At 41.7% G+C, this 115,343-nt stretch carries 86 protein-coding genes, 2 tRNA genes, 1 other RNA gene and 12 pseudogenes (2 of these 101 only partly in view); 49 read left to right on the top strand and 52 right to left on the bottom strand.

Annotated features, from left to right (window positions below):
• Positions 1-182, bottom strand: partial view of a TrkA family potassium uptake protein gene (locus tag IPL35_17240; GenBank protein MBK8445030.1) — the beginning only. It extends 508 nt beyond the left edge of the window; only the first 182 of its 690 coding nucleotides appear in the window; its start codon is at positions 180-182; the stop codon falls past the left edge of the window.
• A gap of 344 nt (positions 183-526) precedes the next feature.
• Here IPL35_17240 and IPL35_17235 point away from each other — a divergent pair, with 344 nt between their 5' ends.
• Both IPL35_17235 and IPL35_17230 read left to right on the top strand, forming a co-directional pair.
• Positions 527-784: a hypothetical protein gene (locus IPL35_17235; protein ID MBK8445029.1), complete on the top strand. Its 258-nt coding sequence runs from the start codon at positions 527-529 to the stop codon at positions 782-784.
• A gap of 14 nt (positions 785-798) precedes the next feature.
• The gene (locus IPL35_17230) at positions 799-2,022 is read left to right on the top strand and encodes a hypothetical protein (GenBank protein MBK8445028.1); all 1,224 of its coding nucleotides are present in this window, start codon (positions 799-801) and stop codon (positions 2,020-2,022) included.
• A 209-nt stretch (positions 2,023-2,231) separates the two neighbouring features.
• On the opposite strand, the gene IPL35_17225 is transcribed toward IPL35_17230, so the two are convergent.
• Positions 2,232-2,480 (bottom strand): hypothetical protein, encoded by a 249-nt coding sequence (locus IPL35_17225; protein ID MBK8445027.1) that lies wholly within the window; start codon positions 2,478-2,480, stop codon positions 2,232-2,234.
• Here IPL35_17225 and IPL35_17220 point away from each other — a divergent pair.
• On the top strand, positions 2,417-3,730 hold the full coding sequence (locus tag IPL35_17220) for a nucleotide sugar dehydrogenase (protein MBK8445026.1): 1,314 nt from the start codon (positions 2,417-2,419) through the stop codon (positions 3,728-3,730). The genes IPL35_17225 and IPL35_17220 overlap by 64 nt on opposite strands.
• Positions 3,731-3,836: 106 nt before the next feature.
• Here the strand turns inward: IPL35_17220 and IPL35_17215 are convergent, their stop codons facing one another.
• From IPL35_17215 to IPL35_17195, 5 genes are all read right to left on the bottom strand, one after another.
• Positions 3,837-4,328: an SUKH-3 domain-containing protein gene (locus tag IPL35_17215; GenBank protein MBK8445025.1), complete on the bottom strand. Its 492-nt coding sequence runs from the start codon at positions 4,326-4,328 to the stop codon at positions 3,837-3,839.
• A gap of 134 nt (positions 4,329-4,462) precedes the next feature.
• Entirely contained in the window at positions 4,463-5,722 is a 1,260-nt protein-coding gene (locus tag IPL35_17210) for a urate hydroxylase PuuD (GenBank protein ID MBK8445024.1), read from the bottom strand.
• Between the two features lie 154 nt (positions 5,723-5,876).
• Positions 5,877-6,905 carry an allantoicase gene (alc, locus tag IPL35_17205; GenBank protein MBK8445023.1) on the bottom strand — a complete coding sequence of 343 codons (1,029 nt, stop codon included), beginning with the start codon at positions 6,903-6,905 and terminating at the stop codon, positions 5,877-5,879.
• Entirely contained in the window at positions 6,887-8,230 is a 1,344-nt protein-coding gene (gene allB, locus IPL35_17200; GenBank protein ID MBK8445022.1) for an allantoinase AllB, read from the bottom strand. The genes alc and allB overlap by 19 nt, the downstream gene beginning before the upstream one ends.
• Before the next feature lie 157 nt (positions 8,231-8,387).
• Positions 8,388-8,460 (bottom strand) — tRNA-Lys (locus IPL35_17195).
• 198 nt (positions 8,461-8,658) lie between these two features.
• On the opposite strand from IPL35_17195, the gene kdsA reads away from it, so the two are divergent.
• Both kdsA and IPL35_17185 read left to right on the top strand, forming a co-directional pair.
• Positions 8,659-9,462 (top strand): 3-deoxy-8-phosphooctulonate synthase, encoded by an 804-nt coding sequence (kdsA, locus tag IPL35_17190; GenBank protein MBK8445021.1) that lies wholly within the window; start codon positions 8,659-8,661, stop codon positions 9,460-9,462.
• Positions 9,463-9,612: 150 nt separating this feature from the next.
• Positions 9,613-11,235: pseudogene (locus IPL35_17185) on the top strand (ATP-binding cassette domain-containing protein).
• Between the two features lie 96 nt (positions 11,236-11,331).
• Here the strand turns inward: IPL35_17185 and IPL35_17180 are convergent.
• Both IPL35_17180 and IPL35_17175 read right to left on the bottom strand, forming a co-directional pair.
• A complete protein-coding gene (locus IPL35_17180; GenBank protein MBK8445020.1) occupies positions 11,332-12,027 on the bottom strand; it encodes a hypothetical protein in 696 nt (231 codons plus the stop codon).
• 221 nt (positions 12,028-12,248) lie between these two features.
• On the bottom strand, positions 12,249-12,398 hold the full coding sequence (locus tag IPL35_17175; GenBank protein ID MBK8445019.1) for a hypothetical protein: 150 nt from the start codon (positions 12,396-12,398) through the stop codon (positions 12,249-12,251).
• A 435-nt stretch (positions 12,399-12,833) separates the two neighbouring features.
• On the opposite strand from IPL35_17175, the gene IPL35_17170 reads away from it, so the two are divergent.
• The 7 genes from IPL35_17170 to IPL35_17140 all read left to right on the top strand — a co-directional run bounded on the left by IPL35_17170 (position 12,834) and on the right by IPL35_17140 (position 19,949).
• The gene (locus tag IPL35_17170; protein ID MBK8445018.1) at positions 12,834-14,192 is read left to right on the top strand and encodes an AAA family ATPase; all 1,359 of its coding nucleotides are present in this window, start codon (positions 12,834-12,836) and stop codon (positions 14,190-14,192) included.
• A gap of 8 nt (positions 14,193-14,200) precedes the next feature.
• Complete coding sequence (locus IPL35_17165) at positions 14,201-15,070, top strand: DUF4435 domain-containing protein (protein ID MBK8445017.1); 870 nt, start codon at positions 14,201-14,203, stop codon at positions 15,068-15,070.
• 178 nt (positions 15,071-15,248) lie between these two features.
• Positions 15,249-15,695, top strand: a complete 447-nt coding sequence (locus IPL35_17160) for an AAA family ATPase (protein MBK8445016.1) — start codon at positions 15,249-15,251, stop codon at positions 15,693-15,695.
• Positions 15,685-16,461 (top strand): guanylyltransferase, encoded by a 777-nt coding sequence (locus tag IPL35_17155; GenBank protein MBK8445015.1) that lies wholly within the window; start codon positions 15,685-15,687, stop codon positions 16,459-16,461. The genes IPL35_17160 and IPL35_17155 overlap by 11 nt, the downstream gene beginning before the upstream one ends.
• Positions 16,462-16,857: 396 nt before the next feature.
• Positions 16,858-17,541 carry a restriction endonuclease gene (locus IPL35_17150; GenBank protein MBK8445014.1) on the top strand — a complete coding sequence of 228 codons (684 nt, stop codon included), beginning with the start codon at positions 16,858-16,860 and terminating at the stop codon, positions 17,539-17,541.
• Positions 17,538-19,310: a hypothetical protein gene (locus tag IPL35_17145; protein MBK8445013.1), complete on the top strand. Its 1,773-nt coding sequence runs from the start codon at positions 17,538-17,540 to the stop codon at positions 19,308-19,310. Before IPL35_17150 ends, IPL35_17145 begins: the two co-directional genes overlap by 4 nt.
• Before the next feature lie 171 nt (positions 19,311-19,481).
• Entirely contained in the window at positions 19,482-19,949 is a 468-nt protein-coding gene (locus IPL35_17140) for a hypothetical protein (protein MBK8445012.1), read from the top strand.
• A gap of 623 nt (positions 19,950-20,572) precedes the next feature.
• Here the strand turns inward: IPL35_17140 and IPL35_17135 are convergent.
• The 3 genes from IPL35_17135 to IPL35_17125 all read right to left on the bottom strand — a co-directional run bounded on the left by IPL35_17135 (position 20,573) and on the right by IPL35_17125 (position 29,246).
• A complete protein-coding gene (locus IPL35_17135; GenBank protein MBK8445011.1) occupies positions 20,573-22,939 on the bottom strand; it encodes a CotH kinase family protein in 2,367 nt (788 codons plus the stop codon).
• Positions 22,940-23,434: 495 nt separating this feature from the next.
• Complete coding sequence (locus IPL35_17130; GenBank protein MBK8445010.1) at positions 23,435-28,243, bottom strand: DUF11 domain-containing protein; 4,809 nt, start codon at positions 28,241-28,243, stop codon at positions 23,435-23,437.
• Between the two features lie 382 nt (positions 28,244-28,625).
• A complete protein-coding gene (locus tag IPL35_17125) occupies positions 28,626-29,246 on the bottom strand; it encodes an IS1 family transposase (protein ID MBK8445009.1) in 621 nt (206 codons plus the stop codon).
• Positions 29,247-29,470: 224 nt separating this feature from the next.
• Here IPL35_17125 and IPL35_17120 point away from each other — a divergent pair, with 224 nt between their 5' ends.
• The 3 genes from IPL35_17120 (at position 29,471) to IPL35_17110 (ending at position 30,869) form a co-directional block, all read left to right on the top strand.
• Positions 29,471-29,689, top strand: coding sequence for a hypothetical protein (locus tag IPL35_17120; protein MBK8445008.1), 219 nt, complete (start codon positions 29,471-29,473; stop codon positions 29,687-29,689).
• Entirely contained in the window at positions 29,638-30,039 is a 402-nt protein-coding gene (locus IPL35_17115) for an IS1 family transposase (GenBank protein MBK8445007.1), read from the top strand. Before IPL35_17120 ends, IPL35_17115 begins: the two co-directional genes overlap by 52 nt.
• Before the next feature lie 554 nt (positions 30,040-30,593).
• Positions 30,594-30,869 (top strand): T9SS type A sorting domain-containing protein, encoded by a 276-nt coding sequence (locus IPL35_17110; GenBank protein ID MBK8445006.1) that lies wholly within the window; start codon positions 30,594-30,596, stop codon positions 30,867-30,869.
• A 10-nt stretch (positions 30,870-30,879) separates the two neighbouring features.
• Here IPL35_17110 and era read toward each other — a convergent pair whose 3' ends face one another.
• From era to IPL35_17095, 3 genes are all read right to left on the bottom strand, one after another.
• Complete coding sequence (gene era, locus IPL35_17105) at positions 30,880-31,761, bottom strand: GTPase Era (GenBank protein ID MBK8445005.1); 882 nt, start codon at positions 31,759-31,761, stop codon at positions 30,880-30,882.
• A gap of 49 nt (positions 31,762-31,810) precedes the next feature.
• Positions 31,811-32,746: a TIGR01777 family protein gene (locus tag IPL35_17100; protein MBK8445004.1), complete on the bottom strand. Its 936-nt coding sequence runs from the start codon at positions 32,744-32,746 to the stop codon at positions 31,811-31,813.
• A 68-nt stretch (positions 32,747-32,814) separates the two neighbouring features.
• A complete protein-coding gene (locus tag IPL35_17095; GenBank protein MBK8445003.1) occupies positions 32,815-33,768 on the bottom strand; it encodes a bifunctional methionine sulfoxide reductase B/A protein in 954 nt (317 codons plus the stop codon).
• A 162-nt stretch (positions 33,769-33,930) separates the two neighbouring features.
• On the opposite strand from IPL35_17095, the gene IPL35_17090 reads away from it, so the two are divergent.
• The 3 genes from IPL35_17090 to IPL35_17080 all read left to right on the top strand — a co-directional run bounded on the left by IPL35_17090 (position 33,931) and on the right by IPL35_17080 (position 37,177).
• Entirely contained in the window at positions 33,931-34,239 is a 309-nt protein-coding gene (locus IPL35_17090) for a hypothetical protein (protein ID MBK8445002.1), read from the top strand.
• A 76-nt stretch (positions 34,240-34,315) separates the two neighbouring features.
• On the top strand, positions 34,316-35,833 hold the full coding sequence (locus IPL35_17085) for a TonB-dependent receptor (GenBank protein ID MBK8445001.1): 1,518 nt from the start codon (positions 34,316-34,318) through the stop codon (positions 35,831-35,833).
• 150 nt (positions 35,834-35,983) lie between these two features.
• The gene (locus tag IPL35_17080) at positions 35,984-37,177 is read left to right on the top strand and encodes a pyridoxal phosphate-dependent aminotransferase (GenBank protein MBK8445000.1); all 1,194 of its coding nucleotides are present in this window, start codon (positions 35,984-35,986) and stop codon (positions 37,175-37,177) included.
• Between the two features lie 133 nt (positions 37,178-37,310).
• On the opposite strand, the gene IPL35_17075 is transcribed toward IPL35_17080, so the two are convergent.
• The 5 genes and pseudogenes from IPL35_17075 to IPL35_17055 form a co-directional block, all read right to left on the bottom strand.
• The gene (locus IPL35_17075; protein ID MBK8444999.1) at positions 37,311-38,246 is read right to left on the bottom strand and encodes an SDR family oxidoreductase; all 936 of its coding nucleotides are present in this window, start codon (positions 38,244-38,246) and stop codon (positions 37,311-37,313) included.
• 71 nt (positions 38,247-38,317) lie between these two features.
• Positions 38,318-39,422: pseudogene (locus IPL35_17070) on the bottom strand (UDP-glucose/GDP-mannose dehydrogenase family protein).
• Positions 39,423-39,614: 192 nt separating this feature from the next.
• Positions 39,615-40,758 (bottom strand): annotated as a pseudogene (locus IPL35_17065) (DegT/DnrJ/EryC1/StrS family aminotransferase).
• Positions 40,759-40,916: 158 nt separating this feature from the next.
• Complete coding sequence (locus IPL35_17060; GenBank protein MBK8444998.1) at positions 40,917-41,723, bottom strand: leucine-rich repeat domain-containing protein; 807 nt, start codon at positions 41,721-41,723, stop codon at positions 40,917-40,919.
• Positions 41,674-42,327, bottom strand: coding sequence for a leucine-rich repeat domain-containing protein (locus IPL35_17055; protein MBK8444997.1), 654 nt, complete (start codon positions 42,325-42,327; stop codon positions 41,674-41,676). Before IPL35_17055 ends, IPL35_17060 begins: the two co-directional genes overlap by 50 nt.
• Before the next feature lie 513 nt (positions 42,328-42,840).
• On the opposite strand from IPL35_17055, the pseudogene IPL35_17050 reads away from it, so the two are divergent.
• Positions 42,841-43,353, top strand: a pseudogene (locus IPL35_17050) (RNA polymerase sigma factor).
• A 51-nt stretch (positions 43,354-43,404) separates the two neighbouring features.
• Here IPL35_17050 and IPL35_17045 read toward each other — a convergent pair.
• The 5 genes and pseudogenes from IPL35_17045 to IPL35_17025 all read right to left on the bottom strand — a co-directional run bounded on the left by IPL35_17045 (position 43,405) and on the right by IPL35_17025 (position 47,381).
• Positions 43,405-43,905 (bottom strand): cytochrome c, encoded by a 501-nt coding sequence (locus tag IPL35_17045; protein ID MBK8444996.1) that lies wholly within the window; start codon positions 43,903-43,905, stop codon positions 43,405-43,407.
• Between the two features lie 39 nt (positions 43,906-43,944).
• Complete coding sequence (locus IPL35_17040; GenBank protein ID MBK8444995.1) at positions 43,945-45,123, bottom strand: apolipoprotein N-acyltransferase; 1,179 nt, start codon at positions 45,121-45,123, stop codon at positions 43,945-43,947.
• Positions 45,051-45,563, bottom strand: a complete 513-nt coding sequence (locus IPL35_17035) for a hypothetical protein (protein ID MBK8444994.1) — start codon at positions 45,561-45,563, stop codon at positions 45,051-45,053. The genes IPL35_17040 and IPL35_17035 overlap by 73 nt, the downstream gene beginning before the upstream one ends.
• Positions 45,564-45,678: 115 nt before the next feature.
• On the bottom strand, positions 45,679-46,320 hold the full coding sequence (locus IPL35_17030) for an RloB domain-containing protein (protein ID MBK8444993.1): 642 nt from the start codon (positions 46,318-46,320) through the stop codon (positions 45,679-45,681).
• Positions 46,317-47,381 (bottom strand): annotated as a pseudogene (locus tag IPL35_17025) (ATP-binding protein). Before IPL35_17025 ends, IPL35_17030 begins: the two are co-directional and overlap by 4 nt.
• 311 nt (positions 47,382-47,692) lie before the next feature.
• Between IPL35_17025 and IPL35_17020 the strand changes: the two are divergent.
• Together IPL35_17020 and IPL35_17015 are read left to right on the top strand one after the other, a co-directional pair.
• Entirely contained in the window at positions 47,693-48,967 is a 1,275-nt protein-coding gene (locus tag IPL35_17020) for a serine hydroxymethyltransferase (GenBank protein MBK8444992.1), read from the top strand.
• Between the two features lie 166 nt (positions 48,968-49,133).
• Positions 49,134-49,445 (top strand): hypothetical protein, encoded by a 312-nt coding sequence (locus tag IPL35_17015; GenBank protein ID MBK8444991.1) that lies wholly within the window; start codon positions 49,134-49,136, stop codon positions 49,443-49,445.
• A 136-nt stretch (positions 49,446-49,581) separates the two neighbouring features.
• Here IPL35_17015 and IPL35_17010 read toward each other — a convergent pair whose 3' ends face one another.
• The 3 genes from IPL35_17010 to IPL35_17000 form a co-directional block, all read right to left on the bottom strand.
• Positions 49,582-50,400 (bottom strand): anthranilate synthase component I family protein, encoded by an 819-nt coding sequence (locus IPL35_17010; protein ID MBK8444990.1) that lies wholly within the window; start codon positions 50,398-50,400, stop codon positions 49,582-49,584.
• Positions 50,330-50,971, bottom strand: coding sequence for a hypothetical protein (locus tag IPL35_17005; GenBank protein MBK8444989.1), 642 nt, complete (start codon positions 50,969-50,971; stop codon positions 50,330-50,332). Before IPL35_17005 ends, IPL35_17010 begins: the two co-directional genes overlap by 71 nt.
• A gap of 132 nt (positions 50,972-51,103) precedes the next feature.
• On the bottom strand, positions 51,104-53,866 hold the full coding sequence (locus IPL35_17000) for a TonB-dependent receptor (GenBank protein MBK8444988.1): 2,763 nt from the start codon (positions 53,864-53,866) through the stop codon (positions 51,104-51,106).
• Positions 53,867-54,063: 197 nt separating this feature from the next.
• On the opposite strand from IPL35_17000, the gene IPL35_16995 reads away from it, so the two are divergent.
• Entirely contained in the window at positions 54,064-55,503 is a 1,440-nt protein-coding gene (locus tag IPL35_16995) for an aldehyde dehydrogenase (GenBank protein ID MBK8444987.1), read from the top strand.
• A gap of 5 nt (positions 55,504-55,508) precedes the next feature.
• Here IPL35_16995 and IPL35_16990 read toward each other — a convergent pair whose 3' ends face one another.
• Positions 55,509-56,105, bottom strand: a complete 597-nt coding sequence (locus IPL35_16990) for a riboflavin synthase (GenBank protein ID MBK8444986.1) — start codon at positions 56,103-56,105, stop codon at positions 55,509-55,511.
• Positions 56,106-56,268: 163 nt separating this feature from the next.
• Positions 56,269-57,420, bottom strand: a complete 1,152-nt coding sequence (locus IPL35_16985; GenBank protein MBK8444985.1) for a cystathionine gamma-synthase — start codon at positions 57,418-57,420, stop codon at positions 56,269-56,271.
• 407 nt (positions 57,421-57,827) lie between these two features.
• Between IPL35_16985 and IPL35_16980 the strand changes: the two genes are divergently transcribed.
• The 8 genes and pseudogenes from IPL35_16980 (at position 57,828) to IPL35_16945 (ending at position 80,890) form a co-directional block, all read left to right on the top strand.
• Positions 57,828-58,553: an SOS response-associated peptidase family protein gene (locus IPL35_16980; GenBank protein ID MBK8444984.1), complete on the top strand. Its 726-nt coding sequence runs from the start codon at positions 57,828-57,830 to the stop codon at positions 58,551-58,553.
• Between the two features lie 205 nt (positions 58,554-58,758).
• Positions 58,759-60,261 (top strand): annotated as a pseudogene (accC, locus tag IPL35_16975) (acetyl-CoA carboxylase biotin carboxylase subunit).
• 325 nt (positions 60,262-60,586) lie between these two features.
• The gene (locus IPL35_16970; GenBank protein MBK8444983.1) at positions 60,587-61,039 is read left to right on the top strand and encodes a hypothetical protein; all 453 of its coding nucleotides are present in this window, start codon (positions 60,587-60,589) and stop codon (positions 61,037-61,039) included.
• Between the two features lie 25 nt (positions 61,040-61,064).
• Positions 61,065-65,006 carry a hypothetical protein gene (locus IPL35_16965; protein ID MBK8444982.1) on the top strand — a complete coding sequence of 1,314 codons (3,942 nt, stop codon included), beginning with the start codon at positions 61,065-61,067 and terminating at the stop codon, positions 65,004-65,006.
• 193 nt (positions 65,007-65,199) lie between these two features.
• The gene (locus tag IPL35_16960) at positions 65,200-68,955 is read left to right on the top strand and encodes a hypothetical protein (protein MBK8444981.1); all 3,756 of its coding nucleotides are present in this window, start codon (positions 65,200-65,202) and stop codon (positions 68,953-68,955) included.
• Entirely contained in the window at positions 68,921-69,736 is an 816-nt protein-coding gene (locus tag IPL35_16955; GenBank protein MBK8444980.1) for a hypothetical protein, read from the top strand. Before IPL35_16960 ends, IPL35_16955 begins: the two co-directional genes overlap by 35 nt.
• 35 nt (positions 69,737-69,771) lie before the next feature.
• Entirely contained in the window at positions 69,772-75,087 is a 5,316-nt protein-coding gene (locus tag IPL35_16950) for a hypothetical protein (GenBank protein MBK8444979.1), read from the top strand.
• Positions 75,059-80,890: a T9SS type A sorting domain-containing protein gene (locus tag IPL35_16945; GenBank protein MBK8444978.1), complete on the top strand. Its 5,832-nt coding sequence runs from the start codon at positions 75,059-75,061 to the stop codon at positions 80,888-80,890. Before IPL35_16950 ends, IPL35_16945 begins: the two co-directional genes overlap by 29 nt.
• A gap of 141 nt (positions 80,891-81,031) precedes the next feature.
• Here IPL35_16945 and IPL35_16940 read toward each other — a convergent pair whose 3' ends face one another.
• Both IPL35_16940 and IPL35_16935 read right to left on the bottom strand, forming a co-directional pair.
• Positions 81,032-81,502 carry an IS630 family transposase gene (locus IPL35_16940; protein MBK8444977.1) on the bottom strand — a complete coding sequence of 157 codons (471 nt, stop codon included), beginning with the start codon at positions 81,500-81,502 and terminating at the stop codon, positions 81,032-81,034.
• 73 nt (positions 81,503-81,575) lie between these two features.
• Entirely contained in the window at positions 81,576-81,986 is a 411-nt protein-coding gene (locus tag IPL35_16935; GenBank protein MBK8444976.1) for a hypothetical protein, read from the bottom strand.
• Between the two features lie 576 nt (positions 81,987-82,562).
• Here IPL35_16935 and IPL35_16930 point away from each other — a divergent pair.
• From IPL35_16930 to IPL35_16920, 3 genes are all read left to right on the top strand, one after another.
• On the top strand, positions 82,563-83,024 hold the full coding sequence (locus tag IPL35_16930; GenBank protein MBK8444975.1) for a hypothetical protein: 462 nt from the start codon (positions 82,563-82,565) through the stop codon (positions 83,022-83,024).
• 8 nt (positions 83,025-83,032) lie between these two features.
• Entirely contained in the window at positions 83,033-85,111 is a 2,079-nt protein-coding gene (locus IPL35_16925) for a hypothetical protein (GenBank protein MBK8444974.1), read from the top strand.
• 170 nt (positions 85,112-85,281) lie between these two features.
• Positions 85,282-85,614 carry a hypothetical protein gene (locus IPL35_16920; protein ID MBK8444973.1) on the top strand — a complete coding sequence of 111 codons (333 nt, stop codon included), beginning with the start codon at positions 85,282-85,284 and terminating at the stop codon, positions 85,612-85,614.
• 166 nt (positions 85,615-85,780) lie between these two features.
• Here IPL35_16920 and IPL35_16915 read toward each other — a convergent pair whose 3' ends face one another.
• Complete coding sequence (locus IPL35_16915; protein ID MBK8444972.1) at positions 85,781-86,236, bottom strand: transposase; 456 nt, start codon at positions 86,234-86,236, stop codon at positions 85,781-85,783.
• Between the two features lie 477 nt (positions 86,237-86,713).
• Here IPL35_16915 and IPL35_16910 point away from each other — a divergent pair, with 477 nt between their 5' ends.
• The 8 genes from IPL35_16910 to IPL35_16875 all read left to right on the top strand — a co-directional run bounded on the left by IPL35_16910 (position 86,714) and on the right by IPL35_16875 (position 93,982).
• On the top strand, positions 86,714-87,778 hold the full coding sequence (locus IPL35_16910) for a hypothetical protein (protein ID MBK8444971.1): 1,065 nt from the start codon (positions 86,714-86,716) through the stop codon (positions 87,776-87,778).
• Positions 87,697-88,413, top strand: coding sequence for a hypothetical protein (locus tag IPL35_16905; protein ID MBK8444970.1), 717 nt, complete (start codon positions 87,697-87,699; stop codon positions 88,411-88,413). Before IPL35_16910 ends, IPL35_16905 begins: the two co-directional genes overlap by 82 nt.
• Positions 88,414-88,539: 126 nt before the next feature.
• Positions 88,540-88,986 carry a hypothetical protein gene (locus IPL35_16900; GenBank protein MBK8444969.1) on the top strand — a complete coding sequence of 149 codons (447 nt, stop codon included), beginning with the start codon at positions 88,540-88,542 and terminating at the stop codon, positions 88,984-88,986.
• Positions 88,970-91,642 (top strand): hypothetical protein, encoded by a 2,673-nt coding sequence (locus tag IPL35_16895; GenBank protein MBK8444968.1) that lies wholly within the window; start codon positions 88,970-88,972, stop codon positions 91,640-91,642. Before IPL35_16900 ends, IPL35_16895 begins: the two co-directional genes overlap by 17 nt.
• A 100-nt stretch (positions 91,643-91,742) precedes the next feature.
• Positions 91,743-92,123, top strand: coding sequence for a Crp/Fnr family transcriptional regulator (locus IPL35_16890; GenBank protein ID MBK8444967.1), 381 nt, complete (start codon positions 91,743-91,745; stop codon positions 92,121-92,123).
• On the top strand, positions 92,102-92,353 hold the full coding sequence (locus IPL35_16885) for a Crp/Fnr family transcriptional regulator (GenBank protein ID MBK8444966.1): 252 nt from the start codon (positions 92,102-92,104) through the stop codon (positions 92,351-92,353). Before IPL35_16890 ends, IPL35_16885 begins: the two co-directional genes overlap by 22 nt.
• A gap of 240 nt (positions 92,354-92,593) precedes the next feature.
• Positions 92,594-93,316, top strand: a complete 723-nt coding sequence (locus IPL35_16880) for a pirin family protein (protein ID MBK8444965.1) — start codon at positions 92,594-92,596, stop codon at positions 93,314-93,316.
• Positions 93,317-93,436: 120 nt separating this feature from the next.
• Positions 93,437-93,982, top strand: coding sequence for an NAD(P)H-dependent oxidoreductase (locus IPL35_16875; protein ID MBK8444964.1), 546 nt, complete (start codon positions 93,437-93,439; stop codon positions 93,980-93,982).
• Here IPL35_16875 and IPL35_16870 read toward each other — a convergent pair.
• From IPL35_16870 to ssrA, 6 genes are all read right to left on the bottom strand, one after another.
• Complete coding sequence (locus IPL35_16870) at positions 93,864-94,535, bottom strand: hypothetical protein (GenBank protein ID MBK8444963.1); 672 nt, start codon at positions 94,533-94,535, stop codon at positions 93,864-93,866. The two genes, IPL35_16875 and IPL35_16870, sit on opposite strands and share 119 nt — an antisense overlap.
• A complete protein-coding gene (locus IPL35_16865; GenBank protein ID MBK8444962.1) occupies positions 94,523-94,888 on the bottom strand; it encodes a hypothetical protein in 366 nt (121 codons plus the stop codon). The genes IPL35_16870 and IPL35_16865 overlap by 13 nt, the downstream gene beginning before the upstream one ends.
• Before the next feature lie 374 nt (positions 94,889-95,262).
• Positions 95,263-95,532 carry a type II toxin-antitoxin system RelE/ParE family toxin gene (locus tag IPL35_16860; protein ID MBK8444961.1) on the bottom strand — a complete coding sequence of 90 codons (270 nt, stop codon included), beginning with the start codon at positions 95,530-95,532 and terminating at the stop codon, positions 95,263-95,265.
• A complete protein-coding gene (locus tag IPL35_16855; protein ID MBK8444960.1) occupies positions 95,513-95,728 on the bottom strand; it encodes a hypothetical protein in 216 nt (71 codons plus the stop codon). Before IPL35_16855 ends, IPL35_16860 begins: the two co-directional genes overlap by 20 nt.
• A gap of 149 nt (positions 95,729-95,877) precedes the next feature.
• A tRNA-Ser gene (locus tag IPL35_16850) sits at positions 95,878-95,960 on the bottom strand.
• 135 nt (positions 95,961-96,095) lie between these two features.
• Positions 96,096-96,466: a transfer-messenger RNA gene (gene ssrA, locus IPL35_16845) on the bottom strand.
• Between the two features lie 149 nt (positions 96,467-96,615).
• Here ssrA and IPL35_16840 point away from each other — a divergent pair.
• Positions 96,616-97,433 (top strand): annotated as a pseudogene (locus IPL35_16840) (sterol desaturase family protein).
• A 59-nt stretch (positions 97,434-97,492) separates the two neighbouring features.
• On the opposite strand, the pseudogene ftsY reads toward IPL35_16840, so the two are convergent.
• The 5 genes and pseudogenes from ftsY to IPL35_16815 form a co-directional block, all read right to left on the bottom strand.
• A pseudogene (gene ftsY / locus IPL35_16835) lies at positions 97,493-98,451 on the bottom strand (signal recognition particle-docking protein FtsY).
• 172 nt (positions 98,452-98,623) lie between these two features.
• Positions 98,624-98,791: a DUF4295 family protein gene (locus IPL35_16830; GenBank protein ID MBK8444959.1), complete on the bottom strand. Its 168-nt coding sequence runs from the start codon at positions 98,789-98,791 to the stop codon at positions 98,624-98,626.
• Positions 98,792-98,880: 89 nt separating this feature from the next.
• Positions 98,881-99,068: pseudogene (gene rpmG, locus IPL35_16825) on the bottom strand (50S ribosomal protein L33).
• Between the two features lie 25 nt (positions 99,069-99,093).
• Positions 99,094-99,341, bottom strand: a pseudogene (gene rpmB / locus IPL35_16820) (50S ribosomal protein L28).
• A gap of 148 nt (positions 99,342-99,489) precedes the next feature.
• Complete coding sequence (locus IPL35_16815; GenBank protein ID MBK8444958.1) at positions 99,490-99,906, bottom strand: hypothetical protein; 417 nt, start codon at positions 99,904-99,906, stop codon at positions 99,490-99,492.
• 172 nt (positions 99,907-100,078) lie between these two features.
• On the opposite strand from IPL35_16815, the gene IPL35_16810 reads away from it, so the two are divergent.
• From IPL35_16810 to IPL35_16790, 5 genes are all read left to right on the top strand, one after another.
• Complete coding sequence (locus IPL35_16810; GenBank protein ID MBK8444957.1) at positions 100,079-100,438, top strand: hypothetical protein; 360 nt, start codon at positions 100,079-100,081, stop codon at positions 100,436-100,438.
• Between the two features lie 238 nt (positions 100,439-100,676).
• A complete protein-coding gene (locus IPL35_16805; protein ID MBK8444956.1) occupies positions 100,677-100,877 on the top strand; it encodes a hypothetical protein in 201 nt (66 codons plus the stop codon).
• An 18-nt stretch (positions 100,878-100,895) separates the two neighbouring features.
• The gene (locus IPL35_16800) at positions 100,896-101,552 is read left to right on the top strand and encodes a TlpA family protein disulfide reductase (protein ID MBK8444955.1); all 657 of its coding nucleotides are present in this window, start codon (positions 100,896-100,898) and stop codon (positions 101,550-101,552) included.
• A 353-nt stretch (positions 101,553-101,905) separates the two neighbouring features.
• Positions 101,906-102,136, top strand: coding sequence for an EamA family transporter (locus tag IPL35_16795; GenBank protein ID MBK8444954.1), 231 nt, complete (start codon positions 101,906-101,908; stop codon positions 102,134-102,136).
• A complete protein-coding gene (locus IPL35_16790) occupies positions 102,137-102,622 on the top strand; it encodes a DMT family transporter (protein ID MBK8444953.1) in 486 nt (161 codons plus the stop codon).
• Between the two features lie 235 nt (positions 102,623-102,857).
• On the opposite strand, the gene IPL35_16785 is transcribed toward IPL35_16790, so the two are convergent.
• The 3 genes and pseudogenes from IPL35_16785 to IPL35_16775 all read right to left on the bottom strand — a co-directional run bounded on the left by IPL35_16785 (position 102,858) and on the right by IPL35_16775 (position 106,248).
• Positions 102,858-103,805, bottom strand: a complete 948-nt coding sequence (locus tag IPL35_16785) for a M48 family metallopeptidase (protein ID MBK8444952.1) — start codon at positions 103,803-103,805, stop codon at positions 102,858-102,860.
• Positions 103,806-103,823: 18 nt separating this feature from the next.
• Positions 103,824-104,800 (bottom strand): annotated as a pseudogene (locus tag IPL35_16780) (DUF898 domain-containing protein).
• 455 nt (positions 104,801-105,255) lie between these two features.
• Complete coding sequence (locus IPL35_16775) at positions 105,256-106,248, bottom strand: NAD-dependent epimerase/dehydratase family protein (GenBank protein MBK8444951.1); 993 nt, start codon at positions 106,246-106,248, stop codon at positions 105,256-105,258.
• Positions 106,249-106,470: 222 nt separating this feature from the next.
• On the opposite strand from IPL35_16775, the gene IPL35_16770 reads away from it, so the two are divergent.
• Complete coding sequence (locus IPL35_16770) at positions 106,471-107,181, top strand: PorT family protein (GenBank protein MBK8444950.1); 711 nt, start codon at positions 106,471-106,473, stop codon at positions 107,179-107,181.
• Between the two features lie 162 nt (positions 107,182-107,343).
• Here the strand turns inward: IPL35_16770 and IPL35_16765 are convergent, their stop codons facing one another.
• The 4 genes and pseudogenes from IPL35_16765 to IPL35_16750 form a co-directional block, all read right to left on the bottom strand.
• Positions 107,344-108,738 (bottom strand): hypothetical protein, encoded by a 1,395-nt coding sequence (locus IPL35_16765; protein MBK8444949.1) that lies wholly within the window; start codon positions 108,736-108,738, stop codon positions 107,344-107,346.
• A gap of 431 nt (positions 108,739-109,169) precedes the next feature.
• On the bottom strand, positions 109,170-110,087 hold the full coding sequence (locus tag IPL35_16760; GenBank protein ID MBK8444948.1) for a hypothetical protein: 918 nt from the start codon (positions 110,085-110,087) through the stop codon (positions 109,170-109,172).
• A 17-nt stretch (positions 110,088-110,104) separates the two neighbouring features.
• Positions 110,105-110,512, bottom strand: coding sequence for a GxxExxY protein (locus IPL35_16755; protein ID MBK8444947.1), 408 nt, complete (start codon positions 110,510-110,512; stop codon positions 110,105-110,107).
• Positions 110,513-110,570: 58 nt separating this feature from the next.
• A pseudogene (locus IPL35_16750) lies at positions 110,571-113,668 on the bottom strand (DEAD/DEAH box helicase family protein).
• 592 nt (positions 113,669-114,260) lie between these two features.
• Here IPL35_16750 and IPL35_16745 point away from each other — a divergent pair.
• On the top strand, positions 114,261-114,773 hold the full coding sequence (locus IPL35_16745) for a hypothetical protein (GenBank protein MBK8444946.1): 513 nt from the start codon (positions 114,261-114,263) through the stop codon (positions 114,771-114,773).
• A gap of 118 nt (positions 114,774-114,891) precedes the next feature.
• Here the strand turns inward: IPL35_16745 and IPL35_16740 are convergent, their stop codons facing one another.
• On the bottom strand, positions 114,892-115,343 hold the end of the coding sequence (locus IPL35_16740; protein ID MBK8444945.1) for a hypothetical protein. 556 nt of this gene lie beyond the right edge of the window; 452 of the gene's 1,008 nt are visible here — the last part of the coding sequence; the start codon falls outside the window, past its right edge; the stop codon is at positions 114,892-114,894.

Raw genomic sequence — 115,343 nt, 5'->3', positions numbered from 1 at the left:
GGCAGCATTGTTACGGCATTGGCATCGGTAGAGTTGAGGCATACTGTTTGTGTAACCACCTCTTTCATTGCTTCTACTTTTTCTACCCGCAAATCTACTCCTATCACTTCGTGCCCCAACTCTGTAAGTTTTACAGCCAAAGAGCCGCCAAAGCTGCCCAAGCCGAATATCACATATTTCATATTAAGTAATGCTGAATTGTTAATTGTAAAATTAAAATAATTGTGTTTTTATAGCCTCTTAATAGGTATAATAAACTTGTTGTTTTCTTTTTTTTGAACTTGATAGCCTTCCATTGTTTTTTAAAATGTTGATAAAATATTTGTAATCAATATTTTATATTATAAAAACGGCTGATTTAATACAAACATTCATTTGAAGAACAATGGAATTAAATTTTATGATAACGTAAAAAAGTACACTTCAATAGCTGCTGCAAAGTAAAGGTGATTTTTGATAAGAAACGTTAAAATTCAATATTAAAACGGAAAATTTGTAATTTTGCAACAGAATTTTTTTTAAAAATATGAAGCGTTTATTAATTCGTTGGATAATGCTCGTTGTTGTAGTATTTTGGCATACTGCATCATTATTGGCACAATGCCCAATGTGCAAAGCTGCTGCCGAGAGCAATCTCAAAGAAGGCGGCAAACATGCGCTGGGCTTGAATGCCGGCATATTGTATTTGGCAGCAGCTCCTTATTTGCTCATAGGCTTATTGGGCTGGTGGTGGTGGCGCAAAAACCGCCATACCGACAAAGACGAGGTGGTGCGCGAATCCTGATTGACACTCGTCTTATGATGATGATGTCGCCGCCGCTAGATGCTGCCGAACACAACACCGCCGAACAACTATACCGCGAAGCTCTTTTTGCTTTGTTGCGGCACGAACCTTTTTTTGGAGAATGGCTCATTGGAATTCGGCACGAATTTACGGCTGTGGCGGCGGCTGAACTCCATTTCTACGAACAACAACAGGCGGCGTTTCTTTTGCGGTTGCACCTCCCTACTTGGCTCCACATTACTCCCGAACAGCGTAGTGGATTATTAAAACACCAATTAGTACACATCGCTTTACAGCACCCTTTTCGTGCGGTGCATTTTGCCGATACTTTCATTTTTAATCTTGCTGCCGATTTGGTCGCTAATCAATATCTTAATTCCTCTCAATTGTTGCCTTCTGCTTTTACGCTGGCTTCTGTGACACAAATAGGATTGCCGCCTTTCCAAAGCATTGACTTTTATTACAACGAACTACAAAAATACCGCCATTTGTTGCCGCCCGCCGCACTGTATGTACAAGCCGCCGCACAGCATACCGATTGGCAGCTTCAGCAAACGACACTTGCGGCAGCAACACAATGGCAGACGCAGCAATATCTTCAACGACATATTACGGTATATCAAAAAAATTACGGAAAATTGCCGGCGGGCGTGGAGCGTTGGCAAAGCGAATTGCAACAAATGGCTCTGGTAACTCCTGTTACTGCACCTGTGAACTGGAAAAAAATGCTGCAACATTTTGTGTGGCAGAGTGGCTTGCACAGTACTTTACATACCAACAACCAACGCCTGTCAAAACGCTACGGCACTGCTCCGGCATTGCAAGTGCGCTCACAACAAAAATTGGCAGTAGCCATAGATACCTCAGCAAGTATCGGCAGCGAAGAATTTAATGTTTTTTGGGGAGCTTTGCAGCAATTGTGGCGGCAATACGGCGATTTTTATTTATTGGAATTTGATGCCATAGTACAACGCTGTTCTTTGTATAAAGGAAAAAAGCCGCTTTCGCTCAAAGGTGGCGGCGGCACATCTTTTGACCCTTTGCTTCAATATGCCAATGAGCATTTGCATACAAGAGCATTACTCATTTTTACAGATGGTATAGCTCCGCCCCCTCAATGGCATAGCAGAGCAGCACTCTATTGGCTCATTTCGGCGCAGGGTATTCAGCCTCACAGCGAAGCGTGGCACTATTTAAAAGGCAGAAAAGCATCGTTAAATGATAACAGCGAAAAATAAGTACTCATAATTGCTTAACATAGAGGCTTATTCAAACTTTTGGTACAAAAAAAATAACAACTTTATTCACTTGTTTGGCTCAGTTTTTTCTATTATCCTTATTAAAAATTTGGAATGATAAGATGTTGTTGAAATGATGAAAAAAAAACGGATTTTAACCTACGCCTTCTATCGGCTAAAAAAAACTCACTGAATTTTGAGCAGAGAAACTACTGTCTGCCTGCTTCAAATGCTTGCTTTATGCAACATTTGTTTTGTATCGCAGCATATACTTTTGGGTATATTTCTAATAAGTTTAAATCACTTTTCAAAAACTTGTAATTAATCGCTATCTTCGCAACTCTAAAAAAAATTGCTGCGGATAGTGCCGCTTCTTTGATTTCTTTTCTTTTGCATGCAAACAACAGCCACTCTTTCTCTTCATCAGCGTCTTTTACAGCAACAAAGCACTGTGGCACTTATCGGATTAGGTTATGTAGGATTGCCTTTGGCATTGGCTTTTGCCAAAAAAATGAAAGTAATAGGCTTCGATATCAACGAGCAGCGCATTGCTTTGCTCAAACAACACATTGACCCCAGCAAAGAATTAGAAAAAGAGGAGTTTGAAGGCTGCGATATTGTATTTACGGCAAATACTGATGAGTTGCGTGCGGCATCGCTGTATGTGGTGGCAGTGCCTACTCCGGTGGACAGCCACAAAACCCCCGATTTGCGCCCCCTCAAAAGTGCCAGTAAAACAGTGGGAAAGGTACTCAAAAAAGGCGATTATGTAGTATTTGAATCAACGGTATATCCGGGCTGCACCGAAGAAGATTGTGTGCCTTTGCTGGAGCAATATTCGGGGTTGCAGGCGGGCAGAGATTTTAAATATGGCTATTCGCCGGAGCGCATCAACCCGGGCGATAAAGAGCATACCCTCAGTACCATTACCAAAGTGGTGTCGGGCTGTGATGCCGAAGCCTTGGAACAAATCGCACTGATATACGAAGAAATTATCACGGCGGGGGTGCATCGCGCTTCTTCGGTGAAGGTAGCCGAAGCCAGCAAAATTATAGAAAATACCCAACGCGACCTCAATATTGCTCTGATGAACGAATTGGCGTTGATTTTTGACCGTATGCACATTGATACGCAGGAGGTGATAGCCGCAGCAGCTACCAAGTGGAACTTCGCCCGTTTTTCGCCCGGCTTGGTCGGTGGGCATTGCATTGGTGTAGATCCTTATTATCTCACCTACAAAGCCATTGAATTGGGCTACGAGCCGGAAGTGATTTTAAGCGGCAGGCGCATCAATGACGAAATGAGTTCCTACATTACCAAAAAATCCATACAACTCATCATCAGGGCGGGAAAATATGTGAGCCACGCCAAAGTATTGATAATGGGAGCTACTTTTAAAGAAAATGTAAGCGATATACGCAACTCAAAAGTGGCGGATTTGGTAAAAGAACTGGAAAGTTTTTCGTTGCAGGTAGATGTCACCGATCCTTTTGCTTCTTCGGAAGAGTTGCAGCACGAGTATGGTTTCAGCCTTGCAGAGCAAATTGCCGACAACTACGATTGTGTCATTGTTGCCGTTAATCACCGCCCTTATTTGTCGCTGAACGAAGCTTATTTTGAAAATATCCTTTCCAAAGACGGCGTATTGATAGATGTGAAAGGTATTTACAAAGGCAATATCCACAGGCTCACTTATTGGAGTTTGTGATGATGAAATGAAAAACGCCGTGCTATTGGCAATAAATCATTGAAAATAAAAAATATTGGAGTATTCTGCTCTAACTAAAAATAATACTTTCAGAAATACCGACGGCTTAGGGTAACTCTACATATTGAGCGTCCATATTCCACCATTTTCCTGTATCTTCATCAAGTTGAAGGGACAGCAATGTATTCATGAAAAGTATATTTTCTATACCTTCGTATAAATTTTTTCCTACATAAAAACAATACTCTCCTATCTTATACACTCTACCTTCAGCATCACAACAAACATAATAACCATCGGGTAAATAAAGACCCAAAGGATATAATTTCCTACCTATAATAGATTGATAATATGGGTAGGTATTGTCGCCTGTTAATTCACTTTCACCCAACTCAGGGTATAGTATCAGTTCGTTAACGACTTCTGTATAATCCTGTTTTTCGCAATACCCTTCAATATCGCCATATTCCTGTAGGAAATCTATAATAGTTGAAGGATAATCGCTATAGGGGAGTTTTAAATCAGCAATAGGGATTTTTCTACTAGCTTGCCAGCCCATTTGTATGAGTAATGATTTTGCTTCATTTGAAAATTCCATAATATTTATTGTATGTACTTGACAGGCGTAAAATAGAGTGTTTTGAAACAACTATAAAACCTATCAGATTTAAAACCAACTTATTTGCTGCATATTCATTATATATGTACCGCGCCCTTCAGTCGGTGGTGTTTTTACTGCAATTTTGCGCCCTGCTCTATCCAGCAGCGCAGTTGTTTGCGCTCGCCTTCGGTGATATTGGTTTTGTTGTTGGGCGGCATTGTTTTGGTCAGTACCACGCGCTGCAAAATCAAATCTTTCTTTTTCATGATGTCTTCGGGTGTATCATATACTACGCCGTTGGGCGGACTTTTGTAAATATCATCGGTGGGCTGAGAGGAGTGGCACGATATACAGCGTTGTTGTACAATTTCGTTTACTTGCGCAAAAGCCACCTCCTCATCGCAGGCTTCGGGATTCAGAGGAGGGGCAGTTACCAAAGCGGCACCCAAAAGCACCAACACCGACAGTGGCAATACCCAAGTGGAACTTTGTTTTTTTTCTTTTAGGTTGAGATAATGTTTTACGCCCGCCGTACCCACTGTTATCAGCAGCAGCGACAGCCAGGGATACTCATAACCGAAAGTGCTGGGAAAATGGTTGCTAATCATCACAAACAGCACAGGCAGTGTGAAATAATTGTTGTGCAAAGAGCGCAAACCGGCGTGCTTGCCCAAAGCGGGGTTTAGCGGAACATCGGCTTTGGCGGCGCGTACCATTTCTTTTTGAGAGGGTATGATGACAAAAAATACATTTGCCGCCATAATAGTACCCAGCAAAGCCCCAAAATGAATAAAAGCCGCCCGTGCACTGAATATTTGTGTGTAGAAATAAGCAAAACCGCAAATAATAAGAAAACCTGCCGCTATAAAAAGATAGGTCTGCTTCAACAAAGCCGACTTACATAAAGAATCATACAGCAGCCAGCCGATTATAAAAGAGATAATGCCTGCGCCGATACCACGCCACGCCGCTATATCCAATACATTTTTATCTAAAAGCAGCGCATCGGCATTGAAATAATAAACCACTATCAGCAAACTGAATCCGGTGAGCCAAGTAAAATAGGCTTCGTACTTGAACCAATGCAGATGTTTGGGCAATACTTTGGGCGCAGTTTTGTATTTTTCTAAATAATAAAAGCCGCCGCCGTGTACTGCCCACAAATCGCCTGCCAGCTCATCGCGGATATTTTCGGTGCGGTTGAGGGCATTTTCCAAAAACACAAAATAAAAAGAAGCACCTATCCACGCAATACCAAAAGTAATGTGCATCAGCCGAATGACGATATTGAGCCACTCGCGCAGATGGCTCTCCCATGCTGTGCCTGCCACCACAAGATAAATGCCGAGCGTGAGCACCAAACACACCGCCACAATAGCAGCGTAAAGCATATTCAGGGCGGTATGCACCGGCTCCAAATCTTCTTCGCTGCTTCCTTTTTTGGTTTCTTCGCCGATAAAAGCCGCCAAACGGTGGGTTTTCATTACCAACAACAGTAATATCAGCAATACCAAAAGCAGCACTGCAGCAATAAAGTAATTCATGTTAAGATTTTTTTTCAAAAATGCGCAAACGGCTTACGCCGCCATCGGGATAAATATTGAGGCGCACATGGCTGAATATTTTGTTGGTATCGGAAAGTTGTGTACTTTGAAAGGTATGAACGGCATCGGCACTTAATTTCTGACGCTCTAATAATACCTGCCACACACAATTATCGTTCAGTACGGCGGCATCATCGCTTGCAAAGGTTGCTTCTATCATACAGGAATCGGGATAATTTCCTTTAAAATGCGCTGTATCTACCACAATTTCTCCTATTTTTCCGGCTTTTGCTAATTTTATCACCACCCAGTCGCGGTTGTTGGGCGTGCGATTGCGCTTGGTTTCCCAACCATCGCCCATATTAGCACCGCGATTCGGCATCAATAAATTGCCCATTGCACTGAAAAACATATCGTTGCAGGCGAGGGCTTGTGCGCCGTTGATGGCGGCAGCCAAATCTGTTTTTTCATCGCTGCGCACCGCGTTCCAGTTTTTGTGTACCGTTCCATACACGCGCAAACGCGCCACGCCGCCATCGGGGTAAATGTGGAGGCGGATATGTGTGAAAATATCTTTGTTGTTACATTCGTAGAAATTTTGAGAACCTGCATCTAAGTGCGATTTGGGTAAAATTTCAGTCCATTGCACTTGTTCCCAGTCTTCGGTAGTGAAGTCGGCGGGTAAGTTGGCGGCTTCTATGGAAGCGTGCGGCGGGTGGTTGCCTAAAAAGAAATTGGTATCTATGTCAAAACCGGCGATGCTCCCCGAAGTAGCTAATTGCAGCACGCACCAGTCGTGTCCGGGGGTGCGTTTGCGGCGGCTTTCCCAACCGTCCATCCATTTGCCGCGGTCGGTGTATTTGTCGGTAATAAAAATACCTCTGCCACTTCGGATAAGATTTTCTTTTTCGGCAAAAAAATCATCGGTGGCATACAATACTTTTCCGCCTAATTTTTCTGCTGCCAAATCGCTGAGTTGGGCAAAGGGCGGTGCTGTTTTTATCGTTTCTTTTACGTTGTGATGAGCCATTTTCCGGCAGTGTTTTTATCTGAATAAAAATTGTTGTGTTGAGCAGAATTATGATCAATCCATTTTCCGTTTATACAGCATTTTTGAACTTTTCCGTATAAATGTTTGCCAAGATAAGGACTTATTTTGTGTTTGAAAAAGATGTGTTCGCTTTGTACTTCAAAATCTGCTTCGGGCTGCCATACCACTAAGTCGGCATCGCTGCCTACGGCGATATGCCCTTTTTGCGGAGCTATTCCTAAAAACCGAGCCGGCTGCGTGGTGAGTAGCGGAATAAACGCTTCTAATGTGAGCGTATTTCTGAGTGCTGTCCAGGCGGCGGGCAACAAAAATTGTACGCTGGCAATACCTCCCCAAGCGGCTTGCAGGTCGCCGTCGTCAATGTGTTTGATGGCGGGCGGGGCGGGGGAGTGGTCGCTGGCGACAAAATCAAGGCCACCGCTTTTGAGAGCCGCTTTGAGGAGTTCGTTATTGGCTTGCTCGCGGATAGGTGGCGCACATTTATAGCGCGTGTCGTGGTCGGGAATGGTTTCGGCGTTGAAAAAAATATAATGCGGGCAGGTTTCGGCGGTCAGCGGCAAGCCTTCTTGTTTGGCGGCGGCGATGAGGGGCAGTGCTTCGGCAGAAGCTACATGCACAATGTGGGTGCGGCAGCGGTAAGTGCGGCACAGGTCAATCATCAGGGCGATGGCTTTGTTTTCCCACGATTTGGGGCGGCTCGCCAAATAGCGGGCGTAGCTGTCGGGGGGCGCATCGGTGTAGGCGAGGGGGCTGTTGTCGGGAATTTCGCAATGGGCGAGCAGTGGTTTTTGATAACGTGCCAAAACAGGGGCAGCGCGGTGCAGGTCGGCGGCAGAAACATTTTCAAACTCATCAATGCCGGAATGTACCAAAAAACATTTGATGCCGAGAATATGGGGGTCTTGCAATAAATTTTCTATATCGGAAACGTTTTGCGGCACTAAGCCGCCGTAGAACCCGCAGTTTACATACATTTTTCCGAGCGATGCCTGTTTTTTGGCTTCCAAAGCTGCCACCGTAGTAGTAACGGGGCTGGAATTGAGCGGCATATCAATAAGTGTGGTGACACCGCCTGCCGCCGCCGCTTGTGTGGCAGTTACAAAACCTTCCCAGTCGCTTCTGCCCGGCTCATTGATGTGAACGTGGGCATCAATGCAGCCCGACATTATTACGGCATCGCCGCAGTCGGTGGCGTGGGGGAGTTTTTCGGAAGCAATGGCGACAATTTTACCTTCGCTGAGGGTGAGCGTGGCGGCTTGCAGTGTGCCGTTGATAAAACAACGGCGAGAGAAGAGGCTTTGCATGTTTTTGTTTTGGTACAAATATAAATTGCTATCCTTGCACATAAGGGCTTTTCTGAAAATATAAATTTTTATAATTGCAGCAAACGCTTTTTATGCAACTAAAATAAATAAAAAAACAAAAAAGCGAGTATCAACAGATGTTGATACCCGCTTGAGGTGATCCCGCTGGGATTCGAACCCAGGACCACTACATTAAAAGTGTAATGCTCTACCAGCTGAGCTACGGAATCTCCGTGAATTGCGGTGCAAAGTTACTGCTCTTTTACAAACATACAAGATTTTAAAAAATTTTTTTTGATTTTTTTTCATCATTATTATTCCAAAGTACCTTTGAAGGCTTGTTTTAACGCTGCTGTTGTTAAGTTTTTATCTACCTTTGCTACTCAAAAAAAATATTATTCGGTATGAACTTATTGCCTCTTCATGCACTGTCGCATCTTCGCAGCTACCCTGCTTCTGATGCTTTTTTTCTGATTGCCGGTCCTTGTGTGGTGGAAAGCAAAGATTTGATAATGGAAGTAGCCGAAAGGGTGCAAGCCATTACGCAGCGTCTTCAAATTCCTTATATTTTTAAAGCATCTTTCAAAAAAGCGAATCGCTCGCGTTTGGATTCTTTTACGGGCATCGGCGATGAAGAAGCCTTGAGTATGTTGCAAATGTTGCGCCGCCAACTGCAAGTGCCTGTGCTCACCGATATTCATACGGAGGGCGATGCCCTGCTCGCCAGTGCCTACGAAATAGATGTGTTGCAAATTCCGGCGTTTTTATGCCGCCAAACCGATTTGCTGTCGGCAGCGGCGCGCACCGGAAAAGTCGTTAATATCAAAAAAGGACAGTTTTTGTCGCCCGAAGCGATGCAGTTTGCCGTGCAAAAGGTGAAAGACGGCGGCAACGACAAGGTGTTGATTACCGAGCGCGGCACTACTTTCGGGTATCAGGATTTGGTGGTGGATTTTCGGGGAATTCCGACCATGCAGGCTTTTGCGCCGGTGGTGCTGGACTGTACCCACTCCCTCCAACAACCCAACCAAGTAAGCGGTGTGACGGGCGGTTTGCCGCGCCTCATCGAAACCATCGCCAAGGCGGGCATTGCCACCGGAGCCGACGGCTTATTTATTGAAACACACCCTAATCCCAAAGTTGCCAAATCAGATGGTGCCAATATGCTCCCTTTGGAGGCATTGGAGCCTTTGCTGGAAAAATTGCTCAAAGTGCGGGCGGCGGTGATGTAATTTGCGTATCATATTGTTTTTGTTATTTTTAACGAATAAGTCTGTTTCTATTTTAAATAAGCAGTCTATTCTTTTTTTATAAAAAATATTTTTCAATAGATAATTCCTACCTTTGCACCTTCAAAAATACATCTGTTATCTTTATACAATATGATCAGCACCACCAATATTACATTAGCCTACGGCAAAAGAGTTTTGTTTGATGAAGTCAATATCAATTTTACGCGCGGCAACTGCTACGGCGTTATCGGGGCGAATGGCGCGGGCAAAAGTACTTTCCTTAAAATTCTCAGTGGCGAAATAGAAGCCAATAAGGGTACGGTGAATATACAGCCCGGTGCGCGTATGAGTATTTTGAAACAAAACCAAAATGCCTTCGACAACCACAGCGTAATGGATACGGTGCTGATGGGCAATAAGGCTTTGTGGGACGTGCATAAGGAAAAAAACGACATTTACCTCAAACCCGACTTCGACGAAGCCGATGGCTTGCGTGCTGCCGAATTGGAGGGCGAATATGCCGAACTCGGCGGCTACACTGCCGAAAATGATGCGGCGCAACTGCTCAGTAATCTCCATATTCCCGAAAGCATGCACTACCAAAGTATGGCAGACCTCAACGGAAGCGACAAAGTGAAGGTTTTGCTGGCGCAGGCTCTTTTCGGTAATCCCGACATTTTGCTCCTCGATGAGCCTACCAACAACTTAGATGTGGATACCATACGCTGGCTCGAAGATTTTTTGGCGAGCTACGAAAATGTGGTGATAGTGGTGAGCCACGACCGGCACTTCCTCGATTCCGTTTGTACGCACATGGCTGATGTGGACAAAGGAAAAATTACCGTTTATACCTGGAAATTATACGTTTTGGTACGAGAGCAGCCAATTAGCGGCGCGGCAGGTGAGCGATAAAAACAAAAAAACCGAAGACAAACGCAAGGATTTGTTGGAGTTTATTGCGCGGTTTAGTGCCAACGCCTCCAAAAGCCGACAAGCTACTGCCCGCAAAAAAGCTTTGGAAAAATTGGTTATCGAAGATATTAAGCCCAGCAACCGCCGTTATCCGGGTATTATTTTTCGTCCGGAGCGTTCGGTGGGCAACCAGATTCTGAAAGTGAGCAGCCTGAGCAAAAAATTAGATGAAAAGGTATTGTTTTCTAATGTGGATTTTGATGTACACAGTGGCGACAAAATACTCTTTGTGAGCCAAGACCAATTGGCGTTGAGTGCTTTTTTGACATCATCAACGGCGAAGCCACCGCCGACACCGGCACTTACGAGTGGGGCACTACCATCACCAAAGCTTATTTGCCCAACGACAACCAAAAGTATTTCCAAACCGACCTCGATATTATGGATTGGCTGCGTCAGTTTGTGCCGCCTACCGTAAAAGATGCCGACGAAGATTTTATTCGCGGGTTTTTGGGTAAAATGTTGTTCAGTGGCGATGAATTGGCAAAAAAATCATCGGTATTGAGCGGGGGCGAAAAAGTGCGCTGTATGATTAGCCGTATGATGCTCCAGAACCCGAATGTGATTGTTTTGGACGAACCCACCAACCACTTGGATTTGGAAAGTATTGTGGCGTTCAATAATGGTGTTGTTGATTTTCCGGGTATTGTATTGATTGCCACGCACGATATTCAATTTGCCGACAGCACCGCTACCCGTATTATTGAGCTGTGCCCGAAAGGTATCATTGACCGTCTTTCTTCGTACAGAGATTATTTGGAAGATGAGCGTGTAGCAGCGGCGCGTGCGGCTTTGCAGTAAAAGAAAGATGAGGGAAAAAGAGAGCAATTAAAGTTATATTTAAACAAAAAAATGCCGACACCCTCGCAGGTGTCGGCATTTTTATATAAAAAAAACCTAAGCGTGTACGCTGATGCTCACTTCATCGCTCCACTGCCCTACGGGGTGGTCGTTTTGTACATAAATGGCTTTGTATTTCCACACACCGCCTTTGAGCGGCAGGGGGTGCGTATCTAAAAAATCGGGGCTGAGGTCGGTAGCTACATATTCGTAGCCTTTGCCTTCGCCGCGGTCGGCGTGTATTTGTATGCCCTGATGCCCCCCTTTTTTCCATTGCACCTCCGGCTGCCCGCCTGCGCCCAAGCGCAATTTGAGCAGAGGACGAAAATCGCTGCCGCCGCCGTCGCTGATTTGTGTGCCTTCCAAACCCAAATCGTTGCCATCGGCGATGGTATAGGCGATGTGGTTTTTGATGCGGCGACCAATGCTGGCGGCTCGCTTAAATACCCCCGGCACCACCACCGGCGGCGCACCCGAAGTAAGCGGCGGGGTGGGGGCAGGCGAAGCCGTAGCTCCCGATTCTATGCCATTGCGCAATTCATTTTTATACTCCACCACCTTGCGCACATACTCCTCTGCTTTGTTGCGGTAATCGAGCCAATAGGCAAACTGCAAAGAAGAGGCTTGCATGTCGCTCACTTCGGCAGCCGTAACACCATATTTGGCGGTGTAGCCATTGAGTTTTTGGGCGAAGTTTTTCAGCCACAAATCTTTTTCCGAATCGCTTTTCGGAATAAATGAGATTTTGCTCATGATCTTTGAAAAAATTTTTAAAAAAATGAAAAAATAAGGTTAATCAGGTGTAGGGTTAGTGGAAAATAACTCAACACTTCGCAAATAAACGCCATAAAATTAATTATATTGTGTTATAACGGTTACTTTTTATGTTTCAGATACTTTGCTTTCATTTATTTTTAGTTATCCGCACCCGCGAGGCATCGGCAAGCGAAAACTTATACCTGAAATCATAAAATTCAATCACAAGGAATGCCGCTCAAGCTCTGAGGAATGCCGCTCAAGCTCTGAGGAGCGCCGCTCAAGCTCTGAGGAGTGCTGCTCAAGCTCTGAGGAGCGCCGCTCAAGCTCTGAGGAGTGCTGCTCAAGCTCTGAGGAGCGCCGCTCAAGCTCTGAGGAGCGCCGCTCAAGCTCTGAGGAGCGCCGCTCAAGCTCTGAGGAATGCCGCTCAAGCTCTGAGGAGCGCCGCTCAAGCTCTGAGGAGCGCCGCTCAAGCTCTGAGGAGTGCCGCTCAAGCTCTGAGGAGCGCCGCTCAAGCTCTGAGGAGCGCTGCATTCTCCTTTTTGAGGCGGTAAGGGGGTGTAAAGAGCAGTTTTTAACTTTGACAAAGTTTCAAACTTTGTCAAAGTTGGAATGCTCAAGCTTTGAGGAGCGGCACTTAGCTATTAGTAAGAGAACAAATTTGAGAAAAAACCAACATCAGAGATATAAATATACTTATGAGTTGCGTATATTTGCCTATATTATATTGATATACGCAACTTTGTGCGTATATCTGAATGTTATGCACAATTATAAAAACGACACGACAAAAACTAAAATAAATGAAACTCTTAAAATTTAGAGCAACCAACGTACACGGCTATTTAAACTACAAAATAGACTTTCACGAACGATTGACTTTTTTAATTGGTATAAATGGTACGGGAAAAACTTCAGTACTGAAACTTATACTTGGACTAATTTCACCTTCTTTCAACTACATTAATAGCATTGACTTTGACGAAGTAGAGTTAATTTGCAATGAACCAAGTAAAGGACAAATTGTAATTACTGCGATTAAAAACAGTGAAAACAATGAAGTAAAGTTGATTCTAAAAATTAATGATGATGACCCATTAGAAGGAGTATTCAATCGAATAAGTCAAGTGCAATTAAATGAACTTGACAATGACGATTCTAACGAAAAAATGCGATTCATAATTGAAGCTTTTGACCGACACGAAGTTGTACAGGCAATTAAGAGTTTGACTACTCCATTATTTTTAGGACTTGACCGAAGAGTTTATGAAGGACAACAAATTGACAAAATGCGCCAATCCTTTTTATTTAGAAGAAGGTATAGGCATTATCCTCAAAACGACCCTCTCAACATAAGTTTAATGGAAATTCAAGAAGTTATTTATGACTATGTAAGAATTATTGCTTCTGAACAACCTAAAATAAACCAAGATTTTAAAAACAAAATTTTATTGCAATCCTTCCAATTCCTTGAAAGCCAAGAATTAAATATTGTTAAGGATTCTCGTGAATTAAAAGGAAAAAGAAAGGAAGCTATAGATGCTTTTGAGAATTTAAGAATTACAGGATTTACAGAACATATAAACAACTTTTTTGACCAATTAGAATCTACACTTAGAAATTTAACTGAAATTAAAGGAAAGAAAAAAGGAGATGAAATTGATATAGATAACATTCATATATTTCAAAAATGGTTTAATAATCAACCTCAATTAAAGAGAATCAACGAATTAATAACCTATAATCTTGCTTATCAAAAAGAATTAGACAAACTGTATGAACCTATTGAAAAAACAAAGCACATAATAAACAGCTTTTTTAGTGAAAGCAAGAAAGAACTTTTAATTGAACCACAAGGCGAATTAAAAGTAAAATTTAAAAATGATAAGATTGCCAATATTTACGAATTATCTTCAGGTGAAAAACAAATTGTAACAATGTTAGGACACTTGATTTATTTTGAAGAAAAATACAAAAACGAATCAGGTATTTTCATTATCGATGAACCAGAAGTTTCTCTTCATTTAGCTTGGCAAGAAATCTTCGTAGACTCAATATTAACTGCTAGTCCAAGAACTCAATTTATTCTAGCTACACATTCCCCTGCAATAATTGGAGACAATTCAGATTCATTATTCCAGGATTTAGCTGACTTAAATTAATACAGGTTATGTTAGAGTTTGGATATAAAGCGTTGAAGGCTTTGCCTAAGTTCTTTTCGTATAGAAACGATATCGACATATATACAGAAGACAAAGTTGCAGACAAAGAATTTTACAGAACTCTTTTCAAGAGAGTACTAGGTAATGATATAAAGATTAATGACGTAACACCTTTAGGGTGTAAAACTAATGTGTTAAACGCCTTTGATAGTCAAGATAAAACTGACCGAAGGAGAAAACTATATATTGTTGATGGCGATTTAGAGTTGATACTTGACACAAATAGAAAGTCTGCGGAAAATTTAATTGTATTAGATTCTTACTGCATAGAGAATTATCTAATAGATGAAATGGGCGGAATTGAGTTGATTTATTTTTCAAATGGAAGCGAGTCAAGGGATAATCTTAAAAACAAACTTAATTTCAGTAAATGGTTAGAATATAACGCCCCTTGTTTAATTGAGCTGTTTTTAAATTTTGCCATTTTAAGGAAATATGGCGGTGGTCCAATAATCAAAACTGCACACGATTTCTTAACTCAAAATGGTAAACAAACAATATTAGATAAAGACTCTGTAAGCCGATACTCACAAGACATAAAGTCTCAAATTATACAAAGACTTACTATTAATGGTATTGAAAACCCTGATGAAACATATTCCAATGACTACTCTCACCTATCAAATAAATGGAAAACGAATAATATGACATTATTAAGGATGGTTTCAGCAAAGAACTACTTATTACCCTTAATGCAATTTAGAATAAACTTCTGTATTGATAAAGGAAAAAGTTTAGTACCAAAGAATTTATTTAAACTATTTTTAGCTGACAAATGCGACACTCAAAGACTAAGTTTTATAAGAGAAAAAATATAATAACTGTGCCTAACAGCACCTACCCAAAAGTGGCGGTTCAGTGGTTAAATCAAGCTTTGTGCTTCTATCAAAGTTTGTGCTTGGCTGACAGTGAAGTGCTCCGAAATCCGCCACTTCGCCAAGCCCCAAAACGTTAGTGGTCAGCTTAAAAACGACCACGCAAAGACAGACAACAAAAATGGAAACAGTGATATTTTGTGGAATACAGGCAACAGGTAAAACAACTTTTTTTAAAGAGAAATTCTTTAAAACTCATATTCGTATTTCGCTTGACCAACTTAACACTCGAAACAAAGAACAGAAATTTATTGACACTTGTATAGCAACTCAACAGCGTTACGTTGTGGACAACACAAATCCGACAAAAGAAGAACGAGCAAAATACATTTCAGTTGCAAAGGAAAATAAGTTTAAAATTATCGGTTACTATTTTCAATCCAAAATAAGTGACGCATTAAACAGAAACAGTCAGCGTTCAGGAAAAGAAAACATACCTGATGTTGGAATAAAAGGAACTTTCAACAAGTTGGAAATTCCATCTTTTGACGAAGGTTTTGACGAGTTGTATTTTGTTGAAATTGAAAATAATGAATTTAAAATAACAGAATGGACAAATGAAATTTGATGACTTAGACGATAAAATGCGTGTATATGAAACTTCGCAAGACCGATGTGTTTTACCGAATATGTATATTGTTGCAAGAATTGACGGCAGAAGTTTTACAAGACTGACAAAAGACATTCATAAATTCAAAGCACCATTTGACGAAAAATTTCGTGACCTTATGGTTGAAACGGTAAAACACCTTATGAATTGTGGTTTTAACGTTATCTATGGATTTACAGAAAGTGATGAAATTTCACTGTTGTTTCATTATAACGAAACCGCATTTTCACGCAAGACAAGAAAATACATATCAATCTTAGCAGGAGAAGCAAGTGCAAAATTTTCTTTTCTACTTGGTGACATTGGTGCTTTTGATTGCAGACTTTCCGAACTTCCAAACAGACAACTTGTAGAAGATTATTTTAGGTGGAGAAATGAAGATGCTCATAGAAACGCTTTAAATGCTCATTGCTATTGGCGTCTAAGACAGGACAATTTTACTCAAAGTGAAGCAACTTCAAAAATTGAAGGAATGAGTATCGCAGACAAAAACGAACTTCTATTCCAGTATGGTATAAACTTTAACGAATTACCTAATTGGCAAAAACGCGGAATTGGTGTTTATTGGAAAGACACAAAAAAAGAAGGTTTTAATCCAAAGACCAACGAAAAGGTTTTAGTGGACAGACGAGAATTATTTACAGACTTTGAAATTCCAATGCGTGACGACTACAACCAATTTATAACAGAAATAATAGAAAGAAGTGAAAAGCCGAACCGCTAACAGCCGTTTTGCAAAAGCGGGGGGTCGTGCTTCTATGCCAGTGAAGTACTAAATTCAAGCTTTGTGCATCAAATGAACTTTTGTGCTAAAAAACCCCCACCTTCGCCAAGCCCCAAACCGTGAGCCGCCCCCTTAAAACAACACCGCAACAGACGAATACAGACGATAAATGAAATATCAAAACATTAGAGAAGAAGAACTAAAAAACAAAGTCGGTGTTTTGCCACCGGCGTTTTTAGCAGTACTTCTATTGAACTTTTGTGCTAAAAACCCGCCACATCGCAAAGCGGCAAACCGTTATGCACAATGCAACCAGCGACCGTGCTAACATCAGCGAACCGACAAAAAACGACAGCAAACAATCTCACTCAAGAATAAAAATTGTAACTTTACCGAATGGGACAAAAGGAAACATTAACGATAGCGAAACTGATAGAAGAAGCTCAAATTTTCTGTGTTGAACAATCCAAAATTCAACACAGCGAACTTTATGGAGTAACAGATGGAAAAGCGGTAGGAACACTTATTGAATATAAATTTCAAAAACACCTAAACGAAAAATATAAAGTTTTGGTAGGTTCTTCTGCCAAAGGAATAGATTTACCTTCTGACGACATACAAACGGACATTAAAGTAACTTCCATAAAACAACCGCAATCATCTTGTCCTTTCAAAGACGCTAAACAAAAGATATTCGGACTCGGCTATAATCTTCTTGTTTTTGTTTACGACAAAACAGATGACCCAACAACACAGACAGCAATCCTAAACTTTGTAAGTTGCTCATTCGTTCATAAAGAGCGAACAGCGGATTACACAACAACTTACCGTTTGCGTGAAATGGTGAAAGACGGAGCAAATGAAGCCGACATCATTGCTTATTTGCAAGATAAAAATATTCCTGCGGACGAAATCACATTGGCAAAAGTTGCTGAACAGATTTTACAAACACCACCCGAACAAGGTTACTTGACAATTTCTAACGCTTTGCAATGGCGACTACAATACCAAAGAATTGTTGCCTTGACAGACGATATTCAAGGCATTGAAAAAATTGTAAGCTACAACAAACCGCAATGATGAGAGTATTTGAAGCAAATATCACTCATCAGGTTTCGGATTATTTGAACGATAATCTGAAAAACGTTGTGTCTGTTGAAAAGGCTAATCAAAAAATGCATGAAGCCTTCGGCTTTATACATTTTTTTGATAATGCAGAAGATTTGCAAATACTCAAAGAAACTGTTTCTATTTATCAAAATATTGTTTCAGAACCCGACAGAGCCGAATATGGCGACTTTCAAACTAATTCAGAATTAGCAAACAAAGTTGCTTTTCATCTGACAACAAAAAATATTTCGCCTGAAATTATTATAGAACCAACTTGCGGAAAGGGTAATTTTATTGTTGCTTCTTTGGAATATTTCGGTAACATCAAAAAGGTTTACGGAATTGAAATTTACAAACCATACATTTGGGAAAGTAAATTCAGTATTATTGATTTTTACCTAAACAACCCAACCGAAAACAAACCCGAAATTTTAATCATTCATAGTAGTGTTTTTGACTTCGATTTTAAAACTATTTCCAAAGAAAATCACACAAAAGAAATTTTAATTATAGGCAATCCACCTTGGGTTACAAATTCAAAATTAGGTAGTTTAAATTCATCTAATCTTCCGAAGAAAACAAACTTCAAAAACCACAACGGATTAGATGCAATGACAGGAAAAGGTAATTTTGATATTGCCGAATACATTACTTTGATGATGATTGAAACCTTTCAACATCAAAAAGGTAATATTGCTTTATTGGTCAAAAATTCAGTAATTAAAAACATTGTCTTTGACCAATTCACAAAAAAGTATTCCATTTCTGAAATAGAAAAACATTGCATTGACAGCAAAAAAGAGTTTAATGTTTCGGTAGAAGCCTCTTTATTTTATTGCAAATTAAATTCCAATCCGACATTCGATTGTGCAGAGTTTGATTTTTACAATAATTCAAACACAAAACTGAATTTTGGTTGGCTAGCTGACAAATTTGTTTCAAACATTGACACCTATTCTAATGCAGAACAAATTGACGGAAAATGTCCGTTTGAGTGGCGACAAGGCATTAAACACGATTGTTCGTCCATTATGGAATTGGACAAAGTGAATGGGCATTTTGTAAACGGACTGAAAGAAGAAATCAAATTGGAAAGCGATTTGGTTTATGGTATTTTAAAAAGTTCTGACTTGAAAAATACAGTCATAAAAGAAACGAGAAAACATACGATTGTTACGCAAAAAAAAGTCGGACAGGAAACCAATTATATCAAATATGACTTCCCGAAAACCTATCAATATTTAAGCGAACATCAAGACGTTTTTAATGCAAGAAAATCGAGCATTTACAACAACAAACCGCCATTTTCGATTTTTGGCGTAGGCGATTATTCATTTAAGCCATACAAAGTTGCTATTTCAGGACTTTACAAAACATTTCATTTTACACTTGTTTTACCACAAAACGAAAAACCCGTAATGCTAGATGACACTTGTTATATGCTAGGTTTTGACAAATTAGAATTTGCAGTTTACTCGTTGGTACTTTTAAACTCTGAAACAACTGTCCAATTGTTGCAATCTATAACTTTTGCAGACGCAAAACGAACTTTTACAAAGGACGTTCTAATGCGTATTGACCTTTTAGAGTTATCTCAAATAATTGACAAATCAGAATTACAAAAAGAACTAAATTATATAAATGAAATATACAATTTCAATTTGACTTTGGATTTGTGGTGTGACTTTATTAACGAAATGAAACCAATTGAAAATGGACAAATGGAATTATTTGCATAGAACAAAAAAAGCACTGTGCATAACAAGGTATTTGCCAAAAGCGGGGTTTCACGGCTTCGATTGGGCATTTATGCAAAATTCAAAAATCGTTTTTCGATTGAACTTTTGTGCTAAAAATCCGCCACTACACCAAGCCGCAAACCGTTCTCTGCAAGCATAATACAAAAAAATATGAAAAAAATATTATTCTTATTACTTTTTGTCATCTTACAAGTGGGTTTAAAAGCCCAAATAATCAACAAAATTTCAGTTGAATTAAATATTGGGCGGTATTCAAAAGAAACAGGAGTGTTTAATTCAGAATACTATTCAAATGATTTTAGCTTGATTAATGGCTTTAACATAGGTTTTAATCCAACAGAAAAATGGCAATATTATCTTGGTGTTAGAAAACTAAACTCAACTATTGAGTCAGGAGGTGGATTTTCTTTTGAATCGTCACAAATAAACGGATTGGAATTTAAGATAGGAGCAAAGATTTCACCAAGAACTGACAAAAAAGTGTTTTTGAGTTATGGAATGGAGTTCTTTGAGGAGATATCCAATCAAAAAGGAATATATTGGGTTGATTATCCTCCAACTTATGAAATAAATCATAAAAAAGAATTACTTGGGAATAGCTCCAAATTTGACAATTAATGTAGAATTAGGTAGTAGGATATTAATTTTCGCAGATGCCAGATATAGATTTGGAAGGGTGAATTTATCTCAAAAAGAAAATACTCAAATAGATAAAGAGTTGTATCCATCAAGAAATTATTGGTTAGCTATTTTTGAACCGCTAAATTCGCTTGGAATAAGGTTCAACTTTAAATAAAAAAGCCAGCGAAGAACAATTTATACCCAATGGAAGCTTCATTAGAAGCAATACATCTTAAAGACCGTGATAAGGCACTATATTATTCAGAGGAATCTCTAAAAAGAAAGCTTCGCATTAACGGGTAATCACACAATGTGGATTTACTTGTTGCACAGAGAGACACGCTGAAGCTAAAGAGATGATAGAAAAAGCGATTAAATTGATGCCAAATAATTCAGTGAATAAAATATTGAATCAATGGTTAATGGTGTAGTGTCGGGTAAAAGAAAAAGACCAACTTTTGAAGATGCCATAAAATAATAACTGCCTATAACACGGGGGAGTGCGTCAGGCAGGGAGAAGTGTAAGCCGAAAGTTTATCGCTTTTTATTTACATTTGTGTTGGTGTAAAGTGTAGTTACCATACCGACACTTCAAAAGTATCGGTATGGTAAACGTAAAATCAACGCAACACCGCTTTCTGCACCTGTGCGCCGCATTGTACATAATACACGCCAGCCGGCAAAGCGGCGATGTCCACCGCCGTATAAGGCATTTGTGTAGTGCCGCTCCATACGGTTTTGCCCAAAGCATTCAGCAATACCAAAGGCTGCTGCGCTGTGGGTGTTTTTACATACAGCACCTGCCGCGCCGGATTCGGAAATACGAGCATCGCCGCCTCATCAGCAGGGGCAAGCACCAAAGCCGATACTTCGCCGCCCTCCTCATTGTTGGCGTTGAAAGTAGGGCTTTTTATTACAAAGTCGCCGCTACCATTGGGAATACGCGCAAAACCTTTGTCGTCTTCTTGTGCGCCAAAGTCCACCGCATCTACACGGTTGCCCTCAATATTATAAAAAGCAAGCTGCTCGCCACTCGCCGACAACTTAAAGGAAGCGTGTTGTGCCCCCTGCGATTTATCTTCATCTGCCCATATTATCAAATATCCCTTTGCCGGAATTATCGTGTTTTCGGGCAAATACCATTTGTACGGATTAGCGGCATTATCGCTCAAGGTATAGCCGCCGAGGTTCATTTCGGTGTCGTTGTTGTTGTATAGCTCTATCCAGTCGTCATATTCGCCCGCTTCGTCGCTTGCGGTGTTGCTGTTGCTTGCCATCACTTCATTGATAACCACGCCGTTGGCGGCATCTTGCATCGCCACCTGATACACAAATACATCGTGTTCGGCACCTGTGGGCAAATAGGTGGCAGAATGTTGCGCATTGTCGGAGAGGGCTTCAATGTAGTAGCGCACCCAAGTAGCAGCGTTAAAAGGCGGAATGGCGGCGGCAAAAATGCCATCGTTGGCGGCTTCGTCATTGTGCAAGCCGTCATCAAACATTTCTGTTTTAGAAAAACTGCCGTTTAAGTCAGCCGCATAATACAACCACACTTTATACAGCACAGTACCGCCTGCTTCGGCACGCACCGTTACACTTTCGGCGGCGGTGGGCGGGGTGTGTGGTTGTCCGGCACTGTTGTAGTATTCGGCAAAGGTGATAGTAGGCGACAACTGCGCCACTTCACTATTGGAGAGTAAAAAGTTGCGGCGGTTGGTCACAAAATTAATCAACTGCGGCACATTGGCGGTGTATTGTGTGGTGGTGGTTGCTTTTTTGGGGTCGGCAGCTACCAAATCTTTTATTTGGGTATCCAATCCGTTGATGAGGGCGGTGGCGTTATCGGTGGTAAAGGTTTCGTTTAAAATGGTGCGATAATGCGCCAGATAGCGTTGCCGCCACTCCTGAATATTGAGCAATTTGTTGAGCAAAGGATAATTGACGTTGTTGGCGTTTTTAAAAGGTCCCCAATTGCTGCTCGTGGCTGCATTGCTCTCAAAAGTAGAGTTGCCGTCATATTCTATGGGAGCTGTTTTGCCGGTTTCGGGTTCGTAATAAACTACATAGTCCATTTTTCCCTTCATCACATAGCTGTCGTCATCGGTAAAAATATTTTCACAAGCCAGCATCCACAAAGTTTTATCAATATCTATCAAAGCAGCTACGCTATCTTTATTATCCTCTGTAGCGGTGCTCAAAATATAGCAGGCATCGACCAAATACTGCCAAGGGTTGTCAATATCGCTGGATTTGAGGGAATAATATTGCTGATAAGCCGTAGTATCGGCACCTAAATAATTCATACCTGCCGTGCCATCGCCCCAACCGCCGCCACCGCCGCCGGGACCCGGTCCGCCGCCATCAACAGTAGCACGAAAACGCGCGCCATCATTGCTCCAGTACCATTCTTTCAAAAAAGTTTTATCCACCGCCTGCACATTCGGATACAGCCCCCAATCCTGACCATTCAAATACAAATGAATAAAATTTGCTTTGGCGATAGGCATATAGCGGCGCGCCATACGGGCATAAAGCGCCTCGCGCATAAAACTGGGGTCTTGGTGCGCATTGTTGAATTTAAGATTTTTGTAGCCCAAGAGTGTTTGGTCGGGAAACACAAAATCGGTGGCAACGGCAAAAGATTTTTTTTGTGAAGTACCGCCACCGCCGGGTCCCCCCATATAAGAGGTGTTGCCTCTGAAACGCACCCCTACGCTGTCCAATACCACCGTGCCGTTGTAGGTGAGGGTGGCGGGCAATAAAGTTTCCGAACTGTAATTAGCGGTGAGCAAACTCCAGTAATTCGACTGCGCAAAATCGAGATATACATCTTGAATAAGAGCTTCCTCATACAAGCCGCTGATGCTTTGCACGCCTTTTTGCAATCGGTAACCATCGGCAGAAAAAGAATACTCGGCGGGGAGGTCTTGCGCCTGTAGATGGGCAGCCCACAACAAGCCGTACAAGGCTACAATATATTTCTTCATTAAAATAAGAATTTAAAAAAAATTACACAATAACCCACAAAGGTAACATAACTTTATAAGCACATTGGCAAAATCGGTGAAAAGCCCGAATGTGTCGCCATATACAAAAAACTTACTGAGACGCTATCAATGTATCAGTAAGTTTATGGTATCTATGGCTAAAAAACGATTTTCGGGAGATGAAATAGTAACTATTCAAATCATATTCATTAGCATTATGTTGTAACTTGAAATTAAAACCTGATTTTTTAACTGATATTCTGACAATCAATCGGTCGTATTTGGTAGGGTAGTAGTCAAATGTTTTTTTATCAGCTTTATTATTTGTTTTTTTTGTTTTGCGATAAAACGAAACGGTAGTGCTTAGTTTTGAATGATTAGTTATCGTGCTTCCTATTTATATTAATCATAGTCATTCACTACCCATAAAAAAAGAGGCTAACCTATTTAGGTTAGCCTCTTATGAAGTCAGTAAATTACATTAAGTTAATAAAATTATCTTCGCAATATGCCCACAGAGGGACATACATTGGCAGGACAGCAAGGAATAGCTTCTAAAATCATGGCACAACAAGTGCCTGTTGTACAGCCTCCGTTATCAGCCGTGTAGGTATAGCTTCCTGCCTGATTAGCAATATAAGAACTGCCCGTTCCTACTTGTACTCCGTCTTTGTACCATACTACATTCACTAAACCTGCTTCTGCAAATAAGGTGATACTCTGACTGCCGTTATCACAGATTTGTATAGGTACACTCACGCATACTTTATCTATATCATCTTCACCGGCTACACCATTATTCGGAGTGCTGTCTGTATCTGTTTCATTCATCGCACTGATCTCTGCCGTATTGTAGTGTACACCTTCGCTTAATATCGTTCCTACTATCGTCAGTGTTTTCGGTGCATCATTCGCCAAGAAATCACCCACTGTCCATACGCCTGTGCCTCCATCATAACTGCCCTGACTGGCTGAACTGCTCACATACGATATGCCTGCGGGCAATACATCGCTCACTGCTACTCCACTCGCATCTGTGCCGCCTTCATTCGTTATCGTTATTGTAAATGTTACTTGCTCGCCTATCTGGGCTATCGTTTTGTCTATCGATTTATCTAATGCCAAATCTACAGAATCCGCAGTACCCGGTGTAATCTCAAAAACATAATCTGATATTTCGCACACATTACAAGTACTTGTATTCGTGATACTCAACGTCACAAAACTGTTGCTCGCAGGTACTGTACCCACTAATTGAGCACTGCCATAAGGCAAATCATTGGCTGTCAAATCGCCGCTCACATCGTAGGTAGAAGACAAGTTTGTTCCTGTAGGATTTGCATATATTTGCCATTGGTCATCTGCTGTATCGGCAGTACCTTGGTCATCTTTTATCGCTGATAATCCGAAATTGGTCAATGTACAAGGCAAACAGTAAAATCCGAAATCAACTGTCAAGTTTTCATTGGTATCTGTTGTGGCAGGGTCATTATCAGGATTTTCTCCTGTAGGCTCACCACCACCCAAAGAGATTACACCGCTTTGAATGGTAGTTCCTACTACTGCGATGCCGTTGTCGTTGCTGTCCACATTACTGTTCGGGTCACTTTCGTTTACTCCACTGCTCTCTGTCCCTGAAGGTATTACTACCGATACAATATAGTCACCTGCAGCTAAACCATCAAACAAATACAGCCCGCCGCCGGAGGTTACAGTGGTATCTATCGGATTACCTGTTGCATCCAACAAGTAAACGCTTACACCGTCTATACCCGCTTCGCCGGAGTCTATCAAACCGTTGTTGTTGGTATCGCTCCATACTTGGTTACCTACTGAATAAATACAAATAGGGGTGTGCACACATTGACAAGCGGCTGCGTCATAACTATCAGCCGTACAAGCGTCCATATCATCGCAAGCTCCGGGAGTTATTGCATTGTTTTCGCATTGGCAAGTAGCTGTGTTATAAACATCTGCTGTATTACAGTCGTTATCATCGCAACTTGGTGGGGTGATAGGTGTATGCACACAAGCACAAGTAGCTGTATCATAGCTGTCGTCTGTGGTGCAGTCCATATCGTCGCAAGCTCCGGGAGTTATTGCATTGTTTTCGCATTGGCAAGTAGCTGTATTATAAACATCTGCTGTATTACAGTCGTTATCATCGCAACTTGGTGGGGTGATAGGTGTATGCACACAAGCACAAGTAGCTGTATCGTAGCTGTCTGTTGTTGTACAGTCGTTATCATCGCAACTTGGTGGGGTGATAGGTGTATGCACACAAGCACAAGTAGCTGTATCGTAGCTGTCGTCTGTGGTGCAGTCCATATCATCGCAAGCTCCGGGAGTTATTGCATTGTTTTCGCATTGGCAAGTAGCTGTATTATAAACATCTGCTGTATTACAGTCGTTATCATCGCAACTTGGTGGGGTGATAGGTGTATGTACACAAGCACAAGTAGCTGTATCGTAGCTGTCTGTTGTTGTACAGTCGTTATCATCGCAACTTGGTGGGGTGATAGGTGTGTGCACACAATCACAAGCAGCTGTATCATAGCTGTCGTCTGTGGTGCAGTCCATATCGTCGCAAGCTCCGGGAGTTATTGCATTGTTTTCGCATTGGCAAGTAGCTGTATTATAAACATCTGCTGTATTACAGTCGTTATCATCGCAACTTGGAGGTGGTATTGGTGTGTTCACGCAAGTACAAGTAGCTGTATCGTAGCTGTCTGTTGTCGTACAGTTGCTATCATCGCAACTTGGTGGTGGTATCGGTGTGTTCACGCAAGTACAAGTAGCTGTATCGTAGCTGTCTGTTGTCGTACAGGTGCTATCATCGCAACTTGGAGGTGGTATTGGTGTGTTCACGCAAGTACAAGTAGCTGTATCGTAGCTGTCTGTTGTCATACAGTTGCTATCATCGCAACTTGGTGGTGGTATTGGTGTGTTCACGCAAGTACAAGTAGCTGTATCGTAGCTGTCTGTTGTCGTACAGTTGCTATCATCGCAACTTGGTGGTGGTATCGGTGTGTTCACGCAAGTACAAGTAGCTGTATCGTAGCTGTCTGTTGTCGTACAGTTGCTATCATCGCAACTTGGTGGTGGTATCGGTGTGTTCACGCAAGTACAAGTAGCTGTATCGTAGCTGTCTGTTGTCGTACAGTTGCTATCATCGCAACTTGGTGGTGGTATTGGTGTGTTCACGCAAGTACAAGTAGCTGTATCGTAGCTGTCTGTTGTCGTACAGTTGCTATCATCGCAACTTGGTGGTGGTATTGGTGTGTTCACGCAAGTACAAGTAGCTGTATCGTAGCTGTCTGTTGTCGTACAGTTGCTATCATCGCAATTTACATTACAAGCACAAGGTGCATCGTAAGCATCTACCAAAGCATCGGTACAAGCGGCATCGCCTACAAACGTAGCTGATACATCTATATCTTGTGTGCCGTCGCTGGTCAAACCGGTTACGGTGTAAGTGTCGGGGCTGGTGCCGTCGGGTGTGAAGGTGTAATCGGTGCCACCGACGTTGATGGTAATGTTGCCTGTGGGTGGGTTGCTGTAAGTAACCGTTACGGCGAGGTTGTAGGTATTGGTGGCGGGGTTGCAAGTGGTGGGGATGGCACTATCTACGGTGATATCGCATCCAATCGCCACAGGGCACATCAATTCTAGTCCTTCAATATCTACTAATCCGGCGTCATAAGTATCTGAAAGCACGATATTGCTGCCATTCCCACTTGTAATTTCATAAATCAAGGACTCATTAGTAGATAAACTTTTATCCTCAAATCCAATCAGGCGATTATTTACGAAGTCCCAAGTAATGCCATCAAGTCCCAAACCTGCTGTATTACCATCAAATACGCTTATACCCGCTCCTGTTGTTTTGTTGATGATATAAACATCTTCATCGTCAGTCTCTGACACATAAAGATTACCACTATTGTCAAATGTCATAGATTCAGAGTCATTTAGATTACCACTTAACGGAGACGGTTTGGTCATCTGCATAGGATAACCTGAAATGATGGCGGCATTGGTTTTATCGATTTTATAAAGTCGTCCATTATCTTTACTACCCCCATATAACTCGTTCGTAATTGGGTCCATGGCAAGGCTTTCGATATCTTCCTGTCCACTAGAAGATATACTACCTACAACTAATGCACAAGGCTGCTGTCCAGCCACCAAATCATCAACGTCAATTTTAAGTAAAACTGGCGCATTATAACTTCCAAGGTCTTTATTAGAAGTAAAATAATATTCATTGGTTATCCTATCCCACGCTGCTGACTCTAACTCAGACCCACCTGATATATTGATGTTCGTTTTTGTGACACAATTATCATCTGACCATTGGATTAAACCCCAATCATACGCGGTACTGTTTACCCCTGCTGTACTTGTCCAATCCGATACGATAAACAAATGTCCGTCATCTTCGTTTATAGCCCATAGTGCCGGAATTGGACACAGACTCTGTGAGCAACTCGCTGGTGCGTCATAAGCATCTACCAAAGCATCGGTACAAGTGGCATCGCCTACAAACGTAGCTGATACATCTATATCTTGTGTGCCGTCGCTGGTCAAACCGGTTACGGTGTAAGTGTCGGGGCTGGTGCCGTCGGGTGTGAAGGTGTAATCGGTGCCGCCGACATTGATGGTAATGTCGCCGCTTGGTGGGTTGGTATATGATACAGTAACATCTACATTATACAAATTATTGCTGCAAGCAGTCGGTAGAGCACTGTCTACTGTGAGGGTGCAAGGCTGAGTTCCACAAGATAAATCAGGGCTTCCACAGCAGCCTGTCAGGGTAAATTCATCTAATTCCACAACAGAAACACTTGCTCCATTTTCTACTAAATCTGTAAAACTCAACCTAATTTGGTAAGTATGAGGAGAGGATCCGTCTGTAATGATACTAGAAAAATTTGCTGTCTCTGTACTCCAAGATAATGAAGGTATATCAGTTTCGTTCCAAACAGGGTTATGGGCTGAACCTGTCACCGAAGCTATCATTGTCCCACTTTCCCATACTGAGGCCTGCCACTGAGTTGGATAATTATTATCTACAAAATTGCTGCTACCTGCCGCCATTGTTCGGGTAGGTGCAGAATGACAAAAGCTAAAAGAACCCAAACTACCACAAGTGTTTGCCGAAAATGTCACATCAAAATATACATAATTATCCATTGTGCCATCCCATTTACCCACACAAATAGATCCGTCTCCACTGCAAACTGCCTCATCTGGTGCGTAAGCATTAGATGCACTACCCGTATTTTCATATATTGATGTCACAGATACACAAGATGCTGTTGTTTCTGGATCAACTCCACCTTCGTCTATTGCTTGTCCATTATTGAAACCATAATAAACTAAGGTTCCTGTTGATGAACCTATACAACATTGAGGACAAGACTGCGCATTTGAGTTCCTTACGAAACCGAACATACATAAAAATACAAAAAATAAAAGTACCCTACTATGAAAAGCGCAAGATACACTACGTTTTTGTTTAAATTGTTTCATACGTTTAATTATATTATTATAGAAATTAGATGAATATTTTTAGGAATAATGGTTTTAATACGACTGTTTTAAACCAAGTTTATTATAAATAACCGATAAAGTATCGACTATTAACTATCAAATTATATGCCATAAGCATTTCTGGGTAGTCCTAAATTTGTAATGTTAAATTATAGCAAGCGATAAAATATCTAATAGCCCCCAGAAGTCTTTCTCTTTTTTTGGAAAAAGAGAGCGTTTTTCTGACTAATCTCGCAACTCGTTGTCGAATTGTGCAAAAGAATCTTTCTATATGGTTCGTTGCTTTTTTTTGCTTCGATGAACGATGCTGATGGGTAGGGATTATTTTCTTATAGGCTTCCCAATGGTCGGTGTAAACGATGGCTTTGGTTCTAAATTTTTCGGGGATACTTTCCCAAAGTTTTAGAGCAGAATCAGCACTTCGGTCTCCAATATGAAGCCCTATAATTTGTCTGCTTTCTCTGTGCATAGCGACCCAAATCCATACTTTATTTGCTTTTTGAACCACAAAACTCCAAGCCTCATCTGCCTCTACCTCAAGGCATTTTAGGCTAATTTCAGAGGAATTTATAGGTATTGCAGCGTATAAATCATTCGGAACAGCTGCATATACTTCATCTAAATAAGTATAAAGTTGATGTTCTTCAATATCCAAAACTCGGCAAATACCCAATAAAGAAATACGTTCTAAAAAAAGTTTTTCAATGAGAGACTTTTGCTCTTTGTTTAGACCCCAATAAGTCCGATTCAAAACAAAGGTAATGGTTTTATAACAACTGATTAATTATCTTAGCGCAATAAAAACAGTATATGATAATAGAGATAAAAACTTGCCGTGATTGCGGCAGCCCAAATATAAGAAAAAACGGACACTGCAAAACAACAAAAAAGCAGAAATTTCATTGCAAAGCTTGTAATAAATACGGTACGTTAGAATTAGAGGAAAAATGTAGCGAATGGCGAAAACAAGAGATTATGTCAGCCTATTTAGAGCGTCCGAGTATGCGAGGCATTGCTCGTGTTTTTCATATATCTCGTAATACGCTGAGAGCTTGGCTGATGGCAGCGGGACAGGAGCAGCGTACCATAGAGGAAACGCTGCACGATGTACCCACCACAGGAGATATTTTGGAGTACGATGAATTACAACATTTTGTAAAAAAAAAACACAAAAAAGGTGGTTATGGACAGTAATTAGCCGTAAAACTCGCAAAATCATTGCATACTTCATTGGAGACCATAGTTTAGAAAGTTGTAAAAAACTTTGGGAAAACATACCTGAGCGTTTTCGTTTCCAGCAAAGTTTTAGTGATTTTTGGGCTGCTTACAACTTTATTTTTGAACAAACAGGACAACATCAACTCGTAGGTAAAGATACTGGACAAACCAATCATATGGAGCGTTGGAACAACACCATTCGGCAGACTTTGGGTAGGCTCACGCGAAAAACATTGTCTTTTTCTAAAAGCGATTTTTTCAATGACATTGTTATCAGGCTTTTTATCATCAGATACAATATTGCCAAATCACCAACAGTTAATTAAAAACCATTACCAAAACAAATTGACGCGCACATTTTTTACACTTACAGCGGCTTTTCTTGTAGTAAGTTTTACCAAATTTGATTACCTTTGACGAGCCACAATAGAAACAGAGAATGGTCTTTTCCATTTGAGTAATTTTAGAGTTTGTGAATCTAAAATTACAACTATTGTGGCTTTTTACTTTACACCATTACTTTTTTAGGACTACCATTTTTTTTAAATGTGTATTATTTTTTCACCCTGCAATTCAATAAAAAAATAGACATTAGTGTCTAAAAAATATGATTAAATTATAGTCATTCACTACCCATAAAAAAAGAGGCTAACCTAAAAAGGTTAGCCTCCTACTATAACAAATAAATAACCCCAATGGTAACCTGCTTAAATAAGGCATATAGACGACACAGATTAGGTTGATTATAGCAGATGAAAACACCAAAAGACCTGAAAAATATGTGTTAATCTATCTAAATCTGTGTCCCCCGTGTTCTAATATCTATCAAATTTGGTAGATTACCACTTACGTTAATACTATTTTTGTAGATAATATTAATTTGAATGCATCTGTTCCTACAACCGTTAATATTACTAATATAGAAAACGTATTGGGTGTCTTTCCAAATTACATTACAGAAAATAATGACATTCAAATTTATGACCCTAATAAAATTGCCAACTATATAACGGTGTATAATATGGAAGGAAAAATAGTGTTACGTCAGGATGTGAAAAATAATATAAATGTAAAAAATAATTTAGCCAAAGGAAATTATATAGTGCAAATTGTAAGCGATACTTATATTAAAAATTGTAGATTGATAGTGAAATAAAATGGGTAGATCAACCCTTATAACCCAAATTGCGCAGCCACCGCTCGCTGTCGCGCCATTTTTCTTCCACCTTTACAAACAACTCCAAAAACACTTTTTGCTCCAAAAAAGTCTCGATATCGGCGCGTGCTTCGCTGCCCACCTTTTTGAGCATCGCTCCGCCTTTGCCAATCAAAATAGATTTTTGTGTGTTGCGCTCCACGAGCAGCAGTGCCTTGATGCGCACAATGTCGGGGCTTTCTTTAAAACTTTCTATGACTACTTCGGTGGCGTAGGGAATTTCCTGCTGGTAGTTCAAAAATATTTTTTCGCGGACAATTTCCGCCACAAAAAACCGCTCGGGGCGGTCGGTGAGGGCATCTTTCGGAAAATAAGGCGGGTGCGGCGGCAAATGTTGCAATATAGCGGCAAAGGCTGGCTCTAAATTGATGCGTTTCAATGCCGAAATCGGCAGACATACGGTGGGTTTGTATTTTTCGTTCCACTCCGCAACCACGTTGGCAATATTCGCCGGAGGCAATAAATCTATTTTATTAATGAGCAAAATTTTAGGTACAGACAAATGCTGCACTTTTTCCCACACCGGCGCAAAATCTTTGTCGTTGGCTTCGGTAAGCACCAAAAACACATCAGCATCTTGCAAACTCGTATGCACAAAGGTCATCATCGCTTCCTGCAATTTATATTTCGGCAACAAAATACCCGGCGTATCTGAATATACAATCTGAAAATCGTCACCATTCACAATGCCCATAATGCGGTGGCGTGTGGTTTGTGCTTTGGAAGTAATGATAGAGAGCCGCTCACCCACTAAGGCGTTCATCAGCGTAGATTTGCCCACGTTGGGCTTACCCAAAATATTCACAAAACCGGCTTTGTGTGGTGTATCCATAAATTTTATTTAAAAAAAATCAATCGATGTATTGGAATGATATAATTTTTTATGAAAAAATTGCTTTTAATGCGGTGGCTAAGGTAGGGTATTTAAACGAAAAACCCAACTCTTGCAGGCGGTGCGGCACTGCGCGGCAGCCTTCCAAAATCACCGAAGGCTCGGCGTTCATCAGCAGGGGGGCGGCGAGGCGCAAAATGACGGTAGGCACCGCCGGCGACCAGGGGCGATGCAACTGTTGGCGTAGGGTTTTCATAAATTCGGCATTAGTGGGCACTTCAGGAGCACATATATTATAAGCCCCCTTGATGGCAGCATTTTGCAGGGCAATTTCTATAAAGCGGCACAAATCTTCGGCATGAAACCAAGGCATATATTGCTCGCCACTGCCCGCCGCACCGCCCGCAAATAGGCGTGTCGCTTTGATAAGCGGCTGCAAAGCACCGCCGCCGCGCTCCAAAGCAATGCCCAAGCGCAGCAACACAGGACGCACAGTGGGGAGGGTTTGTGCTGCAAAGGCGGTTTCCCACTGTTGGCATACCTGCGCCAAAAAAGTACTTCCGGCGGGACTGTCTTCGGTGCAGGTGGCGGCGGTGTTGCCGTAGTAGCCCACCGCCGAAGCCTGTACCCACAGGGGCGGCGGCTGTTGGCAACGGGCAATCGCTTCGCCCACTGCCCGCACCGACCGCACGCGGCTGCTGACGATTTCTTTTCGTACCGAAGGCGTGTGCAAGGCAGCTACACTTTTTCCGCTTAAATTGATGATAGCGGCGGCATTTTCTATATATCGCTGCCAATCTCCCACATTTTCGCCGTCCCAATGCACATATTCAACAGCAGCTTGGGGCGAGGCATATACTGCCTGCCGCGTCAAAACCACAATTTTATAATTTCTTTCCGTAAAATATTGAGTAATGTAGCTGCCGATAAAGCCGGAGCCGCCCGCCAATACCAAAGTTGAAGAAAAAGAAGGATTTGTATTCATTGTGCTGCCGCTTTTATAAAAAAATACTTTTTTAAAAAGAAAAAGAAATACCTTTTTTTAAAATCAAACTACAACAGCTTTTCTTTGAATACCTTTTGAAACTTCTCTACTTTGGGGCGCACCACTGCCTGACAATAAGGCTGTGTGCCGTTGTCGTTGAAATAATTTTGATGATAATCTTCTGCTTTATAAAATACCTCAAAGGCTTGTACTTGTGTAACGATAGGTTGGTCAAAAACCTTTTCGGCTTCTAATTCCTGCAACACTTTCCGAACCACTTGGTGTTGGGCTTCGTTGTGATAAAAAATAACGGAGCGATACTGTGTACCCACATCGCCGCCCTGACGGTTGAGGGTGGTGGGGTCATGTACGCTGAAAAACACCTGCAAAATTTCTTCCAATGAAATTTTTGAAGTATCAAAAGTAATTTGAACCACTTCGGCGTGTCCGGTATTGCCGTTGCACACTTCGCGGTAAGCGGGGTTTTTTATAAAGCCACCCGAAAATCCCGACTCCACTTTTTCCACTCCCCGCAAACGTTGAAAAACCGCCTCTATGCACCAGTAGCAGCCGCCGCCGAGCGTAATTTGTTCTTTGTCGGCGGGGGCTTCGGTTGTGGGCGAAAATTCCAACGACAAAGAATTGACACAATATCGCATACCGGTGTCGGTGATGCCATCATTAAAAATATGCCCCAGATGCCCACCGCATTGCGCGCACACAATTTCGGTGCGCAGCATGCCATGCGATTTATCCAAGCGTTGCAGAATTTTTCCGCCTTTGATTTCGCGGTCGAAACTCGGCCAGCCACAATGCGACTCAAATTTCATTTCGTCCGAAAATAAAGCATTGCCGCAAGCGGCACAATGATAAGTGCCTTTTTCGTGGTGCAAATTAAACTTACCACTAAACGGACGCTCTGTTCCCTGCTCGCGCAACACATCATATTGTTCGGGCGAAAGCTGCGCCCGCCATTCGGCTTCTATTTTTTCTACGGGAAAAACGGGAGGATTTTTGCTCATATTATTGATAGATGAATAAGGAATTAAAAACAATGAAGATAGATAAAAAGTTATATTTGCGCTTATAAAAAATACGCACTGTTTAGCATGTATCTGTTGTGGAGTTTATTTAAGAAGAATGATAAATTATTGGGCATCAATTTTATATATTTTTTTTCAAAGTTGATATTTTTATTCGGAATACAGCCCAGTATCTTTGCTCAAGCCGCTATTCCCGACAGCATCTCTGTTCATTCATTGCCCGAAGTTGCCATTTACAGCCCGCGTGCTACCTTCACCGCCACCTCATTTGCCCATATTTTTCACCCCGATTCGCTGCCGCCTCAGTCGCTACCGCAGTTGTTGAGCGAAAATACCCCGTTTTTATCCGCCACTATGGAGCAGGAACGCTTGCCACCCCTTCTTTTCGGGGAACGGCGGCGCAGCATACCGCCCTCTTGCTCAATGGCTTCAATCTGCAAAGCTCTATGAATGGTGTAAGTGACCTTGCTTTGTTGCCGGCGGTTTTTTTGAGCAAATAGCAGTAGAATACGGCGGCAACGGCGCAGTGTGGGGCAGTGGGGCAGTGGGCGCGAGTGTGCATTTTAGTACGTTTCCGGCGTTGAACGATGCACACCAAGCTACGCTGTATCTGCAAAGCGGCAGTTTTAATACACAACAGGCGGCGGCAGCTTATGCCACAGGTGATGCAAAACGCTTTGCCCTTCGTTTAAAAATCTTTGCCCGCAGCACCGACAACGATTTTACCTACGACAATCCTTTTTTACCCAATCAGCCGCGTGTTCGGCTACAAAATGCGCAGCAAACACAATTCGCCGCTTTGGGCAGTGCTACTTTTGCCGTAAATAATGCCGATATTTTGCAAATGTATGTATTGCGTCAGTTATATAGCCGCCATATTCCGCCTACTTTGGCACAAACACTTTCGCAGGCGGTGCAGCACGACCGCAACTGGCACGGCGGTATCCGCTGGCAGCATCGTAATTTATATGGCTACCGCAATACCGCTTTTAATTATTTTTACGAAAATATTGATTATCAGGATAATATAAATGGTATTGATGCCACCAACCGCGCCCCTTCCTTTTCTTTTGAAAATGAATGGAACTATCATCAGCGGCAACATAAAATAGCGTTGAGTTTGCAAATGCAACATCAAAAGGCACATACTTCGGTTTATACAGCACAACGCAATACGGTGAGTGCCTTAGTCGCTTATTCCTTGACTTTTGCCCAACAAAAAGCCTTGCTCAATGTTTCAATGCGGCAAGCACACAGCACCCGTTTTTTGCCTCCCATGCCCGCAATAGGTCTATCGTGGCAGTTGAAAAAAGACTTGTTGCGTATCTATGCCAATGCAGAACGTCATTATCGCCAGCCCACACTCAACGATTTATTTTGGCAGCCGGGGGGTAATCCTGATTTGAAGCCGGAAAGCGGTTATGCGCAAGAAATAGGAATAAGCGGAAAAAAAAACGGAAAAATAGAGTGGACTTATCAGTGTAGTGTGTATAGCAGTCGCGTGAAAGATTGGATAGTATGGCTGCCCTTGAACGGAGCTTTATTTTCGCCGCAAAATTTGCAGCGGGTGTGGAGTAGGGGAGCAGAAGCAGAAATAACGCTGGCACGCCCTCAGCCCCGTTGGAGCTGGCAATGGAAAATAGCGGCAGATGGCGGTAAAAGCACACAATTACATCATACTTCGGCAAATGTTGCTGAGTGGGGAAAACAACTTCCCTATACACCGCAGTGGAAACTAAGGCAACATTTTACCTTGATATTTAAAAAGCGTTTGTCGCTCACTTATACGCTACAGCGCGTGAGCAAAAGCTATACCGATACCCGCAATACAACTTGGTTACAGCCTTATCTTTTACAACATATTGCTTTGTATTATCCTTGGGTGTTTCCTTCCAAAGAATTGCATATAGGTTTGAAAATCAACAATATAACCAATGAAAATTATCAGACTATTGCACAACGCCCCTTGCCCGGACGCTCCATAGAAATAGATGTGAAACTGCAATACAATATGAAAGCCATACGACACAGCAAAAAGAATTAATCCCTTACTGCAACTTGCGAAAGCAGGAAAATTTACTACCTTTGCCTTGTTGCGAAATAAAAATAGCTCTTATCTCTTTTAGAGTACTCTTATTGGTAGCAGCATTTTTTTTGTATTGATTTTTTTAAAATATCCTTGTATTTAAAATATATGCCCAAAGTTTCTCAAAAAGGCAGCACCATGCCGCCTTCGCCCATTCGCAAATTAGTGCCTTATGCTGATGCAGCCAAGCAACGCGGGGTACAAATTTATCACTTGAACATCGGACAGCCCGACATCAAAACGCCGCAGGTGGTGATGGACGCTGTGCATGATTTCAATGCCGAAGTGCTGGAATATTTGCCTTCGCAAGGTAGTTTGTCGTATCGTCAAAAGCTGTGCGGCTACTACGAAAGTGTGGGCGTGAAGGTGCGTGCGCAGGATATTATGGTGACAACGGGCGGTTCGGAGGCTTTGTATTTCGGTTTGTTTTCGTGCTTAGATGAAGGCGATGAAATTATTATTCCTGAGCCTTTTTATGCCAATTACAATGGTTTTTCTACGGCGGGCGGTATTCATATCAAGGCTATCAGGGCAAAAATTGACGATGGTTTTGCCCTGCCGCCCATTGATGAATTTGAACGCCTCATCACTCCCCGCACCAAAGCTATTTTAATTTGCAATCCCAACAACCCGACGGGTTATTTATACTCAAAAGCGGAGTTGGAGCGTTTGCGCGATATTGCTTTGCGCCACGATTTATTTTTGTTTTGCGATGAGGTATATCGTGAATTTTGCTACGACGGCACACACCACACTTCCATTTTATCGCTCGATGGTTTAGACCAACACGCCATTGTTATCGATTCTATTTCTAAAAGATACAGTGCCTGCGGTGCGCGTTTGGGGGCTTTGGTGAGCCGTAATGAAGCGGTTATTGCCACAGCACTCAAATTTGCACAGGCACGCCTGAGTCCTCCTACTTTTAGCGAAGTGGCAGCCGAAGCCGCTTTGCGTACACCGTCTTCTTATTTTGAAGAGGTAAAAAAAGAATACACCCAACGCCGCGATACTTTGGTGGAGGGGTTGCGCAGCATAGAAGGGGTGGTGTGTCCTAATCCGGGTGGGGCTTTTTATATTATGGCGCGCTTGCCGATTGATGATTGTGACCATTTTTGCCAATGGATGCTGGAATCTTTCAGCTATCAGGGAGCAACGGTGATGATGGCTCCGGGTAGTGGTTTTTATTCGCAGCCTGAGTTTGGAAAAAAAGAAGTGCGTATTGCTTATGTACTCAACGAAACCGATTTGAAGGCGGCAGTGGCTTGCTTGCGCGAGGGGTTGAAGGCGTATCAGAATCGCTAAAATATGGTGTCAGGATATTTTTTTTAAAAGAAAGATATTGAAAACCTTTAAAAATGAAAAACCGCTTACTTTTTTTAAAGTAAGCGGTCTTTTTATAAAAATAATGAATGAATAAACTTGTTTGTTCTACCAATTACAACACCTTTTTAAAATAATCGTAAGTAATTTTCATACCTTCCAAACGGCTGTATTTCGGCTCCCAGCCCAAAATGGTTTTGGCACGGGTGATGTCGGGTTGGCGCACTTTCGGGTCGTCAACGGGCAGCGCGCGATACTCTATTTTGGAGGGCGAGCCTGTGAGCGACAATACCTCTTCGGCGAGTTGCTGCAGCGGAATTTCGTCGGGATTGCCGATATTTACAGGCAAGTGGTAGTTGCTGAACAACAAACGATAAATGCCTTCAACCAAATCATCTACATAGCAAAAAGAGCGTGTTTGTGAGCCATCGCCGAATACGGTGAGGGGTTTGTTTTCCATTGCCTGACTGAAAAATGCAGGCAGTGCGCGTCCATCATCTAAGCGCATACGCGGTCCATAAGTGTTGAAAATGCGCACAATGCGTGTTTCCAAACCGTGATAGGTATGATACGCCATCGTCATTGCCTCCTGAAATCGCTTGGCTTCGTCATATACGCCGCGCGGACCTACCGGATTTACATTGCCCCAGTATTCCTCGTGCTGCGGATGAATGAGGGGGTCGCCATATACTTCGGAGGTGCTGGCAACTAAGATGCGTGCATTTTTCGCTTTTGCCAAACCCAATAAATTGTGTGTGCCCAAAGAGCCTACTTTCAGCGTTTGAATGGGCATTTTGAGATAATCAATGGGGCTGGCGGGCGAAGCAAAATGTAAAATATAATGCAAATCACCCGGCACATGCACGAATTTGGAAACATCGTGGTGATAAAATTCAAAATCTTTTCGTGGGAAAAGATGCTCTATATTGCGCAAATTACCGGTGAGCAAATTGTCCATACCAATTACTTGGTATCCTTCTTTCAGAAAGCGGTCGCACAGGTGTGAGCCTAAAAATCCTGCTGCGCCGGTAATCAAAACCCTTTTTTGCATGGGTGAAAAAATTATTTACTTGGTATAAAAGATGTTATATTTTTTATGTAAAAATTGCCGTAAACCGGAATTTAGCCGTTTACATGATTTCTGCCAATACTCGTGTAAGCAAAGCCCAAACCTTCCATATCATTGACGGCGTATAAATTACGACCGTCAAAAATAATCTTTCTTTTCATTTTTTGCGCCATCCGCTCAAAATTTGGTGAGCGGAATACGTTCCATTCTGTCATAATGACGAGTGCATCGGCATTTTCGGTGGCATCGTATTGGTTGGCGGCATATTTAATTTTATTACCAAAAATCGCTTCTACGTTTTTCATAGACTCGGGGTCAAAAACGGTAATATCTGCGCCATCTTGCAGGAGTTGTTCGATAATATACAAAGCGGGGGCTTCGCGAAGATCATCGGTGTTGGGTTTAAAACTCAAGCCCCATACGGCTATTTTTAAATCTTTCAGGTTGCCGCCAAAATACTGCCGGATTTTAGCCACCATACGCTCACGCTGTTTTTGATTGACATCAATAACAGAATTGAGAATTTTGAAATCGTACTCGTATTCTTTGGAGGTTTTTAAGAGCGTTCGTCCATAAAATAAATGGGGTTGCCCTGACGGATATAGGGTTCGTAGAGGCGTTGCATGATTTTGCGGGCGCGTTCGCTGCTGGTTCCCACCACTACGCGGTCGGGTTTCATAAAATCTTCTACGGCAGCACCTTCGCGCAAAAATTCGGGGTTGGAAACCACATCTACATCATCTGTATAATACTGGCTGATAACGGCTTTCACTTTTTCTGCCGTACCCACCGGCACAGTGCTTTTATTGACGATAACTTTGTAATCTTTGAGCAGGCGGGCAATATCGGCTGCCGCGCGCAGGATATACGACAAATCAGCCGAGCCATCTTCGCCTGGGAGGCGTAGGCAAAGCCAAAATACCACTTCTGTTGTTCAATACCTTCTTCCAAAGAAGTGGTAAAATGAATACGACCTTGTCGGATATTGCGCTCAAAATAATATCTAAACCCCGGTTCATAAATAGGAATGCCGCCCGAACGGAGCAATTCTACTTTTTTCTCGTCTATATCTACGCAAGTCACATTATTGCCGGTTTCTGCAAAACAAGTTCCCGTCACCAAACCTACATAGCCTGTACCAATTACTGCGATTTTCATCTAATGTATAAAAATATGTATTAAAAAAATATGAATAATAAAACCAATATTGTCCCTTTTTATCTTGATGTTTGAAAGTATATAAAGTCACAAATCGGCTCAATAAATTTTAAAAATTGTTGATGTATTAGTGATTTTTTAGTTTTAAATATCTGAAAACTAATATTTTGTATTGATTGAATTTGTTTGTTTTTATAAGGTAGGGGTATGATGCAGGCAATGCAATAATGTTTCGCCGATAAATTTGATTTGTGCTTCGTTCATTTCGCTGTGCATAGGTAGCGAGATAGTATGTGCCGCCGCCGCTTCTGCCACCGGAAAATCACCTTTTTTGTACCCCAAATAAGCAAAAGCACGGTTGAGGTGCATCGGATATGGGTAGTAAATCATAGTAGGCACACCTGCTTGTTCTAATTGTTGTTTTAAAATATCGCGGTTTTTGTTTCGGATAATGAGGGTATATTGATGAAAAACGTGTGTGCTGTAAGGAGCGCGATAAGGTATCGTAATGTTGTCCTCCGCTTGTCGGAAATATTGGTCGTATTGGTCGGCAGCCGCTTGGCGTGCAGCGATATAGGTATCTAATTTCTTGAGTTTTGCGTTCAGTACTACGCCCTGAAAACTATCCAAACGCGAGTTGATTCCTATAATATCCGAATGATATTTTTGCAACTGACCGTGATTGCAGACCATTTTGAGTTGTTGGGCGAGTGCATCATCATTACAAAATATAGCTCCTGCATCGCCGTAAGCTCCCAAATTTTTGGAAGGATAAAAAGAAGTGCAGCCGATATGCCCCATGGTGCCGCTTTTGGCGCGTTTGCCATCGCTGAAGGTATAATCTGCGCCGATGGATTGGGCGTTGTCTTCAATCACAAATAATCGGTGGCGAGTGGCAATATCTAAAATTTGCTCCATAGCGGCGCACTGACCGTACAAATGCACGGCATAATGCAGCGGGTGCGCGGTGTGATGGCGGCTTCTATCAAATCGGGGTTGATATTGAAGGTTTGCGGGTCAATATCTACAAAAACGGGTTTGAGGTGCAGTAATGCAATGACTTCGGCAGTGGCTACAAACGTAAAAGGCGTGGTAATGATTTCGTCGCTGGCTTGTAGCGGCAGTGCCATCAGTGCGGCTTGAGGGCATCAGTGCCGTTGGCGCAAGGAATAACATGTTTGGAGCCGAGATAATCCGCCAAACGTGCGGTAAATTCTCCTACAACGGGACCATTGATAAAAGCACCGCTTTCTAAAATTTGTTCAAAACCTGCTGCTACTTCCGCTCTGATTCCTTCATATTGGCGGCGCAAATCCACCATTTGTATTTTTTCCATATCTGTATTTACCTTCTTATATTGCTGCTTTAAAATTAGGCGTGCAAATATAGGGGTTTTTCAGGCTTTTATTGAAAAAACGGTAAATTTTTGCTTTTTAAAAAAGTTTTTATACAAGTGGTGGTTCTTTTAAAGGGCTTTTTTTAGAGGGGTGGTTATTATGAATGATTGTGAAGCATAGCTGCTACTACGCGGCGGCTCGCTGTGGTCGGAGGGCGCATCAGGCGTTCGTTGTTGCGCTGATGTATTTCACTTTTTGCCATAAATTGTTCAAATTGCTCTTTTTCAGTACCAAATAATAACATCATAGCCTCTAAATGCAACAACATATTGTGTACTACTAACCAATGTTTGCGGCTTTCATAAGTGTTATTATAGGACTGAATATTATGCGAGTAGGTCGGTTTTTCCCAATACATCAGATTTAAAAATTCTGACAAATATTGCTGGTACAATGCCAAGTCCATAGAGTCGCACAATTCGGCTTCAATAATAATTCCTTTTTCGGAGGCGGTGGTAGTAATTACGGCATCTACTTTTTTTACTTCCTTCAAAAACCAAGGCAAATAACTGAAATAAAACATCAATGCCGAAGTCCAAAAAGTGGCAGGAGCTTCTATTTTTCTGATGTTGATTTTTTTGCCTTCTATCAATTTGGCTTCACAGCGCAGGTAGTGTTTTAATGCAAAAATACCCTGTTGAGCTACTTCTAAGGGAGGAAATATGAGGGGGTTTTGCTCTACTTCAATATTTTTTAGTTTGAATAAATTGACTAAATGCCGTGGCAGTTTTTGGATTTTGTTGTTATTGAGCAATAATTCCTGTAAGGCAGATAATTCACAAATGGCTTCGGGCAAATTGTCGAGGCTGTTGTCTTTTAAAGAAAGGCTTTGTAATTGTGTCAGGTTTTCAATGCTAGAAGGGAGCACATCTATTTGGTTGTGGTTGAGGTGGAGGTGGCGCAAGTTTTTTAAGTGGCTGATGCTCTCGGGAAAAACCCACAACCGGATTGTAGCTCAAATTGAGGGATATTAACTGTTGTAATTGTGCAAAACCCGAAGGCAGTTGTACTAAGCGGTTTTGAGAGACATCTAAATGTTTCAATGCCCTCAAGCCGCCGATAGAAGCGGGTAATTGTGTAAGCGCATTGTTGTTTATCTCTACATATTCTAATTTTTTGAGTTGTCCGAAAATGTCGGGTAATTTTTTCAGTTGGTTGCCGTTGGCGATAAAATGCCGTAATTGTTGGGCTTTGCTCAAAGTAGCAGGCAAGGAACTGAGTTCATTGTTTTCGAGGTCAATGATTTCTAAATGAGGCAGTAAAAAAAGGTCGTCGGGCAGTTGGCGGATTTGGTTATATTCCAATCGCAAAACTTTGAGGTTGGGTAATTGTGAAATTTGGCGCGGCAATTCGGGAAGTTCATTATCGCGCAAATCTAACTCCTCCAAATGTACTAAATCCTCAATTTCAGGCGGCAAATGCCGAATACCCTTATTATCAAACGATAAACAGCGTGCGCCACTATCACAGGCTTGGCGGATGGCAACCAGTAGCTCGTATTGGTTCATAGCAATGTTTTGTAATAAAGTTTACTTCTCTTTATAGTTCAGGCGGTAAAATTAATTGTAATATTAGGATGCTATAAGGCTCTTATTGTCTAAATCGTTTATATATATTACAATTATTCATGTTGTGAACTGCGCAACACTGTCTTTGATAGCAGTAGGCTGTCATTTTAAGAAAAAAAACTGCCATTTTGTCGTTTCTTTTACTGTGGTTAGATTTTTGATAGTAATAAGAATATTAGAGACAGATATTCAACAGGGGCAATATATTTTTTTGTTGTAAAATAACAATAATCGCAGTTTTTTTAAAAGTGTTAATTTATTTTAAATAAATCATTATAATTAGAGAATGTATCATTTTATCCTCGATTAGTCGTTATATTTGTGCAATAAAATAATACAATATTACGGCTGTTTGATAAAGAATAACTGCAATATTTGTATCTCTATTGTTTCTTGTTTATTTTATTTATAAGTGTAATTAGGTTTGTTCATTGAATTAAAATTTAGAAAATTATGACAGCAGTAGATTTTAAAACCTCGGTAGTAAATAGTTGTAATAAATTGCGTCCGTTTGCCATCAGTTTGACTAAAAATTCGGAAGATGCGCAGGATTTATTGCAAGAAACAGCATACAGAGCCTTAGTGAATGAAAATTTATTCAAAGAAAATACAAATTTGAAAGCGTGGTTATTTACCATCATGCGCAATATTTTCATCAATAACTATCGCCGCAAAGTAAAACACAACACCATCATTGATACTTCTGATAATACTTTTTGTTGGATTCAAGGCTGATGCCCCCGTTTTGGGCAATACCGCCGAAGTAAACTTTATGATGGAGGATATTCACAGTAATTAATCAACTTTCGAGGAGTATCGTTTGCCATTTATGATGCACTACGAAGGTTTTAAGTATCAAGAGATTGCGGACAAACTCCAAGTGCCGCTCGGCACGGTGAAAAGTCGTATCTTTTTGCGAGAAAAGAATTAAAAGAAAGACTGAAAATTTACCACAAAGCGGTATAAAGCAACAAAAGCCTCTGCTCACCACACGGAAGCAGAGGCTTTTGCTTTTTTTTAGTTTGCGGGGTTCTGTCGGGCGCGGGCGGCTTGCTCCACGCTCACTGTGCCGCCGCCATTGTCAAATTCGTTCAAAATATAGGTAAATACCGCCGACAACTCCTCGTTGCTTAGGTCGGGTACGGGCGGCGGCATTGCCTGTTGGTAGCTTACACCATTTACTACGATGGTTTCGTGCATACCGTTGGCAGTGCCGTGTATCGCTTTTTCTAAGTTTTTTGCCAAAAAGTCAGATTGCACCAAAGGCGGAAAAGTACCTTCAATGCCGTTGCCGTTTTCTAAATGGCAAATCGCACAGCGTTTATTGTATATTTTTTTGCCCTGCGCCAATACTTGCTGCAAGTCGGTGGTGGCGGTGCTGCTGTTGCTGTCGGTAGCGGCGGGCGTGCTTGGGTGCTTGTCGGAAGTGTGCGGCGGAGTTTCGGAGCAACTTGTCCATAAAAAACTCCAGCAAAAAATCATTGCACTCTCTTTCAAAATAGACGAAAATTTTATCATATATCAATAGATATTGTTTTTTTTAATCCGATAAAAAAATCAGACGGTGCGCGACAGATTCCGGCGATTTGATTTTTTTATAATTATCAGCAGCAAAATTAATACCACGCCTGCACCGCAAGCTATTTTGTAAATATAATCTCCAAAACGCACATAAAAAGTAAGAGCTTCGTTGGCATAGAGCGTGTCTTTGATTACTTTTTCTTCATCGTAGTTGGTGGCTTGGCGTATGATGCCGCGCTGGTCAATAAAACACGAAATACCCGTGTTGGCAGAGCGGGCAATGTCGCGGCGTGTTTCAATGGCACGCAGCGAAGCATAATGCAAATGCTGTCGGTGCCCGGGCGTGTTGCCCCACCAGCCATCGTTGGTGATAATAAAGATAGCATTTGCGCCTTTTTTGATATATTCGGTGCAATACTCCCCATAAATGGATTCGTAGCAAATAACGGGAGCTACGCCGATACCGTCTTTTCCGATAAAAGCAGTTCGCTCGGTTTGTGTACCCAAACTACCCGCTATGCCGCCTAAGTCAATGGCGAAATTATCCAAAATTTGAACAAAAACGGATAAGGCATACGCTCCACACCGCACTAATTTGGATTTGTAATAAAATTGCGGCTGCTGTGTGCCTTGCATCTGCACCCGCCGCATTGAAGGCATCGTAGAAATGATTGCTGCCGCGCAAAGGTCGGGCGGTGGCAGTTTTCCTTGCCCTCCGTATAATATTCCAAAAGCGTAAGTCCTGCCACTAATTGCAGTTGTGGGCGTTGTTGCAGCCATTGAGCAATGCGCGCGATTGCAACTCCTGAAAAAGTCGCGCCGCCAAACGGAGTTCGGGATAGAGGTTTCAGGCCATACCATATAAGTGGTGTGTTCGGTGCAGATGCTGTCGGAAAGCTGAATAAAACGCTCCAATTGCTGTTGTGCGAGTTGCGGCTCAAATTTTTCGTTATAAGGGTCAATATTGGGCTGCAAAACGGCTACCTCTATGGCTTTTCCTTGCTCGCTATAACTATAATATATCGCCAAAGATACCAACACAGGCAGCAAAAACAACAAAGCGGGCTTCCATACCAACTGAATATATGCTTTTATGGCATCGGGAAAATTGCGGATAAGCGGTTTTTGGGTAAATGAAGGGCTTATTCGCAGATGAGCATATTGAGCAGCAATACCCACAGCGTACCGCCCGCCACGCCGGTATATTCGTACCACTGCACCAATGCCGGATAATAGGCAAATACATTGCCGAGCGTGAGCCAAGGCCAGCTGAGTTCCCAGTTCAGGTGCAGGTATTCAAAAGCAAGCCACGCCGCAATGAAGGCAACGTAGGCAAAAGTTTTGTTCCAAGCCAGCCGCGCCCGATGCAACACATACAAGGGCACACACATAAAAAGCGAGTTGAGCGTAAAAGCGAGAACAGAACCCGCAAAAGAAGCATTTTTTACCCACCACGTTACCGCTATATTCCATATCAAAAAAAATACATAGCAATATCCGAAATAAGCACGACCCGAAAGGCGGCGGCGAAAAGCGGCTTCTTCGAGCAAAAACAGCGGAATCCACGCCGTAAATATCAAAGGAAATAAAGGTAATTCGCTCCACGCCAAAGTAGCCGATACCGCCCCTGCCAATGCCAACAGTAAATAACGCATAGAAGATAACTAAAATAATAATAAATTACAACCTGACAAAAATAGCTTGAAACATTTGCTTTTATGTCATTGTCGCTTGTTTTTATCTTTATTCTCTATGATAAACAAGTGAGTTTTACTTAAAATACTTTTTCAGTTCGCCTGAACAGAAAAACAATTCCATCTCACACATTGCTTTTGTTGGATTTTGATTGTCAAAATTTCCGAGTGCGAACGCGTTTTGTATGGCAGTATTTAAGTGTGGTTTTAATTTTAAATAAATATCGTCATTTTCTTTGGTGAAAAAATTTTTTGTTTTTTCATAATTTCTCAGATGTTGCTTTAACTGCTTTTCCGCTTCCGAACAATTATGATACAATTTATTTTTTCCTTCAAAATGAAGTAAAAACCAAAATTCAAGACAAGGATTATTTACAATAACTACAACGTTTTTATATTTCTTTGCAAGTTTTGCTCTGTATTCTTCAAAAGATTTCAACGGTGATTTTTTTCCTTTAAATGTTTCCTTGGTTTCTTTAATAACCGTATCAAGATCAATAATCCAAAAAACTTTTGTAAACTCCTTGCCTGATAAATCATAAACTAATTCGTATTGTTCTGCTATACTTTTTTTGTGAGGAATCTCAGGTTTTATAGTGACACGAATATCTTTTTCGTTTCGTTTTAGCATATTCAGATACCAAACTTCCGTTTCTCCGTCCACTACAACAGCAAAAGAAATACCCGTTTTTGGAGGGTTTGTTTTATGCTTCCTCATACGCCCAAATCAATAAAAGTATCGCCCAAATGAGGTGTTCCGCTTAATTTGCCACTTTTATAGGCATTTAAAATATTGGTACCTTTGCGAACAACAGAGCTGTCAAAATCCGCCAATGAATACAATTCGGTAGCACAGCTTTCATTTTTATCCGTGAACCATATTGCATCATTTCTGAAAATATCATCGTTGTCTAAAATTTCGCGGTTGTGTGTAGTGGCAATGATTTGAGAATTGTTGGCATTTAAAAGAAAGGAAAGCAGAAAATGTAAATACAAATCAGGGTGCAAAGAACTTTCTAATTCGTCAATCGGAAATACTATTGGATTTTTTGATTAATAATGCTAATAAGCCCGCAAATCCGTAGTAACGTTGTGTTCCTTGCGATTCCTGTTCCAAAGGCAAAGTATATTTGATATTATTTACGGTATGTTCAAATTCAATGTTTAAAATTGTCAATTTCCCTTTTACTTCTATTTGCTTAATTTGGTCATTAGGTTCTTCAAATTGCTTTTTCAAAAACTCAATTAAACCATCAGGTATTTTCTCTTTTTTCTCTTCAATAATAATATCAGAGATATTGAAATCTGCTTTTTTAAAATAGCTACAATGTCTGATTTGTCAATAATATTTTCATTGATTCCGAATGTTATTAACTCATCTAATTGTGTTTTTGTAAAAATTAAACGTTTAAAATAGTTTGTAAACCAATCCATTACTTCTTGTAGTTCTTTAAAGTCAATATTGGTTTTCAGAAAGCCCCCAAGAACAGTGTTATTCCACAAAGTATTTGCTTCAAGATAAAAAGGGTTAAAATGTAATTCGTTTGTTTTTTTGCTTTCCGGCTCAAGCACAATATTTCTTAAAAAATCAAGGGCTTTCAATACGGTTGTTTTACCAGAAGCATTTGCACCGTAGATTAAGGCAAGTTTTAAAATTCTATACTTGCCTGAATGTATGATATAAGTATCTTCGAGATGTGTTGATTTTTTTGCCTCAAAGGAAAGTGTTTGCTTTTCTTTTATAGAGCCAAAATTTTGTACGCTAAAATTGAGTATCATTTTTTTATTTTTTACAGAAGGTAGAATCGTTTTACAAAAATATTAAATAAAGTATAAAAAAATACAAAAAAAACAATTTCTTGTTCATATTTTGTAAATAATTTGCATTTTTTAATACAAAATACTTTGTTTTAAGTATTTTTAATGTGGTCATAATATTGTGAGAAAGTAAAATTTCATAGTGTTTTTTTATAAATTCTTCCCTATAACTACAATTTCAAATTGTTGTTGTTTTGCCATAATCTATCCCTAAAAAAAACACTATCTTTGCGCTCATTATTTCAAAAAGTGTTTTATTATTTTTTTTATCCATGCAAATAGATTCTTTAGTTTTTTCTATCATAGAAAAAGAGCATCTGCGCCAGCGTCATGGTGTGGAGCTTATTGCCTCCGAAAATTTCGTAAGCGAACAAGTGATGCAGGCAATGGGCAGTGTGCTTACCAACAAATACGCCGAGGGCTTGCCCAATAAACGCTACTACGGCGGCTGTGTGCATGTGGACGAGGTGGAGCTTTTGGCGATTGAAAGACTGAAAGAATTATTTGGTGCAGCGTGGGCAAATGTGCAGCCGCATAGCGGAGCGCAAGCCAATGCTTCGGTGATGTTGGCGGTGCTCCAAGCCGGCGACCCTATTTTGGGCTTTGACCTTGCTCACGGCGGTCATCTCACACACGGTTCTGCGGTCAATTTTTCGGGAAAACTCTATCGCCCGCATTTCTATGGCGTGGAGCCGGATACCGGACTGATTGATATGGATAAAGTAGCTGCCAAAGCGCGGGAGGTGTGCCCCAAGCTCATTATTTGCGGTGCTTCGGCGTATTCCCGCGATTGGGATTATGCCCGTTTTCGCGCCATTGCCGACGAAGTAGGGGCTTTGTTGCTCGCCGATATTGCCCACCCTGCGGGGCTTATCGCTACCAAAATGCTCAACAACCCCTTGCCGCATTGCCATATTGTGAGCAGCACTACCCACAAAACGTTGCGCGGTCCGAGAGGCGGAATTATTATGATGGGTAAAGATTTTGACAATCCTTTCGGCATCACCACGCCCAAAGGCGAAATTCGCTCTATGAGCAGCTTGTTGGACAGTGCCGTTTTTCCGGGTACGCAGGGAGGTCCTTTGGAGCATGTAATTGCCGCCAAAGCGGTTGCCTTCCACGAGGCGTTGAGCGAAGATTATATCACCTATTGCCGTCAGATTATCGCCAACGCACAAGCCTTAGCCACCGAATTGTTGCGCCGCGATTATCGCATTATTTCGGGCGGCACTTCTAATCATTTGCTCCTGATAGATGTATCTAATAAAGAGATTTCGGGTAAAAAAGCTGAAATTGCTTTGGGCGAAGCCGAAATTACGGTAAATAAAAATATGATACCTTTTGATACGCGCTCGCCGATGATTACTTCCGGTATTCGCATTGGCACATCTGCCGTCACCACGCGCGGTATGAAAGAAGCCGACATGCCTTTAATCGTTGATTGGATAGACCGCATCATCAGCAACCCCGATAACGAAGCTGTAAAAAAAGCCGTAAAAAAAGAGGTTCACGATAAAATGAATACGCTGCCTTTGTTCGCTTGGTAGGCAGTGATGAATTGATAAATAAATTTTTATTTTATCCGTAACGCACAGTATGAAAAACTGTGCATTACGGATTTTTTATGTTCAAAGCATTTTGTGTGGGCATACCCCAACTTTGACAAAGTTCCAACTTTGTCAAAGTTAAACACTGCTGCATTTATCGTGGGCATTGGTGCATTTGTCGTGGGTATTGGTGCATTTGTCGTGGGCATTGGTGCATTTGTCGTGGGCACTGTTGCATTTATCGTGGGCATTGGTGCATTTGTCGTTGGCATTGGTGCATTTGTCGTGGGCACTGTTGCATTTGTCGTGGGCATTGGTGCATTTGTCGTGGGCATTGGTGCATTTGTCGTGGGCACTGTTGCATTTATCGTGGGCATTGGTGCATTTATCATTTGCAGTGCCGCATTTATCATTTGCGGCATTGTATTTGGCGTGGGCAACTCCAACTTTGACAAAGTTCCAACTTTGTCAAAGTTAAATACTGCTGCTTGTGTTGTGCGCACTCCAACTTTGTCAAAGTTAAATACTGCTGCTTGTGTTGTGCGCACTCCAACTTTGTCAAAGTTAAATACTGCTGCTTATGTTGTGGCAACTTGGGCTAAATATAAAAAATTCTAATCCCCACGATTCACTGCCCCTTGCAGGGCTTCGGCTTTGAGGAGGCATTCCTGATATTCGGCGAGTGGCTGGCTTTCAATGGTCAGCGCACTGCCCGCCTGCACCGACACCTTCGCCCCCTGCCCGCGATACAAAATGCTGCGTATCACCACATTAAAATCAAAATCGCCGTTGGGTGCAAAGTAACCCACCGCCCCCGAAAACAAGCCGCGCCGCCGTGTTTCGTATTGCTCTATTTGCTCCATCGCTTTTATTTTGGGGCAGCCCGTCATCGAACCCATCGGAAATGCCACCTTCAAGGCGGCTACTGCATCGCGTTGTGGCTCTTTCAATACTGCCTTTACGGTAGAAATCAACTGATGCACCGTAGCAAAACTATACACTTCGCACAATTCTTCTACCGCAATGCTGCCGATTTTGGCAAAAGGGGTTAAATCATTGCGTACCAAATCTACAATCATTATATTTTCGCTGCGCTCTTTGGGATTATTTTGCAATGCCTGTTTCAGTTGCTCGTCCTCTTGGGGAGTGCTGCCGCGCCGTATAGTGCCTTTAATGGGTTGCGAAATCAATACATCGTCCGCTTTTTTTAAAAAACGCTCCGGACTGGCGCACAACAAATACATATCGCCGAGGTGCATATATGCCGAAAAAGGAGCTTGCGCCCGCCGGTTGAGGTTTTGAAACACCTCCAAAGCGTTGATAGCTGTTCCTTCACTTTCAAAAGCCTGACACAAATTGAGTTCATAGACCAATCCCGCGCGAATATCGTCTAATACCTGCTCGGCGCGTTTCAGATAAACGGTCTGGCTCATCGCTGCTTTCAGAGGGGTGCTTCGGGCAGGCAGTATGCTCCTCCTCCTCAGACAAACTGCTGGTATGCGATACTACATCAAAATCAGAGGCAGTAACATTGATTTTTTGCCGCAGAATTTGCTCTAATACCGCTTCGGGAGCGTGGCGCAAACAGGCGATATGCAGCTCACAACTTTCGCGCGGGATAAAGATGACGGTTTCGGGGCGGCAAAAATAGAGTGGGGGAGCAGCGATAAGGTCTTTGTTGTGCGAATAAAGGCTCGGTTCTATTTCGTTTTTTAAATCGTAAGAAAGATAACCAAACAACCAGTCGTTGGCATAGCTGCGGCGAAATTCATCTAAATGCCTGAAAGCGTAGCCCATAGCGGGCTGAATAAAAGCTGCTGCACCGGCTGCCGCCAAACACTCATAAGTTCCGTAGCGGTCGTGTTGTTGCCGATTACTGTCCAAATAAAAGCAACAGGGCTGCTGAGGATGTAGCCAATGCAATATTTTTTGTTTGATGGTAGCGAGGTCGGCGGCGGCAAAAGAATGAACAAGCGTGTGGCGCATAAAAACAGAAAAAAACAAACTTTTTACGAAAAATCGTGCGCTGCAAAGGTAGTATTTTGAGCGTATTCAAAAATAAAAAACGCTTTCAACTCCATACGAAAGCTGAAAGCGTTTTTTATTGTATAAAAGAAAAAGCAGGATTAGCTTTTTTTATAGAGAAATCTTAAAAGAAAGGTTATAGCGGCGACCCATACCAAAGAAAACTGTTGCTGATTCGGCACTATTCAATACCTGATAGGTGTTAGTGCCGTCAAATCCTGAACTAGTGCCATTATTGACAGCATCACTCAAATAATAAGCATCTAAAGCATTTAAAATGTTAAACTGTAATCCACAGCGTATTTGCTTGATTTTAAAATTATATCCGCTATAAAAGTCCAGCAACGTATAAGCAGGCATTTCCCACGATTGGGCTTTGGTTGCGGAGTCTCTCATATTATCGGGGTTGAAGTTGGCATATTGATTGGCAAAATAAGTGCCGCGTATTTTAAAATAAATATCTTTCACAGGCTCTACACGTGCCATCAAACCAAATTGTGTTTGTGCGGCATCGCCTACTTTAATACCGGTAGGGTCAATATAAACCGTTTTTTGTTCAAAAGGGTCAAAGAAGGAGGTAGAAGAATTCCATTGCCAATCGCCCAACGACATCAGACCTTCTATGTCTAACCAGCGAGTTGTTTTCCAGACAAAATCCATTTCTATCCCTTTGTGCAAAGCACCTACTCCGTTTACATTTACTTGTTCGCGGTCGGAGTTGAGGTCGGTGGGGTCGGTAAGCACATATACGGGAGAGTCTAAAGGTTTATTTTCCCACTGTGTATAATAAGTATTGACATTTGCAGAAAATAATACAGTGTTAAAACTATATCCTGCTTCTATGGCATTTACTACTTCATTTTTTGCATCTTCTACTATGTTCATTTTTACAACAGAAGTATTTACATCTTCTTTTAAAGAACCGTTAGTGTTGGCATTGCGATTGGAATTGAATACATTGTCAAAACGCGGTGCTTTGGATAAATGACCTCCATTGACAAAAACTGAGTGTTTATCATTGATTTTATAAGAAAATCCGGTTTTAAAGGTAAATCCTGTAAAATTCTGCCAATCAAATTGTTGAAAATCGGCTTGTGGAGAATCAATGGTATAAGTAGTGCCGTTATAATCTACGGGATTGTAGTAAGATACATAAAAAGAAGTATCTGCCAATGCTACTACTTTGGGTTTCATGTAGTCTTCGATGCGGTAGCCCGTAGTAGCAGCAGAAACATTAACAAAAGCCGACCAACGGCGATAGTCATATTCTAACATACCAAATACACCACCCCAGCGCACAAATCCCGAATAATCGTAGCCGAAGCGGTCGCCTACACCCAAGCGTGAGCTGTCGGCATCTATCATAAAATTGCCAATACTGCGGTAATAATCGCCACCGAGTAAATCATATACTTCACGGTAGTGGTCGCCGCGATAATAGCGCATATCCAAACCGCCCGAAAGTGTAAATTTATCGTTGATGATGTATTCGGCAGTAGAGAGCAAGCCATACCAAAAGTGATTGTTTTTACTGGAACGGATAATGCTTTCACTGCGTTTGTCGGGTTTAAATAAACTTGTACTTTGATTGTCATCGTATAACTTTTGTAAATTCAACAAACCATTGGTGGTGTCTATGCTTGCTGATGTTCCCATCAGTGCCGTTCCGCCGCCGTCACCTAATGACAGGTAAGCTACATTTGACCAAAAAACGCGCTCGTTGGCTTGCCATGAGTGCCGCAAACTGATTTGGGGTTTGTGGTAATAATTACGAGCTGTATTATATTCTTCGCCGTTAAGCAAGCCGACGTGTTGGTTATATTTTAACCCATAAGAATAGGGGAACTTACTATAAAAAGAAGTGTCGGCAATACCCTGATCCAAAGCGTACTGGCGGTCAATGATTTCAATAGGTGTACTAAAAGCCCGTTGTCCGTGCCGTTGCGGTGCACCAAATCCTGACAAAACAATCAGGTGTTTGCCAAATTCTTTATCCAAACGCAGATAATAAAAGAAACCCTCCGTAAAATTGCCGGTTACCCAGCCGTCTCCTTTTTTATACGAAAAAGCCGTGGAAATACCCCAGTCGCCTTTCAAGCGTCCCGAAGTAATGCCGAGTGTGGTACGCGCCATACCTGCCCCTATCTCCTGCGAAGCACTGATGCTGCGTTTTGACTCCATACCGCGCGTAAGAATATTGATAGTGCCGCCTACGGAAGGTGTCGCCAATTTAGAAGCCCCCAAACCGCGCTGCACTTGCATGGTTTTTGTCACCAAATCCAAACCAAACCAGTTGCTCCAATACACCCAGCCGTTTTCCATATCGTTCACCGGCACACCATCTAACATCACCGCCACATTGCGCTGATTAAATCCCCTGATGGTAACACGCGCATCGCCGTCACCGCCGCCCTGTTGTGTGGCATAAGTACCCGGTGTGCTGTTGAGTACCATCGGCAAATCCTGCAAAGCCAGCTCTTCCTGTAATTTGATGTTGGAAATGTTGGAAAAAGCCACAGGCGTTTTGCGGGTTTGTGCAATATCCGCCACCACCATTACCTCTTTGAGTTGCTGGCTGCTGTTCATTTGTATATCTAATGGATAGGTTCCGCCGGTGAGCGTTACACTTTGCACCACATTATCATAACCCACAAATGAAAAAGTTAATTCATACGTGCCGTTTTTGAGTTCTAAGCTATAAGCACCGTCCATGTTGGCTACTGCACCTGTACTACCGGAGCGCACATAAGCACCCAAAAGAGCTTCGCCGGTGGCAGCATCGCTGATAATACCCTGTATGCGTGTAGTTTGCGCAATGGCAGGTACACAAAGCATCAGCAAAAGAAAAAAGAAGAAGTAAAAGCTACGTTTCATAATAAATGAAAATTTTGAGTGTAAAAGTACAAAATACTTATAAATGACGAATATGAAAAATAATGCTTTTGCAGAATGTTAATAAAAAATACATAATTAAATAATAGCCAGTATAATATACTTTGTTAATAGTATTTAATTTATTTGGTGTATAAAAAACATAAAAACCGTATTTTTGCATACTATTTTTTTTTATTATGCTCACACTTCACAATTATATCAATGGCGCGTGGCTACCACCTCAACAGCAACAATATTTTGATAATATCAATCCGGCTACAGGGGAGGTGAGTGGCAATATCCCCGATTCTGATGCTGCCGACATAGAGCAGGCAGTGGCAGCAGCGCAGGCGGCTTTTCCGCAGTGGAGTGCGATGCCCCCCGATATGAGAGCCAAACACCTGCTCCAACTCGCCGCCGCCATCGAACATCATTTGGAGCATTTAGCCGCCGCCGAAAGTGCCGACAATGGCAAACCCATTTCGGTGGCACGCAGCGTAGATATTCCGCGTGCTGCCGCCAATTTTCGTTTTTTTGCGCAAGCCGTCACTCAGTTTTCCACCGAAACGCACCACCAACCGCATTTCCTCAACTACACATTGCGCCAGCCTATTGGTGTAGTCGGCTGTATTTCGCCCTGGAATTTGCCTTTGTATTTGTTTACATGGAAAATTGCCCCTGCTTTGGCAGCCGGTAATTGTGTAGTTGCCAAACCTTCCGAAATTACGCCCGTTACCGCCTATTTGCTTTCCAAATTGTGCGAAGAAGTGGCTTTTCCGAAGGGCGTGTTGAATATTGTGCATGGCAGTGGTGCGCGGGCGGGGCAGGCAATTGTGGAGCATCGCGGTATCAAAGCTATTTCATTTACGGGCGGCACTGCCACCGGTCGCAAAATAGCCCAAACTGCCGCACCTTTATTTAAGAAAATCTCTTTGGAATTAGGAGGCAAAAATCCGGCTTTGGTATTTGCTGATTGCGATTTTGACGCTACTGTTTCCGAAATCACGCGCTCTGCTTTCTCCAATCAGGGGCAGATTTGTCTGTGCAATTCGCGTATATATGTAGAGCGAAGCATTTACGAGCCTTTTAAAACGGCTTTTATAGAAAAAGTAAAAAAATTGCGCACAGGTAATCCTGCTTTGCCCGATACTCAGATAGGAGCAGTGGTAAGCGAAGCCCATCGCGATAAAATTTTATCGTATATCGCTTTGGCGCAGCAAGAGGGTGGGCAAGTGCTGTGTGGGGGCACAACAGCAACAGTGGAAGCACCTTGTCAGAATGGATTTTTTATACAACCCACCGTTATAGAAGGTCTTACTACGCAATGTCGTGTAAATCAGGAAGAAATTTTCGGTCCGGTGGTCACTTTGCAGCCTTTTGATACCGAGTCCGAAGCCCTGATGTGGGCAAACAGCAGCGACTACGGGTTGGCAGCTACCGTATGGACTCAAAATTTGGAGCGGGCGCATCGCTTGGCAGAAACCCTGCAAAGTGGTATCGTGTGGGTAAATTGCTGGATGCACCGCGACTTACGCACACCTTTTGGCGGTGTAAAACATTCAGGTGTAGGGCGCGAGGGCGGTTTTGAAGCACTTCGCTTTTTTACCGAAGCCAAAAATATTACTATTCGCTACTAAAATATTTAAGTGTGTCGTTGCCTTTGGTGCAGTGCCGCAATATACTTGCCGATGATGTCAAATTCTATATTGACGCTATTTCCTGTTTGAATGTTTTTGAAGTTGGTGTGTTCGTAAGTGTAGGGAATAATTGCCACCGAAAAACCGGATTCCGAAGCATCTACCACCGTTAGACTTACTCCATTGACGCAAATAGAGCCTTTTTGTACCACCAAAGCCTGTGGAGAAGGCGTAAAGGAAAAGCGATAATACCAACTGCCATTTTGCGGCTCTACCGCTTCGCAACGCCCCACACCATCTACATGCCCTTGCACAAAATGACCATCTAAGCGGGCATCGGTGCGGAGGGCACGCTCCAAATTAACTTTTTTACCTATATGCCACGAGCCTAAATTTGTTTTTTGCAGCGTTTCATACACGGCGGTTACGGTATGGCTTTGCTCACCGAGTGCCACCACCGTCAAACATACCCCATCGTGTGCAAGGCTCTGGTCTATTTTTAAACCCGCCGAAAGCGGCGAAGTCAGGGTGAAATGCACATTGCTGCCCTCGTGCCGAATTTGTACGACTTCTGCTAAACTTTCAATAATTCCGGTAAACATGCGCTGCATTTAATCATTAAAAAAAGCAAAAATATTGCCGCCTTATTTTTTATAAAAAAAACAACAAACAATAAAATATTTAATTGATAAGTATGTGATTATCAATTAAAAAATAATAATATTTTATATTTTAAACATTGATTGCGGCAATATTAAAAAAATGTTAAACTTTATCCAATGCTTGTTGTAAATCTTCTATTAAATCATCAATATCTTCAATGCCCACACTTAGGCGGATAAGCGAGTCACTTACACCGGTTTTGAGCCTTTCTTCCAAAGGAATGGAGGCGTGTGTCATGGTGGCAGGATGCCCAATTAAAGATTCTACGCCGCCGAGCGACTCCGCCAAAGAAAACAGGTGTGTGCCGCTCAATACGGCGGTAGCACTTTCCATGGTATCTTTTTTTAGTGCAAACGATACCATACCTCCGAAATCGCGCATTTGTTTGGCGGCAATATGGTGGTTGGGGTGCTGTTCAAAACCCGGATAATTCACGCTTGCCACTTTGGAATGTTGAGCGAGAAAAGCGGCTACTTTTTTAGCATTGGCGCAGTGGGCGTTCATACGCAAATGAAGGGTTTTGATGCCGCGCAAAATCAAAAAGGAATCAAAAGGACCCGGTGTAGCACCACAGGCATTCTGGATAAATTTCAGGTCATTGTGTATTGTATCGTCATTGCACACAATCGCACCCAATACCGAATCGCTGTGCCCGCCCAAATATTTGGTGGCGGAGTGCGTAACGATGTCCGCACCGAGCAACATCGGACTTTGCAAATAAGGCGTGGCAAAGGTATTGTCCACTACTACTTTTATTGCGGGAGAAAAATGATGAGCTAATGTTGCAATTGCTTCAATATCAACGATATTAAGCATTGGATTGGTAGGTGTTTCTATCCAGATGAGGCGTGTTTGCGGGCTTAAAAATTTCGCTACATTATCGCTGTCGCGCATATCTACAAAACGAAATTTGATGCCGTATTTTTGGAATACTTTTGTAAAAATCCTGTAAGTGCCGCCGTAAAGGTCGTTGGTAGAAATTACCTCATCGCCGGGTTGCAGGAGTTTGGCAATAGCATCAATAGCTCCCATTCCGGTGCTGAAACACAAACCGAAGCGGGCGTGTTCGAGTGCGGCGAGATTTTCTTGCAATACGTTGCGGGTGGGATTTTGAGTACGCCCGTATTCGTAGCCCTGATGCACGCCGGGGCTTTCCTGCACATAGGTGGAGGTTTGAAAAATGGGAGTCATGATAGCTCCGGTGGAAGGGTCGGGTGCAATGCCCGCATGAATGGCTTTGGTGGCAAATTTCATATTTTTTTATTCAGAAAAAACTTAAACATTCACAAATGCTGAATGTAATTATCAATAGAAATGGTTACGCGATTAATTTATTTTCTGTAAAGAAATGAAGCGACAAAGGTAGTAATTATTGTGCTAAACACTGATAAAACTGTTTTTTTAAGATTTTAAAACAAAATAATGCCAAAAAATCAACATCAATTTTAATACTGAAATGTTGCCACAAATAAATCGGTTTGCCATTTTATTTCTTTTATGGCGATACTTTTGTGTTGTTTTTTATTACAAACAATTAAAAATCAATATTTTATAGCTAATAAATTGTACAATTTTGTTAATCAAAAGGGAATAATATTTGGCGCAATAATAAAAAGCTATTTTTACACACAAAATTACCGAAAACCAACTACTGTAAAATTATGTGTGGAGTATTCGGACAAACACGCCTTGATTTTTCGGCAACCGATTATGTGCATCATTTGCCTATATTATTGGATTCGCCCATTATTGCCGGAAAAGTGCCGCCGGCGCACAACATTTGGACGGGGATGTATGCTCTAGTAATAACCGCCGATACGCCGACACAATACGAGGCGCAACTTTTTGGATTAACACCTTCGTGGGCGAAGAAGAAGATGTATTTGTTCAATGCCCGCAGCGAAGGCAAACTCAACGAAACCAACGATACTCATTATAGGCATGCTGCCAAAGCCGGTATCTACGAAATGCCTTCTTTTCGTGGAGCGGTGCAATATCGCCGCGCTGTGTTGCCCGTTGATTATTTTGTGGAAGGAACTGTAAAAGAGCGACTCAATGAACCTTTTGTTGTGCGCCGACAGGATAAGAACCCTCTTTTGCTGGGCATTATTTGGGAGGAGTGGGCAGATGCCACTACGGGCGAACTGCTACGGGCTTTTTCTATCATTACCACGCCCGCCACCGCTTTATTGCAAAGTCTGCCGCATCATCGTTCTCCGCTTGTTATTGAGCCCAAAATGTTGCCTCTGTGGTTGGATAAAAAAGCAAGTCCGGCACAAATTACGGCGTTGCTCTATGCCGCCGACAGCAATGAATGGGAGGCAAAAAGAGTAGCATCTACATTAAAAGACCGCAGCAACCGCCCCCTTATTGAAATGCTGCACTGACTTGTTTTAGGGCAGGTGCACATCTAAAATAAAAAAAAGAGGTGAAATTTAAAAATCAAAACATCAATAAGGAATTTATAAAAAATTGATAATCAATAACTTTTTATGCTGTATTTTTTTTAAAAAAATATTTTTATGCCCTAGTATTCTTTTATTAAGAATAAGCAATTATATTTGACAAAATATAGTAGGTATTTGTTTTTTTATGAAAAAGATATTGGTAGCCAATCGGGGCGAAATTGCTTTGCGGATTATGCGTTCTTTGCGTGAAATGAACATCACGACAGTGGCGGTATATTCCGAAGCCGACCGTACTTCGCCCCATGTATTATATGCCGATGAAGCCTATTGTATCGGTGCGCCGCCTTCGTGTCAATCCTATTGAAGAGGTGAGCGTATTATTGAAGTTGCACTGAAAAGCGGAGCCGAAGGCATACATCCGGGGTTTGGTTTTTTGAGCGAAAATGCCCAGTTCGCCCGCGATGTTCAAGCCGCCGGACTTATATTTATAGGTCCTTCGCCCGAAGCCATAGATATGATGGGTAATAAACTCACTGCAAAGGCGGCGGCGGCACAATACCAAGTGCCCTTGGTACCCGGCACTGAAGGTGCTGTCAGCGATGTTGCCGAAGCCTTGCGCTTGGCACAGCAAATCGGTTTTCCCTTGTTGATAAAAGCAGCAGCCGGCGGCGGCGGCAAAGGTATGCGCATTGTGCGGCAAGGCAGCGAATTGGAGGAGCAAATGAAACTTGCCATCAACGAGGCACAATCCGCTTTTGGCGATGGCGCAGTTTTTATAGAAAAATATGTCACCGCCCCCCGTCATATAGAAATACAAATTCTCGCCGACCAACACGGTAATACGCTTTATTTGTTTGAGCGCGAATGTTCCATACAACGTCGTCACCAAAAAGTATTGGAAGAAGCACCTTCGGCGGTGGTGTCGCCGCAAATGCGCCAAGCAATGGGCGAGTGTGCGGTGCGTATTGCTCAAGCTTGTAATTACGCAGGAGCCGGTACAGTGGAGTTTATTGTAGATGAAGACTTGAATTTCTATTTTTTGGAAATGAATACACGTCTGCAAGTAGAGCACCCCGTTACCGAGATGATTACAGGTATTGATTTGGTAAAAGAGCAGGTACGGGTAGCACGCGGCGAAAAATTGCGTTTCCGACAGGAGGATTTACAAATGCGCGGACACGCTTTGGAGCTTCGTGTATATGCCGAAGACCCCGCCAACAACTTTTTGCCCGATATCGGCACTTTGCAAACTTATATAAAGCCCGAAGGCGCGGGCGTGCGTGTTGATGATGGCTTTGTACAAGGTATGGATATCCCTATTTATTACGACCCGATGATAGCCAAACTCATCGTGCATGCCGAAGACCGTACCGCCGCCATTGCCAAAATGAAACGAGCCATTGACGAATACCAGATTACAGGCATCACTACTACTTTATCCTTTGGAAAATGGCTCTTGGAGCAGCCCGAATTTATAAGTGCCGATATAGATACACATTTTATACAAAAACATTTTACTGCCGAAAAATTACAAAATTCTGAAAACGACACAACAGCCCTGCAAATAGCAGCACAAATAGCAATATATGCTTGGGAAAAACAGCAAATCAATAACCAACAAAAAACAACATCTTTTGTACAAGAAAAACAAGGAAGCTGGAAACGAAAACGCTCTTTTCTTCGCTAATTTTATAAATAATCCCTGATTGCTATTTTTTGACAATACTTTTAAAATTGATAATAATATAAAATACTGCCAACAACTATATACCCGATTTTTTCAAGGCTATGCACTGATAGAGTATTGGGTAATTAAAAAAACAAATAAACATAATATATTGATAATGAACGTAATAAGGTTTTTTATTAAAAAAAAAATCTTACTACGTTATTAATCTTACAAAAGAATATACTATATTTGTCTGAAAAGTAAAAATATTATATATTTTAATTTAAATAACCAAATTTTTGACCAAATCCTATTTTTTAACCAATTAAATTTTTCAAAACAAATGAAAAAATTAATGCTATCTCTTATGCTCGGCGGCCTAGTGCTTGCCTTGAGCAGTAATGATGTGAGTGCGCAGGCACAGAGAGTATCTCCTGCAAAAGATGTACTTGTGAAAAAAAGAGTTGCAAGTAGCTCATCTGATAATGTTAGTCAGAATAATAATTCAGTTGTAGCAGTGTCGAAGATTAAAGAGAATACGACCGATACACCTAAAGGAACCAAAGTAGGGGCGTTAAGAGCAACAACTCCTTCTGCCAAAGCAGTTGCTCAAAACAAGCCTTTTGAAGAATTGTATGCCGGGGAAAAAGTTTTTATGGAAGATTTGAAGCAAAAAAATCCAGATGTGTACAGAGAGTATCTGAGCTATCGCGAAACAACCAAACTTGCTCAATTAAGCAACGAAGAAAAACAAAAAGCAATTACATCTTTTAAAACTATACGCGGATTAAAATAATTATCTACCCAAAAAATAAAAAACAATGAAAAATATACTTTATACAATATTTTTAATACTAATAGCTTCAAATGTCGCTTACAGTCAATCAGATGTTTGTTCCGTCATAGCAAGTCTTCCAGAGTTAATCCAGAGTACTTCCTGTGTAACTACAAGCGGAAGCACCAGTACTGGCTTTACGGATAGCGGAACAACCACTTGTGTGAATGGAACCGAAGATGATGATGGTTGGTATCGTTTTGTAGCTACAGCAACTTCCGCCACAATTACTGTTGATGGGGCAAGTAACTTTGATGGTGTCGTGGGGCTGTTCACGGGTTGCGGTACGGGGCAGATAGGCTCATGCATAGACAATACAGTAAGTGATGGTATTGAAACTTTATCTGCAACAGGTTTAACTGTGGGCAACACCTATGTAATTCAGGTATATGATTATTCTACAGGCGGCGGCGAATTTACCATTTGCGTAACAAGTCCTCCCCCTCCACCCGCTAATGACAATTGTAGCGGAGCTATATCGGCTACTGTAAATACAGATGATTCTTGTACATCAACGGTAACAGCGAATACCGCAGGAGCCACAAATTCCGGCGTAACTCCATCAGGGGCTTGTACTTCCAATTCAGGAACCCCTGACGACGATATTTGGTTTTCGTTTGTAGCCCCCAGTACTTCTGTTCAAATAATAGGAACAAATGTTTCTGGTAGCACAGATGTTTACTATCAAGTATTTAGCGCAGCTTGTGGCGGTACAACTACTGTTATTTGTAGCGATACTAATTCCGGAGTAACTGCCACTGGTTTGACAGTAGGAGCTACCTACTATCTTCGTTTTTATACTTGGGGTAGTGGTGTAACTACTAATTATACGCTTTGTTTTAAAGTTCCCCCTCCCCCCGCCGATTGTACTGATGTAGATTCAGTAACTCCGGTATGTACCGATACCCCCCTTACCTTTCCGGCAGGTGTAAATCAAGTTGCTGCCCAAACCACCAACCCTAGTATAGGATACGATTGTCTTTTATCCACTCCCAATCCAGCTTGGTATTACTTAGAAATAGGCACCAGTGGTACGCTTTCCTTTGATATTTCTAACTCCGCCAGTTTGGACGTGGATTGGGCTGCTTGGGGTCCTTTCTCAGATGTTAGTGATTTAACAACTAACTGCGGTACAGGCGGCACTCCTTTTGATGCCCCCATTGACTGCAATTTTTTAACAGCGAGTAGTGGTGTCATTGATTTGGGTACTGTAATTGCAGGAGAGGTATATGCAATTTTAGTGACCAATTTTAGCAATAGTCCCACGAACATCACTATGGCAACCACAGCAGGAAGCACAGGTTCTACAGATTGCTCCATTCTTCTGCCATGTGATATAGGCGCAGATACCGGAAATGATGTAGCTTATTGCTATGGAGAAACCCCCGGACCCATTGGAACAGATTTGAATTATGATGATACTGGTTTTGATGCCGGACCAAATGCAACGGCAAATGCAGCAGTAATGTTTGCTGAAATTTGTGGAGTTTATAATCCGGCAGATGACACTACGCCCGGAGACCCTACTTCAAATATTAATTATACCGGATTTTTGGTAGGTCAAAGTTATCCATATAATCCGGGTTTAGCCACTGGAGTTGATGGGGAAGGTACAGGATGCGAGTTTATAACCTTAGTGCCTATGACAGTTATAGATGCTAGTGTAAGCCCTGTTTTGGTAGATGGAGATCCTGCTAATATCTGTACAGGCACACCATTACGAATAGATTTTCGCCCCGAAATCACGGCAAGTGGTTCTTATGACTGTGGGGCAGACGAGATTGTATTTACACCAGACGGTGGATCTCAAGATGATGGAACACCAGTAGCTGGAAATTATACTGTTGATATTTTGCCTGATCCTAATACCGAGAGTGGGCAAAGTGTTGCAAGTGGCGCAAGTGCTACATTTACTAATTTAGCAAATGGAAGTTACACTATTACAGTTACGGATAGTGATGGTTGTACGCAAGATTTTGCTTTAAATGTAGCTTGTGCAGGTTGTCCTGTTATAGACTACTCAACTCCTATGGCAGTATGCAGTGGTGAGGCTATTGACTTTACGGTAGGTGCTGGTTGTACCGGATTTACAGGTTCGGGCAACACTGGTACATTTATTGATATTTATTATTATTATGATGGTACTACAACCCAAGCACCGGCAGGCTATGAAAGCACACCTTTGCCGTTCGGTGCTACCTACCCTGATCCGTTTAATGACGGAGATTTAACTCCTATTGTTAGTGACGGCTTGTGTGTTAATCAACAAGATTTGGGCTGGACTAACAATACTTGCGCACCTTTTATAGCATCTTATTTTGCTTTTGTTTTTGATTATGATACGGATGCTAACGGAGATACCTTTGGAGACTATACTTGTAGTGTATATCGTTATGATGTAACCATCTATCCTGCCCAACCTACCGCTTCCGTAACCAATAATACAGCTTGCGGACAACCAACCGTGAAACTTTTGGCAGCAGATGGAACAACCGAATGTATAGCAGATGCTCCTTTTGGTACAGCAGCTACAGCAGTTTGTGCTACAGGAAATACAACTGAAAACTCAAGTGGAACATTTACGGCAGCACAAATTGCTACTGCCTTAGGTGGTGTTGCCACTTGTTATGTAGATGAGCCTTATAGTGGTTCTTCATCTTGCCCGAATGTAGCCCCTGCAACAGCTGATGCGGGAACAAATGTAAGTACAACTTGTACAGACCCTATTGCTTTGGCAGCTATGGGTACAGGTACTTGGAGCGGTGGAGCCGGAGCCTTTAGCAGCACCACAGACCCTAATGCAACATATACGCCAACTACCGGCGAAGCCGGAAGTACCGTTACACTGACTTGGACGGTAGCAGGTACGGCTCCTTGCCCCGATGCAACGGATATGGTGGACGTAACAGTAGCAGCTTGTCCGGCTTGTCCTGATTTGTCTATGGCAGCACCGATGGTGCAAATTACGAATAGCAGCTGCTCTACCGTAGGAGGTACTCCTTCCGGTGGCTCTATCAATGCACCTGCCGCTGCTTGTCCAAGTGGTTCTTCCATTCAATACTCTTTGACCAACAATGGAACTGATTGGTCTGCGGTTTTGCCTACTTACGATCAAGACGGTCCTGCTCAGACGGTTTACACACGTTGTTTGTGCGGATTAGACGGTTCTACGGCAAGTCCGGCTTCTAGCTTAGCTACTGTTCCGGGTACTTGCCCTGCGCCTAGCTTTACATTTACTATTACCGACCCTTGCTCTTGCAATAATGACCAACCTGCCGATAATGCGGCTTTGAATGGTGTAGGTTCATTTGCAGAAACAGTAACTGTGAACACCGGTGCAGGCGCAGCAGGTGCTGGTTTGAGTCTTTATGTAAGTGCTATCAGTGCACATACAGGAGCTACAGCACCAACAGGTATTGCAGTTAATGATTTATTAACAGATAATGGCGATGGCACATACTCTATTACATTTACGCATTATGATGGTACAGGATACACAATAGAAGTATCTTGGGATCAGGATAATGATGATAATCCGGCTACAGGTACTCAACAAGCAGTAGGAACAGAGGGCAACCGTTGCGGTTATCCATCTGCCAATATAGCTGCTTTGGGTCCTTTTGATAATTGTGCCGCACAAGCTGATGTGGCATTGTCTGCAGTTATTGTTGATGGTGGCGGAATCGGTGCTTCTGTTTGGGGCGGAACCGGCGTAAGCGGTACTAATTTCAATCCTTCCGGCTTGGCAGTAGGTACAGCAACCATTAATCTTACTTATACAGGAGCCGATAATGGAAATGTTTCTCCTGATAATGGAACTACAGTAGTATATCCCGGTTGCGAAGCAACTTCTACCGAGAATGTTACTATTACAGCTTGTCCTCCGCCTGCTTGCAACGCGGACAACGGAGACTGGACTACCCCTTAATAGCTTTACGACAAAGTCCTTTATTTTGTTTTCACAAATAAAGGACTTTGTTATGGTTTCATAAAGGTATTTTTATAATTTTCGGCGTATTTACTTTCATATAAAAAGTAAATATCTTGTGTTTTTTTATCATCAATGATGAATCTTGATTGCCGAATTTTATATATTATTAACATAATAATTTTAAAACCGAATGAATTATATTTTTTATAATAAAACCAAAAAAGCAAGGGGATTTCCTATTCCGTCTATATCGCCGAGGCAAATATTCTATTTGTTGATGTTGCTGATATGTATGGTGGGGAATAACAGCCGTATTTGGGCGCAGTGTACTGATGTATATTTAGATAGGGACTATATTAGGGTACAAACTGTCAATTATACCAATACGTCTGGGTATGCCTTGTATTTTTATTTAACTTTGACAGATGGTACAGTAGTGCAGGTATCCGATGATCAAGTTAGCGATGGAATTTATTATTTTTCATCAGCTGGTCTTAGTGTCGGTGCAGAATACAGAGTACATGCTTTAAGTTATGACACTGCTCTTGAACCGACATTTGTGCCATCTTCTTTAATGAATATTAATGATATTGCTGCACAGATGCCTTCGGGTTGTTTTAATACAGACTTTCAGACAGATTATCTCTGTTATAATATTTTGCAAAGCATAGCTTGTGTTCCTGTTGAAGTTTGTATAGGAGATGCGGTAGTTCATACTGTAAGTGACCCCGATGGACCGGATAATGATAAAACAACCATGTATGTGTTGGTTTCAGCAGGGGCGGTTGTAGCAACGAATACTACGGGAGATTTTACGGCTGATATTACTACCAATGGAGCAGGGGATTATGAGTTTTATGCTATTACTTATGACCCTGCGAATCCTCCTTCATTTTTACCCGGAGCAACAATGCCTACGGTGGATATGATGACTGCTGAGGCAAATGCAGGTGTTTGTTTTAATGCTGATATGCTCTCCAGCTATCGTTGCGTTACAGTAAATGCCTTACCAATGGTAACGATAGCGGACCAGACAATATGTGCAGATGTTACGACAGTAGATTTGAGTGCATTGGAGCCTGCGGCTTATGTAGGAGGAGTATGGACAGATGGCAGTGCGGCGTTGGTAGCAGATGCTACTGCGGCAGATCCTTCCACAGGTCCGTTCACCTATACCTACACCGATGCAACAACGACTTGTTCTGATACGGCAGTAGTAGCATATACGATTACTCCGTTGCCGGATGCAAGTTTCACAATGATGAGTTTTTGCGAAGGTGCGGCGAGTTTGGCAGCAACAATTACCGGAGATGCAGGTGGGATATTTTCCTTTGATCCTGCCCCTGCGGACGGAGCAACTATTGATGGCATTACGGGTGTTATCAGTGGTGGCACGGCAGGGACAAGCTATTCTGTGAAATATGCAGTAACAGTGAATGGTTGTTCGGACAGTACCATCGTATCAGTATCAGCGACAGCTTGTGCTTGTACACCGGTAGTCATCTGCGATGGCGATGATTTGATAAGAACCGTTAGTGACCCGAATGGTCCGGACGATGATAAAGTAACGACTTATATATTGACAGATGGTTCAAATGTGGTGGTTACGACGAGTGCGAGTGGCGATTTCACGAGTTCAGTAGTCGGCGGGAATACCTACAATATATACGCATTGACGTATGATGCTGCGGCTCCACCGAGTTTTATGCCTTTGTTGGCAGGAGCTACAATGCCCACATCGGCGGAGTTAGCAACAGAGACAGTATGTTACAATACAGATTTTCTGACGGATTATTTGTGTGTAACGGTGAATATGTTACCAATGGTAACGATAGCGGACCAGACAATATGTGCAGATGTTACGACAGTGGATTTGAGTGCATTGGAGCCTGCGGCTTATGTAGGAGGAGTATGGACAGATGGTAGTGCGGCGGTGGTAGCAGATGCTACTGCGGCAGATCCTTCCACAGGTCCGTTCACCTATACCTACACCGATGTAACAACGACTTGTTCTGATACAGCAGTAGTGTCATATACGATTACTCCGTTGCCGGATGCGAGTTTCACGATGATGAGTTTTTGTGAAGGTGCGGCGAGTTTGGCAGCAACAATTACCGGAGATGCAGGTGGGATATTTTCCTTTGATCCTGCCCCTGCGGACGGAGCAACTATTGATGGCATTACGGGTGTTATCAGTGGTGGCACGGCAGGGACAAGCTATTCTGTGAAATATGCAGTAACAGTGAATGGTTGTTCGGACAGTACCATCGTATCAGTATCAGCGACAGCTTGTGCTTGTACACCGGTAGTCATCTGCGATGGCGATGATTTGATAAGAACCGTTAGTGACCCGAATGGTCCGGACGATGATAAAGTAACGACTTATATATTGACAGATGGTTCAAATGTGGTGGTTACGACGAGTGCGAGTGGCGATTTCACGAGTTCAGTAGTCGGCGGGAATACCTACAATATATACGCATTGACGTATGATGCTGCGGCTCCACCGAGTTTTATGCCTTTGTTGGCAGGAGCTACAATGCCCACATCGGCGGAGTTAGCAACAGAGACAGTATGTTACAATACAGATTTTCTGACGGATTATTTGTGTGTAACGGTGAATATGTTACCAATGGTAACGATAGCGGACCAGACAATATGTGCAGATGTTACGACAGTGGATTTGAGTGCATTGGAGCCTGCGGCTTATGTAGGAGGAGTATGGACAGATGGTAGTGCGGCGTTGGTAGCAGATGCTACTGCGGCAGATCCTTCCACAGGTCCGTTCACCTATACTTACACCGATGCAACAACGACTTGTTCTGATACGGCAGTAGTGGCATATACGATTACTCCGTTGCCGGATGCAAGTTTCACAATGATGAGTTTTTGCGAAGGTGCGGCGAGTTTGGCAGCAACAGTTACCGGAGATGCAGGTGGGTTATTTTCCTTTGATCTTGCCCCTGCGGACGGAGCAACTATTGATGGCACTACCGGTATTATCAGTGGTGGCACGGCAGGGACAAGCTATTCTGTGAAATATGCAGTAACAATGAATGGTTGTTCGGACAGTACCATCGTATCAGTATCAGCGACAGCTTGTGCTTGTACACCGGTAGTCATCTGCGATGGCGATGATTTGATAAGAACCGTTAGTGACCCGAATGGTCCGGACGATGATAAAGTAACGACTTATATATTGACAGATGGTTCAAATGTGGTGGTTACGACGAATGCGAGTGGCGATTTCACGGGTTCAGTAGTCGGCGGGAATACCTACAATATATACGCATTGACGTATGATGCTGCGGCTCCACCGAGTTTTATGCCTTTGTTGGCAGGAGCTACGATGCCCACATCGGCGGAGTTAGCAACAGAGACAGTATGTTACAATACAGATTTTCTGACGGATTATTTGTGTGTAACGGTGAATATGTTACCAATGGTAACGATAGCGGACCAGACAATATGTGCAGATGTTACGGCAGTAGATTTGAGTGCATTGGAGCCTGCGGCTTATGTAGGAGGAGTATGGACAGATGGTAGTGCGGCGTTGGTAGCAGATGCTACTGCGGCAGATCCTTCCACAGGTCCGTTCACCTATACTTACACCGATGCAACAACGACTTGTTCTGATACGGCAGTAGTGGCATATACGATTACTCCGTTGCCGGATGCAAGTTTCACAATGATGAGTTTTTGCGAAGGTGCGGCGAGTTTGGCAGCAACAGTTACCGGAGATGCAGGTGGGTTATTTTCCTTTGATCCTGCCCCTGCGGACGGAGCAACTATTGATGGCATTACGGGTGTTATCAGTGGTGGCACGGCAGGAACAAGCTATTCTGTGAAATATGCAGTAACAATGAATGGTTGTTCGGACAGTACCATCGTATCAGTATCCGCGACAGCTTGTGCTGTACACGGTAGTCATCTGCGATGGCGATGATTTGATAAGAACCGTTAGTGACCCGAATGGTCCGGACGATGATAAAGTAACGACTTATATATTGACAGATGGTTCAAATGTGGTGGTTACGACGAATGCAAGTGGCGATTTCACGAGTTCAGTAGTCGGCGGGAATACCTACAATATATACGCATTGACGTATGATGCTGCAACTCCCCCGAGTTTTATGCCTTTGTTGGCAGGAGCTACGATGCCCACATCGGCGGAGTTAGCAACAGAGACAGTATGTTACAATACAGATTTTCTGACGGATTATTTGTGTGTAACGGTGAATATGTTACCAATGGTAACGATAGCGGACCAGACAATATGTGCAGATGTTACGGCAGTGGATTTGAGTGCATTGGAGCCTGCGGCTTATGTAGGAGGAGTATGGACAGATGGTAGCGCGGCGTTGGTAGCAGATGCTACTGCGGCAGATCCTTCCACAGGTCCGTTCACCTATACCTACACCGATGCAACAACGACTTGTTCTGATACGGCAGTAGTAGCATATACGATAAATCCATTGCCGGTAGTTCACGATGATGACTTTACGATATGTGCAGATTTTACGACAGTAGATTTGACGGCATTTGGCCGTAGGTTATGTAGGTGGGGATGGACAGATGGTAGTTCGTTGTTGTTAGCAGATGCTACGGCAGGCGGATCCTACGATAGAACAATATTGTTACGTACACCGATGCGACTACCAGTGGTGGATACAGCAGTAGTCTGCGGCTTATATGATAAATGCGTTACCCGTGGTAACAATAGATAGTACAGACGATATGTGCAGATGTTACGACAGTAGATTTGACGGCATTGGAGCCGGTAGGTTATGTAGGTGGGGTATGGACAGACGGTAGTTCGTTGTTGTTAGCAGATGCTACGGCAGCGGATCCTACGATAGGACCATTTACTTATACGTACACCGATGCGACTACCAGTTGTGTGGATACAGCAGTAGTTGCCTATACGATAAATGCGTTACCTGTGGTAACGATAGCCGACCAGACGATATGTGCAGATGTTACGACAGTAGATTTGACTGTATTGGAGCCGGTAGGTTATGTAGGTGGGGTATGGACAGACGGTAGTTTGCCTGCAATTGCTGCTGTGGGTACAAGCCCAACGGTTTGTTCAGGAAATGATGGTTACATCACTATTTCTGGTTTAACGGCGGGCGATTCATATACTGTTAGTTATACAGGCAGTGTAGGAACACCTGCTTCTGGAATATCCGCTAACGCAGATGCTTCAGGAGAAATAGTAATTACGGGCTTGGTATCGGGTACATACACAAATATTTCTGTAATAGACGATGCAACTACTTGTTTATCAAATGTGGTGGCAAGTATAAGTTTAATAGATCCGAATGCACCGGCAGCACCGATAGCTTCAGGAGCTACCTATTGTTCAGGTGATGTGATCGCTGATGTTACAGCTACAGGTGCGGTGGGAGCTACATTCACTTGGTATAGCGATGCAGCACTGATGACAGTAGTAGATAGTGATGCAGCGTGGACACCATCAGGTACAGTGGGTACAGAAACAGTATATGTTACACAAACAGTTGCGGGTTGCGAAAGCGCAGCCACACAAGTGGATATTGTAGTGAATGTTTGTGATTGTACACCTACAGATATTTGTTCAGGAACGGATTTGGTGATTACTAAAACGGGATATTCTACAGATCCGGGCTTTGCATTGGTATTGTTATTAACTGATGCGAATGGTATCGTTCAACAAACTTCGGGTGATGTAGTTGCAACCGGAACTTATACTTTCAGTACAACGAGTTTATTAACGGGTTCTACCTATAATATATATGCGTTGAGCTATGATACAACGAATCCTCCATCACCGCTTACTATTAATGTTGGTGATGATGTTGATAACATAGGTACAACAATGGTGGGCTGCTATAACAGTAATTTCTTATCAGATAGAATTTGTTATACTGTTATATCCTGCTGTGAGGCTAATGTAACAGATATTCCTGATCAAGCAATTTGTGAAGGAAATGACCCTGCTTTGGCATATATCATTTCACCATTTGGCGGAATTTTTGGACCTGCTCCTACACCTGAGTCAGATTACAGCTATATATTCTATTTAACAGACCCTGCGGGTAATATCCTCCAAACAGATGGATTATCACCAGTTGCGTTTAGTTCTGCATTAACCAGCCATACACCTGATTTTGACTACTCCGCATTAGCGGCAGCTTCAAGTCCTTATCGTGTTTATATCGTGGTATATAACAATACACACGGTGGATTGAGTGCAGCTACTAATGTAAATAGCTTGACATTAGCTGATGGTGATTTGTGTTTGGAAGCAGATTACTCTACTTTAACCATCTATGCAAATCCTGTATTGACGGATCAAGTAGTAGATTTGTGCCCTGATACTGATTTTGGAACGACATCTGTTGTAGATTTGACTACACAGGAAACAGCAATGGGAGCATCAGGCGGAGTTTGGTATTCAGCAGGATTTATATCTGTTGCTGATCCTACTGCTGTATCAGTTGCAGATGGAGATGTATATACTTATATCTATACAAATACTAATAATTGTGCTGATACAGCAACAGTTACTTATAATATAGGTGTTTGTTGTACTGCCAATGTTACCGATATTCCAGATCAAACTCTTTGCGAAGGTTCTAATCCTTCTTTAGCTTATGTCATATCTGCTTATGGTGGAATTTTCGGACCTCAACCTACACCAACAGCCGATTACAGTTTAGCATTCTTCTTGACAGATGCAGCAGGTAATATTATTCAAGTAGATAGCAACTCTCCTGTTGCCATTACATCTACTACTCATACTCCTGCTTTTGATTATAGTAGTTTGACAACTGCCGTATCTCCTTACAGAGTGTATATTGTTGCTTATAATAATACACACGGTGGTTTATCTATTCCATTGTCAAATAATATCAACGATATTACCTTGGCAGATGGTAGTTTGTGTTTAGAAGCTGATTATTCAACAGTGAATATCACCAATAATCCGGTACTTGCTGATTTGAATCCTGAAGTATGTGAAGATGTGGTGAATACTTTGGAAGCTACCGTTGATTTGACTACATTGGAAGGTGCTATTGGTGCTGCCGGTGGAGTTTGGTCTATTGGTGCCATTGCTATAGCAGACCCAACAAGTGTGCTTGTAGCAAATGGTCAAGTATTTAACTATACTTACAGCACAGCGCAAAGTTGCTCTGCAACCGCAACTGTTACTTATACAGTGTACCCACAAGCAATTGTAAATGCAGGTGGCGATGCAACAGTATGTTATGAACAAGATTTTGTTTATTTAACTGGTGCTTCTATCGGAGGTGGTGCAACTACTGCTTATTGGCAGATTGTATCTACAACCGGTACAGCAAGTGCAATGTTATCCAGTTCTTTACCTACCACTGATCCTGCTTCTATTTTGTTGATGAACTTCAGTGGTTCTGGTACAATTACATTAGAATTGACTACCAACGATCCTGTCGGACCTTGTCCTTTGGTGACAGATCAAGTAGTAATTACGGTAAGTACGCCAATGGTGGCTACAGTTACTTCTACTCCGACAGAATGTGGAGCGAATACAGGAAGTATAACTGTTACTAATGTAAGTGGTGGAAATGGAAGTTATCAATATTCTATTGACGGCGGCTCTACTTATCAGGTAAGTGCTTCATTCAGTAATTTACCGGCAGGTAGTGGTACTGTTACTATCCAAGATGCTTTGGGTTGTACTGTAGATTTACCTTACAACGTAGCCGATCCTACAGGGGCTACTGTTAGTGCAAGTAGCACAGATGTAACTTGTAATGGAGCTACAGATGGTACAATCACTGAAACAGGCAATGGAGGTAGTGGTTCATTTGCTTATATGCTTGGAGCTACCAGTAATACTACCGGTATATTTAGTGGATTAGGTGCAGGTAATTATACCATTGATGTAATGGATATTATTACAAAATGTACTTATCAGGCAAATGTAACCATTGGTGAGCCAACTGCTTTAATAGTTGATGCTGATGCCCTCAGCCCACTTTGTGCAGGACAAACCGGCTCTATCGTAGTGGTAGCAGTAGGTGGCACAGCTCCTTATACTATTCAATTAAATGCCTTGGTGCCAGTAGTGGCTAATTCTTATGTATTTAATAACTTAACAGCAGGTACTTATAGCATTACTGTTACTGATGACAATGGCTGTACTGTTAATGTAGGTCCTATTGATATTGTAATACCTGCTGATGTTACAGCAAGTGCAAATGCTACTCCGATTACATGTAATGGAGGCACTTCCACTATTACTGTGACAGCTTCGGGTGGTACAGGTTCTTTGTCTTATGCTTTAGATGGCGGTATAGCACAGGCTACTAACATTTTCAGTAATGTAAGTGGTGGTTCTCACAGTATTGTTGTAACAGATAGTAATGGTTGTACACAAGATGTATCTATTACTATTAATGAACCTACGGCAATAGTAGCGAGTGCAGTATCGGGCGATATTTTGTGCAACGGCGCGACTACGACAATTACAGTAAGTGCAAGCGGTGGCACTAGTCCTTTGAGTTACAGTTTAGATGGCGGCGCATCACAAAGCAGTTCAATATTTATGAATGTAAGTGCTGGCAGTCATCAGATACGCGTGAGCGATGCAAACGGATGCTACACAGATATCTTGTTGGACATCACAGAACCATCTGCTTTGTCAGCGAGTGCGAACACCGGCACGATATTGTGTAATGGTGGCACGACCTTGTTGAATGTATCGGCGAGTGGTGGCAGTGGCAGTTTGGAATACTCCATCAACAATGGCGGCATTTACAGCACGAACAGCAGTTTCAGTGTAGGTGCGGGCAGCTATGATGTAGTAGTACGTGATGATAATGGTTGTACTTATGTAGTAGGCGCAGTGGTAGTGACCGAACCTGCGTTATTGAGCTTGTCAGCGAGTGCGACAGCAGTAAGTTGTAATGGTGGCATGAGCACGATTACAGCGAGTGCGACAGGCGGCACAGGTGTATTGACCTATACATTAGATGGTACCACCTCCAATACTACGGGCATATTTAGTGGAGTGAGTCTGGGTACACACACGGTAGAAGTAGTAGATGGAAATGCTTGCAGCGACGAAACTACTGTATTGGTGAGCGAACCTACGGCAATAGTAGCGAGTGCAGTATCGGGCGATATTTTGTGTAACGGTGGCACTACGACAATTACAGTAAGTGCAAGCGGCGGCACCAGTCCTTTGAGTTACAGTTTAGATGGCGGCGCATCACAAAGCAGTTCAATATTTATGAATGTAAGTGCTGGCAGTCATCAGATACGCGTGAGCGATGCAAACGGATGCTATGTAGATATATTGTTGGACATCACAGAACCATCTGCTTTGACAGCGAGTGCGAGCACCGGCACGATATTGTGTAATGGCGGCACGACCTTGTTGAATGTATCGGCAAGTGGCGGCAGTGGCAGTTTGGAATACTCCATAGACAATGGCGGCATTTACAGCACGAACAGCAGTTTCAGTGTAGGTGCAGGCAGCTATGATGTAGTAGTACGTGATGATAATGGTTGTACTTATGTAGTAGGAGCAGTGGTAGTGACCGAACCTGCGTTATTGAGCTTGTCAGCAAGTGCGACAGCAGTAAGTTGTAATGGTGGCACCAGCACGATTACAGCGAGTGCGACAGGCGGCACAGGTGTATTGACCTATACCTTAGATGGCACCACCTCCAACACTACGGGCATATTCAGCGGAGTGAGTCTGGGTACACACACGGTAGAAGTAGTAGATGGAAATGCTTGCAGCGACGAAACTACGGTATTGGTGAGCGAACCTACGGCAATAGTAGCGAGTGCAGTATCGGGCGATATTTTGTGCAACGGCGCGACTACGACAATTACCGTAAGTGCCAGCGGAGGTACTAGTCCGTTGAGTTACAGTTTAGATGGCGGCGCATCACAAAGCAGTTCAATATTTATGAATGTAAGCGCAGGCAGTCATCAGATACGGGTGAGCGATGCAAACGGATGCTACACAGATATTTTGTTGGACATCACAGAACCATCTGCTTTGACAGCGAGTGCGAACACCAGGCACGATATTGTGTAATGGTGGCACGACCTTGTTGAATGTATCGGCGAGTGGTGGCAGTGGCAGTTTGGAATACTCCATCAACAATGGCGGCATTTACAGCACGAACAGCAGTTTCAGTGTAGGTGCGGGCAGCTATGATGTAGTAGTACGTGATGATAATGGTTGTACTTATGTAGTAGGAGCAGTGGTAGTGACCGAACCTGCGGCATTGAGCTTGTCAGCGAGTGCGACAGCAGTAAGTTGTAACGGCGGCTTGAGCACGATTACAGCGAGTGCTACAGGCGGCACGGGTGTATTGACCTATACCTTAGATGGCACCACCTCCAATACTACGGGCATATTCAGTGGAGTGAGTTTGGGTACGCACACGGTAGAAGTAGTAGATGCGAATACTTGCAGCGACGAAACTACGGTATTGGTGAGCGAACCTACAGCAATAATAGCGAGTGCAGTATCGGGCGATATTTTGTGTAACGGTGGCACTACGACAATTACAGTAAGTGCAAGCGGCGGCACCAGTCCTTTGAGTTACAGTTTAGATGGCGGCGCATCACAAAGCAGTTCAATATTTATGAATGTAAGTGCAGGCAGCCATGAGATACGCGTGAGCGATGCAAACGGATGCTACACAGATATTTTGTTGGACATCACAGAACCATCTGCTTTGTCAGCGAGTGCGAACACCGGCACGATATTGTGTAATGGTGGCACGACCTTGTTGAATGTATCGGCGAGTGGTGGCAGTGGCAGTTTGGAATACTCCATCAACAATGGCGGCATTTACAGCACGAACAGCAGTTTCAGTGTAGGTGCGGGCAGCTATGATGTAGTAGTACGTGATGATAATGGTTGTACTTATGTAGTAGGAGCAGTGGTAGTGACCGAACCTGCGGCATTGAGCTTGTCAGCGAGTGCGACAGCAGTAAGTTGTAACGGCGGCTTGAGCACGATTACAGCGAGTGCTACAGGCGGCACGGGTGTATTGACCTATACCTTAGATGGCACCACCTCCAATACTACGGGCATATTCAGTGGAGTGAGTTTGGGTACGCACACGGTAGAAGTAGTAGATGCGAATGCTTGCAGCGACGACATTGTGGTATTGGTGAGCGAACCTACGGCAATAATAGCGAGTGCAGTATCAGGGGTTATTTTGTGTAACGGCGCGACTACGACAATTACCGTAAGTGCCAGCGGAGGTACTAGTCCGTTGAGTTACAGTTTAGATGGCGGCGCACCACAAAGCAGTTCAATATTTATGAATGTGAGTGCAGGCAGTCATCAGATACGGGTGAGCGATGCAAACGGATGCTACACAGATATTTTGTTGGACATCACAGAACCATCTGCTTTGTCAGCGCGTGCGAACACCGGCACGATATTGTGTAATGGTGGCACGACCTTGTTGAATGTATCGGCGAGTGGTGGCAGTGGCAGTTTGGAATACTCCATCAACAATGGCGGCATTTACAGCACGAACAGCAGTTTCAGTGTAGGTGCGGGCAGCTATGATGTAGTAGTACGTGATAGCAATGGTTGTACTTATGTAGTAGGCGCAGTGGTAGTGACCGAACCTGCGTTATTGAGCTTGTCAGCAAGTGCGACAGCAGTAAGTTGTAATGGTGGCACCAGCACGATTACAGCGAGTGCGACAGGCGGCACAGGTGTTTTGACCTATACATTAGACGGTACCACCTCCAACACTACGGGCATATTTGCTGATATAACAGCTGGTACACACCTTGTAGAAGTAGTAGATGCTAATAGCTGTTCTGATCAAATTACTGTAAATATTACTCAAAATAGCGATTTGGCTGTTGATGTAGTATTTAGCCCTATTGCTTGCAATGGTGGTTTCAGTATTGTTAGCATTGCTGCTACAGGTGGAGACGGTAGCTATGCTTACTATTTAGATGGCGTTGTCGGTAGCTTTGTTTTCTCTAATGTTGTTGCCGGAACTCACACTATTCAAGTACAAGATGGGCAAGGATGTACAGCATCTCAAACTATTAATATTACAGAACCTTCTGCTTTGAATATTATTTCCGATGTAATGCCAATTGCTTGTTATGGTGGTTCTACTACCGTTACAGTAAGTGTAAGTGGTGGAACAGGAACTTTATCTATTACACTTGACGGTGTTTCAGGTAATGGCATATTCAGTGGTATTACAGCGGGAACTCATAGTATTGTAGTAACTGATGAAAATGGATGTACAACTAATGCTACTGTTGATATTACAGAACCCATACAGTTAATTGCATCTGCTTCAGCAGCAGCGGTTTCTTGTAATGGCGGCACTACTACAATTGTGGTAGTAGCGAGTGGAGGAACAGGTAGTTATGAATACAGCTTGGATGGTGGTACTTTCCAATCATCTAATAGTTTTGCCAATATAAGTGCAGGAACTTATACGGTTGAAGTACGCGATGTAAATGGCTGTTTAGCTACAGATGATATAATAATTACAGAACCAAGTGCCTTAGTAGCATCTGCGGTTGAAGGTAGTGTAGATTGTAATGGCGGCACAACAACAGTAACAGTGAGTGCAACAGGCGGTACAGCACCGTACAGTGGCACAGGCACATTTACAGTAAGTGCAGGCGCATACAGCTATACAGTCACCGATGCCAACGGTTGTACATCAACGGTAAGCGGTACAATTACACAGCCAAGTGCCTTGGTAGCATCTGCGGTTGAAGGTAGTGTAGATTGTAATGGCGGCACAACAACAGTAACAGTGAGTGCAACAGGCGGTACAGCACCGTACAGTGGCACAGGCACATTTACAGTAAGTGCAGGTGCATACAGCTATACAGTCACCGATGCCAACGGATGTACATCAACGATAAGCGGTACAATTACACAGCCAAGCGGTGTAACAGCTTCTGCTATTTCCGGTACTATCGCTTGCTATGGCGGAACTACTACGATCACTGCGAGTGCAAGTGGTGGCACAGCACCTTATCAATATAGTTTAGATGGTGGTACTTATCAATTATCTAACCAATTCTTTGGTGTAGAAGCTGCTAACCACGTTGTAACGGTTCAAGATGCTAATGGTTGTGAATCTGCTGATTTCAACATTACAGTTACTGAACCTGCTTTATTGACAGTAGATGCCACAGTAGCAGCTACTATTACTTGCTCGCAAACAACCGTACAATTAACGGCAACGCCTTCTGCTGCTGTTACTTCTTATAGTTGGGTAGCAAGCAATGGTGGTAATATTGTGAGCGGTGCAAATACAGCAACACCTCTTGTAAATGCGGCGGGAACTTATGCTGTAACAGTGACGAATGCGAATGGTTGTAGCGATACAGATGCCGTACAGGTACAAGCATCGTTGGCACAGCCGGGCGCAGTTGCTGATGTAAATGCTCAAATTACTTGTACCAATGCTACGGTGACATTAAGCGGAAGTTCTTCTACTATAGGTGTTACTTATAGCTGGACAGGTCCTAACGGCTTTACATCTGCGGCTCAAAACCCGAGCGTAAGTGTAGCGGGTACATATACTTTAACGGTGACAAACCCAACTAATGGTTGTTCTTCAACAGATGCAGTGACAGTAACACAAGATCTTACTGCACCAGCAGCTGTTATTGACGGTATATCTGAAATTTGCGAAGGTGAAACAGTTACTTTGAGTGTAGATGCAGCGCAAGATGCTGAAATCGTTTGGAGTACTGGTGAAACTACTAGTTCCATCGCAGTTCAACCCACTGAAACCACTACTTATACTGTAAGCGTAACGGCTGCAAATGGTTGTGTTTCAGAAGGTGAATTTACTATTACTGTAAATGAAAATGATGGTCCTTTGTATTTTGATATTCCTGATTATTGCGCAGGTACACCGGCACCGGCTCCTGTTGGTTTCGGATTTGAAGAAGGCGGTATTTATTGGTTAGATCCTGCTGTTAATGACGGAGCTTATATTGATCCTGTAACCGGTATTATTTATAATGGTGTAGCCGGAACTACTTATGGCGTAAGCTATGATACTCCGGTTCCTTGTCAAGAGGGTTATCACGCTTTTGTAAATGTATTGGATTGCGGACAAGAATGTGCAAACGTAGTAGCAGGTGATTTGAATGACTTAGTGCTTTGTAATCTTGCCGATGGCACACCGGACTTGCCAACTTCAGGTGTAATTACACTTACAGGTGGTCAAGCAGGTGGTATATGGTCTATCAGCCCACAAACGGCAGCGTTTAACCCAAGTACAGGTATATTCAATGCTGCCGGAATGAACGCAGGTGTTTATATGATTACTTATGTAGTAATAAACCCTGATTTGCCGGGTCAAGTATGTCCTGATGCTATTGCTACGGCAACCGTAACTGTGTTGAATTGCACAAGTGGTGGCGGAGATGAATGTCCTTTGGTAACAGTAGATGCTACACCGGGCAATTGTCAAGCCAGCGGTACAAATGGCTCTATCAGCGGTCATATTTGGTATGATAATAATCAAAACCAAATACAAGATGCGAATGAAGCCAATGCAGCCAATATTATGGTAGAATTATACAATACGGCTACAAATACCTTGGTATCTGTAGTAGCTACCGGTAATAATGGTAATTATGTATTCAGCAATTTACCTGCCGGTCAGTATGATGTAAATATTGTAAGCGGTGCAGAAACGACTATTGACCAAACAATGTCGCCTGTAACAATTGGCTCTGCTTCTTCTTATGATTTACAAGTAGTCGTAAATACAGATGATATTACCAGTGGCAGCTTTATGGTATTGCTCAATGGTGCAAACTCCGGTATTTACAATTATAGCACTACAGGTACTCAAACTATCATTACTATTCCTAACTTACCTGCCGGTGCAGGTAGTGCAGTAGTGCAAATTGTGGATAATAATGGTAACTCTTGCAGTGTTTCGGATACTTATATGTTGCCGAACAACTGCCAAAGTGGTCCTGTAAGTGTGAACTTACTCACAGGTTTGTACGAAGCGGTGACACCTTGTATCTTTACAGTTGTATATACTACCGAATGTGTTGATAAAATAAACAATGCCTACACTGCTTATAAAGTAACTATTACTATCAACGGTGTGGCTAACGCTTCTTATACCATCGCATTACCGGGTAATACTACAGCTACTGTAACAGCAGATGCTAACGGTGTAGCCGTTTATTCTTCTGACCAAATTTATCCTTTGGGAATTACTCAGTTTGTAGTTACCGAAAACTCAGAAGGTTGTTCTCAAACTTTAGAGGTTGAAGAGTCTTGTACTGCGGTTACTGCCCTTGAATTGCTTCGTTTCTGGGGTGAAGTATTAGAGCCGGGTAATGAATTGTACTGGATTACTGCAACAGAAACCAATAACGACTACTTTATCTTAGAACGTTCAGTTGATGGTATCAACTTTGAAGCTATCGGCAATATCGATGCCGTTGGTGACTCACAAGTATCCAGCAGCTATCAGTTCTTGGATAAACAAGCTCCGCTTGGTATCAGTTACTATCGTTTGCGTGCCGTAGATATTTTTGGAGTCAATGAAATTGTTTCCACTATCGTGGCACTCACACGCGACAAAGCAGCTGAAGGTATTGTAAATGTAGGTCCTATTCCGACACACGACCAAATATTCATAGACTATATCTCTAATCAAGAAAACACCCTCGAAATTCGCGTTGTAGATGTAATCGGTCGCGTATTGCAGACCTTACAAGTACAGGCAAGTGTTGGTGTAAATCAATGGAATATAGATATGAGTGCTATGTCTGCAGGAGTTTACTTCATCGGTATCCACGATGGAACAAGAGCAGAACAAGTAGTACGCGTAGTGAAAGATTAATCCTATTAGTTTAAAATATTAAAAGCCTATCCCAAATATTTGGGGTAGGCTTTTTTTATCAATACATTTTTTTAAATCTGTTTTAAAAAAGTGTGTATTTTTCTCTATAATACAAATAAATATCTAATACCAAATAAACATCTAAAAGGCACAGTTTGTAAAAAGTTTCCAACCTGTAATGGATTGAATGATAACGTTACTCATATCGTTGATAATATCAGTGACTTTGGCGGAGAGTTCTTCCAGATCTTTGCAAATAATGTTAGCAGTTTTGCCCTTGATGAATCGCCATATCATCTCTGCGGGGTTTAATTCGGGAGAGTAAGGAGGAATAAACAACAGATGAATATTTTTAGGAATTACCAATTGTCGGCTGTGGTGAAAAGCACCATTGTCAAGTAGAATTATCTTGAATTCTTCAGGCTTTTGTACGGAGAGTTTATCTATAAATATTTGAAAGCAGACCGTATTACAGTAAGGCATTTCTAAGGTAAGATTGTCTCCGTTGATGGGGGAATAGGCACCAAAGAGATAGAAGTTTTGGAAGCGATGTTGGTAAGCTACGATGGGTTTTACGCCCTTTGCGGTAAGGCATCGTCTTATATTGGGCAATAACCCGACCCTGCTTTCGTCAGCAACATAAATATTTATACACTGGCAGCCTGAAAGACGAAACTCCTTATTTTTAATGCCTTCTGGCGTGTTTGATAAGTTTTTTTAAAAGTATCAACCGCCGCTTCGTCCTTTTTGATATGGCTTTTCTACCCACCTTGAGTTTTGTGCCAAAGTTTCGCTTCAGATACATCCTTACCGTATTGTATTGCTTTTCAATACCCAACTCCGACTTCAGCCACTGCTGTGCTTCTTTGTAGGTGCGCAACCCATTCTTGGGATCTTTTAGCTTTTGCGATATCCGCTCCTTGTCTGCTGTCTCGAGTTGGCTACGGAAATCACCACCTCTATTGTCCCTGAGCAATCCATCAAGTCCCTGCGATTGGTAAGTAGCTTTCCACCTGTTTATCGAACGCACAGAAGCCCCTGACTTGATGGCAAGAAGATGATTGTGGTGGATACCGCTTTGGATATTCATCAACATCTTTATTTTAGAAACGCCCTTCCTTTTGGCTTTTTATGTAGCTGTTTTAGGTAATCTGCTGACTCTTTTATGATAAGTTCTATGGGTAATGACATAATTACCATACCATAATAACTATGCCAAATAGTTGTTTTAATGGTATAAATAATATAGTGTATAAAGTCTTCTATTCTGTAATGATATGGGCTGATATTGTTACTAATATCAGCCACTCCAAATGTGAAAATGGAGTCTGTAAAACAACTATGCCAAATAGCTATTTTAATGGTATTACTTTAGATTATACGGGGTAGATGACGGCAATGGAGGGGCGGTACTACACCGACAGAACCGGGTTGCATACAACAAGCAACGAGAGACATAAACGTAGAAAGATGCTGTAATGCTGACAACGGAGCATTAGGAAACTAAAAAACAAACAAATAAAGAGATATAATATGTTGATAATGAACGTAATAAGATTTTTCATTATAGAAAACCTTATTATGTTCATTAAACTCATAAAAAATATACTATATTTGTTTTTAAAGTAAAAATATTATAATCTTATTTAAATAACCAAATTATTCAAAACAAATGAAAAAGTTAATACTTTCTCTTATGCTCGGCGGTATAGTGCTTACCTTGGGCAGTAGTAATGTGAGTGCGCAAGCAGAAAGAACAAAAGCCAATGTTGTATTGCCCACGAAAGAACAAAAAACTGCTGGTAAAAAAAGTGTAGAAACAACATCTGTTTCTCCAAAAAAACAACAAAAAGCAAATCCGGTTGTAACAGTGCTACCTGTTAATGCTAAAGCAAGCAGATGTGCTGTTACTTCATTACCTAACAGTGTAGGAACAACAACTATTCCTACAAAAAGAATTTTTTCTAATGAATACTTTACCTTATCTGAGTATAATGCATTAGATGCAAATAGAAAGGAAAAGATGAAAAATGACGCTGCCGTGTATGTGTATCCAGATGGATTAAGTTTGGAAGAAGCTGTATTACAAAGAAAACAAGGCGTAAAAAGTCTCATTACTTCACCCTCAAAATAATTTAAACTATGAAAAATATTATAACTATAGTTTTGACTTTGTTTTTATCTGCCGCTGCTTATGCACAATGTACTCCTGATGCTGCTTTAAATGCATGTACGAGCGGTGTTGATGCAGCTTTGGGTACGCTTTCCGGTGGCGAAAGTGGAACTGTTAGTGGTTTAGAGGGGGAGGGTTCTTCGGTTTCCTTTACGGCAGTTGCAGGTGCACAATATACTTTTGATATTTGTGGCAATTCTAACCCAGGAGACGATCCTGGAATAACAATTTTAGATGCAAGTACTTGTGCGCCGGCTTCTGTACCAACTCAAGTTACGGGTAATTTTAATGATGATGCTTGTGGAGTTTGGTCAGCGATTACCTTTACAGCCATTGCTGCCGGAAACTATGTGGTGTATATAACTCAATTTGGTTGTCTCTCTAATTCATTTATGGTGCCAGTTTCAATGGCTTATAGTGTTGTAGCCCCCCCACCCCCACCGCCCGCTTGTGGTGCAGGCAATCCTATTCCTTCAGATATTTGCTACACAGCCCCATCTATTACCAATCTCAATGGATTTTGTGGTACAACATTGGCTTCTTATAACGATGAGGGAGTTTTTTTTGGTGGTTGTGCAGGCTCTTATACTATTGAGAATAATTCTTGGCTGAAATTTACAGCTGCCCTCGAAGAGGTAGTAATTAATTATTGGATTACAGGAGGAGCTAGTTGTGCTAGTGGTATTCAATTAGCAGTAGTACAAGGTCCTTGTAATGGTGGTGGTATGTTTTCAGTTGCTTGTGCAAGTAACCCTACCGGCGGCATCGGCTCAACTGGAACTTTAAGTATAACTGGTTTAACACCAGGTCAAGATTACTATTTAATGATAGACGGCTATGCCGGAGATGTATGCGATTATGTATTTGGTGTAGAATCGGGGGTAGCCTTGAGCTGTGCTACCTGCGATGTAGATGCTTGTGCTACCAATCCGGTACAAACTGATTTTCCTACCTCAGAAACTAATTTCGGTGGCAATTGTTGGGACGCTATAGGAGCGGCTACCGCATCAGGAGATATAGTAGAGGCGCATATAGCAGGCACTAATACCGTATGTACGGATTTTGATGCTTCTGCCTTTCCTGATTTCATTGGCTTTGATGGTTGTATTTCGTATATAAATGAGAATGGAAGTACTGGTTTTCAAAATACAGCATTCGTTACTTCTGTCACATTGTACCAAGAAATTACTGGTTCCTGTGTAGCATTAGTACCAACGTCATACAATATCTATGGTCAGCCTGAGTTTGATAATAATGTTACTGCCGGTACAACTGCGGGAGATCCAGGCTCTTATGACCCTGCTATTCCAATAACCTATTGCTATACTTATACTTCCGATGGTACCGGTGCTGTCGGCGATGATGATGTTTCAGGAAATACTGCTGTAGCCTATGGTTGTACACAAGTTACCAATGTAGCGGCAGGTACCCAGTCTGCTTGTAATTCTGGCGATAATACCTATACACAGCAAATTACAGTGACATTAGCAAATAATCCTACAGGATTAACGGGTGATGATCAAATTAATATTAATGGTCAATCTTTCACCGTAACATCAAACCCTCAGACTTTTACGCTGACAGGATTAGTAGCGGATGGTAATCCTGTTACAGTAACAACCTACCTGGAGGTTAGTACCGGTTGTGAAAGAGTTGATGCGGCATTATTTACGGCACCGATTGCTTGTTCAGTAGCTTGCCCAACCACTACTGTCACTTGCGGCACCTCTACTACTACCTCACTTAGCGGTTCAGGTGCTTGGAACGTTACTTCTTGTGGTTTTAGTACACTCTTACAGGAGGCTATCTATGAGTTTACACCCACTACTACGGGTACACATACCTTACAAATAACGGCTGCTTCAGGTGGTTTTGCTGATTATTTTTACAAGGTAGCCGGTGGTACTTGTGACGAAACAGGCTGGACTTGTATTTATGATCTCAACTCAGTCGCAACAGTTTCTTTCGGACCACTTACGGCAGGTACCACCTATTGGATTTTATTAGATAGTGAAACTGCCACGCTATCAGTCATACTTGGCAAATAAATTGCCCCGCTCCACCACCTATTTGTCCCTCCACTGCCGTCACTTGCGGCACCTCTACTACTACCTCACTTAGCGGTTCAGGTGCTTGGAACGTTACTTCTTGTGGTTATACTACACCCGGACAAGAGGCTATCTATGAGTTTACACCCACTACTACGGGTACACATAACTTGCAAATAACGGCGGCCGCAGGTGTTTTTATTGATTATTTTTACAAGGTAGCCGGTGGTACTTGTGACGAAACAGGCTGGACTTGTATTGGTGATATCATCGTACCCGCAACAGTTTCTTTCGGACCACTTACGGCAGGTACCACCTATTGGATTTTATTAGATAGTGAAACTGCCACGGCTATCAGTCATACTTGGCAAATAAATTGCCCCGCTCCACCACCTCTGCCACCTATTTGTCCCTCCACTGCCGTCACTTGCGGCACCTCTACCACCACCTCACTTAGCAGTTCAGGTGCTTGGAACGTTATACCAAATATATGTACTAAATAGTCCAATCAAAATATTGAAAAACATAGTCAAAACTGCATATATTCTTAACCTCATTTGAAGTTAGATTTTGACAAGTTTTTGTAATAAAATCACTCACTTGATTTAAAGAACTGCATAAAATATTTGTAAATGATCGTTTAAATTTCCACCATACTTTTCTGCAGGATTAAGTTCCAAGCGAGTATGGAGGAAGAAAAATCATTCCTATATTTTCAGGAATATTTAGTTTTTTAGCCTTGTGAAAGGCAGCATTATCCAAGACTAAAATTTTATATTCCGATGGTCTATGTTTTGATAATTCATTCAAATAAACTTGAAAAGTTTGTGCATTGCATAAAGACATTTCCATCAAGAAATTATCCCCATCCAAAGGGGAAAATGAGCCAAAAAGATAGGTAGATTTAAAAACTTGATGGTAAGGACAGATAGGTTTTATTCCTTTTGAAGTAAGTATTTTCCCATTTCTTGTAAACATTCCAAATCTTGATTCATCTTGAAAATATAGATTCACTGTTTTGTATGGGAAACTTACTGAAAGTAAAAGGTTTATACACTTTTGATGGAAGTTTTTTAAAAGCCTCCACTGCCTTTTCTTCTTTTTGACATGACTTTTTTCGGGCAACTTTTATTTTGGTATTAAAGTTTCGTTGTACATATTTCACCAAAGTAATATACTTCATATCTTTGTGTAATTCAGTATTTACCCAGTTTAGTAGTTCTGTATAACCTACAATTCCATTGCTGGGGTTGGTCAATAATTTTCTAATTGCTCTCGTTCATTGTCCTTTATAATGGAAGGTTTAAAACCAATTCTTCCATGTTTAAAAACGCATCTAAGCCTTCTTTGCATAGATATTTCTCCATTTTAATACGGTGTTATGATTTATTCCTGTTAAATCAGAAACTTCTCTTTTTGAAATTCCGTATGCTCCTGCTTTTTAACACAATAAGAATATTTATTCTTTTGCAATAAGTGGAATACTACGCCTTTGTAAAGATTTAAGTTCTTTGATTGTTTCTTTGATTTGAATAATTTTAGGAAAAGACATATATAAATATTTTATAGTTCAAAATTAATAAAAAATCCATTTCGTAAATATTGGACTATATCTGTTTTATAGATGGTATTACTTCTTGTGGTTTTAGTACACCCGGACAAGAGGCTATCTATGAGTTTACACCCACTACTACGGGTACACATAACTTGCAAATAACGGCGGCCGCAGGTGTTTTTATTGATTATTTTTACAAGGTAGCCGGTACCTGTGACGAAACAGGCTGGACTTGTATTGGTGATCTCAACTCAGTCGCAACAGTTTCTTTCGGACCACTTACGGCAGGTACCACCTATTGGATTTTATTAGATAGTGAAACTGCCACGGCTATCAGTCATACTTGGCAAATAAATTGCCCCGCTCCACCACCTCTTGCCTGCGGAGAAACTTCTGACCCTTATTGTTATTCAACAGCTAATACATTAGAGGCAGTTAGCACCAATATTTGCCCGAATGCTTCTTCAGATATTATCACCCTTACATTTTTACAGGGAGTAGTGGAAGACACTTATGACGAGCTTTATGTGTATTCCGGTGCTACCGGTACAAGTAGTGACCCGCAGGTTCCTTTAACAAACTACTCCATCAATAGTTATTATGGTACGGCAGGCGACTTAACCGGACTTACGGTTACAGCTATTAATCCCGGTGACTGTGTAAGTGTGTATGTGAACACTGATGATTTAGTTAACTGCTCAGACTCAGTATATAATCCTATTATCTTTTCAGTTGCTTGTCCTGCTTGCCCCGATTTATCTTCGGCTGCACCGATGGTAGAAATTACGAATAGCACTTGTTCTACTGTAGGAGGTACTCCTTCCGGTGGCTCTATCAATGCACCTGCCACTCCTTGCCCAAGCGGGTCGTCTATTCAATACTCTTTGACCAACAATGGAATGGATTGGTCTGCGTCTTCGCCTGCTTACGATCAAGATGGACCTGCTCAGACGGTTTACACACGTTGTTTGTGCGGATTAGACGGTTCTACGGCAAGTCCGGCTTCTAGCTTAGCTACTGTTCCGGGTACTTGCCCTGTGCCAGCTTTACATTTAGTATTACCGACCCTTGCTCTTGCAATAATGACCAGCCTGCCGATAATGCGGCTTTAAATGGAGTAGGTTCATTTACAGAAACAGTAACTGCGGACATCGGAGCAGGCGCAGCAGGTGCTGGTTTGAGTATTTATATAAGTGTTGTCAGTGCGCAGACAGGAGCTGTGGTGCCAACAGGTATTGCAGTTGGTGATTTATTGACAGATAATGGCGATGGCACATACTCTATCTCATTTACGCATTTTGATGGCAACGGATATACAATAGAAGTATCTTGGGATCAGGACAATGATGATAATCCGGCTACAGGTACTCAACAGGTAATAGGAACTGAGAGCAACCGTTGCGGTTATCCATCTGCGAATATAGCTGCTTTAGGACCTTTCGATAATTGTGCCACACAAGCTGATGTGGCATTGTCTGCGCTTATTGTTGATGGTGGCGGAATCGGTGCTTCTGTTTGGGGCGGAACCGGCGTAAGCGGTACTAATTTCAATCCTTCCGGCTTGGCAGTAGGTACAGCAACCATTAATCTTACTTATACAGGAGCCAATAATGGAAATGTTTCTCCTGATAGTGGAACTACCGTGGTATATCCCGGTTGTCAGGCAACTTCTACCGAGAATGTTACTATTACAGCTTGTCCTCCTCCTCCTTGCAACACAGACAACGGAAACTGGACTACCCCTTAATAGTCTTGCAACAAAGTCCTTTATTTTGTTTTTATAAATAAAGGACTTTGTCATGACTTTCTAAAGGTATTTTTTTTAAAACAGTTTAAAAAAATGTGTATTTTTCTCTATAAAAACCAAAAAACAATGAATAGAAAAACTTTAAAACTATGGATATGCCTGCTGATAATAACGATGTCGTCTGTCCATCAAACCCTTTCGGCACAGCAGCACGGCAACACGTCTAATATATCTGCTTTTAATACCCAGAGTGAGGCTTATCTTGCGTTGGGGCATATTGACGAAACAAAACCGCAAACTTTTAATTATAACGAGACTCCCAAATTTGCTTTGGGCAAGCGCAACGCCAAATTTTGGCATCATCTCAATGCCGCTCAAATGTTGCTGTTGGAACAATACCAAGTGCCTAAATATATTTCTTACGGAATGAAACATTTAGAGCGGGATATTATGCAATATCAAAAAGCAATGGATATGTGGGATAAGAATAATATTGCTAAAAAAGAGGAAATTATCAGCCAATTAATTAACCTGCAAACACCCCCTGCTACTAAAGATGAAAACGACAAATAAAATATTACTCCTTGCGGTGATTATCTGTTGGAATACGCTTATTTCATTTGCACAGGTAAATAATAATTGCAGTGGGGCAATTATGCTCACAGCAAATGCTCCTTGTGTCAATGGTACTACAATAGGCTCTACTGCCGATGGTCCCGGCGATTGCGATTGTTGTTGTTTTTTGGGCATAGGTGCGGGAAATTTATGCGTTGAAAACGACCACGATGTATGGTATAAATATACTTCGGTCAGTACTGCTGCTATTACAGTAGAAATTACCGGTGTTTCTGGTGGTGGTGCTACCGACTTGGGCATTACAATTTGGGCAGGTTCTTCCTGCTCTGGTCCTGCTCCTGATAATGAATTGGTATGTGTAGATGATAATGGCGATGGCGGAAATGAATTGGCAGATATTACGAGTGGTATATCGGTGGGCAACAGCTACCTTATCCGAATAGCAGGCGATGGCGCATCAGATGTAGCTGATTTCTGCATCAGAGTTTTACAATCAGCCGACAATCCTTGCGAAGCCTTTACACAACCCATACAAGATGGCTGCAATAATGTGTTGGCGATTACACGCTATAACGTAAGCGGCTCTACATCTACTTTCTCAGATGCTTCTACTCCCTGCGCTTATGATGGCAGCAACGACGTGTTTTTTAAAGTGGTAGCTCCTACCAGTGGCTCATTTACTACATTTGTCAATGATTGGGGCGATTATAATATTATAACGCAAGCTAATCTCACCGCTAATCTGTACGAAGGGGCTTGCAACAGCCTCAGTATTGCCGGAGCTGCCGAAACTGTAAACGGAAATGCCGGAATGGATAATCCTGCTACAAATGATTGTATAGATGTTTCACAAGGGTTGTTTAATGATGTCAATAACGGTCCTTTTATTTTTGAAAATCTTACACCCGGGCAGGATTATTATGTGCGTGTTACGGAAGAAGACGACCAATCAGCTTGGGTGGAATTGGCATTTCAGGAAACTTTGTTGGAAGATGTGTGTGTTGATGCTCAGGAATTATCCGGTACAGGCTGTAATTATAGTGCCAGCGATGTAAATGAGCCGGACGACAACAGTTGGACGGGGCAGGCACATTTAGATGGTACAGATGTAAATGGTGATGGCATTGCCGATGATATTGGCAATTGCAATACAAATTGGTACAGCAATGAAAATATGGTGTGGTATTATTTTGATATTACTAACTACACACCGCAGCCTATTACTATCACAGTAGAAGATATTGACTGTGATAATACCGGCGGTGGGCAGCTGCAAATGGGAATCTGGCGTGAAAACGGCGCAACTTGTGCTCCAACAGGTGGAGCTACTGCTGCCAACGGCTTGGGCGGTATGATTCCGGTGGGCTGCAATGTGGGAACTTCCGGTGCTTTAAGTATTACCTTGCCCAACAATATGCCCAACGACCGCTATTATTTAATAATGGACGGTGATGCGGGGGCGCAATGTACATGGAAATTTGTGAGCTTACAACTACTTGCACCTTGTCCTCTCAGCGATTTTGTGGTGGGTGCAGCCGAAGCCCTGTGCAGTGGCGATACACCTGTATTACCGCAAGCAGGCGTTGATTATACCATTGCCGACCCTGACGGAACTTTATTTGGAGCAGTACAATGGTTTGATGACACAGACCCCACTACTGCCAATGTTTATACTCCGGTTGTTGTAACACATAGCGGAGCAGATAATTGTGCTGCCGATGCCGTACAAAGTGTATATGCTTTTGTGCAGTGCGATACCGACCTCAATGGGGTATTTGATATAGCGGCGGGCGACTCGTGGGTACAGGTAGCTCAACATTCGTATCAGGTGTATCCTGCAATACAAAACATTACTCAAAGTGCTTCATCTTGCAGCAATACGGTTACGGCGGCTTGCAACGATATATTGGGAACTGCTACTTCGCCTACGGGTGGTGCTGCCATTGCCAACTGGAACGCCGCTACCGGCATTTATACAGCACAGCCCGGCGATGCCGCGGGAACGCTGCAAATAACAGTGACTTCGGGTATTGCAGGTTATCCTTGCGGCACTTCTGTTCAATCTATTAGTACACCTGCTTGCGCTGCTTTGCCCGTCTGCCAAATTTCGTCTATGTCGGTGAGCAGTACCACACCTTCTTGCAATAATGATGGTACTTATTCTTTTACGATTAATACGGTAGGAGGTCCTGATGCTTCGGTTACGCTTGCTGCTTCGGCGGGAGGCACACAAAGTGGCACATTGCCTGCTACCACAGCCAATGCTGCTACTACTTACACTTATGCTATTGGTACAAATGCTACCATCACAGTCAATGACAGCCAGTCATTGTGTAGTTTTGGTCCTTTTAACATTACATCACCTGCCGCCGACAATGTTGCTATTGATTATCAGCAGCAAGAGGGCGATTGCAATACGGCACCGAATATTATATTGCCGGCAGGCTATACTTGTGTGTATGAGTTTTTGAGCGGTACTTTTGCCGGTACTACGGGCAGCGGTGCTACTGCTGTCTATCCGGCGGGTGTGGTGAGTGGAAATAGTGGTGTGGTACGCTTTACAGTAACAACACCTTGTGGTTTGACCAATACGGTAGATGTCAATTTTATTTGCGTGGTATGTGATTCTAATGCCGGAATTTGGGATAATTAATCTTTTTATTACATAATATGTTTTTTATAAAGAGCGATGACAAATTAAATTTTGTTGTCGCTCTTTTTTTATTTAAAATATCAAAAAAAAATGCTGTGATATGTTTTCTTCTATTCGTGCCTATATACAAACCTGTACACAACTTAGCGAAGATGAATTTTTGTTTTTTGAACGGCGATTGAAGCATAAAAAGATTCCTAAAAAAACATTTTTATTACAACAGGGCGAGGTATGCAATTTTGAAGGTTTTATTATAAAAGGCTGTATAAAAACGTATTTTATTGATAATAACGGATTTGAAGTGATACTGACATTTGCCACCGAAAACTGGTGGGTGAGCGATATGATGAGTTTTTCGGAGCAAAAACCGAGTAAGATGTTTATAGAAACACTGGAAGGCACGGAATTACTGATGCTCACGCTGACTAAAAAAGAAGCGGCATTACAAAAATTCCTGCTTTGGAACGTATGTTCCGCTTGATGTTGCAACGCCATGTGGCTTCCTATCAAGAGCGTATTTTTGCCGGTATTGCCTTGAGTGCCGAGCAACGTTATGATCTTTTTCTGCAAAAATATCCATATTTGCCCTTGCGTATCCCGCAGCACCTCATTGCTTCGTATTTGGGTATATCGCCGGAATTTTTGAGCCGTCTGCGAAAAAGAAAATTGTATAAAAATACACTTTCCCCTCCAAAACCTCCTATTTCTTGAACTACATCAATGCCAATAGGGTAGTAGAGGGTATATTTTTGCACTGTCTTTCTTATCATTCAAAAAAAATATTATAATCTCGTGGACAGAAAAGATTTTTTAAAAAAAGGATTATTGGGAACAGGGATTTGGGTGGCTTCTGAAAAACTCGCTCCGCTTTTTTCCAATAATATTGATGAACTGAAAGATTTGGAACTACTCGGATTTAATCATATTCCTTATACAAATTCAACAGATACTATGGCAAACAGTGTATTACACCAAGCGCACACGAGAGGCAGTGCGCAATTAGGTTGGTTAGACAGCAAACATACTTTTAGTTTTTCGCATTATTACAACCCCGAACGTATGCACTTCGGCGTGTTGCGCGTGCTCAACGATGATACCGTAGCGGCAGGAAAAGGATTTGGCACGCACCCGCACGATAATATGGAAATCATCTCTATTCCTTTGGAGGGCGATTTGGAACACAAAGACAGTATGGGTAATACGACAGTAATCAGGCACGGCGATATTCAGGTGATGAGTGCGGGTACGGGCATTACTCACAGCGAATACAATAAAAATAAAGACCGTGCGGTTAAATTTTTACAAATTTGGTTGTTTCCGAATCGCCGCAATGTAGCACCGCGCTACGACCAAATAACGCTCAATGCAAGCGACCGCCACAATCGTTGGCAGCAGGTATTATCGCCGAATGTTGATGATGCGGGCGTGTGGATACATCAGGAGGCGTGGTTTTATTTGGGTAGGTTTGACAAAGATTTTTCTACCACTTACATGCTTAATCGCAAAGAAAACGGCGTATATGCCTTTGTGATAAAAGGAGATGTGAGCATCAATGGGCAAGCACTCCGTGAGCGCGATGGTTTTGGATTGTGGAATATTGAGCAATTATCGCTCAAAGCCGACTCGCAAGATGCCGAAGTATTGTTAATGGAAGTACCGCTGATGGCGCATTAAATATTATTTTTCTGTAAACCTGCTATCTTTACCGAACTTTTATACGGCAATAAAGTTTTATTGTGTTAATAATATACCCTGCTTTGCAGAATACTAAATTTATTTCACCAAAATATTTTCATGCAACCAACCATTATTGCTTTCGGAGCAAGCTCCAGCCGCAGTTCTATCAATAAAATTTTTGCTTCTTATACTGCACAACTATTTGAGGCTGCTGCTGTGAAAATTTTAGATTTGAATGATTTTCACGCACCACTTTACTCAATAGATGTAGAGCAAGAAACGGGTATTCCGGCAGATGTAAAAACATTTAGCCGCTACTTAGACAGTGCCGATTTAATTATTATATCTTTAGCCGAACACAATGGCTCTTATTCGGCGTATTTCAAAAATTTGCTGGATTGGACAAGTCGCTATAAATCAAAATTATTTGATAATAAAAAAATGTTGCTGCTTTCTACTTCGTCGGGGGGCAGAGGAGGCAAAAGTGTAATGGAAGCAGCTTTGGTGCGTTTTCCGATACACGGGGCGGATATAGTAGCGCATTTCAGTTTGCCCAAATTTCAGGAAAATTTTGATGCCCGACAAGGCGGCGTAGTGGCTGAAGATTTAAAGCAAGAATACGAGGCAGCAGTACAAACAACAAAGTCAGCACTTCAACAATAAGGTGCTGACTTTGTGATATTGGTTTTATAAAAGATAAAAACTCCTTATTTGCCTTTTTTGTCGGATTTATCGGCAGTTTCTTTATATTGATGGGGGTTCCATCAGCAGCGTAATAGTAGTTTTTTCCTTTTGCTTTTAATCTGAATACCTGTGTTTTTGCTGCATCTTTTGCGCCGTAGCTGATTTTAAAAAGGGTTGCTTCGGTGTATGCAGTCGGAAAGCGTTCTCTGAAATGCAGTGATGCCGCTTCTGGAATTTGCGCCCAATCACTCAGGGTTTCTTCGCTATACACCAAGTTGCCATGCAGGTCGTATATGTAGAAATGTGCACCGTCATTGGCATAGCCTACATATTGCGGCAATTTGTTGTCTCTGTCTTTAAAAATCAATTGCTGTTGGTCAGGAAAAAGCGCATCAGCATCAGTGGTGGAGTATTCTATTGCCGTTTTTGAGGTGCTACCGCCCCGCGAACTGCCTCTTTTGGAACGACCGGATTCTTTAGGAAACTTAATGGGCTTCACACTCCACGCCTGTTTTTCGGCTAATTTCTGCATTTTTCGGAACAATTTCTCTCGTTCTTTGCTATCGGTAGCTCTTTGGTGGGCTGTTTTTTCGTATTTAGTTTGGCATCTTTTTTGGCTCTTTTTGCCAATATGCGCTGCGCTTTCGGCGAAAGAGGAGCATTATTGTGCCGCAAACTCATCATTGTTTTGGTGTGTGGCATTACTATTTCCCACGATTCTATGGCTGCTGCTGCCTGCACACCAAAGTCATTTGCAAAAGCCCGCTGAACAGAAAGCGGTACTTCTTCATTGCTCAAAAGAACACCTACACTGTTGTTATTTTTAGTGGTTTTTTGTGCGGTTACACAGTAATAATTTGAAATAGTAATAAATAATAATAACAAAAACTTTACAAGGGTTTTCATGGGCTATTACTTTTTACGAAGAAAATAAAAAAAGTCTTATAAGATATACGTTGTATCTAAAAGAATATTATAAAAAAGCACTAATTTTTTATTGCTTAATAATGAGGGGATATAAGAATATCAGTATAAAAAAAGTATAGACTCGCTTGTATATAGAGGTTATATAAAGTGTTTGTGCGAATTAGGATTTATATTTTCGCAAAAAAGAAATTAGGTTATCCGATAGAGAGGAAATAAGAGTAAAAAATGAAGGGGAAAACTTTGGATTTTATTATCTATAATTATAAACAATAAAGTAATAACAATAAAGAAAATTTATTCATATTGTTGCTGTTTTATAAAAAAAATGCGAATTATTCAGGAAAATATTTATAAATTTTATTTCTTGGCAAAACTCTTGTAAACTCAACAGTTTCTTTTATAAGATAGATACCAATTCTATATTTTCCTATTCTAATACTAAAAGCATTTTTATCTCCTTTCATTTTTTTGATATTGTTGATGCCTTGAGGGTTTTTAGCATCTTCAACATTCGCTATCACTTTTACAATAGCATCTAATACATCTTGGTTTGTAATATCTTCTATATCTTTTTCAAATTTCTCACGAAATTTTGTTTTCATTTTTGTTTAATTTTTTCATAATTCTTTCCTTTGAAACAAATTTCGTTTTTTTTCCTTCTTCCATTGCTTTAAGCAAACCAATATCTAATAAATCTTCATTAGAAAGTGTTTTAAAAGAAACACCAATGCGATTAGCTAAATCAGTAAACAGTTTTAAATCTGCTTTATTTGTTGAAGCAATAATAAGTCCATTCATGTAAAACTGTAGCTTTTTGCCACGAATTCTGGCGAAGGAGTGCCTATTAGAGGAGGTTTGCCAAATTCGGATTTTAGTGAGGTTGTTGTTACTTTCAGAGGTTCTAAAATCTAAAAAACAACATTGATAATCAATGTGTTATAAAAAAGCGGAGAGAGAGGGATTGAACCCCGGAGGTTTGACCCTCAACGGTTTTCAAGACCGCCGCATTCGGCCACTCTGCCACCTCTCCGAGTGCAAAGGTAAATACATTTTTTATAAAAACACCCATCTTTAAAAAAAATATTTTTTGTCATTTTTTGATGGCGGCAACTATCAAAAAAAACGGCTTCACAACTGATTTGCTGTGAAGCCGCTTGGCGGTTTGGAGTGGAGCTGGTGGGATTTGAACCCACGTCCAGCGAAAGTTCCCATACGCTTTCTACACGTTTAGCTTTTGCTTGTTGTGTCGGCGCAGGGCAGGCGCAAAAGCTTGCCTATGCACTGCGCTTATCTTCTAAAATCTTATTACAGTAGCGAAGCATTTACCGCAACCAGCTTGTCGGGGTCGAAAGTTCGATTAGGCAGCGGACAAGCAGACCGCCCACGAACTATGGTGACTAATTCCTTGAATTAGGCAGCCAGGGCATAAGAGTTGCCATCTAAAAAAAACGTTGGCGACTTGATTTTAACGAGCTAAGGCACAACGCTCGACGTGCTTACATACCAAAATCTATCCTGTCAAGTCCAGTCAGCCCCAAATCTGATGTATTAAACACAACAATATTTCAAAAAGTTTCAATAATCAAAAAAAAATATTGTGATTAATATTTTGTAATACGTTTGCTTATATAAAAGAAATTTTTTAAGAAAAAAAATCTATATTTGTTCAAAATGTGTTGCTGAAAATGGAACAGTTCATAGATTTTTTTGCTACAATGCCTACTTATTACAAGTTGCTTTGGATTTTTATTTGTTTGGCAATATGCTGGGTGGCAGAAGGTGCCGTGCCGCTTTTTTCGTTATCATACAACAAATGGAGACACGATGGCATCAACTTGGTATTTTTGTTGAGCACCATCGTTATTAATGTGGGTTTTGGTGCGGCAACGGCGGGTATTTTGGTTGCAGCCCAGCAGCAGCAATGGGGGCTTTTGTACCAAATAACTTTGCCGTTGTGGGCGAAATTAGTATTGTCTATATTGTTGTTGGATTTTATTGCCCAATGGCTGGCACATTATTTATTGCACCGCATCAAATGGATGGAAATTACATTTGGTGCATCATAGCGATACAAAGGTAGATGCCACTACCGGAACGCGCCACCACCCGGGCGACTATTTTATACGCGAAATTTTTTCGTTGGTGACAGTGTTGTTATTTGGTATTCCGGCGAGTTTTTATGTGTTTTATCGGATAGCCACCGTTTTTTTTACTTACTTCACCCACGCCAATATTGTATTGCCTGCTCTCATAGACAAAACCTTGAGTTGGGTGTTTATAACACCGAATATGCACAAATTTCATCATCATTTCTGAACGCCCCTGGACTGACAGCAATTTTGGGAATATCTTTTCTTTTTGGGATAGGATATTGGGTACTTTGATATATGATAACCCCAAAAAAGTACGCTATGGGGTAGATGTATTAGAAGGTACAGATGACGAAAATATCATGTATCAACTCAATATTCCGTTTGATGGCGCCATCAAAACTGATTATTGAGTGTACTTCTTTTAAGAGCTATATTATTTGAGTTGTTTAAAACAGGTGCAAATATTTTTTTATTTTCTGAATAAGCTCTCTACATACGCACGTTTGTTGAAAACCTGTAAGTGTTCCATTTTTTCGCCCACACCGATATATTTGATGGGTATTTTGAATTGGTCGGCAATCCCCAACACCACACCGCCTTTGGCTGTGCCGTCGAGTTTGGTGATGCAGAGTGCTGTTACGTCTGTCGCCTCCATAAATTGTTTGGCTTGTTCAAAGGCATTTTGTCCGTAGAGCCGTCCAATACGAGCAATACTTCCTGAGGGCGCGTCGGGCTTCACTTTTTGTATAACACGTTTGATTTTAGACAGTTCGTCCATCAAGCCGATTTTGTTGTGCAAGCGTCCTGCTGTATCAATCAGTACTATTTCGCTGTGCATATTGATGGCTTCTTGGGTGGTTTCGGATGCGGTGGAGGCAAGGTCGCTGCCCATTTCTTTGGCAACGATAGGCACGCCCACGCGGTCTGCCCATATTTTGAGTTGGGATACTGCCGCCGCCCGAAAAGTATCTCCAGCACCGAGCAGCACTTTATGTCCGCGTTGTTTGTACTGATATGTTAGCTTCCGATGGTGGTGGTTTGCCCACACCGTTTACGCCCACTACTAAAACAATAAAAGGTTTTTGAATGGAGGAGGGTACATCAAAATCCTCTACATCGGGTGAGTTGTTTTCTTCGAGCAATTCAATGATAACTTCTTTGAGCATATCATAAATATCACTTGGAAGTAACATACTTGTCGCGTGCGGCGCGTGCTTCGAGGCGGTCGATGATTTTGATGGTGGTATTCAAATCAACATCACTGCTGATGAGAGCCATTTCTATTTCGTCGAGCACTTCTTCATCAACTTTCGATTTGCCGGCAACGGCTTTCGAGATTTTTTCAAAAATGCTTTGGTTCGATTTTTTTAAGCCTTCATCTAAGTCTTGTTTTTTTTCGCCGGTAAAAAATTTATCAAAAAATCCCATAATTCGTTACTGTATAAAAAAAGTTTAATTTAAAGATAAAAACGCTGAATGAGAGCGGTAAGTTTTTTATTTTCTATAAAAAGATAAACGAAAAAAAGCCCATCTTCAAAAAATGAGCTTAAATGATATAAAAAACCATATTGAACAAAAAAGTCAAAAAAAACAATACTACTTATAAGTAGCTAAAAAATTCTTCTACTTTATCTTTATGTATCATTTTTTCTTTATAGGTGTAAGCTCCGGTTTCAGGGTTTTTTTCGCTTACAACCACTTTTACAAAGTCTTTACCGCCAGATACCTTACCACGGTCGGTACGGGCGTTTTTGGATACTTTTCCCATTGTTGAGTATTATTTGAAATTTTTTTAAAAAAAAAGAAACATAATATTAACAAGCAGTCCCTGTATTTGGGTTCAGAGAGGCGTTGTTTTTATTTAATTTCTTTGTGAGTGGTCACTTTGCGCAAATACGGATTGTATTTTTTAATTCAATACGTTCGGGTGTATTTTTGCGGTTTTTTGGTAGTGATATAGCGCGACATACCCGCCACTCCTGATGCTTTTGCTCGGTACATTCCAAAATTACCTGTACGCGATTGCCTTTTGATTTTTTTGCCATAATATATTTCCGATGAATCTCTGAATTAGAAATAAAAAAATCTTATTGATTGTTTTTTTGTTGCAACTCCATCAAATACTGATAGATTCCTTTTGTTGATGTTGCGAATAGCCGAAGTGGATACTTTCAATACAATCCACTCATCGGTTTCGGGCACATAGAATTTTTCTTTTGCAGGTTCGGATAAAACCAACGCTTAGTTTTTTGGTTGGATTTTGGAACATTATTGCCCGTAATTGGTCTTTTGCCGGTTAAATCACAAATGCGCGACATATTCTTTATTTGTTTTTAATCGTTAGATATAATTAATTAAAAAGCCTCTGCTACGGGCTTTGAGGGTGCAAATATCTGTTTTATTGTATAATTTTCCAAATATTTGTATCATATTTTTTTATAAAATGGTGCAAGGCGGTTTTTTTTACTATTGCAAACGTTTGCCACAGCCGCGTAGCACCTGTTGATTGATAACTACTTCCACTTTTTTGTCAAAATGGTCGCCGCTCATATCATCTGTGCAGCCCTGATGCAATACGGTGAGCAACATTTTATCGTTTCCCTGCTGCACCTGATACGATATTTGCTTGGTTTCTTTGATGACTTTGGCTTGGCTGTATTTGAAGCGGAGGGTGTCAGTGCCGTAGTTGTTTACGAGCAGTATTTCGTCTATGTTGCGGTTGATTTCGAGTACCAGCCCAGGTTCGTTGCCGATGGCGCGAAACTCCACGCCGCGCGTTTTGGCAATGTTCCAAGGGGCGCAGGCGGGCGGCGCGCTCCTGAGTTTCGTTTTTGGGTGTGGCGGCGGCAGGCTGTTGGGCGGTGCTTGCAGGAGGAGGGGCATCTTTTTGTTTGCACTGTGTGAGCGCAGCGATAGCAGCAAAAGCAAAAATGAATGTGTTGTTATAAAAAAAATGTTTCATAATTCAAGAGGCGGCATTTGTATTGCAAGGCGAAAGTACGATAAGAAGATAATACCTTTTCAATTTTTAATAAAAAATAACGTTATTTGCCCTTTGATTTTTATACCTGTGTCGCCATTATTTGTTTTACCAACAAAGTTTGAACTGTATGCGCCAAGTTGTTTTTTATTGTTACTGTCTTTGTGGCGGGCGTTTTTTTTGCCACTTGCTTTTGCTCAAAACGAAACTACCAAAAGTGTAGTGGTGGGGTCATATTCTCAATCCGCTTGCTACGCGCGATGTGATGTTTTCTTTTACCGACAATCCTTTGCTGAAAGCGAAGAGCAAACGATTACCGAATTGCAATCTGATAATTATTTTTATTTTACGCAAGCCGTACAAACGATGAACTTTGTGCATTTGCAATACGGCGGCGAAACGATGGATTTTTTTGTTGGACTTCGGAGCAGTTGAATGTTACATTTAATGCCATAGACCCTGAAAACACTACAATTTTCGGGCGAAAAATCGGCTAAAACCAGTATTTACAAATTTTCAACAGAAATACAACGGAAACCTCAATCGTATGTATTTTTCCAACGATTATTTTTGTATTATGGTTCTTTGATTTGCTCACGCAAGCCAACACGCTGCCTACCCTGATGGAAGGAAAACATTTATCGCCGCCCAACGCCAACGCCAACTGAAAGGATTGGAAGATTTTAAGCAGCAAAAACCCTTGTCGGCGGCATTTTATCAGTGGGCTTTAGATGCCATCAATTACAGCTATGCCGCCAATATGCTGTGTTTTCTGAAAATGAACAAAGAAATCATTGTGCTTGACCCCGCCGCCGCACCTTCTGCTTTGTACGATTTTTTGAAGAAGCCCCCTCAAAGATATATCGGTGAATAATCCTGTTATCTCAATTTTGTGGCGGCTTATTTGGATTATCATCACGAATACCGAAACGGCAAAACGCCCGATGAAATTGATTTATTTTACAATGCTCTCTCGCGTGTGCTGCAAGGCGCAACGAAAGATTATTTTCAGGCGCGTTATATCATTAAATCCCTGAAAAATAAAAACTTAGATTTGTACAATCACTATTTTTCTACTTTTATTGCCGAAAACAAAAACCCTACTTTTGCACAAGCCGTGCAAATGGTGCATCAGCACAATGTGCGCTTTATGAACGGCGCATTGGCTCCCGAAATTGATGCGCACCGCGACAACGGCTCTGACTTGCAGTTGAGCGATTTTCGCGGAAAGGTGCTGTATGTGAGCTTTTGGGCAAGTTGGTGCAAACCCTGCATTGAAAACATGATAAATACCAAATCATTGAAAGAAAGTTTGGTGAAAAAAGGGGTAGTTTTTGTAAATGTATCAATGGATAGAGATGATGCTACATGGAGGTCATCTTTGCAAAATTATCGCCTTTGGGCATCAATGCCATCAGCGACAACATCGCCGCCGCCAACGCCGATTACGGATTTACCACTTTGCCTGCTTATTTTATCATTGACCGCTATGGCTCTTTTCAAAACAGCAGCGACAGTGGTTTGGAAAATGCCCAGAATACGCTTTTGAAATTATTGCAAGAGTAAATAGATAAATAAAAGACAAAGATTTATTGCTTGTTGATAAATTGTTGATTTTTAATATTTTGTAAAATTTGATGTTGGTACTGTTTTTTTACAAAAAAACACTGTTGCAGCGTACATCAAGCGGTTGGTATAATCTTTATTTTCTCCGATGTCCGATACCCGAAACTTAAAAGCACAAGCTGCTTTGCTGGCAGCCAATGTTATTTATGGACTTAATTTTGTAGTTACCAAATCTATCGTACCTGCATATATCGGGGCTTTTGCTTTGGTAACTTTTCGCGTGGGGAGCGTTTTTGTTATTTGCGCTGATAAAACTATGGATAGTGCCGCGCCAGCATATCCGCCCCGCCGACCGCAGTTTGGTGCTGTGGTGCAGTATTTTCGGCGTGTGCATCAACCAATTGCTTTTTTATCAAAGGTTTGTCGCTCACAAGCCCTATCAATGCCGCCCTGTTGATGATTAGTACGCCTATTTTGGTGCTGATTTTGGCAACTTTAATCAATAAAGAAAGATTGGGTTGGCAAAAAATAACGGGTATTGCGATGGGGCAAGCGGAGCAATTTTGAGTGGTGCTCAACAGCAGTAAAAACAACGGCACACAGGCGGGCAATATGTGGGGCGATTTGCTGATATTCATCAATGCCACTTCGTATTCGTTGTATTTGGTGCTGGTGAAGCCTCTGATGCACCGTTATCATTATCTCACTTTGATGATGTATATTTTTGCGGTGAGTTTGTTGCCGGTTACGCTCATTGGCTACAGCGAGGCAGGAGCAGTGGGAGTGGGGGCTTTGCCACTCAAAGCCTACGCCGCCTTAGCTTTTGTAATTATTTTTACTACGTTTTTTGCATATTTGTTGTATATCTATGCTTTGCAAAGTGTGTCGCCTTCGTTGGCGGGTATGTATATTTATGCCCAACCGTTGGTGGCTTCGTTGGTGGCGGTAGCCTTGGGGTGTAGATGCGCTCACTTGGCAGCACGGCATTGCAGCAGCATTGATTTTCAGCGGCGTATATTTAGTCAATTACAAGCCGCGTTGAGGAGGTGGTAAAAAAATATGTTTGGATACATAAAAAAATACTGATGCAAAATCTGTTTTGCATCAGTATTTCACTTTTTTTAAAAAATCCTGTTTTTAATCTTCTGTTTCTGCTTTAGGTTCTATTTTTTTAAGCGTCAGTGCTTGAAATAATGCCTGAAGCTGGGGTGCTCTTCGATGATACAATTACTGTCGGCAATACGCTCCTGAATGGTGCTGATGCGGTTTTGCGTAAGCGGGTGCGAACTCACAAATTCCGTACGAGGTCGTCACCGTAGCTTTGTAAGTGTGTAAATAAATCCACCATTCCTTTGGGGTCTATGTTGTTCTGCAATAAAGTCTGCAATCCGCTTTCATCGGCTTCGCGCTCAAAATTGCGCGAGTAGGAAAGCGACTGTAAATCTTGGGTATGCTCGCTGATAATAGCCATTACGCCGTTGGCATCGCCGAGTACCGCCGAAATCACAATGTAGCCCGCTATATTGCGGCACAGCATTTTGATGGAGTGGCGGTGATTGACGTGCGCCGCTTCGTGCCCCAGCAATGCCGCCAACTCGCTGTAATGCTCCATTTGTTCCAAAATACCCGTAAATACCACAATTTGCCCGTTCGGCAATGCAAAGGCATTGACCATACTTGATTCTATTACAGAAAATTTCAAGGGCTTTTCATTATTCAAGTTCAGGTGGTATGCAAATTGTGTAAGTTGTTCGCTTTTAATGGAGTCTATATTGGCTACCACAGTATATTGCTGATACGCCATATTTCCCAAGTAGTTATCATAAGATGTGGGCAACCAGTTTGCAGCTTTTTCGCCGATATACGGCACTCCATACCAATAAAAAACCCCCATTAATGCCAACACACACACACCTATTGCCACATAAGTACCCAACGAAAACGACAACAAACGCTGATATAAAGATAATTTTCCGCTTTGGTGCAGGATTTTATAGAAATCATTGATAAACTGATGATCAGTAATTTGTATGGTAGCCACACCTGCCCCTTCACGAAAACTTATATGCAATACTTTGTTGAGAAATTCGCAATGCACTTCATCTGCCGCCCATATTTGGGCGTGCAGTACAGGTTTGTCAAAGATAAAATGCCCTTGTTTTTCATCAAATTCTATGAGTATCTCTTGCGGCACAGATGAAACACCATCGAAAAAAATACCTTGAGTATATAGCATATAAAAAGAGCGTATGTATTAAATCATAAGATCAGTATCTAACCAATCGCTCATATCCTCTCGGTGGCATTAGTATAGTTGGCTTCGGTTTGTAAAACGCTGTTTAAATCTATATCTCCTTCCATATCAATATGCGAAACGATGAACTGCATAATGCGCATTTCTACCCAAGCATAGCCCAAGCCCAATGTAAAAATAATAATGAGAAAACTGGGGACGATTAATTTAAAGAAATCGCCGCCGGTAGCAGTAGAAGTAAAACGGATTTGCCGTTGGTCTTTTTCTAAGTACAAATGATCTACATAAAAAGCGAACATATCTTTTTCCCACCAAAACAAATAAATACCAAGCGTAATAATCGTTAAAAAATAACCTTTGAGATTGAGTAAAAAAAACTCAGTTCCCGAAGCCTCATATTTGAACTCAACATCGCCGTAGCGGATATGGCTAAAAATATAATTGCGCAAATTAATTATCCACCAAGGACCGTAAATACCAAAAGTAATAAGCGTTAAAAAAAATCCTTTGAGTGATAATTGCAAGAGTTCATTGCGGTCGCCGCGATACCCGAAGCGAATACCACGCCACGAAGTGCGCGACATACGATAGCGATAAGTGCCATGCAGGGCTAAAGGAGCAAGAATACCCAAACCGCCAAAAAGCACGAGTAATGCTAAAATAACATATCCGTAAATGCTTAACAGAAAAAATAAACCATAGATGCCCAATAAAATCAACAGTGCTTTGATAAAGCCTTTAAACATTTCGTTTCCTGTGCCGTGAAAAGCAAAAGGGTCATTTTCAAGCGCGGTGGAGCCATATACATATTGCAATCTTTTGGCTTTTGCCCAAGGATAATACAAGCCCAAAGTAATAGCAGTTAATATCCAGTTGATAATGATAATACCGAAGTATTCACTGCCTTTGCCCCAAAAAGAAAGTTGATAAGAACGCTGCGTGTTGGCAGGTTCGGTGGGTAAGTAGTTACTTTCCATAAAAGAAATAAGAGGTTTTTGATGAAAAAAAATTGGTAAATAAAGATAGAAATAAATCTGCTATAAAGATATGAAAAATCTTATAATATTGCATAAAAAGCGAAATATTTACCGAAAGGTAAATATTTACGCATATATGAATATAATTATCTGTTGTCTGTCAAGGCTTAAAACCGTACTTCAAACCGACACATTTCAGGTAGTGCCTAAGCCGTACCAGCCGTTGAGGTCGGCAACTGTGGTGGCACTGCTGCTGTCGTTGGCATCTGAAATATATTTTTCGTTCAAAATATTATTGGCGTTCAAGATAGCAGTAAAACTGAGGTTTATAGGTTCACCTGCCTTTTTTGTAGGTGATGTTTTGATAGGGATAGGTGTTCTTAGATTTTTTGTTTTTTTGTGAAAAGAATTTCGTACATAATAAAATCATTACTAAAATACTCCGGCTGATTTTTCTAATCAACTTTTTTTTCGTGCTCCTTCAAAAATACTGCCGCCGTGCGGGCGAGGGTCTTTTCGAGTGGTGTAAATTCAAAGTTCAGGGTGCGGCGTATTTTGGAAGTATCGTAATCGTAGTGCTCCTGCGCCGAAATGGCGGTTTCGCGGGTGAGCAGCGGCTCTGTGCCGCCAAGCCGGTATTTCAGGGCTTCCCACCGCCAGAGCAGTTCCAGCATCCACGGGCGGGCGTGGCGCGTGGGCGGTTTTTTACCCAAATGAAAAGCAATGCTCTCCAACAGGTGCTGATACGAATAAGTGCCGCCGCTTAATACAAATCGCTCGCCCGAAATATCGCTGTTCATCAAAGCGCAGGCGGCGCGTGCCACATCTTGCACATCTACAAAGCCATTGGTGCCGGTGGTGTAATAAGGAAATTCATCGTACATCTGCGCAAAAAACTTCGCCGTTCCGCTGTTCCAGTCCCAAGGTCCTAAAATAATAGAAGGGTTGATAATGACAGCATTTAAACCCTCTGCCATAGCGCGCCACACTTCTTTTTCGGCTTTGTATTTGCTTTTGGCATATTCGCTGTTCAGGGGGCTGTCCACCCAGCGCGTGGTTTCGTCAAGCGGCGGCGGCGGTGTGTTTGTAATTTTGCTGCGTCCCAATGCCGCCACCGAACTCACATGCAGCAGTTTTTGTATGCCTACCTGCAATGCCATATTTACCACATTAGCAGTGCCTTCGCAGTTGGTTTTGAGCATAGCGGCTTGGTGCTTTGGCGAAAAGCTCACCACCGCCGCGCAATGATATACCTGCGAAACGCCCTCAAAAACCGCTTGCAGCGAAACGAGATCTAAAATATCGCCTTGCACCCACATTACGCCCTCGCACGGGGCGTTGGCGGGCAACTGCCGATGATACAAAGCACGCACAGGTTGCTGCGCCGCTTGCAAGCAACGCACTATTTCTAACCCTAAAAATCCGCCGGCTCCGGTAACGAGTATCATAAAAATTTCGTTGAAAAGAAAGTGTAAAGATAAGTAGCTGAAAGAAAGATTTTTGAAGTAGCGGCTTAAAAGTTTATAATAGCCGAAAATTGGGCTTACTTTTACACGCTGCAAAACGGGGGCTGCTCCCACAAAACGGCAGTATTTTATCGGAAACAAAAACAAATTTTTTTTAAAACATACTTTTCTGTATCCTATTTTACTTTTTTTATGATAACATCAATGTATCAACGTTGGGGGGCGATGCTGCTCCTGTTGTGTATGCCTTTTGCCTTGCTGTGGAGTCAAACAGAAAAAGGTACAGCCGAAACCGTCAAAAAGGCTTCTTCCGACCGCTTGGTGCTCGAACTCAATTATGTGGGGGCATCTGCTTTGCCCGACAGTATGACGACCAAGTGGTACAGTCGCGGGGCTAATTTTTATTTAGCTTATGATATTCCTTTGGGCAAAGGTGGGCATTTTTCGTTTTCGCCCGGTATCGGTTTCAGCTCGCACAATTTGTTTAACAACCGACTTTTTGAGCGAGATAGCTCCAAATTGCTCGCCATACCTATTGACAGTAGCACCACCTACAAAAGAAATAAACTCTCTGCCAACTACTTAGAAGTGCCTTTGGAGTTGCGCTGGCGGAGTGCGGCGGATAAGTCGGGCAACCGATTTAAGGTGGGCATTGGTTTGCGGGTGGGCTATTTGCTCAATGTGCATACCAAATATTATGGCACGGTGGTCAATGATGCCAATATTCAGTATGTAACGAAGATAAAAGAAAGCAAACTACCACACCGCAATGAAATTCGTTTCGGACCTACCTTGCGCCTCGGCTACGGCGGGTTTAATTTGGTGGGTTTTTATTCGCTCACGCCTATTTTCAAAAAAGGGAGTGCTCCCGAAATTACCACTTTTTCGGTGGGGATTAGTTTTAATAGTTTGTAGTAAAACATAGGAGTAGATAAAAATCTTCGCTCCTTTTTTTATTTAAAGTTGCTTAATGCCTTTTATTGGTTTGTCTTTATCAATTTTTATCCGCAGTATAGTTGTAAGATGCTATACTGCGGATTTTTATGTGTTTTTTTAGATTCTAAACAGAAAAATATTTTATACTGTTAAAACCTTTGTACATTCTTCTCCAAATTGGCTGATAATTCTAACCGCAATTTTTTGTCCTTTCTTTTTGATTTCGATGGGGTGCGAAATGTGTCCATACAAACGGTCGAAGGCTTCATCGTCAATTTCTATTTTTAGGGTTTTCTCCACTTTCTTTTTGGTGCTGTCTTTGGCTAAATTATCCAATCCTTTTTTCCATTTATCAAATTCGGTTTTGTCTCCACCGCAGAAGAATACTTGCTTCACCACAAAGTTGCTACCGTCATAATCTTCGTCCACCATCCAATAAGCAATGTCGTGAACATTACGGGCTTTTACTTCGTCTTTGATGGGGTCGTAAATGTCTAAGCCTTTGATTTCTACTTGCACCATTGTCTGAATCACGGATTTTTCGGATTTGGGGATTTCGCTGATTTTTTCTGTGGAATCTTTTAATCCCTCTAATCTGTGATTCAGACGAATAAGCTCAATATCAGGCTCGCCAATGGTTACAAAACTGGCGGCTGATTTTGCGGGTTTCTTTTTTAATCCTTCTTGCAATAAATCATCGTGAATACGCGCTTTTGTCACTTCAAATGTCCCCATACTCATCGTTTGCGTGCCGCCTTCTATGTCGCTTTCAAAACTGAAACCGAGAATAATGAGCCAGTTGGCATCTCCTTTTTGACGACATTCTTTTACCGCATCGCTTACCAATTTTTTACTCACCGTTCCGAATTTCGGACCAATGTGAAAATAGGCTTTTTCTTCCCCTTTTTCTGTTTGGTAATACCCTTCAAGGTGCAAAGCTTCTCCACTTAAATTTCTCATATCTGGTTTAAAAACCACCATTTCATCTTTTCTGCCGTTTTTGATACCTGCTGAAAGCAAATGCTGCTTTATGGTCTCTTCAAACTGACCACTCACCACCGACCACTCATCATTCTTGTCTAATTCTTCTGGACTGATGGGTTCATAGTTTTGTAAGGTTTCAACGGTGAAAGGACCACTTACCCGAAGTAGTTTTTTGTCTTGCTCGGGTTGGTCGTAAAGTGTTTCTGTGGCAGGCGGTTCATCGTTTGCCAACGATTTTAAGGTAATGTGCGGAACGGTTTTGTAGATGAAGCCTTGGCGAATATCTCCTTCTGTCTGAATCGCTGATTTTGCAGATTTATAGATTTTACCGTTTTTTTCTGTGGAATCATTTAATCCGCTTAATCCGTGATGCTGACTATAGAGTTTGTAATACGGAAACACCGCCGTCATTAAACGCTGCTTGGCAATGTTCAAGGCAATTCTACTGGTATCAATCGTTATCCATCTTCTTCCCCATTGTTCAGCTACAAAAGCTGTTGTACCACTTCCACAGGTTGGGTCTAAAACTAAATCGCCTGGGTCAGTCGTCATTAAAATGCAGCGTTTAACTATTGTCAAGTGTGGTTTGAACAACATAAATTTTATCCCCACCAAATTGATTTTGCCCCAGATTATCAATGGTCCACAGGTTATTTATTGGCATAAATTGAAATCTTGAAGTATCTAACATACCAAAAGATTAACTCTTATCAATTGGCTTATATTCTTTAAGTCTATTCATACCATTTTGATAATTTGCTTTTCCAATGATTACCCTTTTTAGGTTCATAAATTTTCCTTCTAAATTCAAATTCATAAAAGCAAGTTCTTTTGGTGGATTTTGAGAAGATAAAAGATGAGTTCATCTTTAGAGCCATCAGGTTTCATTGGTAAGCTAAATTTTACAAATTTTCCTTTTCCCATTCTTCAGTTGATATTCTTCTACCATTTTTAATTCAATTTTTTTGTATGCAGATGAGTCTTCACCACCAAACTCCTTTCTCTTTATAAAGTGTCCTATATTTTACTTTTGAAGCATCTTTTGAATACCAAAGTAAGTAATCGCCTGCTCTTGAAAGTGTTGAAGTTTCAAACCCACTTGTTGTTGCATAAGAAATTAAACAAATGAAATTTTCACTTCCAAAAACTTCATCCATTAAATTTCTTACTAAATGCACATTTTCATCGGAAATTTGTACAAAACAAGAACCACTTTCATTCAATAGTTCTTTTGCTATTAATAATCTATCTCTTAAATAAGAAAGGTAGGAATGAATACCGAGTTCCCAAGTGTCACGAAAAGCTTTTATTTGTTCAGGTTCTCCTGTTAGTGCTTCATCATTACCATCTTTTACATCTCGGTTGTTTAATTTTATTTGCCAGTTGCTTCCATACTTAATTCCATAAGGTGGGTCAAAATAAATGGTTTGCACCTGCCCCGCCATTCCTTCACGTTCCAATAAACTCGCCATTACGAGGTGGCTATCGCCTTGTATGAGTCGGTTTGTCCAGCCGTCTTGGTGGTGGTAATATTCACTTACTTTTTCGAGTTCGTCTTTATCTAAAGCATTGCCAAATAGTTCGTTTACACTAAACAAATCCATTTGGTTGCTCTGGGTTTCCGTTACATTGTACAGATTTTTAATTAGCGTTTCGGGTGCTATGTGTTCGTGGCGGTAGAGGCTGCGTATGTCCACCTGCAACAAATCATCACGGTCGTCGTTGCCGTATTTGTTGAGCCAAAAGAGTTCGGGGTCTTGCCCACGGTGTACCACAGGGTTTTTGGGCAATTCCAATACCTTTTTGCCGCTGCTTACTTTCTCGTTAGCTTCTTCATAACCCGCTTCTTCTTTGCTGGGTATGTGGGCACGTTTGTCGCCTTTGTGTTTTATGGATTCCATTGTCTGAATTACTGATTTTACTGATTATTAGATTTCGCTGATTTTTGAGAGAGTATCAGTCTTTTAAACTCTAAACTTTTTGCACCAAAATTGATGAGTAAGCCAATTTCTAATTTATAGGCTTTCAAATAATTTAATGCTTGTGCTAAATGCACATCGTCCAATTGAATAATTGCCTTTAATTCCACCAACACTTTATTTTCTACTACAAAATCTGCCCTTCTGGTGCCAATTGGCTCAGACAAATCTTTGTAGAAAATTTCTTGTTCAATTTCACGGGCAAATTCTAAACCTGCCTTGCTCATTTCATAAGCTAAGGCTCTTTGATAAATGACTTCTTGAAAGCCATTTCCTAAAAATTTGTGTACTTCAAAAGAAGCACCAATAATTTTTTCAGTTATGTCTTTATGCTTTAACTCTTCCATAGTTTTTATTCTCTAAATTTTTAATCTGTGAAATCTATTAATCTGCCTAATCTGCGATTCAGATAATGGAGTTTATTTTTTCGATTAATTGATTCTTGATATTTCGGATGTCGTTTGCCACTTCAATAAAATGCCATTCGGGATATTCGTATTTATCCTTTAAAGCATTTACAGCAGGAATCCAACGGTTTTCTACAAACCATTTTTTCTCTGCTTTGTCTTTCTTTTTATCTTGTCCTGTTATTTCAATTATCAAGTTTTTGGGTAATCCATCTTTTCCTTTCACTCTAACTATGAAATCAGGTAAATACTGTAAGTCTTTGCCGTCTTTAGTATAAGGAATGGCAAAACCTAAAAATTGGTTTTTTATATAACATTCAACCGTTTCTATTTCTTCCAATGTTTTGGCACATATACCTTCCCAATCGCTGTCCATTACCACATAGTTTACGTGGCTTTTATCTGTTTTGTAAACATCTTTAACTGTATATCCACTTACATATTTAGTGCTGCTAAACTTGTTGTAATAGTTAAACACAGGTCTTATATGTTCGGTGGTGTTAAGATGTGGGTTGATGCCACGATATATGTGTCCAATTATCTCACTTGGTTCTTCAAAGTAAAGCAGCTTTTTAAACTGTGGTTCAAGATTGAGGACAATAACTTTTTCATTGTACCATTCTTCGACTATCTTTTTTAGTTTATTGAATTTATGAAAGTGTGGATTTTGCCCATTTTCATCGCTAAACTTTTGCCTTATTAGTTCTTTTGTAATTAGGAATATGAGTTCTTGGTCACGTTTTTCCAAAACACTTTTTACCTGCAATATTTCTTTGTTGGGTGAAATTGGACTTACCAATTCTGTAACAGTTGGCATACCGAAAATTTCATAATTTTCAATATTGCTGAAATCGTATTTTATATCATCATCTAAATTCTCCACACGGTAGCCAATTACATTCGGAAACTCTATTTCCATTTCAGCCTGTCTTTCAGGAATAGCAGCAATATGTGTTAAATCAACAGGCGGCGGCGGTGTTTCGGTTTTGCCCCCTTTAAACATTTTGAACGGAACGCCAATAATATGAGCATATTCAGGCGGAAATTTTTCGATGACGATTTTTCGTTTGTCGTTGGTAGGATTTCCGTCCTTATCGTAGCCCTGCAAAAATAATTCATTCTTCGCAAAGCTCTACCTGCCACTTGCTCGCAAAGTAATTGCGAACCAAAAGCACGTAAACCCATAATGTGAGTTACCGTGTTAGCATCCCAACCTTCGGTAAGCATAGAAACAGAAACTACACAACGAATGTGTGAACCTAATTTACCTTGCTGACCAACGGTGTTTACCACTTCACGAAGAATTTCAGCATCGGAGATGTTGGAGATGCTTCCTTGTCCGTGCATTCGGGCATAATCCTTTTTGAACTCTTCGATTTCGGAAGCAAAAATCTTCTTAAAGTCTTCGTTGATTTGTTCGCCATTCTCCAAAGCATCACTGTCAATCAGCAATGTTGGTGGTCTTCGTAGAGGTTTTTTTGTAGTAGCATCATAATTAGAAAACAAATCATACTGACCACTTACAACTATCAACTCATCACTATTAAGGTATTCGTAACCTGCAATGTATTTATACACTTCCTTAGATACACCTGTGTTGTTGCAAACCACGATAAAGACTGGCGGTGCAGAAAATAGACTTTTCTTTTCTTCTTTATGCTTACGGATACCTTTATCATATTCAACATAGTGATTGTAAAATTGGTCTAACGCACCTTTTACTAATGGTGGCAGATTTGGTCTTTGTTCAATATATTTTTTGCCTTCGGCATTTGCTTCTTTTTTTGTAGTTGTCCTTCCTTTTTTTGGTAAATCATCTTTAACGTGGTCGTATAAATTCCGCAACACTGGCATTGTCAATTCCTGTGTGTTGTCGCTTTCAGGTAGGAATGGGATTTTCACCAACCCGCTTTCAATCGCTTCAATTAAACCAAAGTCTGAAACTACCCAAGGAAATAAACTGTAAGGTGTGTAACCTGAACCTGTTAAATAATAAGGGGTTGCAGAAAGGTCATAAACTGCTTGCAGTTTAAACTTCTTTGCTATTTCACGAAGTCCGCTAAACCAAACGGCTGCTCTTGCGTTTTCGTCAGCTTCTTCATTGTCGGTAGTTTTTTTTGAAGGTTTTGGTTTGTAACAATGGTGTGCTTCATCATTTAAAATCAAAACCCTACTGCCAGATTTGAATTTCCCTAAAGTCCGCTTTACAACTTGTGTAAAATCTTCTTTGTTGTCGGTGTCCATTTTCTTGCCTTCTAAATCCACTTTACCGTCAAAAGGGCTGCGTTTGTTGCCTTGCAGAATTTTAGGTTCAAAAGTGTGATAGTTTGTTATTACCAATCTTGCGTTCAGATTTTCCAAACGATGTTCCATATTCGCAGGAATCAACCCACGAACACGGTAATAATCTTCAATGTCTTTCGGATTTTTGTTTTTCGTGTCAACGAATAAAACGCCAAATCTGCTTTTGATAGTTACACCCGGTGCAACAATTAAAAAGTAATCGGCAAATCGTGTATCGTTTCTATATTCTTGTCTATTGAAATAGTGATAACAAATTAAACAAGCCATTACAACCGTCTTGCCCGAACCTGTCGCCATTTTAAAAGCAATTCTCGGAAGTTGGTCGGCTGGGTCGTCACTTACAGTTTGTTGTCCGTTGCGAAGCAAGTTTAAAATGTGTTGTCCAGCATTTGATTTTTCGGCAACTTCATTGAGCCAAATAGCGGTTTCAACCGCTTCTTGTTGGGCAAAGAAAAGTTTTTTTGTTACAAGTCTTTCGGGATTGTTAAACCAAAAAGTCAGAAGTTCTTTCGTTACTCTTGTTGTGTTTGGATAATTGGCTGTTCGCCAAAGTCCAACTTCTTTTCGGCAAAGGTTAATGAGGAGAGCAATGTATTCTTCGGCATCTTCGTTCCTTTCAAAAACTTCTTTCTGTCCTGTTTGTCGGGTAGGTATAACCGCCGAATCCGCTTTAAATATTCTCCGTCCTTTGCGAATATCTGTATAGTCCAAACTACCTTCGCTGTCTGTGTTGTAATGCAGCAGCGGCTCTACATAAGGACTATTTAATATTGGATTGTCTATTATACTCATTATTTTTTATTAAGATTAATTATTATTTGTTTCTGCCCCATCATAGCAAAGATAAATATACACCCTGAATTTACAAAATAGCTTTTAATGCCTCGTATCCCCCCTCAACCTACCTCTAAAATAGCCCGACCTAAGGCGCAACTAAGACGACCTACCTTTTTGCTAGGTAGCACCTACCTTTTTGGTAGGTCGTCTTAGCTTTTTCGTAGGTATGCCTACCTTTTTGCTAGGTAGTACCTACCTTTTTCGTAGGTCACCCTAGCTTTTTGGTAGGTATGCCTACCTTTTTGCTAGGTAGCACCTACCTTTTTCGTAGGTGTTCCTTGCATTGGGATAGGTGCACCTACCCTAGGGCAAGCACTACCTAAGTTCAGGATAGGTGCAGTACGCAAATAATGTCGTTTTACGACAATTTTGTTGTTCAGATACAAAATTTAGCCCTCTATATATACGATAGCCCTAACCGTTACGTTTTACTACACAATAAAACGCTGATTTTATAAGTCATTTTTCCACTGATATTAAAAAAAGCGAGGATAAGGTATTGCACCGATGCCTGCTTGATTATTTCACAATTTAATTTTTTTTTAAAATGAAAAAACATTTGGATTTGGCGCAAACGCTCACGGCAGCACAAATGAGCGATTTACTCGACTCGCTGCAAAAAAGCCACACTTTGATGAAAAAATTCACTGTGAACCTCAGCGACAACGAGCGCACCGGTTTGCGCACCGTAGCCGAAGGGCGCGAGGGGTATGTGCGCGATTTGGAACGTATGGTGCGCGAGTTTCCGCAAGAATTGTCGGAGAGTTTCAATGCGGCGGAGTTTACGACCTTGTTGGCGGAGTTCGACCGTTGGCGCGAGGTAATGCTGCGGGCAGAGGAAATAGCCGAACTCAGCAGCGACACCGTGCTGGCACTCGGCGCGGCTTTGATGGAAAAAAGCGACTGGGCAAATGACAGTTTTCAGCAGGGCAGAAAATACAATGCCGCCTTAGACCGCGCTTTGGAGCATATCGACCGCTTCAACAGCCGCTTTGGTAAAAGTAAGGAGGGCAACGAAACAGATACGCCGCCCGCTCCTTTCCCTGAAGCCGCCGGATAGATAATTGACAAGGGATAGCCCGATAAAAAAACAGCAGCACAAGCAAAAAACCTGTATCAAAAAAGGTTGCGCCTGTGCTGCTGTTTTCAATAAAAGAACTTACCTAAAAATCATTCTATTAACGGAAAGTCATCATTTTGGGCAAACGAAAAGTATCCCCTTTATCGGTGATGGCTTCTACCTGATATACATAATTGCCGACGGGCAGTTCGAGTTGGTTGGGAACAACAGAAATTTCGTGTACGCCCGCCGCCCTTTTTTCATCAAATACGGCAGCTACTTTTTTACCCGACAAATCCCATAACTCCACCTTCAAATGTGCTGCCTGTTTTAAAGTAATCGGAATAGTGGTTTGATATTGGTAAGGATTCGGAAAATTTTGCCCCACTTCCATTACTTTGGCGGTTTCTTTCTCTATATGCCCCAAACCCGTAACGCCGCTGCCCTGCACCGATACTTCCAAATAAGAAGTATAGCCGCCTGTTGTTGCATCTTCACTTAGGGTTGCCAACTGAAATTCTACGCCGTCAGAAAAAATATTATCGCTGCTGAAAGTCAGCGGGTCAGCAC

It is taken from the genome of Sphingobacteriales bacterium, assembly GCA_016711285.1.
GTDB lineage: Bacteria > Bacteroidota > Bacteroidia > Chitinophagales > UBA2359 > JADJTG01.
The sequence above is the reverse complement of the archived record's forward strand: the minus strand, read 5'-3'. Positions and strand labels throughout refer to the sequence as shown.

Coding starts and splice junctions, on each gene's coding strand:
- IPL35_17235 (MBK8445029.1), top strand. CDS start 527: ATGAAGCGTTTATTAATTCGTTGGATAATGCTCGTTGTTGTAGTATTT.
- IPL35_17230 (MBK8445028.1), top strand. CDS start 799: ATGATGATGATGTCGCCGCCGCTAGATGCTGCCGAACACAACACCGCC.
- IPL35_17220 (MBK8445026.1), top strand. CDS start 2,417: ATGCAAACAACAGCCACTCTTTCTCTTCATCAGCGTCTTTTACAGCAA.
- IPL35_17215 (MBK8445025.1), bottom strand. CDS start 4,328: ATGGAATTTTCAAATGAAGCAAAATCATTACTCATACAAATGGGCTGG.
- IPL35_17210 (MBK8445024.1), bottom strand. CDS start 5,722: ATGCTTTACGCTGCTATTGTGGCGGTGTGTTTGGTGCTCACGCTCGGC.
- alc (MBK8445023.1), bottom strand. CDS start 6,905: ATGGCTCATCACAACGTAAAAGAAACGATAAAAACAGCACCGCCCTTT.
- allB (MBK8445022.1), bottom strand. CDS start 8,230: ATGCAAAGCCTCTTCTCTCGCCGTTGTTTTATCAACGGCACACTGCAA.
- IPL35_17180 (MBK8445020.1), bottom strand. CDS start 12,027: ATGAGCAAAATCTCATTTATTCCGAAAAGCGATTCGGAAAAAGATTTG.
- IPL35_17170 (MBK8445018.1), top strand. CDS start 12,834: ATGAAACTCTTAAAATTTAGAGCAACCAACGTACACGGCTATTTAAAC.
- IPL35_17165 (MBK8445017.1), top strand. CDS start 14,201: ATGTTAGAGTTTGGATATAAAGCGTTGAAGGCTTTGCCTAAGTTCTTT.
- IPL35_17160 (MBK8445016.1), top strand. CDS start 15,249: ATGGAAACAGTGATATTTTGTGGAATACAGGCAACAGGTAAAACAACT.
- IPL35_17155 (MBK8445015.1), top strand. CDS start 15,685: ATGAAATTTGATGACTTAGACGATAAAATGCGTGTATATGAAACTTCG.
- IPL35_17150 (MBK8445014.1), top strand. CDS start 16,858: ATGGGACAAAAGGAAACATTAACGATAGCGAAACTGATAGAAGAAGCT.
- IPL35_17145 (MBK8445013.1), top strand. CDS start 17,538: ATGATGAGAGTATTTGAAGCAAATATCACTCATCAGGTTTCGGATTAT.
- IPL35_17140 (MBK8445012.1), top strand. CDS start 19,482: ATGAAAAAAATATTATTCTTATTACTTTTTGTCATCTTACAAGTGGGT.
- IPL35_17135 (MBK8445011.1), bottom strand. CDS start 22,939: ATGAAGAAATATATTGTAGCCTTGTACGGCTTGTTGTGGGCTGCCCAT.
- IPL35_17120 (MBK8445008.1), top strand. CDS start 29,471: ATGTCAGCCTATTTAGAGCGTCCGAGTATGCGAGGCATTGCTCGTGTT.
- era (MBK8445005.1), bottom strand. CDS start 31,761: ATGGATACACCACACAAAGCCGGTTTTGTGAATATTTTGGGTAAGCCC.
- IPL35_17100 (MBK8445004.1), bottom strand. CDS start 32,746: ATGAATACAAATCCTTCTTTTTCTTCAACTTTGGTATTGGCGGGCGGC.
- IPL35_17095 (MBK8445003.1), bottom strand. CDS start 33,768: ATGAGCAAAAATCCTCCCGTTTTTCCCGTAGAAAAAATAGAAGCCGAA.
- IPL35_17080 (MBK8445000.1), top strand. CDS start 35,984: ATGCCCAAAGTTTCTCAAAAAGGCAGCACCATGCCGCCTTCGCCCATT.
- IPL35_17075 (MBK8444999.1), bottom strand. CDS start 38,246: ATGCAAAAAAGGGTTTTGATTACCGGCGCAGCAGGATTTTTAGGCTCA.
- IPL35_17055 (MBK8444997.1), bottom strand. CDS start 42,327: ATGAACCAATACGAGCTACTGGTTGCCATCCGCCAAGCCTGTGATAGT.
- IPL35_17045 (MBK8444996.1), bottom strand. CDS start 43,905: ATGATAAAATTTTCGTCTATTTTGAAAGAGAGTGCAATGATTTTTTGC.
- IPL35_17035 (MBK8444994.1), bottom strand. CDS start 45,563: ATGCGTTATTTACTGTTGGCATTGGCAGGGGCGGTATCGGCTACTTTG.
- IPL35_17030 (MBK8444993.1), bottom strand. CDS start 46,320: ATGAGGAAGCATAAAACAAACCCTCCAAAAACGGGTATTTCTTTTGCT.
- IPL35_17020 (MBK8444992.1), top strand. CDS start 47,693: ATGCAAATAGATTCTTTAGTTTTTTCTATCATAGAAAAAGAGCATCTG.
- IPL35_17010 (MBK8444990.1), bottom strand. CDS start 50,400: ATGAGCCAGACCGTTTATCTGAAACGCGCCGAGCAGGTATTAGACGAT.
- IPL35_17000 (MBK8444988.1), bottom strand. CDS start 53,866: ATGAAACGTAGCTTTTACTTCTTCTTTTTTCTTTTGCTGATGCTTTGT.
- IPL35_16995 (MBK8444987.1), top strand. CDS start 54,064: ATGCTCACACTTCACAATTATATCAATGGCGCGTGGCTACCACCTCAA.
- IPL35_16990 (MBK8444986.1), bottom strand. CDS start 56,105: ATGTTTACCGGAATTATTGAAAGTTTAGCAGAAGTCGTACAAATTCGG.
- IPL35_16985 (MBK8444985.1), bottom strand. CDS start 57,420: ATGAAATTTGCCACCAAAGCCATTCATGCGGGCATTGCACCCGACCCT.
- IPL35_16980 (MBK8444984.1), top strand. CDS start 57,828: ATGTGTGGAGTATTCGGACAAACACGCCTTGATTTTTCGGCAACCGAT.
- IPL35_16970 (MBK8444983.1), top strand. CDS start 60,587: ATGAAAAAATTAATGCTATCTCTTATGCTCGGCGGCCTAGTGCTTGCC.
- IPL35_16965 (MBK8444982.1), top strand. CDS start 61,065: ATGAAAAATATACTTTATACAATATTTTTAATACTAATAGCTTCAAAT.
- IPL35_16960 (MBK8444981.1), top strand. CDS start 65,200: ATGAATTATATTTTTTATAATAAAACCAAAAAAGCAAGGGGATTTCCT.
- IPL35_16935 (MBK8444976.1), bottom strand. CDS start 81,986: ATGTTGATGAATATCCAAAGCGGTATCCACCACAATCATCTTCTTGCC.
- IPL35_16930 (MBK8444975.1), top strand. CDS start 82,563: ATGAAAAAGTTAATACTTTCTCTTATGCTCGGCGGTATAGTGCTTACC.
- IPL35_16925 (MBK8444974.1), top strand. CDS start 83,033: ATGAAAAATATTATAACTATAGTTTTGACTTTGTTTTTATCTGCCGCT.
- IPL35_16900 (MBK8444969.1), top strand. CDS start 88,540: ATGAATAGAAAAACTTTAAAACTATGGATATGCCTGCTGATAATAACG.
- IPL35_16895 (MBK8444968.1), top strand. CDS start 88,970: ATGAAAACGACAAATAAAATATTACTCCTTGCGGTGATTATCTGTTGG.
- IPL35_16890 (MBK8444967.1), top strand. CDS start 91,743: ATGTTTTCTTCTATTCGTGCCTATATACAAACCTGTACACAACTTAGC.
- IPL35_16880 (MBK8444965.1), top strand. CDS start 92,594: ATGGCAAACAGTGTATTACACCAAGCGCACACGAGAGGCAGTGCGCAA.
- IPL35_16875 (MBK8444964.1), top strand. CDS start 93,437: ATGCAACCAACCATTATTGCTTTCGGAGCAAGCTCCAGCCGCAGTTCT.
- IPL35_16870 (MBK8444963.1), bottom strand. CDS start 94,535: ATGCAGAAATTAGCCGAAAAACAGGCGTGGAGTGTGAAGCCCATTAAG.
- IPL35_16860 (MBK8444961.1), bottom strand. CDS start 95,532: ATGAAAACAAAATTTCGTGAGAAATTTGAAAAAGATATAGAAGATATT.
- IPL35_16855 (MBK8444960.1), bottom strand. CDS start 95,728: ATGAATGGACTTATTATTGCTTCAACAAATAAAGCAGATTTAAAACTG.
- IPL35_16830 (MBK8444959.1), bottom strand. CDS start 98,791: ATGGGAAAAGTATCCAAAAACGCCCGTACCGACCGTGGTAAGGTATCT.
- IPL35_16815 (MBK8444958.1), bottom strand. CDS start 99,906: ATGCCCCTCCTCCTGCAAGCACCGCCCAACAGCCTGCCGCCGCCACAC.
- IPL35_16785 (MBK8444952.1), bottom strand. CDS start 103,805: ATGCTATATACTCAAGGTATTTTTTTCGATGGTGTTTCATCTGTGCCG.
- IPL35_16775 (MBK8444951.1), bottom strand. CDS start 106,248: ATGATACTCGTTACCGGAGCCGGCGGATTTTTAGGGTTAGAAATAGTG.
- IPL35_16770 (MBK8444950.1), top strand. CDS start 106,471: ATGTATCAACGTTGGGGGGCGATGCTGCTCCTGTTGTGTATGCCTTTT.
- IPL35_16765 (MBK8444949.1), bottom strand. CDS start 108,738: ATGACGACTGACCCAGGCGATTTAGTTTTAGACCCAACCTGTGGAAGT.
- IPL35_16760 (MBK8444948.1), bottom strand. CDS start 110,087: ATGGAATCCATAAAACACAAAGGCGACAAACGTGCCCACATACCCAGC.
- IPL35_16755 (MBK8444947.1), bottom strand. CDS start 110,512: ATGGAAGAGTTAAAGCATAAAGACATAACTGAAAAAATTATTGGTGCT.
- IPL35_16745 (MBK8444946.1), top strand. CDS start 114,261: ATGAAAAAACATTTGGATTTGGCGCAAACGCTCACGGCAGCACAAATG.